This is a genomic window from Salinisphaera sp. LB1 (assembly GCF_003177035.1).
Taxonomy (GTDB): Bacteria; Pseudomonadota; Gammaproteobacteria; order Nevskiales; family Salinisphaeraceae; genus Salinisphaera.
Genome location: NZ_CP029488.1, coordinates 287805 through 403147, shown reverse-complemented (window position 1 = coordinate 403147; position 115343 = coordinate 287805). Strand labels below are relative to the sequence as shown.

The following is a 115343-nucleotide window of genomic DNA, read 5'->3' as shown; positions in this document are numbered from 1 at the left end:
CGCGCCGGGCTCGCACGCGCGATTGCGCTCGATCCGGATTACCTGTTCCTGGACGAGCCGAGCGCCGGGCTCGATCCGATCACCTCGCAGCGCCTGGACGCCCTGATCATGCGGCTGCGCGATGCGTTGGGGCTGTCGGTGATCGCGGTCAGCCATGAGCTGCCGAGCATTTTCACCATCGCCGACGACAGTATCTATCTGGACAACCAATCGAAGACCGCGATCGCCCACGGCAACCCGCGTGATCTGGCCGAACAGGCCAGCGACGCGCGTGTGCGCGCCTTCCTCAAGCGCGAGCCGATCGAGGAGCCGACGCGGGGCCCCGTATAGTCGGGCCGGAAGAGAACCGACCAGTGAGCACAAGCCATGGCGAGTAACCGCAGCTACACCATCATCGGCGCCTTCCTGCTCGGGGCGATCGCCCTGACGGCGGTCGGCATCCTGACGTTTGGCAACACGGGGCTGTTCAAGCAGCAACGCCAGGCGGTGATCTTCTTCAACCAGTCCGTTCTCGGCCTGACCAATGGCTCGCGCGTGCTGTTTCGTGGCGTGCAGGTCGGCACCGTGCGTCATGTGCAGCTGCGCCTGAATCCGAAGGGCGGGGCCCGGATCGCGGTGACGATCGAGATGTCGGGCAATGACGTGGTCACGCAGAACGGTGAGCAGTTACCCAGCCATTTGACCATTCAGCAACTGGTGCAACGCGGTTTGCGGGCGCAACTGGTCGTTTACAGCTACGTGACGTCGCAACTGGCTGTGAACCTGGATTTCCACCCGAACAGCAAACCCCATTTCGTCGTGCCGCAGGGCCAGCTCGAACTGCCGGAAATTCCGGCCGTGCCGTCCGAGATATCCCAGCTCAAGGATACGGTTGCCAAGATTCCGTGGCAGAAGACATTGAACCGAGTGAACCAGACCATGAGCACGATGGTCCAGCTCGCCCAGGATCTGGACAAGACCGTGAACGAGGTCGGGCCGAATCTGAACAAGACCACGCAGAGCACGCAGCAGACGCTGAAGACGGTCCAGAAGGCGGTGGCCGCCAACAACAAGCAGCTGCAGGCCACGCTGGCCAGCGTTAAAAAGCTGAGCGACACCGCCAACAACGCGATTTCCAAGCACGATCAACAGATCGACAAGCTACTCGCGAGCGCCCGGAAAACCAGCGAAAACCTCGGCAAGCTGTCGAAGAACCTCGAGCAATTGACCAACCCGAAATCCGGTACGGGCCAGGATATGCAGAGCACCCTGCGCGATCTCTCCGCGGCCGCCTCGTCGCTGCGACGGTTCTCGGAAAAGATCGAACGCGATCCGCATACACTGCTTTATGGTGGCTCGCGCTAGTCATGTCCCCGAGCTTCGGCGTCGCACGGCCGACCGGCGATGTTGCTATCGTTGGCAAGGGTATCGGCATGTCACGATACGCCGGTGACCGGATCGATCGGCTCGTGCAGAGCGATCCGGCGGCCTGGACGGCGGCCAATCCATTGAAGAGGCACCTGTGAAAGTTGGTTCTGTTTCCCGAACGTTCCTGACGGCCGTGGTTACGGCCACCGTGTTGCTCGCCGGCTGCAGTTCGCTGCCGCCGCTCAAGCATGTGATGCTGAGCCCGCCGCAGACCCAGCGTCTGGCGGCACGACCCAGCGACTGGAAAGTCCAGCGCGTGCAGATGCCGGAATATCTGGACAACTACGATATCCAGCTGCGTACCAACGATTACGTGCTGACGCGCCTGCCCAATGCCAAATGGGCCGAGCGCCTGCCGGTGGCCGTGACCCGGCTGCTACAGCAGACCATCGATGAAAAGCTACAGACCAAGCGCGACAAGCACTACCAGGTGCACGTGAAAATCGACACCTTCGAGCCGCAGCCCTCGGGTCAGGTCGTACTGTCCGCCGACTGGCGCGTGACCAACGCCAACGGCCAGACCGTGGTTCGCCACGACAGCCTGATCAAGGAGCCGTTGCCCAAGACAGGCCGCAACGCCGACACCATCGGGCGTGCCATGTCGACCGCCGTACGGGAGTTGGCCATGCAGATCGTCGCGCGCGCGGGCTGACTCGCGCGCGCGACCATGACCGCCGTTAGAACCGGTAGCCGATGCCGAGCGTATACACGGCCGCTTTCCAGTGGTTAGTGGAACTGATGGTGGTTGCCGGGACTTCGGCGGCGGGGTTGGCCGGAATCGACAGTTTCGATTTCACGTCAGCAAGGCCGATATATCGGAAGTCGAGATTGAGATACAGCCGGCTCGTGAGATTGATATCGGCGCCGACGTCGCCGATAAAGGCCACGGGTTCGCTCAGCGACAGATGGGCGCCCTTGAAGGCGGGGTCGGTTACTTGCGTATCGTAGGTATTCAACCAAGTCGCGCCGACACCGATGTAGGGTTGGATGCGGGTGCTGACCCATGGCCGGTAGACCACCGTGAAGTTGGGCGGAAAGGCGCGGAACGTTCCGATTTTCTGGTAGCCAGTGCCTGGTACTTTAGCTTCGAAGTTGAAGTCGAGCGGCGGCGTCAACTGAAACTGCATGGCCAGATGATGGTTCGTGCGCGGGAGATATAAACCGTAGGTAATTTCGGCGGTGGTAGTGCTGCTCTGGCTCGAACCCGAGCTGGGCAAGGTTTGGCTCAAGCCGAATGCCGGAACGTTTTGGGTCAGCGCGGTACTGTCGCCGAGATACTGCAGATGCAGCCCGCCCACCGAGACGAAGCTGTTGTGCGCAATATAATGCATGGCCGAGCCGATCGGGCCGCTGCTGGCCGTATCGCTATCGGTCGTTGCTGCTGTCGCCTGGCTGGCTACGACCGCTCCGGCAACCAAAGTGCTCAAGAAGAGTGCGTATTTTAAAGTTTTACCGAAATTTACCTTATTATTCATGGTGCCCCTCCCTTGTTGGGGTAATGAGTGGTGGCCAGTCCCAAGACTTTTCGCGCACTCATGTATCATTGATTAATTCAATAAGTTGATAAAAAATATGAGATATCTAAATTTAAGTTTAGCCTCTGTTTTATGAGTATAAGAAAGTCATTGGCACTATGCTGGTAGACTTTCGGGTTAATTGAGCGATAATATAAATTATCCCGTTGTGACCTGGGTTGAGCATAGCGCTATTACTCGCGTTGGGTAGGTTTTCTTGCCAGCCGAACGCCGTCAGCGTCTGAGTGTTGGCGCGACTCCTCCGCCGGGGTCGGGGACTGCCGATTGTTGGATTGCAGCAGCGCCTGCGCTGCGTTGATCAGACCCGTGAAAATTGATCCGGTGCCGGCGTTGCATGGTCGGCGGGTCAGCCGTCGCATCAGCCAGCCTTTCAAGCAGGCTACTTCGCTCGAACTCATGGATTGTCGATCACCGGCATACGTTTGTATGTGTAGCCACCGGCGCCCCGCGAAGGCGCTTCTTATGCACGATGTTCTCCCTTGAAGCAGTCGGTGTTCGCTGGAATGCGACACGTTAAATTTTTAGAATAACGCGTGACCGAGACTAGCGAACCGAACCGGATCGCGCTACGGCTGCAACTATCCGTGCGGGCAGTGGCCGCGTTATGGCATGCAAGGCTGGTGCGGCGTGGCCGATAAAGTGCTTTTGTCGCAGGCGTTTGGCCGTTCGCCCCGATAATTTGCAACGTGCGAAAAGGTTCGCAGGGCGACGATTTATACCTTGGTATTATCCCGGGTTTCGCGGCCTGGAACGCCGTGAAATCGCGCACAGCCCTGATTTTTCGGTAACTTTGATTTCCAATTTTGTCTTTGCCGGCGGCCTGTTAGGAGCGGGTTGGCCTGAACGGCGCCGACGGGCCGACATACGGTGCAATTCAGGCCACGTCGACGCGATCGTGTGGCGTTTTCCTGACCCGTGAGCGCATTTCCTCGGGGTCAAAATCGTCGACACGAATGACGGCCATCTGCAGATCGAAGGCCGCCCGCAGTCGCCGGGCCTCGTCGGTATTCAATACATCCGCCTGCTCGGCCTGATCGATCTGGTCACGCGGATGATCGGCGTCGATGGTGCCGGCCTTGCGGGCCTTGACCACGGCCTTGTGCCATTCGGCGGTATCGAGCGTGGCCTGCATGGCGCGCTCGAACAGGGCGAGCGCCGTGTCGGTCCGGGTTTGCGAGATATAGCAGCCGGGTGTGAGCCGGTCGCGCGCGGCGCCGGGGGTCTGCACAAGACGGGCGATGCGGCGCCCGAGTCCGTCGCTTGGCAGGCGGGCCGTGCGGCCGAGCGGAAAGATGAGGACACCGGCAAGCCAGGCTGCGGGGCGGTTCGGCAGGTGTCGGAGCACGCCGGCCAGGGCGGCTTCGATATCGGCGAAGGCCTGCTCGCAAACCCAGGCCACGAGCGGCCGATCCTCGGCATGTTCGCCGTCCTCGACAAAACGCTTGAGCGTGGCGCTGGCGATGTACAGGTTCGACAACACATCGCCGAGCCGCCCCGAGAGCGACTCGCGGAATTTAAGTGTGCCGCCGAGCGTGCCCATGGCCACATCGGACAGGAGCGCCAGATTCGCGCAATAACGGTTCATGGCGCGGTAATAGGGTGCCAGTTCGGTGGCACGTCCGGCCGCCGAGCCGATACCGCCGGTGAACCCCATCACCAGCGAACGCGCGGCCGCGGCCAGGTCGTGGCCGATATGGCGATAGAGCAGATCGTCGAACGCATCGAGCGCGGCCTCCTGATCGCGGTTGTTGGCGGCCGCGATTTCGTCGAGCACGTAGGGATGACAACGAATCGCGCCCTGGCCGTAGATCATCATCGACCGGGTGAGGATGTTGGCGCCCTCGACCGTGATGTTTACTGGCGCGGCCTGGAAACTGCGCGCGACCGGATTCGACGGACCCAGCATGACGGCCTTGCCGGCATGCACGTCCATCGCATCCTTGGCGACTTCCTGCGCCAGGGTGGTGACGTGATATTTCGCGATCGCGGAAGCCACCGACGGCTTCTCGCCGAGATCGACCGCGTTGGCGGTGAAGCGGCGCACCGATTCACAGGCATAGGTCTTGCCGCCGATGCGCGCCAGCGCTTCCTGCACGCCTTCGAATTCGCCGATGGAGATATTGAACTGGCGGCGGGTGACGGCATAGGCGCTGGTTAGCCGCGTGTTGGCGATCGCATCGCCGGCCGAGCCCGACGGCAACGAAATCGCACGGCCCGCCGACAGGCATTCCATCAGCATGCGCCAGCCTTGGCCGATCATTTCGCGCCCGCCGATGATGGTGTCGAGCGGCACGAAGACGTCAGTGCCCCAGGTCGGTCCATTCTGGAACGGCGCGCTGGCCGGGAAGTGCCGGCGCCCGGTATGGCAGCCCGGCGTATCGGTCGGGATCAGCGCACAGGTCACGCCCAGTTCGGTGTCGTCGCCCAACAGGCCGTCCGGGTCGTACACCTTGAAGGCCAGCCCGAGCACGGTGGCCACCGGGGCGAGCGTGATATAGCGCTTGTCCCATGTGAGCTTCATGCCGAGCACCTCTTCGCCGTTCCACTGACCCCGGCAGATGACACCGCGATCGGGGATCGCGCCGGCATCGGAGCCGGCGAACGGGCTGGTCAGGCCGAAGCAGGGGATTTCCTCGCCGACCGCCAAGCGCGGCAGATAGTAGTCGCGCTGTGCATCGGTGCCGTAGTGCATGAGTAGTTCGGCCGGGCCGAGCGAGTTGGGCACGGCCACGACAGGCCCCACCGTGCCGCCGGCGGGGCCGGAACCGACCTTGGCCAGAACGCAGGAGTGCGCGTAGGCGGAAAATTCCAGGCCGCCATAGCGCCTGGGGATGATCATGCCCCAGAATTTGTTGTCCTTGATGTATTGCCAGGCCTCGGGCGGCAGGTCGGCATCCTCGTGGGTGATCTTCCACTCATCACACATATCCAGCAGGGTCTGCACCGGACCGTCCAGAAACGCCTGCTCTTCTGCCGACAAGCGCGCCGGCGGCAACTCCTCAAGCCGGCGCCAGTTCGGCATGCCGGAAAACAGCTCGCCTTCCCACCAGACCGTGCCGGCGTCGAGTGCCGTGCGTTCGGTTGCGGACAAGGTCGGCAACACGCGTCGGAAAAGCTGCAGCGCGGGCCGGGTCAGATATGGCTTGCGGATGGCACTGATGTGCAATGCCCCGAACACGACGATGAACAATGCCCACAATACGATCGCCGCCAGCGCACCGGTGCTGGTGAGCGTGCAGGCGGCCAGCAGTATGCCGAGGGCGGCGGTCGCGGTGGCCCGCCCCGTGCCGGTGTAGGCGAGGGCGAGGAGGCCGGCGAGAAAGATGATGAGCCAGAGCAACGCGATCATGCCCGAGTCCCTGCGCCGGCGGCCGGCGCCCGAAAAGCGTTATTTTCGAGCATAGGCACGGCCCCGACGGTGGTGCAACTCAGGTTCGGGCATCGATCCGCCGCAGGAAGGCATGCAGCCGTTCGGCAACGGCCGGGGCATCCTGCACGTGCAGCATATGCCCGCAGTGGGCGAGCGTGCGGTGTTCGATATCGGCAAAACAGGCCCGTCGGGCGGCGCGTGTTTCGGCGTCGATGAACAGCGTGGCCTGAGAGCGCCCGCCGTCGAGACAGAGCACCGGGCATTGCACATCGCGCCACAGCGCGCAGGCTTCAGCGGCGCGAAAACCATAGGGCATGCGGCGGTGATGCGCGGGATCGATACCCAGGCACTGACGTCCGTCGCCGGTCGGGCGCAGCCAGGCGCGGGCAAGATAGAACAGCGCCGCGTTGTCGAGCTCGGGGTAGCGGCGCGCGAGCCGGGCCGCGAAGTCCGCCACGCTGGCGTAGACGCGCGGGTCCTGTGATGCCCGACCGGTGACCGTGTCCAGCCAGTCGCGATAGCGCGCCGGGCTGTCGTTCGGATCGCTGTCGGGGACGTTGAGACTGTCCAGCGCGACCAGACCGGCCACACGTTCGGGCCGGGCGCCGGCATACAGGCTGGCGACCTGGCCGCCCATGCTGTGACCGATCAGCACCACGGGCTCGGCCACGCCAAGGGTATCCAGCAGCGTCTCGAGATCGGCCAGGTAATGCGGGAACCAGTAGGCCCCGGGCGTGGCCTCGCTCTCGCCGTGGCCACGCCAGTCGGGCGCGATGATGTCGCGATCGAGCGCATGCTCTGCTTCGAGTGCGGCCAGCAACGGTGCGAAGCCGGCCGAGTTGTCCATCAGCCCGTGCAGCAGCACCAGCGCCGGACCGCGTTGTGGCCCGATGCGCCGATAGGCCTGGCGCCTGCCAGCCAGGGTTTGTTGTGCCAGTGCGGCTAGAAATTCGCCGTGGGCAGCCAGTGCGGGCGGCTCGGAATCGGGCATGTCGGTGGGGCGCATCGGCCGTCAGCGGCGCGTGATCGGTGGCTGGCGCCGCCTTGCGTCCTGGTCGGCAGGATTTCGAGCGCCGCCAGGCAGACGGCGCGGTTCGCTATTCAACAATCGGTTGTGGGGCATGGGCAAAAGGGCAGGTCCGGGATTTGGCCCCATCCTCCCACGAATGCGAAGCGCCGTAGCGAAAGGCAGCAGTGCCTCGTGATCGGGACCGTTAGGGCCCGGACGTGTCAATCGTTCCGTACGTAGCCGAACCGATGGTGCCGCGGCAAACTGCCGGTGCCGGAACCCGGCATCGACAGCCGGGCCGGGCGCTATCGGACAGGGCGGTTCATGCGCGGGAAAGACGCGCTATGTCTACGTGATCGCGGCATAAAATGCAGGATGTAAGGGTCGAACAGCGTGCTAGACTCGTTGTTTTACCCAATACCAATCGGGCATGTCGCAAACCAAGACCACCGCGGGTTCCAGGGTTGTCTTCAAGGGACGGATGATGACGCTCTCCGTCCTCGAGATCCGGGAGGCCGACTGCGATCGCATCGCCGCTCTGGTGGACGAGCAGCTGGCCCGCGCGCCGGGTTTTTTTACGCGCCTGCCGGTGCTGTTGTCGTTGCCCGAGGCGGTGCCGGATCTCAAGCGCGTGGCCGAGATCATGACCGCGGCGGATCTGGTACTGGTCGGTGTTCTCGATCCGTCGCAGGCCGCGGCCGAAGCGGCCCGCGCGGCCGGTTTGGGCGTGATCACGTCGCCGGCACGCTCGGCCAGCGTGCCCGAGCGTCAGAACCAGGCGTCCGAGGTGCCGGCCGAGCCGCGTCAATCCGGATCCAACGCGGCCGCGACGCCCGAATCCGAGGCGCCGCCGCGCACCCCGACGCGCCTGATCACCAAGCCGATCCGCTCGGGGCAGCAGATCTATGCCCGCGGCGGCGACCTGGTGATTGCCACGTCAGTCTCCGAGGGCGCGGAAGTGCTGGCCGACGGCCATATTCATGTCTACGGTGCGCTGCGTGGCCGGGCGCTGGCCGGCGCATCGGGCGACACCGAGGCGCGCATCTACTGCAAGCGCTTCGAACCGGATCTGGTCGCGATCGCCGGCTGCTACAAGGTCGCCGACGCGATCGACGAGGGGGTGCGCTCCAAACCGGTCCAGGTCCGGTTGGACAACGACAATTTGCTGATCGAACTTCAGGAGTAATCAGTGGCCAAGATCATCGTAGTCACGTCGGGCAAGGGCGGGGTCGGCAAGACCACGACCTCGGCCTCGTTTGCCGCCGGCCTTGCCATGCGGGGGCACAAGACGGTCGTGATCGATTTCGACGTCGGCCTGCGCAACCTCGACCTCATCATGGGATGCGAGCGGCGCGTGGTGTTCGACTTCGTCAACGTCATCAATGGCGAAGCCAACCTCAAGCAGGCGCTGATCCGTGACAAGCGGATCGACAACCTTTGCATCCTGGCGGCGTCCCAGACCCGCGACAAGGACGCGCTCAACGAGGAAGGCGTCGAGCGCACGCTGAACAAGCTGTCCGAGGAATTCGAGTACATCGTCTGCGATTCGCCGGCCGGCATCGAGAAGGGCGCTCTGATGGCGATGCACTTCGCCGATGAAGCGCTGGTGGTGACCAATCCGGAAGTGTCGTCGGTGCGCGATTCCGATCGGGTGCTCGGCATGCTGTCGTCCAAGACCAAGCGCTCGATAGACGGCCGCGAGCCAGTGCGCGAACATCTGGTGGTGACGCGTTATGCGCCGGGCCGCGTCGGCAAGGGCGAAATGCTCTCGCTGGACGATATCGGCGATATCCTGGCCATACCGTTGCTGGGCGTGGTGCCGGAATCCGAGACCGTGCTCAATGCCTCCAACTCGGGTATGCCGGTGGTGCTGGAGGAAAACGCCGACGCCGGCGGTGCGTACATGGACATGGTGGCGCGTTTCCTCGGTGAGGATCGGCCGCTGCGTTTCACCCAGGCCAAGAAAGGCTTCTTCGACCGCCTGATGGGGAGATAAACCATGGGTTGGCTAGACGTTTTCCGTTCTAACGAGAAGAAGGGCTCGGCCAAGATGGCCAAGGAGCGCCTGCAAGTCGTGGTCGCGCATCGGCGGACCGGGCGCGGGGATCAGCCGGCCTATTTCCCGCAGCTGCAGCAGGATCTGCTGGCCGTGCTGCGCAAGTACGTCGAGGTAGGCGAGGACGCGGTCCAGATGGAGATCGAGCGCGAGGGCGACCTCGAAGTGCTCGAACTCAACATCACGCTGCCCGAAGCTAAACATTGATCGATGGCACAATTGCAGATACATATGGCAAGTCAACAATGATCTGAACCCAAGGAGCCGCCATGACCGATCGAGAGCAAGTCTTCGACTATGTGATCGTCGGTGGCGGCTCCGCGGGCTGCGTGCTCGCCAATCGGCTCTCGGCCGACGAGGGCATATCGGTTGTCATGCTGGAAGCCGGCCCGCGCGACTGGAACCCGCTCATCCATATCCCGATCGGCATTATCGGCCTGATGTGGTCGAAGATGTTCAACTGGGCCTACTACACCGCGCCGCAGACGCGCCTGGCCAATCGGCGCCTGTTCTGGCCGCGCGGCAAGACGCTTGGCGGTTCGAGCGCGGTCAATGCCATGTGCTATACGCGCGGCAACGCCGCTGACTACGATCACTGGGCCGCGGACGGCAACGAGGGCTGGGGTTATCGCGACATGCTGGCCTACTTCCGCAAGTCGGAGGGATTCGAGGGCGGCGCGAACGAATACCACGGCGATGCCGGCGGTTACCGCGTCAGCCGCGGGCGGCACAACAATCCCCTCAACGAAAAATTCATCGCCGCAGCCCAGGCCTGCGGTTATCCGCGCAATGACGACTTCGGCGGCGCCACGGATGTCGGCGTGGGGCGGTACAACGTGGCCCAGGACAACGGTCGCCGCTGTTCCAATGCCGATGCCTTCCTGCATCCGGTCGCGCATCGCAAGAATCTGACCGTGATCACCCGGGCACGGGCGACGCGCGTGATCTTCGAAGGCCGGCGTGCCACCGGCGTGGTCTATCGCAGGGGGTGGTTCGGCGGGCCGCGCACGATCCGTGCGCGGCGGGAGGTGCTGCTGTGCGGCGGCGCGATCAACTCGCCGCAATTGCTACTGCTGTCGGGCGTTGGCCCGCGCGACCAGATCGAACCGCACGGCATCAAATTGCACCATGAACTGCCGGGTGTCGGGCGCAATCTGCAGGATCATCTGGACATCAGCGTGATAGACCGCGAGAAGACCAAGCTCAGCCTGCGGCTTGACGCAAAGTTCGTCTTCGTCGAGGCGCCGGTGGCACTGTGGGATTATCTGCGTCATGGGCGTGGCTGGCTGGCCAGCAACGTGGCCGAGTCCGGCGGTTTCATCAGCAGCAGCGACGACCCGACGCTGGGCGATCTGCAACTGCATTTCATCCCGACCATCGAGCAGGATCACGGTCATCGGATGCGGAATACGATCCGCTATCATGGCTACACGCTGCGCATCTGCGACCTGCGGCCCGGGTCACGCGGGCATGTCGGGCTGGCCAGCGCCGACCCCGGCGCCGATCCCTACATCGATCCGAATTATCTCGACGATCCGCACGACCTGGCGCAGCTGGTCAAAGCGGTGAAGATCGGGCGGCGCATCATGCGCAGCCCGCCGTTGGCCGAGCACCGGGATACCGAGCTCGAACCCGGCGAGCAGATCCAGGACGATGCGGCCATCGAAGACTATATCCGGCGTCGTGCCGAGACCATCTACCACCCGGTCGGCACCTGCAAGATGGGCACCGGCGAGGACGCCGTGGTCGATGCCCGCCTGCGCGTGCACGGGCTGGACGCCCTGCGCGTAGTCGATGCCTCGATCATGCCGACCATCGTCGGCGGTAATACCAATGCCCCGACCACGGCGATCGCGGAAAAAGCGGCCGACATGATCATCGCCGATCGCGATGCGTCGCCCGGGTGATCAGGCCGGCCGGGCGGCCAGCGCCACCGCGCTTTCGATGAATGCCGCCAGGCCCGGGTTGTCGTCATCGCGCCGCCAGTACAACCCCTGCTCGATCGACGGCGAGTGCTCGATCGCGGCGAACACCACATCGTCCAGACGCAGCCGTGCGAGCGATGCGGGCACCAGCGCGACGCCGAGCCCCTCCGCGACCAGGCTGACGATGGTCTGCTGCAGGTGCGTCTCCAGGCGGATGCTCGGGGCGAAACCATGCGCCGAACAGCACGCCAGCACGGCTTCGTGCAGGCTGGGCGCGGTCGTGCGGGGCAGGGTCACGAAGGGTTCGCCGGCCAGCCGACGCACGTCGACCGTGGCCCCGCCGGCCAGCGCATGGTCGGCCGGGAGCACGGCGCATAAGGGTTCGTGGAGCAGCGGCCGGTAATCGAGGGGGCCGGGGCGGCCCATCGGCATGCCGAGCCCCACATCGATGCGCTGTTCCAGCAGGGCCTGCTCGGTGTCACGGGGAAGCATCTCTTCCAGACTGAGCGTGATGCGCGGATGGGCATCGCTGAAACGCCGAACCAGGCGCGGCAACAGACTGAAGGCAGCATACATGGCAAAGCCCAGTCTCAGGGTGCCCATGGCTCCGGCCGCCGTGGCGCGTGCGGACTCGCCCGCGCGTTCGGCATCGGCGAGCAGGCGCACGGCATGCCGGTAGTAATCGGCCCCGGCCGGGGTGAGTTCGACATGGCGCGAATGGCGTGTGAAAAGCGGTACCGACAGCTTCGCTTCCAGGGCCGCGATCTGCCGGGACAGCGGCGGCTGCGTAATATGCAGGCGTTCGGCGGCCCGGCCAAAATGCAACGTCTCGGCGAGCACGACGAAGTAACGCAGTTGACGGAAGTCCATGATCGATACCCATTTGGCATGGATTCAAAGGGTAAATGATATTAGACGGTATCGATTGGTCGCCGTAGTCTTGCCGCCCTGATTCCCGTAGACGAGATGCGCTCGTGTCGTCGGTCACTCACGTGCTTCTGCCGATCTTTGGCTTGATTCTGGCGGGCTATGTCTGTCGGCGCACATCGCGTTTGGGTGCCACGGCCGCCGCCGAGCTCAACAAGTTTGTGGTTTGGCTGTGTCTGCCTGCGCTGCTGTTCCAGGCCACCGCCACCACCGACTGGGCCGAGATCTGGCATCCGCGTTTTGTCGCGGTCTGTACGCTCGCCACGCTGGGCGTGTTCGTGGCGACGCTGGCCTGGCGCTGGCGTTCGCCGCGGCATCTCGTGGATGCCAGTATCGATGGTCTGAGCGCCGCCTATGCCAACACCGGCTATATCGGCATTCCCCTGTGCGTGCTGGTACTCGGCAAGCACGGACTGGTGCCGGCGCTCATCGCCACACTTATTGTGGTCTGTGTGTTGTTCGCAATCGCGGTGGTATGCGTCGAGGTCGGCCTGCAGGCGGAGAAGACGCTGCATCATGCGGTCGCCAAGGTTGTTCTCGCCCTGGCCAGGAACCCGCTGGTGGTCTCGCCCGTGATCGGCGGCCTCTGGGCCGTCAGCGGCCTGGCACTGCCGCAGCCGGCCGACAAGTTCCTGCATCTGCTGGGGGCGGCCACCACGCCGTGCGCGCTGGTCTCACTCGGAGCCTTCCTGGCGGCCCGGCCGTCAGGCAGCGGCCAGGGTGCGTTCACCCTCAGCGCGCTCAAGCTGATCGTACATCCAGTGATTACCTGGGTTCTGGCGGTGTGGGTCTTTCATCTGCCGCCGCTTTGGGCGGATGCGGCGCTGTTGCTGGCGGCGTTGCCGACCGGGACCGGCCCGTACATGCTGGCCGAGTTCTATCAGCGGGAGGCGTCGGTGGTTTCCGGCACCATTCTCTATTCGACGCTGGGCTCGCTGGCCACGCTCTCGATCTGCCTGTATCTCATTCGGTCGTAAGCGCGATGGCGCCGGCTGATCCAGTGGCTTCGTTCTTTAAGACGTTCATCCACAGATTTCTCAAGATCACACAGATGGCGGTTGTGCTGTTGTGCCTGATGAATACCGTGCGGCGAAGAAACGCGCGCGCTTCGTTCGTGGTCGCTGAACACGGATGACGCCAAAAAAATCCGGGTGCGCCTCACCCGGCCATGGGCGCCTCGATTCCGCTAGATCGGGAAAGCCCAACCGCATCTGCGTCGATCTGCGTGTATCTGCGGATGGTTTCAAAGAACGCGGCGACTCGAAAAGCCATTGGCGCCACGTTCTCGCTACGTCATGAAAGGCCGGCCGCAAATCTGTGTCATCTGTGGATCGATTCAACGGCTGACGACGCCAGGTCCTAAAGGTCGAGTTGCCCGAAAAGCCGGAATCGAGGCGCGTGTCGGGTCAGGGTTATGAGCCCCGCAGTTCCTTGCGCAGGATCTTGCCGACATTGGATTTCGGTAGTTCGTCGAGGAACACGACCTGCTTGGGCACCTTGTAGCCGGTCAACTCCTGGCGGCAGAATTCGATGAGTTCGTCCTCGGTGAGGCTGTCGTCACGCTTGACCACGAACACCTTGACCACTTCGCCGGATTTTTCGTCCTCGACGCCCACGCAGGCGGCCTCCATCACTTTCGGGTGCGAGGCGACGACATCCTCGATCTCGTTGGGATAGACGTTGAAGCCGGACACGAGAATCATGTCCTTCTTGCGATCGACGATATAGAGGAATCCCTTGTCGTCGAACTGGGCGATGTCACCCGTACGCAGGTAGCCGTCGGCAAAGAAGGTCTTGTCGTTCTCCTCGGGCTTGTTCCAGTAGCCCGCCATCACCTGGGGCCCGTAGACGCAGAGTTCGCCGGGCTGGCCGGGCTCGACTTCGTCGCCGTTTTCATTGCGGATGGAGATGTCGGTCGAGGAGATCGGCAGGCCGATCGAGCCATTGTAGCTTTCCAGGTTCAGCGGGTTGATCGACACCGCGGGCGAGGCTTCGGTCAGACCGTAAGCTTCGATCAGCGGTACGCCCGTGATTTTCTGCCATTTCTCGGCCACTGCCTTCTGCACCGCCGCGCCGCCGCCGAGCGTGATCTTCAGAGCCGAAAAATCGAGCTTGGCGAAGTCGGCGTTGTTCACCAGCGCGTTGAACAGGGTGTTCACGCCGGTGAATGCGGTCGGCCTGTGCTTGTCGAACTCCTTGACCAGCGCCGGAATGTCGCGCGGGTTGGTGATCAACACATTCTTGCCGCCCTGCTGAAGAAAGACCAGGCAGTTCGCCGTCAACGCAAATACATGGTAGAGCGGCAGCGGCGTGATGATGAGCTCGCGGCCCTTTTCGGTCCAGGGGTCGAGCCAGGCCTGGGCCTGCTCGATATTGGCCACCATGTTGCGATGCGTCAGGATCGCACCCTTGGCCAGCCCGGTAGTCCCGCCGGTGTATTGCAGAAAAGCGATGTCGTTGGGCTCGACCGCGACCGGCTTCATCGATTGCTTGGCGCCGCCCGACAACGCCGTGTTGAGCGTGATCGCGCCCGGCAGCTTGAACGCCGGCACCATGCGCTTGACGTGTTTGACGACGAAATTGACCAGCGTGCGCTTGATCGTCGGCAGGCAGTCGCCGACCTGGGTGGTGATGACCGTTTCCAGTGGCACCTTGTCGACCACCTTTTCGAGTGTGGCCGCGAAATTCTCCACGATCACGATGGCCCGGACGCCGGCGTCGGACAGCTGGTGCTCGAGCTCGCGCGCCGTGTACAGCGGGTTGACGTTGACCGCGACCATGCCGGCCCGAAGAATACCGAACAGCACGATCGGGTACTGCAGCAGGTTCGGCATCATGATGGCGACGCGGTCGCCCTTCGAGAACCCGAGATCGTGCTGGAGATAGGCCGCGAAATGGCGGGATTGAGCCTCGATCTCGCGATAGCTCATCTCGACGTCCATGTTCGAGAACGCAGGCGCGTCGCCGAATTCGCGACAACTGTCCTCAATGACATTGACGAGCGTGCGTTTAACGTCGAGCTGAATTTCGGCGGGCACTCCGTCCGGGTATTGCTCTAGCCAGGTCTTGTTCACGGTCTCTCCTCTAGGGCCTGTTGCCATTTCATCCGCGTCCGTGCCAAGTGCTGTTTTGCGGCAAGACGAGGCGTAGCGAACGTGGCGTAGTTCATTCTACGTGAGAGCGCACCAACGCTGGATTGCCGTCGTGTCGTCAATCGTCGGGCGCTTGTCCCTTCGGGTTGGGCCGCCTATAAAATCAATCATGGCGCCGCAACGGCGTTGCGTGTCTCGATCGTGGCACGCAACGACCGGCCACGCGCGCCTTGTCTCGACGGATTTGCGGTCTCCAAAGCGGCACGTGTACGAAACGGCAACAGGCCCTGAACAACCGTTGTCGTGGACGCGTACCGGCAACGATTGATCTTGTCATATCTGGCATCGCGCCGTCGCATGGTGGCGCGGCTCAGGCTGAGTCCGCCAGTTTGCCATCTACGCTTTCGCTTTCGGCGTGGAGCTGCAATGCCATGTCGCGTAGCGAACGGTCGCGGTAGACGGATTGCCCGGCCTGTTCGATCTTTCCGATGAGCGTGTCGATGGCGCGGGCTGCGTTGGTGTCGCGCGGCTGGGCGCGCGCCGAGGGATCGCCGGCCCGCACGATCTCCACCACCCGAGCCAACCGGACCTCGGCGATATCACGGCGCGGCAGCAGTGTCGTGCCGAGCTCGCCCGCTTCGATGAAAATTCCGCCGGTGACGAGCTGGTCGGCGATGTCCTGGATATGATCGGGCGCGGCGCGCAGCGTCCGGGCCAGCGCCGATGTCGTCCACGGCATGCCGCCCCGCATGAAGCGATCGGCCACGAGGGTCGTGATCAGCAAGGCCAGGCGCTCGCGCTCGGCTGCCCCCAGCCGGGGCGGATAGTCGCCCCGGGTGAGCCGTTCGGTGTGCTGGAGCAGGAACGCCACCCGGCAGCCGAGCAGCAGGATCATCCAGGAAACATAGAGCCAGATCAGCAACAGGATCAGGATCGCGAAGCTCGAATAGATCGCATTGACATTGCCGGCGTTGTGAGCGAACCAGGCGAAGCCGAGGCTGGCGGTCTGCCAGAGCACGCCGGCGAAGGCGCCGCCGCCGAGCGCCGGCAGCAGCCAGACCCGGGTGTTCGGTATGAACTTGAACAATACCGTGAAGCCGATGCCATAGAGCACATAGGGCAGAATGCGCCCGGCCAGATACAACGCCGCGCCGAATGGCTCGATCGATGTCAGCCAACCGACCGTACTGTTCGAACTCACGGTGGCGGTCATGCTGGCTGCGGCGAGGATTACCAGCGGCCCCGCGACCAGTACACTGATGTATTCGGTCACCCGGCGGCCGATCGAGCGGGGCTTGCGCACGTGCCAGATATAGTTGCAGCCGGCCTCGACCTTCTGGATCAGCGAAACGACGGAATAGATCAGCGTGACCATGCCGATCGCGCCCAGTACGCCGACCTGAACGTTCTGCACGAAGTCCACGATCTTGTCGATGATCTGGCCGCTGCCGGCGCCGAGTGGCGACAGGAAGCGCTGCAGCACCGGCCGCAGGGCGTTATCGACACCAAAGGCCTTGAGCAAGGAGAACGCCAGCGCCAGTAGCGGGACCAGCGAGACCAGCGTGGTATAGACGAGTCCCATGGCGCGCATGGTGATCTCGCCGTTACGGAAATCCTCGATCAGCGTCAGCAGGATACGTACGGCGACGAGCGCCCAGCGGCGCGGCCCATGCAGGCGCTCAAGCTCGGGCTGCCAGACGATGGCGTTGAACCGGCGGCCCAAGGCTCCCACCCATCCCATGTACGACTCGCTTGAAAAACGCGTGGGCCCATTGTAACCATCAATCGACGTCGACAGACGTCGATACAACAGGAGGCGCCGTGAACCACCCAGCCGAGGTATCGGATCCGGTCGAGCGCGTGGACGGCCGGCCCAGCGTCGGCGAAGGGCCGGGCGCTTTGGCAACGGTGGACGCCCAGTGGCCGGATATCGGCGCTGCGGCGGCCGAACTGCTGCGCGTGCTGGCCCGCCACCCGGCCGCGGCCCTGCGTATCGAAGCGCGGTTTGGCATGCGATTGACCCTTGCTCTGCTGGGGCGCGGCGGCCCGCGCCCCACGGCGGATGACCCGCGCTTTGCTCATCCGGCCTGGCGGGCCAGTCCCGTATTCGGCCGCGTGGCCCGTCTTTATCTGGTGCTTGCACAGGCTTTGCGCGAGGTGGTGGGCGTGGCCGGGTTGCCGGACATCCGCCGCCGGCAGCTGTCGTTCGCGGTCGAGCACCTGATCGCCGCCCTGTCGCCGGCCAATCTGTTTCTGACCCATCCGGGGTTTTACGACAACCTGCTTGCCACGCGAGGCCGCTCGGCGGTGACCGGGATGTATCAGTTGCTGCGCGATCTGCGCGACAACCGCGGGCTGCCGCGCCAGGTCGATCCGGAGGCCTTCACCCTGGGCGTCGACATCGCAGCCACGCCGGGCGCCGTGATCTATCGTGACGCGATCTGCGAGTTGATCCAGTACACGCCCCATACGGAACAGGTCGACGCATCGGCGATCCTGCTGGTCGGGCCACAGATCAACAAATACTACGTGCTGGATCTGAGCCCGGAGAACAGCCTGGCACGCCACGCGCTGGTCAGCGGGCAGCAGGTTTTCGCGGTCTCGTGGCGCAACCCGACGGCGGCACAGCGCCGCTGGGGGCTGGCCGATTACGTCGAGGCCACGGAGCAGGCCGTTGAAATCGTCTGGCGGGTAACCGGCCGGCATCCGGTCAAGCTGGCCGGGGCCTGTGCCGGCGGGCTGACGGCCGCGGCCGCGGCGGCACGCTTGGCGGCCGCGGGAGACGGCGAGCGGATCGCCTGCCTGTCGCTGTTCGTGACCCTGCTCGAATCGCCGCACAGTCTGGCCGATGTGCCCGCGGGCCAAGACGAGACCCTGGCGCGCGCGTTGTCGCGTGCGAGCGGCGACGGCGTCGTCGAGGGCGCGGCCCTGGCGCGCGCCTTTGCCTGGCAACGGCCGGATGCATTGGTATGGCGCTTCGTCACCCATAACTACGTGCTCGGCGAGACACCGCCGGCGTCCGACATCCTGTACTGGAACAGCGACACCACGCGTCTGCCCGCGCGTCTGCACGCCGATCTGCTCGGCATCTATCGCGACGATCAGCTGCGCACCACCGGCGGGCTGCGGCTCGGCGATCAGCGGATCGATTTCTCGGCCATCGAGCAGGATGTGTTCGTGCTGGGCGGCGCCGCCGACCATATCGCCCCCTGGCAGGCCTGCTACCGCTCGATGCAGATGTTCCGCGGCCGCCGCCGGTTCGTGCTCGGCGCCGGTGGCCATGCCCAGGCCATCGTATCGCCGCCGGGCCCGAAAAGAGCGCATGCGGCTCGGGGCTTCTGGGTCAACGACAATCACGAACTCGGGCCGGCCGAGTGGCGCCGCGGCGCGCGCGCCGCCGGGACGTCCTGGTGGCCCGACTGGATCGACTGGTGTCGTGCGCACGGCGGGCCGACCGTGCCCGCTCCGGAGGTTTTCGGCAATGACGACTTCGAGCCCATCGAGAGTGCGCCCGGCCGTTATGTGCGCCAACGCTGACACATGTCGCATCGATACTTTTCATATCGGCGGCGACGCGATGGTCGTCGCCCGTACCGCCGGGCGCGGGCCGCCGCTTCTGATCTGCAACGATTTTCTTGCCGATCATCGCGTTGTCCAGTCATTCTGCGATGCGCTGTCGCGCTCCACCATCTGCTTCGACGCGCCGGGTATCGGCGGCACGCCGGGCACGCCGCGAATGGCGCGCATGGCCGGTCTGGCCGCTCGGGCGGCGCGCTTGTGCGATGTGCTGGAACACGATGTCGTCGACGTGCTCGGCATAGGCTGGGGTGGCCTGCTGGCGCAGCGTCTGGCGCGGGATCATGGCGCGCGGGTCCGGCGCCTGGTGCTGGTGGCGACTTCGATTGGTCCGCTCATGCTGCCCGGCCGAGCGGCCAGCCTGTGGCGTCTGGCCTGGCCCGGCGGCCCGGGGCGGGCCGTGGCCGATGGGCGCGATGTGCGTACACTGTTCGGCGGCCGGCGTGCCGACGAATGCGCGGCGGTGGCCGCGGCCGTGCGCCGGGCCTGCCCGCCCACGCGACGGGCATTCGCGGCCCAGCTCTATGCCATGGCGGGCTTCTCGAGCCTGCCCTGGTTGCATCGGTTGCGCATGCCGACGTTCATCCTTGCGGGCGACGATGATCAGGTCGTGCCGCTGCCCAATGTCCGCCTGCTCGGCCTGCTGATCCCGGATTCGCGGCTTTCGATCATGCGAGGCGCTGGGCACTGGCTGGTGCTGGAACGCCCGGACGAAGCTGCCCGGCGGATCGAGGAATTCCTGGATACGCCGCATCCGGCGCAGCCGGGCGGTGAAGCGATCTGAGCGACGGATGTCTTGGCTTGCGCCAGCCGGGGGCCGACGGTGCCTTGTCACAACGTCCGGCAGGCTCTACTGTCGAGCACATGGGCGGCGATACGAGTCGCATGAGGCTGATGTCCGATCCGTCAGGAAAAAAAATTCACTCGCTGCGTGCTATCCGGCGGCTGCCGCCCGAACACAGTGTATTGCGACGCCGCACCCGGATCCAGGTTGACTGGATTGATGTGGACGGCGTGCGCCTGCGCTACGGCATTCGTCGCGGCCGTGGCCGGCCCATGCTGGTCCTGAACGCCATGGGCGCGAATCTCGATATGCTGTTGCCGCTGGTCAACGCGCTGGATGACGCCGAGATCATCGTGCCCGAGATGCCGGGGGCGGGGCGTTCGCCGGCCCTGGCCGTGCCGCGACGGATGGGCTGGTACGCCGATCTGATCTCGACCTTTCTACTGCGTCTCGGCTACGACGAGCCGCTGGATGTCGTTGGCCTGTCCTGGGGCGGCTCGCTCGCCCAGCAGTTCGCGCTGGATCATCCCGCCGAGGTCAATCGGCTCGTGCTAGCGTCCAGCGCCATCGGCTGGCCGAGTCTCGCCACGCGCTCGAGTACGCTCAAGCGTCTGGCGGCGGCGCGACGCTACGAGCGCGCGGAAACGCCGCCGGTCGCGGTGGCGGGCCTCTACGGCGGACTGGTGCGCCGGCGGCCGGAACTGATCAGCCGTCGCGGTCGCTATGCCAGCGGGCCGAGTACACGCGGCTACATCAACCAGTTGATTGCCTCGCTGGGCTGGACCAGTGCGCATCGCCTGCATCGCCTGCACTGTCCGACGCTCATCATGGGCGGCGACGACGATCCGATCGTGCCGCTGGTCAACAGCCGCATCCTGTATTGGCTGATACCCAAATCGTATCTGCACGTCGTCCGTGGCGGCGGGCATCTGTTTCTGCTGATGCGAGCCAACGAATCGGCCGGGGTGATTCGTCGCTTTCTCAACGAACGCCGCTACGACGGAACCGACGGCGCAGACTATTACGCCGCTCGCGGGCTCGCAGCCGACGGCGCACTCAAGCCGCGCCTGCCGGCCTCGGCCTGACGGGCCGGGCATGCCTGCCGCGGCCCGCGCGAGGCCGTATTATTTACCGTCCCGGCGGCTGCGGGCCGCAGCGACGGCTTGGCGATGCGCCACCGCCATCCGGGCCGCCTCGGCGAGACTGCGACGGTCGTAACCGCGGGGATCAAGCGGCGCGCAGACCCGTACTTCGGCCCGGATCGCGCGCAGCCGGAATAGATGCTGGAAATGCGGCCACAGCGGGGCCCCGTCCACCCAGGGCGCCAGCGCATGATGCATGCCCGGGGGCGTGGTGTCGTCGCAGTAGCGCAGGCTCACCGGCAGCACGTTGTAGCCGCCTTCGATCGCGGCCGCGAACAGACGGGCATGAAACCGCCGCGGGTTGGGGTCCGGGGTGGTCGTGCCTTCCGGGAAGAACAGCACCGAGCGACCGGAGGCCAGCATCGCGCGAATCGATGCGCTCGTTTCACCCGTCTTGCCCTGGCCGCGGTCGAGGAACAGCGTGCCGCCGGCACGGGCGAACGCGCCGACCACCGGCCACCGGCCCACTTCGGCCTTGGATACGAATGCCGTGTTGAAGATGCGGCCGAGCACCAGGATGTCGATCCACGAACAATGATTGGCCACCACCAGCATCGGTCCGGCCGGCACGTTGCCATCCACATCCAGGCGCACATGCAGTGCGCCGAGCATTCGGCCCAACCACCAGTTGATCAGATACTTGCTGCGCCGGCCCAGCAACGGGACCGCCGGCAACAGCACCAGGCCGAGCAGCAGCGTGGCGCCGAAGCGCACGGCCTTGAAGCCCAGACCGATGCGGCCGAGCAGGGGGTGATCCGTGGCGAAGGAGGAAGTCGTGGACATAGGCGCGTATCGTGGCCGGTTCGAAATCGTACGACGTCGCGCGGCAAACGGCTATAGATAGCCGGTTGCCCGCGCGGTATTGCGAACGCAGTTTAGCCAGCGCCGCCGCAGGCCGACAACGCCGGCGTTGTCGGCGGGGTCAACGCTGCGGTTCGGGCGGCACAGCTTCGTAGATCGGCTGGAATCGATTCACGATCGTGCAAAACAGGCGCGCGGTCTGTTCCGTATCGTAGCGCGCGGAGTGTGCCGCGTCGTTGTCCCAGCTCATGCCGGCCGCCGTAGCGGCGCGGCGCAGCACTGTCTGGCCGAAGGCGACCCCGGCCAGCGTGGCGGTATCGAAGCAGGAAAACGGATGAAACGGGCTGCGTTTGATGCCGCTGCGCGCGATCGCGGCGTTGAGAAAACCGAGATCGAAATGCGCATTGTGGCCGACCAGCACGGCGCGCTTGCAGCCGTCGGTCTTCATGGTTTCGCGCACCATGCGAAAGATGCGGCCCAGCGCGTCGCGCTCGGGGATGGCCGGGCGCAGCGGATGGTGCGGGTCGATGCCGTTGACCTCCAGCGAGGCCGGCTCGATGTTGGCACCCTCGAACGGGGTTACGTGATAGGACGCCGATTCGCGCACGGCGAGCTGGCCATCCTCCTCGAATCCCACCGTGACGGCAGCGATTTCGAGCAGGGCATCGGTCGCGGCATTGAAGCCGCCGGTCTCCACGTCGATTACCACCGGCAGAAAGCCGCGAAAACGAGTGGCCATCCGCGGCGTGGTCGCGGCTTCATCATGGGAATCGATCATGGCCGCATGGTAGCAGCTGCGCTGCTTCGGCGGGACCGGTGGCGACGCGATTCTGTATACTGAGCGGCCTTCAAACACTCCTACGGCAGCGGATTGCAGCAATGAGCAGTGACGTGCGCAAGGTCGTGCTGGCTTACTCCGGCGGCCTCGATACCTCGGTCATCCTGAAGTGGTTACAGGATGAGTACGATTGCGAGGTGGTGACGTTCACCGCCGACATCGGCCAGGGCGAGGAACTCGACGAAGTCCGGCCCAAGGCCGAGAAACTCGGCGTGAAGGAAGTCTTCATCGACGATCTTCGCGAAGAGTTCGTGCGCGATTTCGTTTATCCCATGTTCCGCGCCAACGCGATCTACGAAGGCGAGTACCTGCTTGGCACGTCGATCGCGCGCCCGCTGATCTCCAAGCGACTGGTCGAAATCGCGCAGGCGACCGGTGCCGACGCCATTGCGCACGGCGCGACCGGCAAGGGCAATGACCAAGTGAGGTTCGAGCTGTCCGCCTATGCGCTGATGCCCGGCATCCAGGTCATTGCGCCGTGGCGCGAGTGGAACCTGAATTCGCGCGAGCGGCTGCTGGCCTATGCCGAGGCCCACGGCATCGACATCCGCAAGAAGGTCGATGGCGGCTCGCCTTATTCCACCGACGCCAACGCGTTGCACATCTCCTATGAAGGCGGCGTGCTGGAAGACCCGTGGACGCCGGCCGAGGATTCGATGTGGGAATGGAGCGTGGCGCCGGAAGCCGCGCCGGATGCCCCGCAGGAGATCGACCTGACCTTCGAGCGGGGCGATATCGTCGCCATCGACGGCGAGCCGCTCACGCCGTATCAGGTGCTGGCGAAGTTGAATGAACGGGCCGGCGCGCACGGCATCGGCCGGATCGACATCGTCGAGAACCGTTATGTCGGCATGAAGTCGCGTGGTTGCTATGAAACGCCGGGCGGCACGGTCATGCTCAAGGCGCATCGCGCGATCGAGTCGATCACGCTGGATCGCGAGGCGGCGCATCTCAAGGACGAGTTGATGCCGCGCTATGCCAAGCTGATCTACAACGGCTACTGGTTCTCGCCCGAGCGTGAGATGCTGCAGGCCGCGATCGACCAGTCGCAGACGCACGTCAACGGCGTGGTGCGCGTGAAGCTGTACAAGGGTGCGGTGAGCGTAGTCGGCCGGGCGTCGGAATCGGACAGCCTGTTCGACCAGGCCATCGCCACCTTCGAGGACGACCGCGGCGCCTATGACCAGAAGGACGCGGCCGGCTTTATCCGCCTGAATGCGCTGCGGTTGCGCCTTGGTCACCGCCAGCGCTGACATGCTTTAGCTGACCAAGCCTTTCACGTAGGCTTGCCTTGCCACAATGGATAGGAAAGAGGCCATGAAACGAACGATTGCACTGTTTGCCTGCGCTTTCGCGCTGACGGCGTGCGGCAACCAGTCGGGCTCGGACAATACTCAGTCCGGCGGCGATAACAGCCAGTCCGGATCGAGCACGAGCCAGGCCGACAATGCCAAGGCCAAGGCCGGCGCGTCCGAGCAGTTCGCCAACAAGAAGGAAAAACGCAGTTATGCGCTGGGTATGGACATCGGCAATTCGCTCAAGGATCTGCCGATGGATGTGGATCTCGACCAACTGACCCAGGGCGTGCGTGATGTGGTCAGTGGCGGTAAGACCAAGCTGAGCCAGAAGCAACTGCATACCGTGATGCAGGGCGTGGTATCCGACATGGAAGCCGCCCAGAAGAAGCAGCAGCAACAGAAGGCCGTAGCCAATCTCAAGGCCGGCCAGAAGTTTCTGGCCCAGAACAAGACCAAGCCCGGCGTGAAGACGCTCAAGGACGGTCTGCAGTACAAGGTGATCAAGAAGGGTGACGGTCCGCAGCCGGACGCCAACGATAGCGTGACCGTGGACTATACCGGCAAGCTGATCGACGGCACCGTCTTCGACAGTTCGAAAAAGCGTGGCAAGCCGGTGACCTTCCCGGTCAATGCCGTGATCCCGGGCTGGACCGAGGCCCTTCAGCTGATGCACGCCGGCGGTGAATACAAGCTGTTCATCCCGCCGGATCTGGCCTACGGCGAGCGTGGTGCCGGTTCGAAGATTGGCCCGAATGAAACCCTGATCTTCGACGTGAAACTGATCAGCGTGCAGAAGAACAAGGGCGCGGGCTCGAGTGGCAACGGCAATTCGGGTGACAGTTCCGGTTCGAGCGACAGCTCGAATGGCGACTCGGGCAGCAGCGCGGGTAGCGGAAACTAGTCGAGCATCGTGCCTCGCACCCTGCGCAGACCGCCGGCCCTTGAGCCGGCGGTTTGCGTTTCGGGGGACGGCCGGCCGCGGCCGGGCGACGACGAGGCCGCGGGTCGATTTCCGACGAAAGGGCTGCGGCCCGGGGCGTCGCGCCCGGCACCGTCAATGCAAAGCGTGCGGCCCATCAGGCAACCTTGGGGACGGCTCGGCCGGCCACCGCGCGCCTGCCCGGCGGCCGTGGAATCTGTCGAGATGCATGCATTATGCATCATCTAAATCGTGCGCAATCGAGGCCGCGTCAGGGGCAGTCGCCTTGCCATGCGACTAATGGGCGAGCCCGCAGGGCGCTGATGCGATGTGAGGCGTGTGCCCATGCGTTGACGGCTTCGGGGCGCCGAAACGCGAGCTGCAAGAGCGCCGGACGCGTGCCCGTGAAGCGGTGAGCGTGCCGATAGTGATCACGTTTCTTGACAGTTTTTCAAGGCCTTGGTAACTCATCGTTCTAGGAAGAAAGATGAGGTTCGGCTGCGGTCCGCCCTGGCATGGCGACGCGGCGAAAAGGGGGGAGTGTGGAACAGATGGCGAATGTACGGGCGCCGCACGGCGTCGTGCTCGGCGGGCGCGCGGTCGCGTTGCCGGATTCAGGCGCGGGAGCTCGTGATGTATTGCTTTATCGTCCGCATGTTCAAAACAGCCATCCGATGACCGGCCCATGTGCCATCGTTTCGATCCGTATTCCCAAGTGCCCAAACCCTGATCGCCGCGGCGGTCGGGGTTTTTTTAGCACCGTCACCAGCGAGGAGAGCCAGAAAAAATGAGCGTATTCGACTTCGACGATTACAAGATCAACCGCAGAACCCTGCTCAAGGCGGGGGCCGCGGTCGGCGCGTCCACCCTGTTCTATCCAGCGGTGAGCGCTTTTGCCAAGAGTGACAATCCGATCAAGATTGGCCAGATCGACCCGCAGACCGGCACCTATGCCGCACTCGGCGGCAACCAGATCGCCGGCGCGCGACTGGCCGTCGACCAGATCAATGCCAAGGGGGGTGTGATGGGCCGGCCGCTACAGCTGTTGGTCGAGGACAGTGCGGCCAATGTCGGCCAGTCGGTGCAGAAGGCCCGCAAGCTGGTCAACCGCGATAAGGTTCACTTCCTGATGGGCGCGGTATCGTCCTCGGTGGCACTGGCGGTGTCGCAGGCGGCGCGCGACATGAACACCATCTACATGGATATCGGCGGGCACGCCGACTCGGTCACCGGCGACAAGTGCAGCTGGAACACGTTCCGTACCTGTTCCACGACCTGGCTGCTCACCGCGGGCGACTTTCAGTCCATCTTCGATAAATACGGCAAGCGCTGGTACTTCATCACGCCGGACTATTCCTTCGGCCACGCCCTGCACGCCGATTATCTGACCCAGCTGAAGCAGGCGGGCGGCAGTGAAGCCGGCAACGCGCTGGCGCCGCTGGGCACGACGGACTTTTCGTCGTATCTGATCAAGGCGAAGTCGGCCAACCCGGACGTGCTCATCGTACTGGGCGCGGGCGACGACATGATCAACACCCTCAAGCAGGCGACGCAGTTCGGTCTGAACAAGAGCATGGGCGTAGGCGGGCCGATGATGGAGCTTGAGGTGCTGCAGTCGCTGCCCGATGCTGCGCGCTACGGCATGTGGAACATGGAGTGGTACTGGGATCAACCCAACGTGCCCCATGTTGCGGATTTCGTGGATTCGTATCGCAAGGCCAACAACGGCAGCACGCCCAGCGCGCGCAGCTGGTTCGGCTTCGCCAGCGCGCACGCCCTGGCATTGGCCGCCGAAAAAGCCAAGTCGCTGGATGCACGCAAGGTCGCCCGAGCGCTCGAGGGGCTGGAGCTGCCGCCGGAGGTGGCGCTGCAGCCGAACAAGGCCGTCTATCGTGCGGGTGACCACCAGCTCATCGGTAGCGAATATCCGGGCACGATCAAGTCGAACGGCAAGTATCCGGATCTGTTCAACGTCGCCGACGTGGTGGATTCCAGCAAGATCGCCCGCTCGGTCGCGGAGAAGGGCTGCAAGATGACTTATCCGTCGTAGTGGAATGGCGCGGGCCGGAGCGAGCGCGCCGGCCCGCGCTTCATGCCAGGGGCGCTTTTCCGCTAGGCGAGGTGGGTGAATGGAACTTCTGCTGTTCAATATCTTCAACGGCCTGATCATCGGCATTTTCTATGCGCTGATGGCCTTGGGCCTGTCCCTGATCCTGGGACTGAACGGGATCATCAATTTTTCTCATGGCGGGTTCCTGGCGCTGGGTGGCTATATCGCCTACAGCCTGTCGCCCGTCATCGGCTTCTGGGGTGCGTTGATCGTCTCGCCGTTCATCGTGGGGTTGCTGGGCCTGGTCGTCGAACGCGTGCTGATCCGGCCGCTGTATTCGCGCGATCCGTTGTTCAGCCTGCTGCTGACCTTCGGTCTGGCGATGATCATGGAGGACTTGATCCGCACCTTCTGGGGCGCGAACGGCCTGCCGTTCAATGTGCCGGCTGCGCTGAGCCACCCACTGAGCCAGACTTATTTCTTCGTCACCGGCTATCGCGTGTTTCTGGTGGTGCTGGCGCTGCTGGCGATCGGTTCGCTGTTCGCGCTGCTGCGCTATACCCGGATCGGGGTGCGCATTCGGGCTGGCAATGCCGATCTGGAAACCGTTTCCGCACTGGGCATCAACATCTATCAGCTGCGCGCGATCAACTTCGGCGTCGGCATCCTGTTCGCGGGACTGGCCGGCGTACTCGCGGCCGGGCGTCTCGGCCTGACCCCGACCATGGGGGCCTCGCTGATCATGCCGAGTTTCGTGGCCATCATCGTCGGCGGTGTGGGCAGCCTGCTCGGCAGCCTGCTTGGCGGCATCATCATTGGTGTGGCGGCCGGCATCGTCACCACCTATTATCCGGCCGCCAGTGACGTGGTGATTTACGTAATCATGGGTGTGGTGCTCGTCGTGCGCCCGCGCGGATTGCTCGGCCAGGAGGGCCTGCTCGAATGAATGCTACGACGATCCCAGGGAAATCGCCGGCGGCGACCGGAGCGCGCGCTACCACGCCAGCGATCGACCTGCCGCGGCTCGTATCCGCGCTGGTCATCTGGGCGCTGCTGCTCACCGTGCCGTTCTGGTTGCCGCTGGTCGGCGGCTACACGGTGCTCGGCACGCGCGTGCTGATCTTCGCGCTGGTCACCCTCGGCCTCAATCTGCTGCTCGGTTTCACCGGCGGATTGTCCTTCGGGCATGCGGCCTATTTCGGGCTCGGCGCCTATGGCACCGGGCTGATGCTGAAGTTCGTCTCGCCCAGCACGCCGCTGGCGATTCTGGTCGGAGTGCTCGTCGGGGGGCTGGCGGCCACGCTGTTCGGCCCGCTCACGGTGCGCCGAAAGGGCATCTATTTCGCGATGATTACGATCGCCATCGGCCAGATGTTCTATTTCATCGCGGTGCGCTGGAACAGTCTGACCGGCGGCGAGGACGGCCTGACCGGTTTCTCCCGTACCAACATCCATTTCGGGAACTGGGTGCTCAATATCCACGACCCGACGAACTTCTATTACTTCACCCTGTTCTTCTTCGCCATCGGTTGTCTGGTGGTGTGGATGGTGTTGCGTTCGCCGCTGGGGCATACGTTCGTGGCGATTCGGGAGAATCCCAGGCGCCTGCGCTTTCTCGGGCTGCCGATCGGGGTATACATCTGGATCGCGTTCGCGATCTCGGGCTTCGTCGCGGCGCTGGCGGGCGCGCTGTATGCGCTGCTGAACAACTTCACCTCGCCCGAGGACATGAACTGGATCCTGTCGGGCGACTTCGTGATCATCTGCGTACTCGGCGGCATGCGGACCTTCTGGGGACCGCTGGTCGGCTCGGTGATCTACGTGGTGGTGCAGGATTATCTGAGCAGCATCACGGTGAACTGGATGTCGTTCATCGGTGCGATCTTCGTGCTTTCCGTGCTGTTCTTCCCTTGGGGACTGCTCGGTTTCTTCCAGGGGCGTTTCAACAAATGAGTCTGCTGTCGTTACAGAACGTCACCCGTCGCTTCGGCTCGCTCACCGCCCTGTCGAATATCTCGATCGAGGTGCCGCAGGGCGAGCTGCGGGCCGTGATCGGCCCCAACGGGGCCGGCAAGACCACATTGTTCAACCTGATCAGCGGTTTCTTTCCGCCCAGCGAAGGCGAGGTGGTGTTCGACGGGCAGTCGGTCAAGGGGGTGTCGCCGGAAAAACTGGTGCATCGCGGCATGACCCGCACCTTTCAGATCACCGAGATCTTTCTGGATCTGAGCGTGTACGAGAATCTGGAAATTGCCGTGGAAACCGCGCATGGGCTGAATCTGCGCCCATGGCTGTCACCGGCCCGGCGGCGGCAGGTCCGTGCCCATATCGACGAATTGATGCAAACGCTGCATCTGGAAGATCTTGCTTACCGCATGGCCGGCGAGCTGGCGCACGGCGATCAGCGCGTGGTGGAAATCGCCATCGCGCTGGCGCGTGAGCCGCGGCTGTTGCTGCTCGACGAGCCGACCGCTGGTATGGGCGACGAGGAAACCGACCGTATGACCGATCTCATTCGTCATCTTCATCGTGAACGCGGCATCACCATGCTGTTCATCGAGCACGATATGAGCATCATCTTCAACGTGGCCGATCGCATCACGGTGCTGGACAACGGACATCTGCTGGCCGAAGGCACGCCGGCCGAAATCTCGGCCAATGCCGACGTGCAGGCAGCTTATCTGGGGGCGGCGCAATGAGCGATATCCTGCATGCCGATCAATTGCATACCTACTACGGCAAGAGCCACATCCTGCATGGTGTCTCGCTGCGGGTGGCGGCGGGCGAGATCGTCACGCTGCTGGGGCGCAACGGCGCCGGCAAGACCACGACCCTGCGCTCGCTCATGGGCCTGACGCCGCCGCGCAAGGGCCGCATCCAGTTGTTCGGCAAGGATGTAACCGGCTGGCCGCCGCACCGGATTGCCAAGCTCGGTGTGGGCTATGTGCCGGAAGGCCGCAAGATATTCGGCCATCTCACGGTGCATGACAATCTCCGGGTCCCGGCGGCTACGAGCGGCCGCTGGACACTGGATACGGTGTACGAACTGTTTCCGCGCCTGGCCGAGCGCCGTACCAGCAAGGGCGGGCAGTTGTCCGGCGGCGAACAGGAAATGCTCGCGATCGCCCGCGCGCTGCTGCTCAATCCGCGCTTCCTGATCCTCGACGAGCCCTCGCAGGGCCTCGCGCCAGTGATCGTGGAGGAGGTGATGAAGACCGTGGTGGCCATGCGTGACGAGGGCATCGCCGTATTGCTGGTTGAGCAGAACGCCTGGTTGGCGCTGCGCGATGCCGATCGCGCCTACGTGCTGGGCGATGGTGCAATCGTGCACGAGGGCTCAGCCGCGGAACTCGCGGCCGATGAGGACCGCGTCAAGGCGCTGGCGGGCGCCAGCCTCGATACTTCAGCCTCGGCTGCGATCGGCTGATTCATCCGCGCCGCGCGGTCGCCCCCGGCGCCGGCATGCACCGGTGCTCGACTCGGGCCGGCACGGCATGCGCCGGCTTTGGCCATGGACGACGTCTGCGGCCCGCGCGGCTCGGGCGGCCGGCCATGGGCCGTATTGGGGCGCGGTATCGCGTTTCCGGTCGCCGGGGCAAGTGCGAACGTACGGGCGATGAGGCCGCGGCGGCTGTGCGTCAGGCCAGCGTCCATGCCGCGCCGGCCAGCCCTGGCCCCGACAGCTTGAGATGCTGGCCGGGTTCGATTGCCCCGACGCCCTCCGGCGTGCCGGTGAAGATGAGATCGCCCGGCATTAACGCCCAGGTCCGGCTGACCACCGCAATCAGGTCGGCAACGCCCACCAGCATGTGTGCGGTATGCCCGGACTGGCGCACTTCGCCGTCCACCGCCAGCTCGAAATGCAGATCGCCGAGATCCATGTTTTCGCCAAGCGGTACCATCGGGCCCAGCGGGGCGCTCGCGTCGAAGGCCTTGGCGCGTTCCCAGGGCTCGCCGCTGTGCTTGAGTTCGGTCTGCACGGCGCGCAGCGTCAGATCCAGCCCGAGACCGACGCCGCGGATATGCTCGCGCGCGGCCTCGGGGCGGATATCGCGGCCGCCCAGGCCGATCTCCACCACCAGTTCGGCTTCGTGGTGGATCTCGCCGAGCCCGACCGGCAGACGGACTGCCTCATCGGGCGCGACCAGAGCGGAAGCCGGCTTCATGAAGATCACGCATTCGGCGCCGGGCAGCGTGTTGTTCAGTTCCTCGATGTGCTTGGCATAGTTGCGCCCGATACAGAAGATGCGCGGCGTGCCGCGGTGCGAGAAGGCTTCGGCCTGGTGTGACGAACTCATTCGGTGGCTCCTTGCAGGTTCTTGTGCTTGTATTCGCACAGGTCGACGATAACGCAGGCGTCGCAGGCCGGTTTGCGGGCCTTGCATACATACCGCCCGTGCAGGATCAGCCAGTGGTGCGCATCCTGTAGATAGGCCCGGGGCACCCACCGCAGCAGCCGGTCCTCGACCTCGCGCACCGTCTTGCCCGGCGCGATGCCGGTCCGGTTGGATACGCGAAAGATGTGCGTATCCACGGCCATCGCCGGCTGGCCGAAGGCCGTATTGAGCACGACATTCGCGGTCTTGCGGCCGACGCCGGGCAGGGCGGTCAGCTCGGCGCGGGTGGCCGGCACTTCGCCGTCGTGTTTGTCGAGCAGGGCGCGACAGGTCTTGATCACGTTGGCGGCCTTGCTGTTGTAAAGGCCGATGGTGTTGATGTAACGCTTGAGACCGTCCTCGCCCAGATCGAGGATCGCCTGCGGCGTATTGGCGACCGGGAACAGTTTCCGCGTTGCCTTGTTCACGCCGACATCGGTGGCCTGGGCCGACAACATTACGGCGATCAGCAGCTCGAACGTCGAGCTGTATTCCAGTTCCGTTTTCGGCGCCGGGTTGGCGGCCTTCAATCGTTCGAATATTTCGGTGCGTTTCTGCTTGTTCATGTCCGGGGCAATGAATGGCGCGTGCCTCGGTCGGCACGAGTCGGCGCGGGTGATTGACGCTGGCGCGGGCAAGAATAACGCGCGACGCATCTCGGGCCATATGCGGCCGTGCGTCGATGCATACCTGGCCGGCATTCACCAACCCAGCGCGATGCCTTCCCCGCGTGGATCGGCGGCACCGTGCAACACGCCGGTGGCTGCATCGATCCGGATGGCGGCCGCATGGCCCATGACCCCGTCCCAGTCGCCCACGCGGCATACTTCGTGGCCGTGGGCGGCGAGGCGGGTGTCGATCGCGGCATCGAAGCGCGATTCCACGCGCAGGGCATCGGTCGCCGTCCCCCAGCTGCGGCCGTAGAGCCAGCGCGGCGCGTCGATCGCCCGCTGCGGATCCAGGCCGAAATCCAGCATCCGCGTCAGCAATGCGGTACTGGTCTGCGGCTGGCCCTCGCCGCCCATGGTGCCGTAGACGAGCCAGGGGCGGCCGTCCCGATAGGCCATGCCGGGCATGAGGGTATGAAACGAGCGCTTGCCGGGTTCGAGGCGGTTGACGTGCGCGTCATCGAGTGAGAAGAAGGCGCCGCGGTTCTGTAGCAATACCCCGGTGTCGCCGGCCATGGTGGCGGCGCCCCATTCGTGGTAGATGCTCTGGATGAGCGACACCGCATTGCCCTGGCCGTCGACCACCATCGTGGCGGTGGTGTCGCCACCGGCCGGCCGTGCTTGATAGGCGTTCGGCAGGCCTTGCTTGATGCGTTCGGCGCACTCGCCGGCGAAGGCCTTCGACAGCAGGCGCGGCAGCGGAATGTCGTGAAACACGGGATCGGTCAGGTAGCGGTCGCGCACCGCGAACGCCTCGCGCGTCGCCGCCACGAGCAAATGCACGTACTCGGCGGGTTTGTCGCGCAGCCCCGCGACGTCGAAATGCGCCAGGATATTGAGCATGATCAGATGCGCGAAACCCTGCGAATTGGGCGGCGTCTGATAGCAATCCACACCGCGATATCGGGTGGAGAGTGGTTCGGCCCAGTCCCCGCGGTGATTGGCCAGGTCGGACGCCGTCCATTGCTGACCCAGGGTGCCGAGATGCCGCACTATTTCGGCGGCCACCTCGCCTTCATAGAAGCCGGCGCGGCCGAACCGGGCGATGGCCTCCAGCGTGTCGGCCAGGGTCGGGTGGCGCATCAATTCGCCGGCCTCGGGCGCCCGCCCGCCGGGCATGAACTGGTCCGAGGCCAGGGCACAGCCGCGCAGTACGTCGACGCACTCGGCCGTGAAACGGGCCTGCGATTCGCCGACCGGATAGCCGTCGCGCGCATGTTCGATGGCCGGTGCCAGAAGCGCCGACAGGGGCAGCCGGCCGTACCGCGCGTGCGCCATGCACCAGCTGTCCACTGCGCCCGGCACGGTCACGGCCGCAAGCGCGCCGCGGTGGGGAATGGTGTCGAGATTGCGCGCGCGATACGAGTCCCGACTGGCCGAGCCCACGGCGCGGCCCGAACCATTGAGCGCGATCGGGCGGTCGGCACCGTGCGAATGGATCAACCAGAACGCATCGCCACCGATACCGGTCATATGCGGGAACACCACGCCCAGCGTGGCATTGACCGCAATCGCCGCATCCACCGCTGAGCCTCCCTGGCGCAGGATGTCCTGCCCGGCCGCGCTGGCAAGGTAATGGGGAGAGCTGACCATGCCGCGACGGGACAGGGCAGTGGGTCTTGTCGGATGATGCATGAAGTTCGGCCTATGGCTGTCGTCGGGATCGAGTCGGGGCATAAGCGCCCGCCCGGTCCGCGCAATATGTGGTCTGGTCGTGCGGCAAGGCAATCCCCGGCCCCCGACGGGGCTGTTTTTCGAACGCGCCGATGGCGCCGTCGCCCCGGCCCGGCCGACCGGTTCAATCACCGCGCCGGGGACGGGCGCCGGCGCGTGACGAACGTGCGCCCGCCAGCCGACCGCCCGGCGCGGATTCAGTCCTGGCGTTTCTGGCGTCTGGCCTTGGCCCGCGCGATGGCATCGGCGATGGTGGATTTCTTGGCCTCGGCTGTGGCCGCGGCATCCTCGCGGGCGTCGTGGGTCGCCTCATGACGGTTCGCCCGGCGCTTGCGCGTGGTGCGGCGATTGAGCCGTTTCTGGCGCGCTTCGAACAGGTGCCGGGCGCGGGCTGCGCGTTGGGCGTCGATCGGGCGCTGCGGCGGCCATAGCGGCTGGCCGGTTTCGGGCGTGGATTCCGGCATGTCGATACAGTCGACCGGGCAGGCCGGCACGCACAGTTCGCAGCCGGTGCAGTCGGCCTCGATCACGGTATGCATCTGTTTGGCCGCGCCGATGATGGCATCGGTGGGGCAGACCTGAATGCAGCGCGTACAGCCGATGCATTCGTCCTCGCGGATGAAGGCCACCTTGGCCACGCTGGCATCGCCGCATTCCGGATTGAGCGGTTTGGGCGCGATGCCGGTCAGCGCGGCCAGATTGTCGATGGTGGCTGCCCCGCCCGGCGGGCAGCGATTGATATCCGTCTCGCCCGCCGCGATCGCCTCGGCATACGGCCGACAGCCGTCGTAACCGCAGCGCCGACACTGGGTTTGCGGCAGCAGGGCATCAATGGCGTCGACGGAAGCGTCGGTCATGGCGCGGTGGCGTGACTCAGGTATGCAAACTGACAAGAAGACATTTGTCCGCAGATCGACGCAGACATACGCAGATCAAAGACGCATCGCTTCGATGCTCGGCTCCCACTTTGATGGCGTCAAGTCTCGCGAGTGTTCGTTCTGCGACAACATTGGGAGACATGCCGTACCGATCTGCGTAGATCTGTGTCGATCTGCGGACAGGCCTTAACGAACGAAGCCGCGTTACTTGATCTTGTCACCCGGCTTGGCGCCCTCGTCCGGCGAGAGCACGTGCGGCGAGTCGCCGGCGGCCAGCACCATGCCTTCGGAGACGCCGAAGCGCATCTTGCGCGGCGCGAGATTGGCAACCAGGGCGACCAGCCGGCCTTCCAGCGCGCTCGGGTCGTAGGCGGACTTGATGCCGGCGAAGACCTGGCGCTTGCCGAGTTCTCCGACGTCGAGCTGCAGGCACAGCAGCTTGTCCGCGCCCTCGACATGATCGGCCGACTCGACCCGGGCGACGCGCAGGTCGACCCTGGCGAAATCGTCGATGCCGATCATGCCGTCGTCTTCAGCAGGCTTCGGCGCATCCGTGGTTTGTTTCTTTTCTTCCTTCGCTTGTTCCGGCTCGGCCTGGGCCGGCGCCGCGGCGGCTTCCAGATCTTCCTTGCTCGCCTCGATCATCTTGTCGATCGCCGGCTGCTCGACGCGGCGCAGCAGCGGCTTGAACTTGGCGATTTCGTGGTCGAGCAGCGGAGTGTTCAGGTCGGCCCAGACCAGCGGCTCGATCTGCAGGAAGGCCTCGGCGCGCTCGGCGGTGACCGGCAGCACGGGCTTCAAGTAGATCGTGAGCTGGCGAAACAGATTCAGCGCGGTGGTGCAGATGGCCTGCAGTTCGGCGTCGCGGCCGTCTTCCTTGGCGACCTGCCAGGGCGCGCGCTCGGCGACGTAGGCATTGGCTTCGTCAGCCAGCGCCATGATCTGGCGGATGCCCTGGGCATAGCGGCGCGCTTCGAAGTGATCGGCGATTTCCTCGCCGACCGCGGCGAAGTGCTCGACCAGTGCCGGCCGGTCGAGTTCGGCGGCGAGTTTGCCGTCGAAGCGCTTGTTGATGAAGTTCGCACAGCGGCTGGCGATATTGACGTACTTGCCGACCAGATCGGAATTGATCCGGGCCAGAAAGTCCTCGAAGTTCAGGTCCAGATCCTCGACCCGGTGCGTCAGCTTGGCCGCGAAGTAGTAGCGCAGGAATTCCGGATTGATATGGTCCAGCCAGGTGCGCGCCTTGATGAAGGTGCCGCGCGATTTCGACATCTTCTCGCCGTTGACGGTGACGAAGCCGTGCGCATGAATCGCATCCGGGGTGCGAAAGCCGGCGCCTTCCAGCATCGCCGGCCAGAACAGGGCATGGAAATAGACGATGTCCTTGCCGATGAAGTGGTACAGCTCGGCGTCGGAATCGCGGCCCCAGAACCGATCGAACGTCAGCTCCGGATCGTCTCGTTTGTCCACCAGATTCTGGAATGCCGCCATGTAGCCGATCGGCGCATCCAGCCAGACATAGAAATACTTGTCTTCGGTGCCCGGAATCTTGAAGCCGAAATAGGGCGCATCGCGCGAGATGTCCCAGTCGCGCAGGCCGGTGGCAAACCATTCGTCGAGTTTGCGGCTCATCGATTCCTGCAAGCGGTCGCCGCGCATCCAGTCGCGCAGGAAGCCCTCGAAATCCGCGAGCTTGAAGAAATAATGTTCCGAATCGCGTTCGATCGGTGTGGCGCCCGACAACACCGACACCGGGTTGCCCAGTTCGGTCGGCTGGTAGGTCGCGCCGCAGACTTCGCAGGCATCGCCGTACTGATCGGGACTGCCGCAGTTCGGGCAATCGCCGCGGATGAAGCGATCCGGCAGGAACATCTGCGCTTCGGGGTCGAACGCCTGCGAGATCGTGCGCCGGGCGATATGGCCCTCGGCGGCGAGTTTCTCGTAGATCGCCGCCGACAGTTCGCGGTTCTCGTCGGAATGCGTCGTGTAGTAGTTGTCGTAGACGACCAGGAAATCGGCGAAATCGCGCTGGCGCTCGGCCGAGACGCCGGCGATCAATGCCTCGGGCGAAATCCCCTGATCGCGCGCCTTGAGCATGATCGGCGTGCCGTGCGCGTCATCGCCGCAGACCGCGAGGCAGTTGTGCCCGCGCAGTTTCTGGAAGCGGACCCAGATATCGGTCTGGATATGTTCCAGCATGTGCCCCAGATGCGTCGCGCCGTTGGCATAGGGCAGGGCTGAGGTGACCAGAATATCGCGCGCCATGACGTGCTCGAAATCGTGAGTTTTCAAAGCGCGCCAGTATGCCACACCGCGCCCGTGGGCCGGCCCCGAGTTGCTATCATTCGCGTCAGCCCATTTACACGCACAACCACGCGGTGCGCCCCATGAGCGATTCCCTTCGCGAAAGCATCGAGGCCGAACTGGCCCGATATCACGAATCCTATCTCGATACCGACCTAATGACTGCGCGCGCCGTGCGCTCGCTGGAGGTCGATGCCGGTCGGGTGACCCTTGAACTGGACCTCGGCTTCCCCTGCGGACGCTACGGTCAGGAACTCGCCGAGCGCGTGCGCGAGAAGCTCGAAGCGCTGGCCGACGTGCAACAGGCCGACGTGACCGTCGGCTTCTCGATCAGCCCCAAGGCCGTGCAGTCGCAGCTCAAGCGCATCGACGGCGTGGCCAACATCATCGCCGTGGCCTCGGCCAAGGGCGGCGTCGGCAAGTCCACGGTGGCCGCCAACTTCGCGCTGGCGCTGGCCGCCGACGGCGCCAACGTCGGCCTGCTGGATGCGGATATCTACGGCCCCAGCCAGCCCCGCCTGATGGGCATCGACACCCGCGCCAAGGCCGCCGGCGAGAACGTGATCGAGCCGGTCGACGCCCACGGCCTCAAGACCATGTCGATCGGCTATCTCATCGACAAGGAAAGCCCGGCCATCCTGCGCGGGCCGATGGTGACCTCCGCGCTGCAGCAGATGCTGTTCCAGAGCGCCTGGGGCGATCTGGATTACCTGATCATCGACCTGCCGCCGGGTACCGGCGACATCCAGCTCACGCTCGCGCAGAAGATTCCGGTCTCCGGCGCGGTGGTGGTCACCACACCGCAGGATCTGTCGTTGATCGACGCGCGCAAGGGGGTGGAGATGTTCAAGAAGGTGAGCGTGCCCGTGCTCGGCATCGTCGAGAACATGAGCACGCATATCTGCTCGAAGTGTGGTCACGAGGAGCATATCTTCGGCGAACACGGCGGCCAGCGGCTCGCCGATGAATACGACGTCGATTTGCTGGGCGAGCTGCCGCTCGATATCTCGATTCGCGAATACGCAGATTCGGGCAAGCCGACCGTGGTCGCGGCCCCGGACTCCCAGATCGCCGCGGCTTATTTCGATATCGCCCGCAACGCGACCGCGCGGCTGTCGCGGCAGAAAAAGGATTACGCCAGCAAGTTCCCGAACATCAAGGTCGAGAGCACATAGCCGGCGCGAGCCCGGCGTAAAATCGCCGGGCCGCCCGACGACCGTGGATTCGCGCGGGGCGTTGCCTCGTCTGGTGCGGGGCGTGGCCGGTGAGGTCGAGGCCTGGATACCATGTCCATTACTACGGACACGACGTAGAGTATCCAGAGGGGCGGCCGACGCCCGGTTCGGGGATGTGCCACCGGGCCAACGGGGGTTATTGTGATTGTCGGTAATTGTTACGGTTTTTTTGGCCGAATGATCCATTGGCCTCGTTGGTTTCAAGCCTCGGGCCGCAGTATCTCTGTCTGCATGCCCGCCCCCTATACAGAAAAGATCGCTGCGGCAGCTCGAAGTATTCTGATAAGTGTCGGAATATAAATAATAAGATCCAGGGCGTTCGCTGTGGCGCGCACGATCTCGGTATGCGCCGGTATTGGCCTCGACGGTCAACGTACGCAGGAAGTGATCGCGATGCGGCTGTCGAAAAATCATCCAATTCAGGATGTAAGTCTTCATCATCGCTCGGAAAACGATGTGTTTGCCATGGGTTGCAAGTTGGCTCGGGCCTTGCTTTACGCATTTGTGACAGTGCAGCTGCACTGCCTGGCGTATTGGGAGCCTCGCCCGTCCCGCTTCAATGCCCCGAGTAGGTGGCCTCATGAATAAAATATTGGCGGCGTTCACATTAGTCCTGGCCGGCTGTTTCTGCCTGCCGGTTTATGCCAGTACGATCGATATTAGTCTCGACTCGGTTTACACCGGCGCCAGGCCAAATGGGTCGGCTCCGTGGTTGCAAGCCGAGTTTTCGTACAACCTGGGCGATTCTTTCGGAATCCTCACCTTGACATCAAAGCTCAGCGGCGATGATTTCGTGCAAGGCGGGAAAAAAGTTAAAGCCACGACGGGCTGGGCCTTCTATCTGAATCCGCTTCTGCAGTCAGCCGACTGTACCGGCGGCAGTAACTGCGCCGACGAGACGTTTATTCATGATTACCTCAACTCGGGCCCGACCGGCTTGGGTGATTACAATCTGGGCTTCACCTGGTCTACCAAGGGCGTCGGCGGGCGGTTCGGAGCCGGCGACGACGCCATCTACAAGCTGATCTTTGCCAATCCGTTGTCGTCATCGCCCTTGGTTGCCAATGATGCAGGTTTCCTGTCGGCCGCGCACATTCAGGGTATCGTCGGTGATCCCAACGGCAATAGTTCCTGGGTTACGGATGGGCCCGCTGACGTTCCGGAGCCGTCGCAGATCAGTGTGTTGTTGATCGGTTTGTTGTGCCTTGGGCTTATGCTCTACGCACGTCGTGCCGCCTTGGAGGACCCGCGCGTCTAGCGTCCGGCGAGAGACGGCTGCAAGCGACCAAGCCGCGGGCATTCTGCCTGCGGCTTTTATGACGACTGTTTACCCGTAGATTTCCCGGATTGCACAGACTCTTGAAAGCGCAGGCCCGCTGCGCCCCGGCGCGTCTATTGCCAGTCGCGCGCATCGGTGGATACAAAAGCGCTCCGGGCAACACTGTCGGCGAAGGCTTTTATCCGCTGTCCGCGCGTTTGCCGTTATGGCCGGAACGCAACTGGCGTGCCTCATAGATTTGCCAGGACAGCAGAATCGGTATGCCGATCACGAGTTCGCGGCCGCGTTTGATCAACGACAGGGCCAGGGCGGTCTCGTTCGAAAGGCCGAGCATTTGCCCGAAAACCATGAGTCCGGCTTCCTGCACGCCGAGCCCGCCGGGAACCAGGAAAGCCAGGTGGCGAATGGTGAGGGTGACGGATTCCAGAATCACGGCCGTTTCCACGCCCACCGGATGCCCGAGCAGGTGCAATGCCAGCCAGACTTCGAAGCTGCCGCTCACCATGCCCAAAAGCTGCCAGACGGTCGCCTTGGCCAGACGCCATCGGTGCGCGATGACGTTTTCGATTTCCTGGTCTAGCGTGGCGCCGCCGCTGAGCAGTTGCGTCAGCCGGCTGCGGCCGCCAAGCGTGCGCTCGGCGAAGCGTTCGAGGCGCTGGAATATACCCGCGTTATCGAGCAGCAGCAGCACGATGATCGGCGCCGGACAGGTGAGTGCGATGCCGATGAGCACCTGCGTGGTGGTTTCGTTCGACTGGGTCAGAATGATCAGAAGTGCGACGCCGATGGCCGTGAACAGGTACTGGCTGAGCAGCGATATGAGGACTTCCACGACCACGCTCGCAGTGGCGGTGGCGCCGTCCACGCCGCGCAGGATGAGCAGTCGGATACCGGCGATTTCGCCGCCGACGCTCGCGACTGGCAATAATCGACCGACTCCTTCGCGGACCAGTGCGATCCAGGTAAGTACGCCCCAGCGCGCGCGCCGGTAGGGATCGGGGCGCACGATAAGCAGACGCCAGCCCCACGCATCCAATGCGATCGGGCAGAGGTGGTAGGGCAAAAGCCAGAGCAGGTTCCAGCCGCCGATCGCCAGGGCGTTGAGTACCGCGCGATAGCCGGTATGGGCGATGAGACCGATGACAAGCAAACCGCCGATCAGGGCGACGACATAAGCGAGTCTTTTCACATGGGCCTCGCATCGGTCGCAGTTACGGACGGGTCAGCATTCAAAAGCATCGGCGCGTCTCATCAGGGCCGGGCGGTATACAAATCCGGCGTGTGCAAAGCCGAAAGCGTAGCGGTCCAGATCACGGCGTCAACGGTGGATCGAGTGGCAAGGCCCCTCAGGTCGGGTTCTTCATCGGGCCGCTCAACCGATCGGTGTCGGCGATCTCGGCAAACCGGGTCGGCTGCAGACCGGCGCGTTGCATGGCCTGCAACACGCGGGGGCTGATCAGGGCGGCATACTCGCCGCGGTGGTCGTAGTCGGCCATGGCCGGCGTGAGCCGGTCGCGACTGGCCGGATGACAATAGATTTCGGCTACCGCGCCGCCACGCGCGGCGGCTATTGCCGTCAGAACCCGCGCCTCGGTCATGTGGCCGGTTGCGCGCAGGCCCAGCAGACGGGCGTTGGAGACCACGCCGGACGCGGTCATGCGACGCCGCATGTGCTGCAACCAGGGTGCCATCAGCGTGGTCTCGACCGCCGTGCGCCAGCTGCCGCTGCCCGGCTGGCCGGCATCCTGGCGTGGCTCATGGGGCCAGCGCATGGCCCGAAGGCCATACTCGCCGCCGATGCGCAGCGCCAGCGAGAGGATGGTGGGGTGCACATGGAAATGCTTGTGTGCATTGACATGATCGAGGACCAGGCCGGTGGCGGCGAATGCTTCGTACTGCGCCCGGATTTCCGCGGCGAGCTGCCGCCGCACGCGCGGCTGAAAGAAAAAGCGCGCGCCCGCCCTGGCCATGCCGTCGTGGAAACGGCCGTTGGCATCGACCAGGTCGGGAACGACCGACCGGGGCAGGACGGCGCGGCCGTCGGTCAGCACCAGGTGCAGCCCGACGCCGAGCGCGGGCCGCGCACGGGCGAGCGCCACCGCCTCCGGCGCGGCTTCTGCGCCCACCATGAGACTGGTGGCGCTCAGGATGCCCGCATCGTGGGCGTGCGCGACGGCCTCGTTCACCGCCGGATGCAGGCCGAAGTCGTCGGCCGTGACGATCACGCGCCCCGATGGCGCGCTCATCGCGGCCGACTTTCGGCCTGCATGGCGTGGTCGCCCGGCGTCGGCTTCAACGATGGCTCAAAAACTGGGCGAATTCGCGGCCCTCGCGCAACCGGCGTCCGATCATGCTGGGATGGCGCACCATTTCAGCCGTCAGCTCGGCGATCTTGCCGGGCCGGAAGTAGAAACGCTTGTAGAAGGTTTCCACCGACTCGAAGATCTCCTCCTTGCCCAGATGCGGATAGCTGATCGGGGCGATCTGCACGCCATCGTCGTTGACCAGCGCCTCGGGGCCGCTGGCATCGAGCCAGCCGTTTTCCATGGCTTCGTCGTACAGGCGCGTGCCCGGATAGGGCGCGGCCAGTGAAACCTGGATCGTGTGCGGATTGATCTCGCGCGCGAAATCGATGGTCTCGCGAATCGTCTCGCGCGTTTCGCCCGGCAGCCCCAGGATGAAGGTGCCGTGGATGGTGATGCCGAGCTTGCGGCAGTTCTTGGTGAACTCGCGGGCGATATCGGTACGCAGACCCTTCTTGATGTTATGCAGGATCTGGTTGTTGCCGGACTCGTAGCCCACCAGCAGCAGCCGCAGGCCGTTTTCCTTCATGATCTTGAGCGTCTTGTACGGCACATTGGCCTTGGCATTGCACGACCAGGTGACGCCGAGCTTGCCCAGTCCCCGGGCGATCTCCTCCACCCGTGGCTTGAAGTCGGTGAAGGTATCGTCGTCGAAGAAGATTTCCTTGACGTGCGGCATCTCGCGCTGGATATAGGCCACTTCCGCGACCACGTTCTCGGGGCTGCGCACCCGGTAACGATGCCCGCCGACCGTCTGTGGCCAGAGGCAGAAGGTGCATTTCGAACGGCAACCGCGCCCGGTGTAGAACGACACGTACGGGTGTTCGAGATAGCCGATGAAGTAGTTCTCGATGGTCAGATCGCGCTTGTAGACCTCGGAGACGAACGGCAGCTCGTCCATGTTCTCGATCATCGGCCGGTCGGGATTGCGCACATGCTCGCCGTTGGCATCGCGCCAGGTCAGCCCGAGAACGCCGGACAGGTCACGGCCTTCGGCGACTTCCTTGCAGGTGTAGTCGAACTCCTCGCGGCCCACGAAGTCGATGGCGGTCGAGGCGCCCAGCGAGCCGTCCGGATCCACCGCGACCTTGGCGCCGACCATGCCGATCAGCAGTTTCGGGTTCTCGCGTTTGAACGCCTCGGCGACCTTCACGTCGGTGGCGAACGAAGGCGAACTGGTATGCATGATCACCAGTTCGTATTCGTGTGCAAGCGGCAGCACGTCGTCCAGGCTCAGGCCATCCGCGGGCGCGTCGATCAGACGACTGCCGGGGACCAGGGCCGCCGGCTGGGCCAGCCAGGTGGGATACCAGAACGACTTGATTTCGCGCTTGGCCTGGTAGCGTGCGCCGGCACCGCCGTCGAAGCCGTCGAAGGAGGGCGGATGCAGGAAGAGCGTTTTCATCAGTGCTTATCCATTGACTGTGGTTTCATGGAGCCGTCGGAGCCGATCCGGTAGGTATAGCCTCGCCAGCGGATCGAACGGTTTGATAGTCCGTTGAGCCAGTCGTATAGCGTCAGGAACTCTCGCAACGGCCAAAGCCATAGGCCGTCGGTCGCGGCGCGCCCGGCACGACGGTTCTGAACTCCGTGCAAAGCTACGTCCGCAGTGATTGTCACACCCAGCAGTACGATAGAGATAGGCTGCGCGCAACTTATTATAACGCCGCACAAGGCCATGGGCAGGGTACAACTGACGAACAGAAAGCCGTAACTGACCGGGGCGAGCAGACGGATCGTGCGCATCCATCGCGTTTCGTGGCGGCGCAGGCCGCGCAGGCTGGGCTCGTCGACCGTGGTTTCGACCACGACGTCCGACAGCACGACCGAGCGCCCGAGCGCCCGGATCTGTTGCCCGAGCTGGTGATCGTCGGCCAGGTGGTCTGCCAGCGCCGCAAAGCCGCCGATCCGGGCAAGATCCTCGCGGCGCAGCGCCAGGGTCGCGCCCGCCGCGTAGTCCTGTACGCCGAACAGACGGGCCACGAGTACCGACGGCATGAACCAGTCGTCGATGAAAAGCGTCGCAAGACGGGACCAGCGTGCCGCGGTCGCCCGGCCGCGATAAAGACAGGTCACCAGGCCCACGTCCGAATCGGCGAGTGGCGCGGTCACGCGGTGGAGGTAGTCGGGGCGGACATGGATGTCGCTGTCGGCCAGTACGATGTGCTCGTGGCGAGCCACGGCCATCATGTTGACCAGGTTGCTGACCTTACGATTGCTGCCCCATTCACGCGTATCGAGCACGATGTCGATGTCGTGCTCCGGATAGGCCGCGCGGATGCGCCGGGCCACGGCAAGCGCCGGATCCGTGTCGTCCTGCACACCGAACACGATCTGGAATTTCGGGTAATCCTGTTCCACACATGAGCGCAGTGCTGACTCGAGCTCGGTTTCCGCGCCGCACAGCGGCTTGAGCAGCGTGACCGGCGGCGCCGCACCACGGGCTGCGGCGCGGCGGCGTTGCTTCGGACCCAGACAGGCCGCCAGCAGTGCCATCAGGCTGTAGCCGCCGGCAAGACCGGCCAGAACAAAACCCAGGGTGTGGAAGACCTCGGAAGCGTTTATCACATCGGCGCAGGGTTGGGGCTGAATTCGATCGGCACGTGACGGCGGGGCCGTGCCGAATTCGTCGGGGCGGCAGAAGATAGCGCAAAAGCGCGGTTCGCGCAGTGACAGTGTGTCCGGACGCAGCGTCCTGGCACGCGAATCCATCCGCTTGTTTCGGTGCACTTTTCCCGCCATTGCGGCGTTGCGGCCACGGACTGCATTTCCGGAGACGGCCCGTGGCCGCGCCTTGTGCGGCACGAAAATCATGCGAAATGCAGGTCTAGACTGCCGGACCAGCGGCGCGCGCCTCGTCGGCAATATCGATCACGACCTTGCCGATCGCAGCACCGGCTTCCAGATGCGCGTGCGCCGCCCCCACATCGCCCAGGTTGAAACGGCGCTCGTCGAGCAGCGGCACAAGCTGGCCGGCGGCCACCAGCGCGCCCGCCCGGGTGAGAATTTCGCCGTGGTGCGCCGGATTCACGCCGTTGAGCATGGCCGTGAGCATGAAGATGGTATGCAGGGTCAGGCTCTTGGTGTGCATCGGCGTCAGATCGGCCGAGTACTGTGACACGATGGTCGCAACCTGGCCGTTGACGCGGACCGCGGCGAACGATTTGCCGATGTCCGAGCCGCCGGTGGCGTCGAAGACCACGTCGAAGCCGCGGCCGCCGGTCAGCCGCTCGACGTATTCAGCGACCGATTCCTCGCGGTAGTGAATGGTCTCGTCGGCCCCGCAGCGGCGGGCGATCGCCGCCTTGTCGGCGCTCGAGACCGTGGTCGCCACGCGCGCCCCCTGGGCCTTGGCGATCTGGATCGCGATATGGCCCACACCGCCGGCGCCGCCGTGGATGAGCACATGATCGCCGGGCGCGACGCGCGTTCGATCGATCAGTGCTTCCCAGGCCGTGATCGTGACCAGCGGCAGGGCCGCGGTTTCGCGCCAGCCGAGCCCAGCCGGCTTGAACGCCATCAATTCGGCATCGACCACCACATACTCGCCGTAGGCGCCGCCGCGGCCGACCAGGCCGGCCGCGCAGCCATAGACGGCATCGCCGACGGCAAACCGCCGCACGTTGTCGCCCACGGCGTCGACTTCGCCGGCCACGTCGCAGCCGAGTACGGCCGGTAGCGCGGGCGCGATCGCCGGGCCGGCGGCGCGGAGTTTGGTGTCGACCGGGTTCACGCTCGAGGCGATCTGGCGCACGCGAATCTGGCCCGGGCCCGGTTCGGGCAGCGCCACGTCGGCGGTCTCGAAGACGTCGGGCGTGCCGAACTGTCGAATCTGTTGAATTTGCATGAAAAGCCGAAGGCTTGGATTTCGGGGCTCAACATACGCCAAACAAGGCATTTTGGCATAGCCGCATGGCAGACCAAGGTCCAGTGTCGCGCGATTCGCGGGCCCCGCATTGTGCATTTCAGGGCGCCGGTCGCAGCCCGGTTACAAGACGCGGCGGCGATCAACAACGCTTTGCATCCTGGGGGAATCATGAAGCGGAACTGGACAGTGGGCGTCGCCATCGCCATCGCGGCATCGCTGGCTGCCTGCGGCGGCAACAACAATAGCAACGACAACAGCCAGGCCAGCGCGGCCGGCCCCGAGGCGAGCAGCCTGTACGCGCCGGTTTCCCAGAATGCGGTGATTCCGTTTCCGAACAATCTGCTGTTCGTCGATGCCAACAACACCACCGGCCTGCTGGCCGGCGTGAGCGCCGATGGCACGCTCAATATCCCGGATGCGACCGGTGCCAATCCGGTGATTGCCGACGCGAACAAGCTGGACGGGTTCTCCACCACCGATAATCTGTATGCCGATTTCTCCGGCGCGGATATCGACGTCGCCACGGCCAATAATGGCAGCGTACGCGTTATTGATGCGGCGACCGGGTCGGAACTCGCGGCCGGCACCGACTTCGACGTGGTGAAATCGCCCGACGTGGTCGACCACACGCGGTTGCTGATTCGGCCGCTCAAGCCGCTGGACCCGGCCACCACGTACTACGTGGTCATCACCGACCAGCTCAAGACCACCGATGGCGGCCGTGTGGCGCCCAGCGATCAATTCGCGATCGCGGATTCGGCCAGCGCGGTCGGCTCCGATGCCAATCCGGCGGCCCACTTCAGCGCGGCGCAGCAGGCCAGCCTGGAATCCATCCGTAGTCAACAGATTCGCCCGATCCTAGACAGCGTGTCCGACGCCAGCGCCAGCAATGTCGTCGTCGCCTGGCAGTTCACGACCCAGAGCATCGGCGCCTCGCTGCGTTACGTTGCAGCGCATCCGACGCCCAACCCGAACGGCAGCAGCGACGGCGGCATCCGGGTTCAGCCGCTGCCCAACGGCCAGGGCGGTCAGCTCTCGACCGGCGATATCAACGCCAACCTGCCGGATACCGCGAATATCTACCAGGGCACGGTGGATCTGTCGTACTACCTCGCCGCTGCCGCGCACAACGGCACCGCGACGCCGGCGCCGTTGACCACTTATTGGGTGCCGGACGATCAGATGAGCCCAGAGTACGCCCCAGGCCATGCGCCGTTGCCGACGCCTAATGGCGGCTCGATTCCCTGCAGTGTGCTGACGGCGAGCGATTCCACCACGGGCTGCTTCCCGTATCCGAAGGTGCGCTCGGTGCAATCGGTACCCGTGCTGGTGGCCGTGCCGAACGCCAACAGTCCGAGTGGCGGCCAGCCGCCCGCGGGCGGCTGGCCGGTGGTGATTTTCCAGCATGGCATCACCGGCGATCGCACCAACATGTTCGCGGTGGCCCCCGCGCTGGCCGCGGCCGGTTTCGTGACCGTGGCCATCGATCTGCCGCTGCATGGGCTTGCGCCGGGCAAGGCGCTGGCGATCGCCGGCCACGAGCGGACCTTCGACCTGGATGCCAACGGCGACGGTGTGGTCGATCCGTCCGGGGCGAATTTCATCAACCTGACGAGTCCCATTACCTCGCGTGACAATCTGCGCGAGGCGGTGGCCGATCTGATCGACCTCAACGCTACCGTCATGCAGGGCTCGATTACCGTCGTGGGCGGCAACGCGATCAAGCTCAACGGGCAGCCGAGCCAGTTCCTCGGCCATTCGCTGGGCGCGATCGTGGGGTCGACGCTAATGGGCGTGACCTCTAACCAGGCCTTCGACGCGGCGACGCTCGCCAACCCGGGCGGTGGCGTCATTCGCCTGCTGGGCGGTTCGGCGGCCTTCGGCCCGAAGATCGCGGCGGGGCTGAAGGCGGCCGGTGTCGGCGAGGGCAGCGCGGCCTACCAAAACTTCCTGCGACTGGCCCAGACCATCGTCGACGGCGGCGATCCGATCAACTACGCAAAAACCGCGGCGGTGCGCCATCCGCTGCACATGATCGAGGTCGTGGGGGGCGGCAACGGCGGCGTGAATCCGCCCGATCTGGTGGTGCCGAACGCCGTACCGGCCAACGTCGGTCCGGACTTCATGCCGGCGACCAGCGGCGCTTGTCCGGCCACCGCCGGCTATACCCCGGCACTGGATACCGTCTGTGTCGGCGGCCCGTTGTCGGGGACCAATCCGTTGGTGGCGGCGATGGGTCTGGCTTCGGTCGCCGAAAGCGTGCCCTTCCAGGCCGGCAGCCAGCCAGCCGATAGCGTGGTGCGCTTTGCCAGCGGTGCGCACAGCACGATCCTGGATCCGACCGCGGGCACGGCCAACGGCAGTGTCGACCCGCAGGAAGGCGCGGCGACCAGCGCTGAAATGCAGTGCGAGAGCGCCGGCTTCCTGGCGGCGGCAGCCGCCGGTGCCGCCAGTCCGACGATTCCACTGGGCTGTCGTCAGTAGGCGCGTGACCGGCGGCGTGCCGCCGCCGGTTCGGGGACGCCGCGCCCGCCATCCGGTCCACCCGTGGGTGGGCCGCGGCGTTGTCGCATCCGGGTGCGGCTGGCTACACTACCCGGCCGACCGGGTTCAGGCTGGCAGAGCGGTCCCGCGCCGTTGCCCGGGCCCGGCATGGTTTTCATCCATGCGCCGCATCGCGCCGTCCGAGCATCGTCAATGAGCATCAAATCCGACAAGTGGATCCGCCGCATGGCCGAGAGCGAAGGCATGATCGAGCCGTTCGAGCCCGGCCAGGTGCGGGAGCGCGACGGCGAGAAGATCGTCTCCTACGGCGTGTCCAGCTATGGCTACGACGTGCGCTGTTCGCCGCACTTCAAGATCTTCACCAACATCAACACGGCGGTGGTCGATCCCAAGGCGTTCGATTCGAGGGGCTTCGTGGATTTCGAAGGCGAGACCTGCATCATCCCGCCGAATTCGTTCGCGCTGGCCTCGACGGTCGAGTACTTTCGCATCCCGCGCAGCGTGCTCACGATCTGCCTCGGCAAGTCGACCTATGCCCGCTGCGGCATCATCGTCAATGTCACACCGCTGGAGCCCGAGTGGGAAGGCCACGTGACGCTCGAGTTCTCCAACACCACGACGCTGCCGGCGAAGATCTACGCCAATGAGGGCGTGGCACAGATGCTGTTCCTGGAGTCGGACGAAGTCTGCGAAACGTCCTACGCCGACCGCGGCGGCAAGTACCAGGGCCAGCGCGGTGTGACCCTGCCGCGCGCCTGAACCCGTTGGCCAAAGCGTTTACTGCGCCCAGTCGGCTGAGTAAGAAAGGATATTTGTCCGCAAATGCACGCGAATGAGCGCAAAATTTAAAAACAATGCCTTGACGGTAGGTCGGATTAGCGCGCAGCGCGTAATCCGACGCTCAATCGGCGAGTTCCGAGGCTCGGCTGTCGGATTACGGTGCAAGCACCTAATCCGACCTACGTAACTGTCTGATATTGCGTTTATCATCGGCAGTTAATTTGTCTACACCCTCGTTGTGCATAATCAAGAACGCCAATGACGCGAATGCAAGATATGTCTGCTTGTCATTCTGCGTTTATTTCGCGTTCATTTGCGGACTGACCTTCATCGGCGGGGCCTCGCAACGAAGTAAGCGAGGGCATTTGTCCGCCGATACACGCGAATGAGTGCAAATAAGAAGTAAAGATTAAGGCAGTGCGGCTTCGGCTGTGCGAGCAAATTGCGTCGTCAAGCCGTTGCGTGAGCTTTATCCCTGCTCGGCAGGGTTTTGATGAAGGCCGACAGATGCCTTGAGCGGTTATGGTCAGCCGAAAACGTGATTCGGGCGCTGGGATGAATAGTCCGCCACTATTAATCCGGCATCAAAACAGCTGACTTCATCAGCTGTTTTCAAAGCCTTCAAAAATAAAAGCCGGCGCCTGTCCGTCTTTTATTTTCAAAGGCTTCGCGGCCGATGGCCGCGGCGAGCATGCGGTCGCGTACTCGCGCTATGAACCCGAAAAATCATCTATTTTTGTGCCGGGTTAATAACGCTAATGCAAGAGTTCGTGTGCTCTTCATTCTGCGTTTATTTGCGTCATCGGTTGGGTCTCACTCACAGTCGACAACAGCCCAAACCACTGGTTAGTGGCCGGTGGCCTCGCTGCGCGACAGCGATTGCATCGTCAGGACATACTGCGTGTTGCCGTCCTCGAGACGCCGCACCTGAACGGGAATCCAATCCGCATTGCGCGCCAGCCAGAAGGTCAGCGCGTGATGATGCTGGCCGTCGCGGGCCAGTTTGACGGTATCGAAGATGCCCCCGGGTGTTTTCAGGTTGCCCGCGTCGCTCACATGCACCTTGTAGGTTTGCAAGCCGTCGTCGTCGACCAGGAGGAAGCGGTGTCCCGTGGGCAGCGTGTTGCCGGGGCGGGTCGAGGCCAGCCAGCGGCGGGCCGCGATCTGCAATGACATCGGGTCCTGCGTGCCGGGTTTGATCGCGTAGGTCTGGCTGTCGCCCTTCCCGTTCTTATACTGAACGGTCATGGCCGACCAGTCGAACTTCAGGGTGTAGCTATGGCCCGGCTTGCCGTCGACGTGATGACGGAAATATCGGGGCTGGACCTGGTCGTCGACGATACAGAAGCGGGTCTCGTCGTCGATGTTGCCCAGGAACATGTGGACCAGCGCGTTGGGTTTGGCATGGCCGGCATAGATGTAACAGCCGTCCTGCTGGCCCGGCTTCAGGCTGAAATGGGCATCGCCCAGCGGCAGCCCGGATTTGCGCACGCTATAGACCGCGCTGAAGGCATCGGTGGGCGAGGCCAGTGTGGCGGGGCTGATGAGGGCGAGGCCCAGCCCCGCGAGCAGAACGGTTGCCAGATATGCCGTAATCTTCATGGGCCGGGCGTGTCCTCGTCGTAGTCGATGATCAGCGGCTCGGATTGCAGGCGGCCGTCGCGATGAATGCCGTCGTCCCGCCAGACCACCCGCCCCGAGATGAGGTCGTCGAGTGCGGCGGCGTACAGGCGCTGTTCGATGCGATCCATGATGCGGTCGGCAAGCATGTCGGCGGTGTCGCCCGGACGAATGGTAATGCGGCCCTGGCGGATCACTGGACCGTCGTCCAGCGTGGGAGTGACGAAATGCACGCTGGCGCCATGGTCGCGATCGCCGGCGGCCAGGGCGCGCTCGTGCGTGTGCAGGCCCTTGTATCGGGGCAGCAGCGACGGGTGGATGTTGACGATGCGCCCGGCAAAGCGTTCGACGAAGGTATCGCTTAGCACCCGCATGAAGCCGGCCAGCACGATCCAGTCGGGCTTCTCCGCGGCGATCCGGTGCGCCAGCGCCGCGTCATAGCTTTCCCGATCCGGGAAATGGCGCGGCGAGATGCTGACCGCGGGCACGCCGGCCAAGCGCGCCGTCTGCAGGCCCGGGGCGCGCGTCTTGTTGCTCACGACCAGGGCGATCTCGGCGTTGAGTTCGCCGGCGCCGATCGCCCGCATGATGGCTTCTAGGTTGCGCCCGCGCCCTGAAATGAGCACGACCAGCCGGGCCGGGCGTTTGTGTTCGCTCGCGCTCATCAAACGATGCGCACGGCGGGCTCGTTATCTTCGCGGGTATGCACGTGGCCGATCTCGAACACGGTCTCGCCCGCGTCTTCGAGCACCGTGCGCGCCGTTGCGCCCTGATCGGCCGGCAGCACGATGCAGTAACCGATCCCGTTGTTGAAGGTCCGCGCCATTTCCTCGGCGGCCACGTTGCCGGCCTCGGCGAGCCAGTCGAACACTGCCGGTCGTTGCCAGGCCGAGCCCTCGATGGTCACGGCCTTGTCCCCGGGCACGACGCGGGCCAGGTTTTCGGCCAGCCCGCCGCCGGTGACGTGGGCCATGCCGTGGACGGTGGTCCGGGTCAGCAGCTCGCGCACGGCCGCCACATAAATGCGCGTCGGTGCCAGCAATGCATCCAGTAGGCTGTGCTCGTTGCCGATCGGCGCCATCAGATCGGCGCTGCTGGCCTCGATGATGCGGCGGATCAGGGAATAACCGTTGGAGTGCGGCCCACTGGAGGCCAGGCCCAGCACCACGTCGTTTTCTTCGATGGCCGAACCATCGATGCGCTCATCGTATTCGACCACGCCCACGGTAAAGCCGGCCAGATCGAAATCGCCCGCGCCGTACATGCCGGGCATCTCGGCGGTTTCACCGCCGATGAGCGCCGCGCCCGCGCGGCGACAGCCTTCGGCGATGCTGGCGATGACCGGGCCGGCCACGTCGGCGTCGAGATGGGCGGTGGCGTAGTAATCGAGAAAGAACAGCGGTTCCGCGCCGGCAACCAGCACGTCGTTGACGCACATCGCGACCAGGTCGATGCCGATACCCTCGAAGCGCGCATGGTCGATGGCCAGGCGCAGCTTGGTGCCGACGCCGTCGGTTCCCGAGACCAGCACCGGTCGGCGATAGCGATCGACCGGCAGTTCGAACAGGCCGCCGAAGCCGCCCAGGCCGCCGATCACCTCGGGGCGGCGGGTGGCTTCCACGGGGCCGCGGATGGCGTCGACCAGGCGGTTGCCGGCATCGATATCCACGCCGGCATCGGCGTAGGTCAGGGAGGGACGATCGCTCAAGATCAGGCCTTCTCGGTTGCGTGAACCAAACGCCGGAACTCCGGCAGCAGCGTGCTATTGTACCGTTTCGAAGAGCACGACTGGGATTGCGCTCCGACACCCATGACCGAAGGCGATAGCTGACAGAAATGCGTGGACGCACACTCGCCCTGATCGGCGTGGCGGGGCTCGTTCTGGTTATCGTGCTGCTGCACGGCATGCTGTTGCCGTTCGTGCTCGGCGCCGGACTGGCTTATGTCTGCGACCCGATCGTCGATCGTCTGGAACGCCTGCGGCTCAATCGTACGCTCGGCGTGATCGTGGTGTTCGCCGCCATGATTCTGTTATTCGCGCTCCTGGTCTTCCTGCTGTTGCCGATCCTGCAGGCGCAGTTCGATACGCTCGTGCGCAGCCTGCCACGCTATCTGGACTGGGCACAGCATGCCTTCAACCCCTGGATCCGGCGTCTGGCCCCGGGGGTCGGCGGGATCGACGCGGATTCCATCCGTCAACTCATCGCCAACAACTGGGGCAGCGCTGGCGGTTTTGCCTCAGCGATCGCCAAGAAAGCGTTTTCGTCCGGAACGACGCTTTTGTCGTGGGCGATCAACCTGTTGCTCGTGCCCGTGATCATGTTCTACCTGCTGCGCGACTGGGATCGCATGACCGGGTTCATTCGTGCCCAGCTGCCGCGGCGCTACGAAGCCACCATCACCGAGCTCGCGCGCGAGACCGACGACGTGCTCGGCCATTTCCTGCGGGGCCAGGCGCTGGTGATGCTGGTGCTGGGCACGATTTATATCGTCGGCCTGTGGTTGGCCGGGCTGGATCTGGCCCTGGTGATCGGGCTGGGCGCCGGATTGATCAGTTTCGTACCCTATGTCGGCGTCATCTCCGGCGTGTGCATGGCGAGTGTGGCGATGCTGGTGCAGACCGGCGACCCCTATCAGCTGATCTGGGTGGCGCTGGTGTTCAGTATCGGCCAGCTCATGGAGCAGATGGTGCTGACGCCGCTCATGCTGGGCGAAGCGATCGGCCTGCATCCGGTCTGGGTCATCTTTGCCGTGCTGGCCGGCGGGCAGCTGTTCGGCTTCATCGGCGTGTTGCTGGCGCTGCCCACGGCCGCGACCATCGCGGTGATCGTGCGCTACGCCGGCCGACGCTGGCGGGCAAGCCGCCTGTACCTTCAGGAATAGGCGCCTGTTGGCCTGGGCTGTCGCGCCGCGCGGTTGCCCGCGGCTGGTCATACCGGCATGCTAGCGCATCGTCGCGCAGGGGGCGCGGCGTCGATCCATCCATGTCAGGTTCGTATGCCCGTACAGCTCGTTCTCGGTGTTCAGCTGCCGGCTTCGGCGACATTGTCGGCCTTCGTCGGCCACACCAACGCCGATGCCAAGGCCGCGGTGGCCGAGGTCGTGGACGGACGCAGCGAGCGATTGTTCGTGGCCGGGCCGGCGAACTGCGGCAAGACCCATCTGCTGCAGGCGGCGTGCCGGGCGATCGGCGACGCCGGACGGCGCAGCGTCTATCTGCCGCTGGCCCAGGTCCGTGAGCCGATCGGCTCGCTGCTTGAAGGGCTGGCCGACATGGACTGTGTCTGCGTCGACGACGTGGATGCCATCGCCGGCGACCGCGACGCCGAGATCGCACTGCTGGGCCTGTCCGACCAGCTGCGATCGCGGGGTAGTCGTCTGCTCGCCGCCGGTTCGGCCGTGCCGCGCGAGCTCGGGCTGGCCCTGCCCGATCTGGCCAGCCGGCTGGGCTGGGGCGGGGTGGTGGTCTGCCGCGCGCTGGACGACGACGACAAGCGCGAACTTTTGATTCGACGGGCCGAACAGCGCGGCATGGATATGCCGGAGGCGACCGCCCGCTGGTTGATACGGCACGGCGAGGCCGGGGTGCCGGAACTGATGGCCATGCTCGACACTCTGGATCGCGCCTCGCTGGCCGCTCACCGTCGGCTGACGATTCCCTTCGTCAAGCAGGCGCTGGGCTACGGCTGAGCCCTCACGCCTGGCGGGACAAGCGCCGGGCCACGTCGGCCACCCGGGCGCCGAGATTGCGTGCGAGTTTCTTCTCGATCTCCGTGAGTGGTTTGTCGCCCAGCATGCCGGCGACGTGGCTGGCGCCATACGGCGTGCCGCCGGAATCGGTCTCGGCGAGCAGATCGTCGGCGGTGTAGGTCAGCCCGGTAATCAGCATGCCGTGGTGGATGAGCGGCAGCATCATCGACATCAGTGTGGTTTCCTGTCCGCCGTGCAGGCTCCCGGTGGAGGTAAACACCGCGCCCGGTTTGCCGGCCAGCGTGCCCGACAGCCACTGGCCGGATAATGTGTCGATGAAGTACTTGAGCGGGGCCGCCATGTTGCCGAAACGCGTCGGCGAGCCGAGGATCAGGCCGGCGCAATCCTCCAGATCGTCGGGGTCGACATAGGGCGCGCCGGACGTCGGTACTTCGGGATCCGTCGCCGCGGTGGTGGGCGAGACACGCGGGACGGTGCGTACCCGCGCGCCCATGCCGTCGATGCGCGCGACGCCGCGGGCGACTTCGTTGGCCAGTTGTTCGGTCGCGCCGTTGCGACTGTAGTAGATGATGAGGATGTCCCGGGTCATGACTTGGCCGTTGCGAGTTCGATGGAGGGTCATGCTGTTGCCCGGCGCAGCCGGTGTCCAGTCGCGCTCACGGAATCCGCCAGTTCCGGCTTAGCGCATTCTCGACCCGCAGTGGATACCAGAGCTGGCCCAGGCTGCCGTTGTAGCGCGCCAGGGCACGCGTGAGATTGCCGTGCTCGAGCTTCAGGTCATAGGAGAGGATCGCGCAGCCATAGCGGAGATTGGTCGCGCGATCGAACAGGTTATCGTCCGGCGCGCCGATCTCGTGGCGCCAGAACGGCATGATCTGCATCAAGCCTTCGGCGCCAGCGGACGACAGCGCGAAGCGCTTGAAGCCGGATTCGACCTGAATCAGCGCGAGCACCCATTGCGGCGACAGCCCGGCGGCGGTGGCCGCCGCATGCACATCGCGCAGCAAATTCAGCCGACGCTGGACATCCGGCACGCGCGGGGCCAGCCGGTGCGACATGTCCACCAGCCAGACTTCTGCATCGAAGCGATTCTTGAAGCCCCTGGAATCGGCCACCGCCTTCTTCAGCGCGGAGCGCATACCCGGCTGCATGTGCGCCGGCACCGCGGCCGCGCCCAAAGCGGCTGGCGCGCTGAAAATCGCGAGGCCAGCCAGGACGGCGGCCGGCAAACACGAAATCAGTCCGCGAATGAACACAAAACGACGCAAACAAGATAATTCGGCCGGGTATGGCGCACCGGTCAGACGCCCCGTGGCCTGTCCAGCGATCAAGTATCCGAGGCCCTTTCTCCCCATCGTGGCGATGCAAATAACGTGGGCGCGATGCCCGTTAAAAAACTTCGACCGCTTTGAAAGAGCAAAGCAGTCCGCCAATAAACGTCGATGCATGCGAGTACAAGACACGTCGACGGATCATTTTGCGTCGATTACGCGTTCATTTGCGGATCGCTTTACATTCATGGCCGTTCGCCGACGCCGGCTTCGATGAAACGCCCGGCTACCCCTGACTAAACACTTTGCACCCGCGCCTTGATGGCCGCGACATCGTGTGCGATCTCGCCGGATTCGGCGTCGCGCCGGCCCTTGTATTCCAGTTTGCCGGATTCCAGGCCGCGCTCCGACACCACGATGCGATGCGGGATGCCGATCAGCTCGGCGTCGGCGAACATGGGGCCGGGGCGCAGGCCGCGGTCGTCGTAGGCCACGTCCACGCCGGCCGCCTTGAGCTCGGTATAGAGCGTTTCGCAGGCCTCGCGCACGGCGGCCGACTTGTCGGCCTTGATCGGAATGATCACCAGATCGAACGGGGCGATGGCCTGCGGCCAGCAGATGCCGGCCTCGTCGTGGCACTGCTCGATCGCCGCGGCGACAATGCGCGAGACGCCAAAGCCGTAGCAGCCCATTTCCGGTACCACCGCGTTGCCGGATTCATCCAGCACGGTCAGATCCAGTGTCCGGCTGTACTTGTCGCCGAGCTGGAAGACATGGCCGACCTCGATGCCGCGCAGGATTTCCAGCGTGCCGCTGCCGGTCGGGCTGGCGTCACCCGCCATGACGTTGCGCAGGTCGGCGAAGCGCGGTTCGGGATGATCGCGGCCCCAGTTGAAGTGGATGAAGTGGGCGCCGTCGTAGTTCGCGCCTACGACCAGGTCGGCGGCATGCGCCAGGGCGAAGTCGGCAATGACCTCGACATGGGTGTTCACCGGGCCGATCGAGCCGGGGCCGGCCCCGAAATGCGCGCGGATGGTCGCCTCATCCGCCATGGTCAGCGGCGCGGCGATACCTGGCACGTTTTCGGCCTTGATTTCGTTCAGGCGATGATCGCCGCGCAGCATGAGCAGCACCGGGTCGCCCGATTCACCCATCACCACGATCGATTTGGCGGTTGCCGATTCCGGCACCCCCATGAACTCGGCCAGGCCGGCGATGGTGGTCACATCCGGCGTCTCGATCTTTTTCAGTTCGCCAGTGGGTGCGGCCCGCTCGCCCTCGGCCATGACCGTGGCGGCGGCCTCGATATTGGCGGCGTAGACGCCATCGGTGGAGACCGCCAGCTCATCTTCGCCGGACAATGCCAGCACATGGAACTCCTCCGACTTGGCGCCACCGATGTCGCCGGAGTCCGCGGCCACCACGCGGTAATCGAGTCCCATGCGGTCCAGGATCGCGCGGTAGGCGCCGCGCATGGCGCGGTATTCGCGGGCCAGATCGGCGGCGTCCATATGGAAGGAATAAGCATCCTTCATGATGAATTCGCGTGCCCGCATCAGGCCGAAGCGCGGACGGATCTCGTCGCGGAACTTGGTCTGGATCTGGTAGTAGGTCACCGGCAGTTGCTTGTAGCTGCGCACGTCGCGCTTGACGTAGTCGGTGATGACTTCTTCATGCGTGGGGCCGAAGCAGTATTCGCGCTCGGCGCGGTCGGTCATGCGCAGCATCAGCCCGCCCATGGCGTCCCAGCGGCCGGATTCACGCCAGAGTTCGGCGGGCTGGATCGCAGGCATGAGCATTTCCAGCGCGCCGATGGCCTCCATTTCGGCCCGGATGATGGCCTCGACCCGGCGCAGTACGCGCATACCCAGCGGCGACCAGCTGTAGAGGCCGGCGCCGAGGCGCCGGATCATGCCGGCGCGCAGCATCAGCTGATGAGAGACGATCTCGGCGTCGGCCGGCGTCTCCTTGGTGGTGGCCAGGGCGAAAGCGGAAAGGCGCATGAACAATGCCGTCGGTTGATCCAGTCTGCGATTCTACAAAAATCCGCCCGCCGCGGGCGGTTGTCGTGCCATTCCGGCCGGCGTTCAAGCGCCCACGATGGCGCCGTCTCACGACCCCGGCGCCGGTTTGTGTCCCCGCGTGGCCGAATGCCAACGGCCGCCGGTCCACTCGATCGGCCGTTCGAGCGGCACCTCGTTTGCCAGATCCCAGGCCCGGATCATGTCGCCCGAGCGCGCCGCCGGGGCCACGATCACGGCCACGGCCTCGGGATAGCTGTGGCCGCGCTGGTCGTGAATCGACGGTTCGGCCTCGCCGACCGGGTGCGAGTGATAGATGGCGATCAGCGTTTCGCGGCGTTCGCGCATGCGCTTGAACGCGGCGATCTGGTCGGCCGGGTCCATGTCGAACCGATCGGCGGCGCGCGCGGCGCGGTTGGCGATTGCATAGCGAACCACGGTGGCGTCGCCCCCGCTGGCAATCAGGCCGCAAAGCTCGATGCCCGGTGCGCGGCGTGCTTCCTCGAGCAATGTGTCACCGAGCCGCTCCGGCAGGGTCAGGGGCCCGGCCCGTGTCTTGTCGCGGCGATTGTTTCGCATTCAGCGAGGCTGGGCCCGTTCGGGGCCAGATCGCCCCCGGGCATCTCCCTGGGCATCGATGCTATAGCGCTCAAAGGTCGCACCGCAGACTGGCACGAGCTGAAAATCGAGCAGGCGCCAGTCCATCGCCTCGATCGCCTCGCGCGCGGCCTCGAAATGCGCCAGCGAGGCGTTGTCCTCCTGCGGGCAGATCAGCGCGACACCGGTCAGCAGGCGGCCTTCCTCGCGCAGCCGCACCCGCGCGTCGCGGACCCAGTCGCGTGCGCGCAGGTCGTCGCGGATTCGCGCGCCGAGCGGGTCGAGTTCGCTGCTGCCGATCCGTCGCGGGATTTCGTCGATGAGATCGCACACCGCGGTGTAGGCATGGCGCACGCCGTGCCAGGTGATATCGAGCCCGATGACGAGTGCGGCCGCGAAGTCCAGCCACCAGATCCCGAACCCGATACCGAGCACACCGATGATGGCAGCGCTGCCGGCCAGCCAGTTCACCCGGCCCATCGAGGCATCGGCATACAGGCCCTTGTCGTGCAGTTCGATTGCCAGCTGCCGACGGCGCTGGCCGATGATCCAGGGCACGGCCACGCTGTAGGCCAGCGCGGCGATAATCCACCAGCCGGTCCAGTGGGTCGGCCCGCCGACGGCATCGATCGTGTGCAGGCTGGGCTGGTGATGCGCGATCAGCGATCGCGCGCCAGCGACGACGAGATAGCCGCCCATGCAGGTCAGCGCCAGGCCCGAGGTTAAAAAAGCAATGCTGCCGGCGCGGTAGAAGCCATAGGGAAAGCGTCGCGTAGGCGGCCAGGACTCGACCCTGACGGCGAGCAGGAACGCGATCGGCGGCAGCAGCGACCACAGGCTCTTGAGCCAGACGGCATGCAGGGCCTGGCTCCAGCCGAGGGCGGCATACAGCACCCCGACCACGGTCATGCGCAGCACCAGGGTGCCCCATTCCTGGTAACGCGCGGTCTTGAGTTGCTCTTTTTTTTCGGCCGGCAACTGGCCGGGCCGGCGTGGTTGTGACCGGGAGTGTTCGGTCACGGATAAATGTGGATCGGGGTGCCGACCGGCACATGGGCCCAGATCTGATTGATCGCGCGGTTGGACACCGCGATGCAGCCATGCGTCCAGTCGCCGGTGCGCGGGCGGTCATCGTAGTCGGGCTGGCCGTGGATCATGATGTTGTTGCCGGGCGCGACGCCGAGCGCGGCTGCATGGGCGCGATCGGAAGGGTCCGGATAGGAGATGTGAATCGAGCGATGGAACTCGCTGTTCGGGTTGCGCCAGTCCAGCGTGTAGGCGCCGATCGGCGTCTTGTCGTCGCCGCGCCTGCGTTTGGTGCCGATCGGGTCGAGGCCGAGCGCGATCGGATACTGGGCGATGATCAGGCCGTGCCGGTAGAGATAGAGTTCGCGCTCGGATTTCATCACCACCACGAGATCGGCCTCGCCGTTCGGCGGGTTGTTGACGGTACTGGAGATGGTGGCACGGGCTGCTCCGGGCAGGCTGGCCGCGAGCAGAAAACCGACGACCATGAGTAGTGCCGCCGCCCCTCGTAAAAACACCGACATCATCCTCGACAAACCTCCCGTCGATCGTAGCGCGACCATTCCCATCAAGCCCTATCCGCCGGTTCGTACACTTCGCGCGGGCAAGCGTTTGTCACAGCGGCCCAGATAACGGTTAGCGGTCGCCTATCGCGTATTCGTACTCGCGGCGCATGCCGGCATCCAACCGCGGAGGGCGGGCTCGTATGAAATCGCTACAGCGCCTAGAATGCCACAAGCATCGACCACCGGGGCGACCAACGCGCCGCCCGAGGCTACCAATCCAGGGGACGAATCATGGCGAGCACTCCGCTTACGGTCATCAAGGGCGATGGTATCGGGCCCGATATCGTCGACGCCGCGCTGAAGGTGCTCGATGCACTGGATGTCGATTTCGAGCGCGAATACGTCGAGGTCGGCCAGGCGGCCCTGGACGCCGGGCAAAGCGATCCGCTACCGAAAGGCGCGGTGGAATCGATCGAGCGCACCGGCCTGGTGCTCAAGGGGCCGGTCACCACGCCGGTGGGCGAGGGCTATAGCTCGGTGAACGTCGCCATGCGCAAGCAGTTCGATCTGTATGCCAATGTCCGGCCTACGCTCAGCCTGCCCGGCACCCAGTCCCGCTATCACGATCTCGATATCATCACCGTGCGCGAGAACAAGGGCGGCATGTACTCGGGCGAAGGCCAGACGGTGTCCGCGGACGGCAACCGCGCCGAGGCGTTGTCGGTGGTCACGCGCGAGCAGTCGGAACAGATCGTGCGTTTTGCCTTCGACATGGCCCGGGCACGCGGCCGTAGGAAGGTCACGCTGGCGCACAAGGCCAACATCATGAAATCCACCTCGGGGCTGTTCCTGAAGGTCGGCCGCGAGATAGCTGGCGAATACGACGATCTCGAATACGAGGAAGTCATCGTCGATGCCTGCGCAATGAAGCTTGTCATGGCGCCGGAGAAATTCGATGTCATCGTCACCACCAACCTGTTCGGCGACATCATCTCGGATCTGTGTGCCGGCCTGGTGGGCGGCCTTGGTTTGGCGCCGGGGGCTAATATCGGCGACGACTGCGCGATGTTCGAGGCCGTGCACGGCAGCGCGCCGGATATCGCCGGCCAGGGCATCGCCAACCCGACCTCGGTGATCCTGGCCGCGGCACTCATGCTCGATCATCTCGATCGGGGCGACCAGGCCGAGCGAATCCGCAAGGCGGTGCGCGGGGCCATGGCCGACCACGACCGCACCACACCGGATATTGGGGGCGAAGGCTCCACTCAGTGCTTTGCCGACGCCATTATCGAACGCCTGTAGCGGCGGCTATGCTGACCGTATAAAAATAAAAATCCCCGCCGGGCCTTACAGCCGGGCGGGGATGTCTTGGTCGAGACGGTCGGCTAGGACGAGCGACCCGAGAAGCGGCGACGGAAGCCGACCAGCAGGGCGAGCGCCCCAAGGCCGAACAGTACCAGATTGCCCGGCTCCGGCACGTCGGAGTAGGCCAGGTTGTCGCTTTCGAACGCGTAACGTGTACTGGCCAGTGTCACGGCGTTGAAGGCCGGCAGCTGGAAGAAGTTCACGTAGCTATTGGTCGAGGCGGCCGTCTGATTGCCGTTGGCCGGCTCCGGGGTGATGATGTCGGTGCCGGTGTAGGACAGGTTTGTGCCGTCGTCCAACAGGAACGTCAGCGTATTGTAGGTATCGATCGAACCCCAGAGCAGCCCGAAGTAGTGGTTGCCACTGCCAACGCTGATGGTGGTGGATTGCGGTTTGGTCGACAGATTTTCCGGTACCGTCAGATACTTGGTGGTATCTTGAGTTCCGGCCCCGGCCGTCGGCGTGCCCGGCGCTGCGTTATGGCCGTTCGTGCTGCCATCGACGATGGCGTAGTTGCTGCCGGAACAACTGGCCGGTGCGCACGAGCCGCTTTCGAAGGTAAGAACGGTGGCGCTGGCGACGTTGGTGGTCGGCACGCTGTTGCTGTCGAGTTGCGAGCCATAATTGATGACGGTCGCCCCCGCGGTACCGCTGATCGCCAGGGCGGCGATTGCCGATGCGAAGATCAATTTTTTCTGCTTATTCACGGTGGCCTCCGGTGGATGTTGCCGAGATATAACAAGCCAGAACCGTGCCAAAAAAAATAGCCACTTAATTCATGGGGATGGAAACGGGCCGCGATCGGCGGCGTAAGGAAAGTCGACATATATCCCGCCCCGGGCGGTAGAGGTGTCAGGGTTTCCGGCAGTCGCGCACGGCCGAGCGTCACCCGTGGGCAGCCGGCCAGATCGGGCAGGGTTTCGCTATCCACGAGTGCGGCGTCGGCGAATAGCCGGCGCACAGCGGCGCTCTCCGAATGGCCATGTTCGACGAACAGGGCGCCGCCGGGGCGCAGATGCGTGCGGGCGCCGGCGGTCATTTGCGCGATATGGGCGAGACCATGACCCCGCGCCACCAGCGCATGGCGGGGCTCATGGCGCAGGGCTGGGTCGATGGAGGGCGGGTTGGACACGATCGCGTCAAAACGCGCGCCAGCCAGTGCGCCAGGATTCTGCCGACGCCGCCATTATCTAACGCCTGTAGCGGCGGATAGTCGGGCCGTATGAAAATAAAAATCCCCGCCGGGCATAAAGCCGGGCGGGGATGTCTCGGTCGAGACGGTCGGCTAGGACGAGCGACCCGAGAAGCGGCCACGGAAGCCGACCAACAGGGCGAGCGCCCCAAGGCCGAACAGCACCAGATTGCCCGGCTCCGGCACGTCGGAGTAGGCCAGGTTATCGCTCTCGAAAGCGTAGTACGAGCTGGACAGTGTCACGGCGTGGAAGGCCGGAAGCTGGAAGAAGTTCACATACCTCGTGGGCTTCCCCCGATTAACAGTTGCCGGATGCGACGCGAGGAGATACTTGCCGCTGTAGGTCTCGGACTTGTTCGTGGCGTCTAACTGGAACGTTAGCTTGTTGTAGCTATCGATCGAACCCCACAGCAGCCCGAAGTAGTGGTTGCCACTGCCCAGATTGATCGTCGCCGAACCACTGTGGTTGGCGGACGGAACGGCCAGAAAATACGATAAATCGCGCCCGCTCCCGTTATCATCGGTGGCCGGCCTGGCGTAGTGTGCCGGTGTACTTGAAGACGGTTGATTGGTGATTTCGTAGTCACCAGAGCACGTCGCCGGCGCGCAACTTTGATTCTCGAAGTCAATGACCGTGGCGCCGGCGACCTGGGTGGTCGGCGGCACGCCGTGAGTGGTGGTCGTGGGGTTGGAATCATAGCTGATGACGGTGGCGCCCGCGGTACCACTGATCGCCAGGGCGGCGATTGCTGATGCGAAGATTGTTATTTTCTGCTTATGCACGCTGATCCTTTGAGGGATATTGTCGTGGCCATACAAGCCAGAACCGTGCCAGAAAAAATAGTGTTTTAATTCATAGCCTTGCGCGATGGATTGATGTAATGTGTAAGGAAACTCGACATATGGGCCGCCGCGAGCAATATATGGGTCAGAGTCTCCGACAATCACGCATGGCCGAGCGTGACCCGCGCATGGCCGGCCATATCCGGCAGGGTTTCCACATCGATAAGTGCGGCGGCAGCGAATAGCCGGCGCACATCGGCGCCCTGCGTATGGCCATGCTCGACGAACAGGGCGCCGCCGGGGCGCAGATGCGTGCGGGCGCCGGTGGTTATTTGCACGATATCGGCCAGGCCATGAGCCTGCGCCACGAGCGCGTGGCGGGGTTCGTGGCGCAGTGCCGGGTCGTCCAGATGCGGGTCGGCCGGGTCGATGTAGGGCGGATTGGACACGATCGCGTCAAAACGCGCGCCGGCCAGCGCGTCGTACCAGTCGCCCTCGGCGAAGGCCACATTGGGCACGCCCAGGCGTTCGGCATTGCGGCGGGCCACGGTCAGGGCGTTGGCGTGGGCGTCGGTGGCTAGCAGTTGCCAGCGCGGCCGGGCATGGGCGAGCGCCAGCGCGATCGCGCCGCTGCCGGTGCCGAGGTCGGCGATGTGCAATGCGGCCTGCCCGGGTAGGCGGCTAAGAACCGCCTCGACCAGCGTTTCGGTATCCGGGCGTGGCACCAGCACGTCGGGCGTGACCCGGAGATCGAGTTCGTGAAAGCCGATCTGGCCGACGATGTAGGCCAGCGGTTCGCCGGCCAGCCGGCGTGCGACGGCGGTGTCTAGGCGTGCGGCGACCCCCGGTTCGACCGGCCTGTTGCCCTCGATGATCAGCCGCGCGCCGTTAAGGCCCGTGATCGCCTCGATCAAGCGGCGTGCATCGAGATCGGGGCTGTCGCTGATCGCGCGCAGGCGTCCGGCGACGGCCCGGCGTAACCCGTCCAGCGTGGGCGCGTCGGTCATCTGCGTGCCGGCGCGCTCAGGCCGCGCCCATTTCGGCCAGCAGATCGGCCTGATACTCGCTGGTCAGCGCGTCGATGATTTCGTCCAGATCGCCCGCGATCACATCCTCGAGCTTGTAGAGCGTCAGGTTGATGCGGTGGTCGGTGACCCGCCCCTGCGGGAAATTATAGGTGCGGATGCGCTCGGAACGGTCGCCGCTGCCCACGAGTCGCTTACGGGTGGCGGCCTGCTCGCTGGCCTGCTTGTCCTGTTCGGCGGTGAGCAGCTTGGTCTGCAGCAGACTCATGGCCCGGGCCCGGTTCTTGTGCTGCGAGCGCTCTTGCTGACACTCGACCACCACGCCGGTGGGGATATGCGTGATGCGGATCGCGGAGTCGGTCTTGTTGATGTGCTGCCCGCCGGCACCCTGGGCACGGAAGGTATCCACGCGCAGGTCGCTGGGGTCGATCTTGATGTCGGCGATCTCGTCCTGTTCCGGCAGCACGGCCACGGTGCAGGCCGAGGTGTGAATGCGGCCCTGGGACTCGGTGGCCGGCACGCGCTGCACGCGATGGGCGCCGGATTCGAACTTGAGCCGCGAGAATGCGCCGGTGCCGATCAGGCGCGAGATCACTTCCTTGTAGCCGCCGTGCTCGCCGTGCGATTCCGACAGGATCTCGACCTGCCAGCCCTGTTTCTCGGCGTAGGTCGAATACATGCGCATCAGGTCGCCGGCGAACAGTGCGGCCTCGTCGCCGCCCGTGCCGGCGCGGATTTCCAGATAGAGGTTCGCGTTGTCGTTGGGGTCCTTCGGGATCAGGTGGCGGCGCAGATCGGCCTCCAGACCATTCAGCCGCTCTCGGGCGTCAGCCAGTTCGGCCTCGGCCATCTCGCGCAGTTCGGCCTCGTCGGCCCCTTCCATTTCCTCGAGATCGGCGATTTCGTCGTTCAGCTCGCGCCAGGCGCGATAATCCGCCGCCAGCGATTCGAGCTGGGCGTACTCCTGCGACATGCGACGGAACTTGTTCTGGTCGTTGATGATGTCGGGGTCCGACATCGAATGCGCCAGATCTTCATGGCGTTCGACCAGCTCCTCGAGTTTCGCGCGCAGGGAATCCTTCATAGACAGGCCTTCATGCTGAGTCGTCGTTTCGGTTCGTGGGGTCGGCGTCGTGGTCGGTCAGCCCGAACAGTTCACGCGCCGGGCCGAGCAGACGCTGCTGGCGGGCGCCGGCCGCCTTGCGCAGCACCGCGCTCGGTTCGTGCATCAGTTTATTGGTCAGCCGGCGCGAGACGAACTCCAGCACCGCTTCGGCATCCTCGCCGCGCGCCAGTCGCCGCCGGGCCTGGGCCATGACTTCGGCCCGGCGGCCCTCCGCCGCGTCGCGCATGGCGCGGATTGTAGCGGTTGCGCGGCGCGAGTCGACCCATTCGAGATATTCGTTGATACGGGATTCGATGATCTCGTCCGCCTGCTCGGCCGCCGCCGCCCGCGAGCGCTTGTTATCGTCGATCACGCTCTGCAAGTCGTCGACCGAGTAGAGATAGATGTCCTCGAACTTGGCCGAGGCCGGCTCGATGTCGCGCGGCACCGCCAGATCCAGTACGAACATCGGCTTGCGCCGGCGCTGCTTGAGCGCGCCTTTGAGCTCCTTGGCGCGCACGAGATAGCCTGGTGCTGCGGTCGAGGAGATCAGCAGGTCCGCTTCGGCCAGATGCCGGGGGATGTCGGCCAGCCCGATGGCATAGCCGTGGTAGCGGCTGGCCAGCTCCTGCGCCCGATTCAGGCTGCGATTGGCGAAAATCATGCGCGACACGCCGATCTCGGACAGATAACGCGCGGTGAGTTCGATCATCTCGCCGGCGCCGATCATCATCGCGGACGACGCGCTGACGTCGGTAAAGATCTGGCGTGCCAGCGATACCCCGGCATAAGCTACCGACACCGGGTTGGCGCCGATCTCGGTCCCGCTGCGCACGGCCTTGGCCACGGTGAAGCTGTGCTCGAACAGCCGTGTGAGAAGTGGGCCGGCGCCACGTGCCGCCTGGGCGGAACGATAGGCGTCCTTCATCTGTCCAAGGATCTGTGGCTCGCCGAGAATCATCGAGTCCAGACCGGAGGCAACGCGCAGACTGTGGCGCACGACCTCGCGCCCGTGATGCACGTAGAAACAGCCGGACAGGGCCTCCGGCTCAAGCCCGCGCTGGCGACAGAGCCATTCGCGCAAGCCGCCATCGTCGGCAGGGTTCGCCTCTTCGTCGACGATGGCGTACAACTCGGTACGATTACAGGTCGACAGGATCGCACCTTCGCGAATCTGCGGCAGGTGCAGAAAATCATCCAACGCGCTGGCAAACTGATCCGCCGGGAACGCGACCGCTTCGCGTATCGACAGCGGCGCGGTATGGTGATTGAGGCCCACGGTCAGCAGCGACATGGGTCTATTCTACCGTGCGCTCGATAGTTCTGGGATATTCATATGGCAAAGTCTGGGTGCGCAAACTATCGAGATCGGGTGCGGGCGTGGGCCGTCGTCGGGCTGGCGAGCGTACTCGGATTCGGCGCCTTTGACACGTCGGCCGTCGCCGCCACGGACGATACGCGCACAGCGCCGGTCAGCGATATCGATCAACTGGCCCGTGCCCCCGAGGCCGCCCTGGATTATCAGGTGATGGTTGGCGAGCTCTCGCTGCTCGACGGCGACACGCAGGGCGCGGCCAAGGCCTATGTGAAGGCGCTTTCCTATTCGCAGGACTCGGCGCTGGCCCAGCGTGCGACGCAGATCGCACTGGCCGCGAATCGCCAGGATCTGGCCTACCGGGCCGCCAGAGTCTGGGCGCGGGCGGCGCCGAAGGACCGCCGGGCGCAGCAGGCGGCGGTTCGGCTGGCATTCGTCAACAAGGACCCGCAGGGCGTTGAGGCTTTTGCGCCGCAACTGGTCGCGAGTGCCGATTCGCCGCGCGACGGTTATCAGGCCCTGGCCCGGATCCTGAGTGACCAGCCGGACCAGGCCAATATGGCCCTCGATACCATGTCCAGGCTCGCCGCCGCTCATCCCAAACAGGCAGCCGCGCAGTATGCACTGGGCCGCCTGGCGCTGAACTACAACCATATCGACACCGCCGCGTCGGCCGCGGACAAGGCCGTCGCGGACGCGCCCGATTGGTCCGAGGCCAGCCTGTTGCGCGCCGCGATCGCGGTCCGGCAGGGCAAGCTCGAGGCCGCGGTTCGGCGCGTGGCCGCGCTCAAGGGCAGTGATCGACAGCGCGCCGAGTACCACGTCGCGCTCGGGCGCATGCTCCTCCAGGCCGGTAACGACAGTAAAGGGCTGACGGCGTTCAAGCAGGCGGTGGCAATCGACGGCGATTTCGCCGAGGCGCGCTACGGGCTGGGTCTGGTGGCGCTGTCGCAGGGCGATCTCGATACCGCGGCCACACAGTTCGAGCAGCTCTACAAATCCGGCGCACACAGTGACGACGCGGCCTTCTATCGGGGTGTGGTCGCCGAGAGGCGCCAGCACGACGCCAAGGCGATCGACTGGTACCGGAAGGTCAGCGATGGCGATCACCAGTTCGCCGCCGGTGTGCGCATCGCGCAGCTCACCTACGAGCAGGGCAATCTCGACGGCGCGCGGGATCAGTTGCATCAAATGGCCGATGCATATCCGGACCGGAGTACGAAGCTGCACGCGGTGGAAGGCGGTCTGCTGGTCGACGCCGGGCAGCCGAAGAAAGCGCTGGCGGTCTACGATGCCGCGCTCAAGAATGCGCCCGACGACACCGATCTGCTCTACGCCCGTTCGCTGGCCTACGCCAAACTCGGCCGGGTCGACGCTGCCGAGGCCGATCTCAAGCATATCCTGTCGCAAGACGCCGACAACCCCGAAGCACTCAATGCGTTGGGCTACATGCTGACCAACCACAGCACTGATTACGCCCGGGCCGAGCGCTATATCCGCAAGTCGTTGCAAGCCGATCCCGGGGATCCGGCCGTGCTGGATAGCCTGGGCTGGGTGGAATACAAGCGGGGGCATCTGGCTTCGGCGCGCAAGCATCTGGAGCAAGCCTACAAGGGCAGTTCCGACCCGGAGATCGCGGCCCATCTCGGCGCAGTGCGCTGGCAGCAGGGCGACCACGACGCCGCGCGCCGGATATGGCATAAAGCGCAGGCCAAGCACCCCGACAACAAGGTGCTCAAGCAGACGATCGAACGGCTGACTTCATGAAGAAACTCGTATTCGCGATGCTGGGAATCGCGCTGCTGGGCGGTTGCGCGATCATCCACAAACCGGCGCCGAGCGAGGCCGGCGTGGCCAATGCCAAGGCCTGGCAGGCGCGCCAGAACACGCTCGACCATTTCTCCGACTGGTCGCTGCAGGGACGGGTTGCCACCGGGCAGTTGCTGGGCTGGACCGGCAACCTGAGCTGGCGCGAACGCGCGCCGAAGTTCAATGTGCGTCTGGCCGGCCCGCTCGGCGCCGGTGGTATGCGGGCCAAGGGCACGCTCAATCATGTGGTCATCGACACCGACGATGGCAAGCATTTCGAGACCAGCGACCCGGACGCCCTGGTGAAGAAGGCGCTGGGCTGGTCGTTCCCGCTCAAGCCGCTGAGCTATTGGGCCAAGGGCATGCCGGCGCCCGGCGATTACCAGCGTATTTCGGTCGACGCCCAGGGTCGACTGCGTTCCCTGACCCAGGATGGCTGGACCGTGTCGTATCTCGACTACACCACGCCGGCCGGCGCGCCCGTGCCGCTGCCCAAACGTGTGGTGTTGGATAACGGTGATACGCGTATTCGTCTGATCGTCGATCGCTGGTTCGACCTGAACGCCTCAAGTAACAACGCGGGCTGACCCGCGCGCCGCATCCATCGATGTCCTCCGATACCACCGCCCCCATGGCCGCGCGCCCGGCTGCGAGCCCACCGCTTCGCCTGGCGGGCATGAGTTGGTCGCACTTCGTCAACGACGGCGCGGCGAACTTCCTCCCGGGCGTACTGCCCGCGATCCTGATCGGGCTTCACCTGCCGGTGGCGCTGGCCGGAACACTGATGGCCGCGCTGCTGGTCGGGCAGGGTCTGCAACCGTTTGTGGGCCTGGTTGGCGACCGGATCGGCGGGCGCGCATTGAGCCTCGTTGGGCTGGTGGGCTCGTCGCTCGGTGCCGGCCTGGTGGGATGGGTGGCCAGCCCGGCCGCGCTGATCGCCGTGCTCGTGCTGATCGGTGTCTCGAACGCGATGTTTCATCCCCAGGCCCTGGCGGGCGTGCGTCGACTGGCGCAGACGCGCCAGGGCCTGGCCATGTCTGTGTTTCTTGTCGGCGGCGAGATCGGGCGCGGTGTCTGGCCAGTGCTGGCGGGGCTGTGCGTGGTGTGGGGCGGGTTGCACTGGCTGGCCTTGCTGGCCTTGCCCGGTTTCGCCAGTGTTTTCCTGCTGGCGCGTTGCGCACCCGCGTTGCCACGGTGTTCCCTGGATGCCGCGCCGATCGCCTGGCGCCGGCACATCGGCGCCCTGTCGCGTCTCGTCGTGTTCTGCGCGCTGCGCGCGTTCGTGATCTTTGCTGCGGTCACGCTGTTGCCGCTGATGTGGTCGGCCAACGGTGGATCGCTCACCGCGGGCGCCAGCCTGATCACGGTGCTCCTGGTGGTCGGCGTGATCGGCAATCTCAGCGGCGGCTGGCTTGCCGACCGGCTCGGCTCACGGGTGTTGCTGATCGGCACCATGCTGGTCAGTGCGTTATGCACGGCGGCGCTGGCCTTCGCGGGCGGGCTGTGGCTGTGGGGGCTCACCGCGATGCTCGGCATCGCCCTGTTCGCCACGCTGCCGCTCACTATCCTGATCGCGCAGGATGTGCTGCCCGAGAATCGTTCGTTCGGCTCCGGCTTGGCACTGGGGCTGGCTAACGCGCTGGGCGCGGTGGCCGTGATCGGCCTGGGGCCGTTGATCGAGGCGGCGGGCGCTTCGGCCGGTTTCCTGCTGGCCGCGGGTGCCGCACTCGCCGCGGCCGTGCTGGCGGTCTGGGTGCCGCGACGCGCTCGCGCGCGTTGATCGAGACGCGGCGGCACGCGCAATGGCCAGTGCTCGGGTCGGCCAGGGAATACGCAGCCGCTGAATGAGCAGGCATTGACGTTCGCGTCACCGGCCGCGGTTTGAGCGGGCGCGGCCAGGCGGTAAGGCATCGGCCTGTTGGTGACAAGCGATCCCGCCTGCCGCAGGTTCGACGCCCTCGCATGCGCGGGCGAACCGCGGCGCTTCAGCGCGACGGGCCCGCAGGGTGAGGATGCGTGAGCATCCGAATAATCCTGCCGCCCGGAAGTTTTCTCGTGGCTGTCGTTTGTTTGTGCTGTGCCTGAAATTGACAGGCTCAGGTCAAGCCAAGAGAATACGCCGCTCTCGTCTGCGCAATGCGCGCGATGGGCGATTGGGACACTGATTTGAATGGGGCGTAGCCCTGCGGTAAGGAATCGGCCTGTTGGTGACAAGCGATCCCGTGTACGGCAGGTTCGACGCCCTCGTATGCGAGGGCGAACCGGGGCGCTTCAGCGCCACGGGCCCGTAGGGTGAGGATGCGTGAGAATCCGAATAATCCTGCCGCCCGGAAGCATTCTTTCTAAATTGACACGGGTAGGGTTGCAAAACAGAATACTCGGCGTTCTGATTGAACGGTGACCCCCTGTCCGGGTTGCCGTTGTGATTTTACTGGGGCGTAGCCAAGCGGTAAGGCATCGGGTTTTGATCCCGTGTACCGCAGGTTCGAATCCTGCCGCCCCAGCCAATTAGACGTTCGCGTGAGCGGACACAACAGACAGTTGGGGCGGCAGGATGAGCATCCTGCAAGGTTCGACGGTCGCGCGACAGCGCGATCGAATCGTGTCGCGAAGCGACACGGGCCCGAAGGGTGAGGATGCGCAAGCATCCGAATAACCCTGCCGCCCCAGCCAATTTCGACAAAAACGGCGGCAATCCATGGCGGACTCCCGATTGATGGTCTTCACCGGCAACGCCAACCCGGCGTTGGCGCGCGATGTGGCGGGCTATCTCAGGTTGCCGATGGGCAAGGCCAGCGTTGGACGATTCTCGGACGGCGAATGCCAGGTCGAGATCGAAGAGAACGTACGCGGCCGCGATGTGTTCGTGGTGCAGTCGACCTGTCAGCCGACCAACGACACGCTCATGGAACTGCTGATGATGATCGATGCGCTGCATCGCGCATCCGCCGGGCGTATCACCGCGGTCATGCCGTATTTTGGTTATGCGCGCCAGGATCGCCGCCCACGCAGCGCGCGCGTGCCGATCTCGGCCAAGGTGGCGGCCAGCCTGCTGGGCGCGGTGGGCACCGACCGCGTGCTCACGGTCGATCTGCACGCCGATCAGATCCAGGGCTTCTTCGACATGCCGGTGGACAACATCTATGCCTCGCCGGTGCTGCTGGGCGACATCTGGCGCCAGAAGGAACGCAGCGACAACCTGATCGTGGTGTCGCCCGACGTGGGCGGCGTGGTCCGCGCCCGGGCGCTGGCCAAACGCCTTGACGAGGCGGACCTGGCGATCATCGACAAGCGCCGGCCCAAGGCCAACGAAGCCAAGATCATGAACATCATCGGCGACGTGGCGGGCAAGAGCTGTATCATGGTCGACGATCTGGTGGATACCGCCGGCACGCTTTGCCAGGCGGCCAACGCGCTCAAGGATCAAGGCGCGACCAAGGTGCGAGCCTACGTGACGCATCCGGTGCTATCCGGCAAGGCGGTGGAGAATATTCGCGATTCCCGTCTCGACGAGCTGGTGGTCACCGACACGATCCCGTTGTCGGAAGAGGCCTCGGCCTGTCCCAAGATCCGGCAACTGCATATCGCGCCGCTGCTGGCCGAGACGATCCGGCGCGTGTCGGCCGAGGAATCGGTGTCGACGCTGTACGTCGACTAGCGTCGATTTCGGCGGCCAGTGCCGCCGCCGATACAATTTTTACCGTGCGCCTCGTGCAATCGGCGACGAAGCGCGTATACTACGCGGTCTTTTAATCCCGGCGGAACAATCGTTGCGCCGTTCGACCATCGACTGTAACCGGCCGCAACCCAACGCCAGCGGCCAGACAAGCTAGCTGGAGCGAATCGATATGGAAGCTTTCGAGCTCAACGCGGAAAAACGCAATGCCACCGGCCGGGCCGAGAACAAGCGCCTGCGCAAGACCGGTCGCGTGCCGGCCATCATCTATGGCGGTAACGGCGACCCGGTGATGCTGTCGTTCAACCACAACGACCTGGTCCATCATCTGGACAACGAGGCGTTTTTCTCGCACATCATCAAGATCAACATCGACGGCGCTCAGGCGGAAGAGGTCGTGCTGCGCGACCTGCAGCGCCACCCGGCCAAGCCGTTCGTCGAGCATGCCGATTTCCTGCGCATCGTCGCGGGCGAGGCGCTGCGCATGAGTGTGCCGCTGCACTTCGTGGGCGAAGAGGAATGCCCGGGTGTGGTCGACGAAGCCGGCGTCATCCAGCACAACATGAATGACATCGAGATCGAGTGCCTGCCGCGCGACCTGCCGGAGTATCTCGAGGTCGATTGCCGCAACCTGCATCTGCACGATGCGGTGCATCTGTCGCAGCTGGTGCTGCCGAACGGCGTCCAGATCGTCGATCTGATGGGCGACGAGGAAGAGCAGAACGATCTGACCGTGGTCTCCGTCCAGGTGCCGCGCGCCGCAGTAGAGCTGGAAGCCGAGGACGAGGCCGAGGCAGAAGCCGAAGCGGCGGCCGACGCGGCCGAGGCCGAGGACCAAGACGCCGACGAGGAAGGCAAGGAAGAGGGCGACGCGGACAACAGCTGATCGTTGTCCCGCGGCTGTTGGAGCGCATCGAATGACCGATGAGTGAACGCATCCGCGCGCTCGTGGCCCTGGGCAATCCCGGCGCCGATCATGCCCGCGACCGGCACAATGCCGGTTTCTGGCTGGCGGATCGGCTGGCCGAGCGCTGGGGCCTTGTCTTTTCGCCGGAGAAGAAGTTCAAGGGCGATCTCGCGCGCGCCAAACGCGCGGGCGAGACGCTCTGGCTGCTCAAGCCGATGACCTTCATGAACGTCAGCGGCGAGGCCATCCAGCCGCTGATGGCATTTCACAAGATCGAGCCTGCCGAATTGCTGGTCGTACACGACGAACTCGACCTGCCACCGGGCGTGGCCCGGCTCAAGGATGGCGGTGGCCACGGCGGCCACAATGGCCTGCGCGATACCCATCGCGTGATCGGCCCCGGCTATCGGCGTCTGCGCATCGGCATCGGTCACCCGGGCCATGCCTCTGGCGTGTTGTCGCACGTTCTGGGTACGCCGTCGGCCGATGATCAGGCTGCAATCGAGGCCGCCATCGAGGCGGGCGTCGACGCGGTGGAAACAATCATCGAGTCCGGCTGGAATCGCGGCGCCCAGCAGCTCAACTCCCGCAAGCCCTGATTCGATTCCGTCCGCGACTTCGCGGGCGCTCACGAGGTATTTTCCATGGCGCTTCAGATCGGCATCGTCGGCCTGCCCAATGTCGGCAAATCGACCCTGTTCAACGCCCTGACCGCGGCCGAGATTCCGGCCGAGAACTACCCGTTCTGCACCATCGATCCCAATGTGGGCGTGGTCACCGTGCCGGATCCACGGCTCGACAAGCTGGCCGCGATCGCCGCGCCGGAAAAGGTGCTGCCGACGACCATCGAGTTCGTCGATATCGCCGGGCTCGTGGCGGGGGCCTCGACCGGCGAAGGGCTCGGCAACCAGTTTCTGGCCAATATCCGCGAGACCGATGCCATCCTGCATGTCGTGCGCTGTTTCGAGAATGACGATGTCATGCATGTCTCCGGGCGTGTGGATCCGATCGCCGATATCGAGACCATCGACACGGAGTTGGCGCTGGCGGATCTGGCCACGGTCACCCGGGCGCTGGACCGGGTGTCCAAGGCCGCGAAATCCGGCGACAAGAACGCCAAGCGCCAGGCCGACGTCTACGCCCGTGTGCGCGATCATCTCGACACCGGCGCCCCGGTACGGGCGCTGGAACTGTCCGAAGACGAGCACGCGGCGCTGCGCGAGCTGCATCTGATCACCGCCAAGCCGGCGTTGTTCGTGGCCAACGTCGACGAGGAGGGATTCGAGAACAACCCGCTGCTCGATCGTGTGCGCGCGCACGCCGAAGCACAGAACGCGCGGGTGGTGCCGGTATGCGCGGCGCTGGAAGGCGAGATCGCGCAACTCGACGGCGGCGACAAGCTCGAATTCCTGGCCGAACTGGGCCAGGACGAGCCTGGGCTGAATCGCGTGATCCGTGCCGGCTACGCGCTGCTCGGGCTGCAGACGTTCTTCACGGTCGGGCCCAAGGAGGTCCGGGCCTGGACGGTGCGCGCCGGCTCCACCGCGCCGCAGGCGGCGGGTGTGATCCATACCGACTTCGAGCGCGGCTTCATCCGGGCCGAGGTGATCGGCTACGACGACTACGTCGAGCTTGGCGGTGAGAAAGGCGCCAAGGAAGCCGGCCGCCAGCGGCTCGAAGGCAAGGAGTACCGCATGGCCGAGGGCGATGTGGTGCATTTCCGCTTCAACGTCTGAGCGGATTCCGTATTTTTTGGCCGTTGTCGTCTTGACGGAAACGGCCGGGCCGAACATAATCTCGCGCCTTCGCGGCCATGTAGCTCAGGGGTTAGAGCACAGCATTCATAATGCTGGTGTCGCTGGTTCAAATCCAGCCATGGCCACCAAATCGAGACGGTACGCACGGGCATATGTCGCGCCGCTGACCATCGGCATCGGCGATTCCCATACCCGGGCCGGTATCGAGCGTAAAAAGGCCCGGCAGCCCGCCCGGGCCTTTTTCGTATCCGCTCCGAAACGCACGCCCCCGGAATAGGGTGGATGGGTCGTGTGCGGCCAAGCTGCTAGACTCTGGCGCTACACGGCCAAGCGAGTGTCAACGGGCCCCGATCCCTATGGCGAAGAAATCCGACGGTGGCAAGCGTAAGCCGCTCAAGCTCAAGACCGGGTCGTTCGACCGCAACGCGGCGATGGCGCGCATGGGCATGATGGCTGGCGCGTCGTTCGCTACCCACACGGTGGGCAATCTGTTCCGCAACAAGGCCGATCGCGAGGCCCGAAACCGCGAGTTCTATGTCCGGCAGGCCCAGTTCCTGGCCGACGAGCTCGGGCAGCTCAAGGGCAGCGTGATGAAGGTCGGCCAGATGCTGTCGGTTTATGGCCAGTACTTCATGCCGCCGGAGGCGATCGAGGTGCTGCGCAGCCTGCAGGACGACAGCCCGCCGGTGGCCTGGGCGGATCTGGAACCGGTGGTGATCGAACGGCTCGGGCGCAAACGCCTGGACGAACTCGATATCGACCCGGAGCCGCTCGCAGCGGCCTCGCTGGGCCAGGTGCACCGCGCCTGGCGTAAATCCGACGGCCGCGAACTGTGCGTGAAGGTACAGTACCCGCGCCTGGCCGATGCCATCGATAGCGATATCCGTACGCTGACCAATATCGTGCGTCTGGCGCGGCTCGTGCCCAAGGGCATGGAGTTGCACTCGGTGATGGAGGAAGTGCGCGAGATGATCTACCGCGAGGTGGATTACGATCGCGAACTGCGCATGACCCGCGAGTTCGGTCAGCGTCTGGCCCACGACGACCGCTACGTGGTGCCGGAGGTCTTTCCCGAATATTCGACCGAGACCGTGCTGGTGACCTCGTTCGAGGCCGCCGACCACGTCCAGAGCGAGCGCGTGAAGAGTCTCTCGCAGGAGCGGCGCAATCATCTGAGCGAGTCCGCGCTGGAGTTGTTTTTCCTCGAGTTCTTCAACTGGGGCATCGTCCAGACCGACCCGCATTTCGGCAACTACAAGGTCCGGATCAACGACGACGGCGCCGACCAGTTCGTGCTGCTCGATTTCGGCGCAACCCGCGAATTCGCACCGCGCTTTCTCGGCTCGTACTACGACACGGTGGCGGGCGCTTTCGAGGGCGATCGGCAGAAACTCATCGACGGCGCGATCGGCATCAATCTGTTGCGCCGCGATTCGCCGCAGCGCGTGTTCGACGATTTCGCCAACGTCGGCCTGCTCATCATCGAGCCGTTTCGCGCCGAACCGCCGGCCGAACTGTCGACCCCGGACGGTCGTTACAAGTGGGGCGAGTCGGATCTGTTCTGGCGTGTCTCCAAGGCGGTACAGGATGCGGCCATCTCGCGCTGGTTCCGTATTCCGCCGCGCGAGATCGTGTTCCTGCATCGCCGGCTCGGCGGCGTGTTCGTGCTGCTGTCGGTGCTCGGCGCCCAGATCAACGCGCACGATCTGCTGGGCGCCTATCTGTATCAGGAAAACGGCCGGATCCGGCCCGACGCCTAGCCGAACACCTGGCCGAACGCCTTAGTGCGACGCCTACGTGCGGCGTGACCGTCGGGGTGCTGCCGCTCGATCAAAACGAAAAGGACGATTCATGAAATTTCAGGAAACCTTCGACTTCGACTATCCGCGCAACGTCATCCTGCGCATGTTCGGAGACGAGGCGTACTACCGCGCCAAGTACGAGAAGATGGGCGGCGAGCCCGAAGTGATCGATACCCAGAGCAGCGAGAATCGCTTCTCGATTACCGTGCGTCACGCGCTTGAGGCGACCCGCCTCAAGTTCCCCGATTTCATCAAGAGCCGGATCGGCGACCATCTGTATCTGCGCCAGACCGATGCCTGGCAGCTGGATCAGGGGCGCGGCCGCCTGGACATCGAGATCGAAAAAGCGCCGGTACAGATCGGGGCCGCCCTGCACCTGACCGACCAGGGCTCGGGCTCGCGTCTCACCCTGGATTTCGATATCAAGGCCTCGGTGCCTCTGCTGGGCGGCAAGATCGAGAAAACCGTAGCCGGGCCGATCAGCCGGCACATGCAGAAGGATCTGAAGCTGACCAACCAGATGGCGGCCGATTACGCCTGAGCGGTTTTCGGGTATCTCGCGGGCCGTTCGTTGAAAATACGGGTCCGCGAATGAACGCCAATGAACGCGAATAAAAGACCGTTCGAGCGATAAGACTCGCTTCGGTCCGAGCACAGTGATCGGCATACAACGTCGATCCGGTTTTCCGGAACGAAGAGGCCAGTGGCGCCGTGCTGGTGGGTCGAGCGCTGTGGCCACGCGGGCCTCGACCCGTTGATCCGTTCATTTGCGTTTATTGCGCGTTGATTCGCTGACTCACTCTTCGAAGAGCTCTATGAACGCTCTCGCAGGTTCTTCAGCTCATAAAGCCTGGCCAGAGCTTCACGCGGGGTGAGATCGTCGCAGTCGATCTCGTCGAGCAGGTCGTGCACGGGGTCCGGCGCGGTCTCGGCGACCGGGGCCGGCTTCGGCGCCTCGAACAGGCCGAGCTGTGGGCTGCTCGATTCGCGCGACGCGTTTTCCAGTTCGGCCAGGTGCTTCTCGGCCTGACGGATCACTTTCTTCGGCACCCCGGCGAGGGCGGCGACCTGCAGGCCGAAACTGCGCGAGGCCGGGCCGGGACGGATCGCGTGCAGGAACGCCAGTTTCTGTTCGCCGCCGGCATCGGCGTAGTCCGCCACCTCGAAATGGGCGTTTTTCGCGGCCGGCCAGTCGGCCGCGATCTGCGTCAGCTCGAAGTAGTGCGTGGCGAACAGCGTATACGCCCGATTGTGCGTGGCCAGTCGTTCGGCCACCGCCCGGGCCAGGGCCAGGCCGTCGTAGGTGGAGGTACCGCGGCCGATCTCGTCCAGCAGCACCAGCGACTGTTCGGTGGCGTGGTGCAGAATCTGCGCGGTCTCGCTCATCTCCACCATGAACGTGGACTGGCCGGCGGACAGGTCGTCGCCGGCGCCGATGCGCGTGAAGATGCGGTCGAGCGGGCCGATGGTGGCGGAATCAGCGGGCACGAACGAACCGATGTGCGCCATCAGCACGATCAACGCCGTCTGGCGCATGTAGGTCGACTTGCCGCCCATGTTGGGGCCGGTAATGAGCAGCACGCGCGTGTCGTCGTCCAGTTCGGTGTCGTTGGCCACGAACGGCGCGTCGGAAAAGCGCTCGACCACCGGATGGCGGCCGCCGCTGATATGAATGCCGGGTGTGTCGGTCAGCCGGGGCGCGACCCAGCGATAATCCACCGCACAGCGGGCCAGCCCGGACAGCACGTCCAGCCGTGCCAGGCCGTCGGCGATCGACTGCAGGCGCGACATGTGCGTGGCCAGCCGTTCGACCAGCTCCGTATACAGTTGTTTCTCGCGCGCCAGGGCGCGTTCGCGCGCCGACAGCACCTTGTCCTCGAAGGATTTGAGTTCCGGCGTGATATAGCGCTCGACCGCCTTGAGGGTCTGCCGGCGCTGGTAGTCGATGGGCGCCTTGTCGGCATGGGTGCGCCCCATTTCGATGTAGTAGCCGTGTACCCGGTTGTAGCCGACCTTGAGCGTGTCCACGCCGGTACGTTCGCGCTCGCGTGTTTCCAGTTCGGCCAGATAGCCGTCGGCGTTGGCCGACAGCGCGCGCAATTCGTCGAGCGTATCGTCGTAGCCGTCGGCGATCACGCCGCCATCGCGTACCACCACCGGCGGCGAGGCCACGATGGCCCGCGCCAGCAGGCCGGCGAGATCGTCGGCGGGGTCGAGCGCGGTATCGATGCCGGCCAGCAACGGCGCATCCAGACCGGCGAGTTCTTTTTTCAGCCCCGGCAGCCCGGCCAGCGCACCGGCCAGCCCGGACAGATCGCGCGGCCGGGCGGTACCCAGCGCGATGCGGGTGGCGATGCGCTCGACATCGGCCATCGCGCGCAGCTTGTCGGCGATCGGCACATAGGCGCCGCGCATGAGGGTTTCGATCGCCTGGTGGCGATGGGCCAGCGTGTTGAAGTGGCGTGTCGGCTCGGCTGCCCAGCGGCGCAGTGCACGCGCGCCCATGGCCGTGGCGCAGCGATCCAGCAGGCCGATCAGGCTGTGTCGAGTGTCGCCGCTCGCGCTGGCCTCGATTTCCAGGTTACGCCGCGTGGGCCCGTCCAGGATCAGCGTGTCGGTGACGGCATAGGTCCGCATGGACGCGATATGCGCCAGGGCGGTGTGCTGGGTCGCCTCGACATAATCGATCAGCGCGCCGGCTGCGGCGATCGCGCGGGGCATGTCGCCGCAACCGAAACCGTCCAGCTGGGCCACGCCGAAGAATGCCTCCAGCTTGCGCCGGGCGGACACCGCGTCGAACAGCCAGGCCGGGCGTTCGGTGCGGGCCGTGTCGTTCAGCTTGAGATCGAGCGTGGATTGATCCGACACCACGACCTCGCTGGGCGAAAGACGCGCCAGCTCGGCGGCCAGCGCGGCCTCATCGGCGACCTCGGTGACTGCCAGGTCGCCGCGCGCGAGTTCGAGCGCGGCCACGCCGATGGCGCGCTTGGCCGGTGCGATGGCCACGATCAGGTTGGCGGTGCGCGCATCGAGCAGAGCATCGTCGGTGACCGTGCCCGGCGTGACCACGCGCACCACTTCGCGCCGCACCGGCCCCTTGGTGCTGCCGGGGGCTTCCATTTGCTCACAGATGGCCACCGATTCGCCGCGCGCGATCAGCCGCGCTAGATACGACTCGGCCGCGTGATAGGGCACGCCGGCCATGGGAATCGATACCCCGCCCGACTCGCCGCGCGCGGTGAGCGTGATGTCGAGCAGCTCGGCCGCGCGCTTGGCGTCGTCGAAGAACAGCTCGTAGAAATCGCCCATGCGGTAGAACACCAGCATGTGCGGGTACTCGTCCTTGATCGCCAGATATTGGCGGATCATCGGCGTGTGCTGGGCGTGGCGGGTCGCCGGATCGCTCATGGGGTCTCGTCGTGGCTGGTGCATGGCGCGGACAGGCGCGAATTGTAGTCCGACAATTCCGGTTTCGCAGGGTCGCGCTGGCATAATGCCCACATGACGACGCTCTACGATCCTGACGGCGCGATCGACGAGTTGGTGGGGCAGTTGGCCGCGCTGCTGCCGGCGTGCGACCGGCGCCTGGCCATGGCCGAATCCTGCACCGGCGGCATGATCGCGGCCGCCTGCACCGACGTCCCCGGCAGTTCGGCCTGGTTCGAGCGCGGCTATGTCACCTATTCCAACGAGGCCAAGCAGTCCGATCTCGGGGTGGCGCCGGCGCTGCTGGCCGATCACGGCGCGGTGAGCGCGCCGGTGGTCGCGGCCATGACCCGGGGCGTACTGGCCGCGGCGCCGGGCGCCGATTGGGCGATCGCGGTATCCGGCGTCGCCGGGCCCGGTGGTGGCAGTGCCGACAAGCCGGTGGGCACGGTATTCATCGGCTGGCAGGCGCGCGGCGGCGAGCCCGACGTGGTTCGTTATCGATTCGACGGCGACCGCCGTGCGGTACGGCATGCTTCGGTTCTGGCCGCGCTGGTCGGCCTGCGCGAACGCGTGGACGCCGGCTGAGGGCGGGGCGCGCATGACGGCCGGCGATACATCGAGATCACAGCGTCTGTTCTTCGCGCTCTGGCCGCCGCCCGATGCGGCCCGGCGCATCGCCGAGCTCGGCGCGGCACTCGATGCCCAGGGCGCGCCGGTGGCCCGCGACAAGCTGCATCTCACGCTCGCCTTCCACGGCAACTGCGACGCGGCCGGGCGCGAGGCGCTGATCGCCCGCGCCGAGCGTGTGTCCGCAGCGCCGATCGACCTCGTGTTCGACCGCCTCGACGGCTTTTCCAAACCTCGCCTGATCTGGCTCGGGCTTTCCGACCCGCCACAGGCGTTGTTCGATCTCGCGGCTTTTTTGCGCGGCCCCGGTCTTGATCGGCGGCGTTTCGTGCCGCATATCACATTGCAACGAAAAGCCGCGCCGATCGCGGCTCGTTCGGTCGCCCCCATCGCCTGGCGGGCGCGCGAGTTCGTGCTGGCCGAAAGCGGGGCGCACGGCGTGGCCGGCGCTTATCGCATACTTGCGCGCTGGCCGCTCGCGGGCGAGGCTGGGCCCCTCGCAAATGTGAAATAATGCCGCCCATACCCGACCATCAGCAGTCTGCTTTCCCGCCCGGGAGGCCTGCGTTCGATTCGAACGGACCCGATCACTATGGATGAAGATCGCAAGAAAGCACTCGCCGCCGCGCTGAGCCAGATCGAACGCCAGTTCGGCAAGGGCTCGGTGATGCGCATGGGCGATGTCGACAACTCCAACGTCGCCTCGATTTCCAGTGGCTCGCTGACGCTCGACATCGCGCTCGGCGTCGGTGGCTACCCGCGCGGCCGCGTGGTCGAGATCTACGGCCCGGAATCCTCGGGCAAGACCACGCTCACGCTGCAGGCCATCGCCGAGGCGCAGAAGGCCGGCGGCACCGCGGCCTTCATCGACGCCGAGCACGCGCTGGACCCGACCTATGCCGAAGCCCTCGGTGTGGATATCGAGAACCTGCTGATCTCGCAGCCGGACACCGGCGAGCAGGCGCTCGAGATCGCGGACATGCTGGTGCGTTCGGCGGCGGTCGATATCGTGGTGGTGGACTCGGTCGCCGCGCTCACGCCCAAGGCCGAGATCGAGGGCGAGATGGGCGATTCGCATGTCGGCCTGCAGGCGCGGCTGATGAGCCAGGCACTGCGCAAGCTGACCGCCAACATCAAGCGCACCGGCACCACGGTGATGTTCATCAACCAGATCCGCATGAAGATTGGCGTGATGTTCGGCAGCCCGGAAACCACCACCGGCGGCAACGCGCTGAAGTTCTATTCGTCCGTGCGGCTCGACATCCGCCGCATCGGTTCGATCAAGAAGGGCGACGAAGTCATCGGCAACGAGACCCGCGTCAAGGTGGTCAAGAACAAGATGGCGCCGCCGTTCCGCAAGGCCGAGTTCGAGATCCTCTACGGCGAGGGCTCCTCGCGCGAAGGCGAGATCATCGATCTGGGCGTGGCCAACAACCTGGTGGAAAAAGCCGGCTCCTGGTATTCCTACAACGGCGACCGCATCGGCCAGGGCAAGGACAACGCCCGCAAGTTCCTCAAGGACAACCCCGAAATCGCGCAGACCATCGAAGCAGCCCTGCGCGAGAAGCTGTTGCCGAAGAAAAAGACGAAGGAAGAGAAGGCAGCCGAAGCAGCCGCGGCGAATGGCGCGGATCAGGCCGGCGAAGCGGATCTGTTGTCTTCGGAAAACAGCGCCACTGCGGCCTCGGGCGCGTCCAAACGCGGCGCGAAATAGGCGGTCACGCCAGACATATCGATCCGATGATCGGCCGCGCGAAGCGCGGCCGTTGTCGTGAAGCGACATGGACGACGACACGAACAACGAGCGACCGGAAGACGAAGCGCGCCATGCCGAGCGGCTCGCGATTCGCAAGCGCGCCATGGATCTGCTGGCGCGGCGCGAGCATGCCCGTGCCGAACTCGTCACCAAATTGAAAAAACATGAGCACGCGGCCGACGATATCGAGGCCGTGCTCGACGAGCTGGTCGAAGATGGCCTGCAGTCCGATGCCCGCTACGCCGAAGCCGCGGTGGCCAGCAAGGCCCGCCGTGGCATCGGCCCGATCCGGATTCGCGCCGAACTGCGCGGCGCCGGGGTGAACGATGGCGAGATCGAGGCCGCGCTGGCCGAGGCCGGGGTCGACTGGGACGAATTGGCCGAAGCCGCGCGGCGCAAGCGTTTCGGCGCCGAGTTGCCGGCCGACTTTCCAGCCCGGGCCAAGCAGATGCGTTTCCTGCAACGCCGCGGCTTCGATGCCGATCAGCTGGCGGCTGCGTTCGACGATTGATCTTCGGGCTGTTTGCGGGCTCGGTGGCCTGTTTTTCTATCCACGGATTGCACGGATTTCGCAGGTTGAATACAGGCGGATCTCTGGTTACGGCGCGCCTATCGCTGTCGTAGCAAGGCGGCTCTTGATTATGTGCGACACGCAGCTGGTTGAATAAGCCAGGGCATTTTGTCCGCAAATGCACACGAATGAGCGCAAATAAGAAGTAAAATCAAGGTATTGCTGCTTCAGGTGCGCTAGCACTGGCGTCATCAGTGCCTTGAATGAACCTTGTACAAATTAAGTCGCTTTTTATTGTCCGCAGATCGACGCAGATATACGCAGATCTGTTACGTGCGGTTACTACGTCTGTTCCTCGATACGCAGTGGTGATCAAAGACGCAACACGGCAACAGCGTGGTATCCATCGGCGTGCGTGTGTGTCCATTGGCGGACGGAACAGTTCTTGCAGGACGGCTGGGCCCCACGCGCCGCTATGAACGATCCGGCTCGCGACGTCGTCCGCGTTCAATCTGTGCCACCGGTGAAATCTGTGGATCGCGGCCTTTTACGGCGCATCGAATGAATGGAATCCGGCCTGCATGATCGAACGGCCGATGGCATGATCGGGTACGGATATTCAACGCGAGAAGTGTGATGAAAGTCACCGCCGAAATCTGTGTGATACCGCTGGGCGCGGGGGTGTCGGTGTCGAAGTACATCGCCGCCTGTGGCCCGATTCTCGAGGCCGCCGGATTGAAACCTCAGCTGCATGCCTACGGCACGAATGTGGAAGGTGAATGGGACGACGTGTTTGCCGCATTCAAGGAATGCCATCAGACCATCCACGATCTCGGTGCGCCGCGGGTGCATACCTCGATCAAGGTCGGTACCCGGACCGACCGCGATCAGAGCAACGACGACAAGATCGCCGCCGTTCGCGGCCTGGACAGATAGCCCGCAGTGGGGCTGCGGCCCGTGGTTTGCTAAACTGACGGGCTGTTTGTGAAGGCTTTGCCCGAAACTGTTGGCAGAAAGCCTGGATGTACCGGAGACGCGACCCATGATGACCACCAACGCGCTGCGTTCGCGTTTCATCGAATATTTCAAGGCCAACGCGCATCGGTTCGTGGCCTCGTCGAGCCTCGTACCGGCTTCCGACCCGACATTGTTGTTCGTCAACGCGGGCATGGTGCCGTTCAAGGATGTGTTCCTCGGTCGCGACCAGCGCGACTACAACCGCGCCGTGTCGGCCCAGCGCTGCGTGCGTGCCGGCGGCAAGCACAACGATCTCGAGAACGTCGGCTATACCGCACGCCACCACACGTTCTTCGAAATGCTGGGCAACTTCAGCTTCGGCGATTACTTCAAGCGCGAGGCCATTCGTTTCGCCTGGGAGTTCCTGACCGTCGAACTGGAGATGCCGGCCGAGAAGCTGTGGGTCACGGTGTACGAGGAAGACGCCGAAGCCGAGGCCATCTGGAAGGATGACATCGGCATCCCCCAGGCGCGTCTGGCCCGCATTGGCGCCAAGGACAACTTCTGGCAGATGGGCGACACCGGGCCCTGCGGCCCCTGTTCGGAGATCTTTTACGATCACGGCGAGCATATCTGGGGCGGGCCGCCCGGCACGCCGGAGGAAGACGGCGATCGTTTCGTCGAGATCTGGAACCTCGTGTTCATGCAGTACGACCGCCAGCCCGACGGCGAAATGCGCGATCTGCCCAAGCCGTCGATCGATACCGGCATGGGCCTGGAGCGCATCGCCGCGGTCATGCAGGGCACGCACGACAACTACGGCATCGATGTCTTCCAGACCCTGATGGCGGCCACCGCCGAGGCCGTCGGCATCGAAGGCCAGCCGCGCGAAGATCAATTGCCGTCGCTGAAGGTGGTGGCCGACCATATCCGCGCCACCGCGTTTCTGATCGCCGACGGCGTGATGCCATCCAATGAAGGCCGTGGCTACGTGCTGCGCCGGATCATGCGGCGCGCGATCCGGCACGGCTACAAGCTGGGCGCGACCGGCACGTTCTTCTACCAGCTCGTCGCGCCGCTCGATGCGCTGATGGGCGAGGCCTATCCCGAATTGAGCGATGCCCGGGCCCAGATCGAGCACGTGGTCGAGCAGGAGGAACAGCGCTTTTCGGAAACGCTCGCCCAGGGCATGAAGATTCTCGAGGATGCCATTGCCGGCCTGTCCGGCACCGAGATCCCGGGCGAGACCGTGTTCAAGCTCTACGACACCTACGGCTTTCCGGTCGATCTCACCAATGACGTGGCCCGCGAGCGCGATCTGACGCTCGACAACGAAGGCTTCGAGCGCGCCATGAACGCCCAGCGCGAGCGCGCCCGGGCGGCCAGCCAGTTCGGCGCCGATTACCACGCCAGGCTCGACGATGTCGGCGACGCCACAGAGTTTCTCGGTTATACCGAGGACGAGGCCGAGGCGAGGATCGTGTCGTTGCTGGTCGACGGCGAACCCACCGATGCCATCGCGGCCGGGTCGCAGGGTGTGGTCGTGCTCGACCGCACGCCGTTCTACGGCGAATCCGGCGGCCAGGTCGGCGATACCGGCACCATCGCCGGCGACGGCTTTACCTTCGTCGTCACCGATACGCAGAAGCAGAACGGCGTATTCCTGCACTTCGGCCATGCCGAGGATGGCGCGGTCGTGCCTGGCGCCGCGGTGACCGCCACGGTGGACGTGGCGCGCCGGCGCGACATCGAACTCAATCACACGGCCACCCACCTGCTGCACGCGGCGCTGCGCGACACGCTCGGTACGCATGTACGCCAGAAGGGCTCGCTGGTGGCCCCCGATCGCCTGCGCTTCGATTTCTCGCACTTCGAGGCCGTCACGCCGGAACAGCTGGCGACCATCGAGGCCCAGGTCAACGACAAGATTCGCGAGAACATCGAAGGGCGCATCTACGAGCGATCCTACGACGAGGCCGTGGCCGAGGGCGCGATGGCCTTCTTCGGCGAAAAATACGGCTCGGTCGTGCGCGTAGTGCGCTTCGGCGATTACTCGGTGGAACTGTGTGGCGGGACCCACGCGCCGGCCACCGGTGCGCTCGGTTTCGTCAAGATTACCGAGGAGCGCGGCGTGTCGGCCGGCAACCGGCGCCTGGAGGCCGTCTCGGGCAGCCATGCGCTGGCCTGGATACAGGATGTGATCGATCGCCAGACACGGCTGGCCAGCCGGCTCAAGGCGGCGCCCAGCGAACTCGAGGACAAGCTGGATCGCGTGCTTGAGCGCGTATCCGGCCTCGAAAAGCAGCTCGAAGCGGCGAACCAGAAGCTGGCGGCCAGCCAGGGCGACGATCTGGCCTCCGCGGCGGTCGATATCGGCGGCGCCCAGGTCGTGGTCAAGCGCATGGACGGCGCCGATCGCAAGACACTTCGGGAAACGGTCGACGCGCTCAAGAACAAGCTCGACAACGCCATTGTCGTGCTCGGCGCGGCTGAGGGCGACAAAGTCGCGTTGATCGCGGGCGTCGCCAAGGCACAGGCCGACCGGGTGCCGGCCGGCGATCTGGTCAACTACGTGGCCAGCCAGGTGGGCGGCAAGGGCGGTGGCCGTCCGGACATGGCGCAGGCCGGCGGCAGCGAGCCCGAGAATCTCGACGCGGCGCTCGCCAGCGTAACCGGCTGGATCGACGAACGTCTGTCGGCGCGTACCGGCTGAGCCGAAAACGAATCAATGCACGGGCGGCCGCGGCCGCCGAGCCCAAGGAAAAATGAATCCATGGCACTGATTGTCCAGAAATACGGCGGCTCCTCGGTGGGGACGGTCGACAAGATCAAGCGCATCGCGGAAAAGATCAAAGGCTATCGCGACCGCGGCGATCAGGTGGTCGTGGTGGTCTCGGCCATGGGCGGCGAGACCGATCGCCTGACCGAGCTCGCCAGCGAGCTGTCCGGCCGCCCGGTGCCGCGCGAGATGGACGTGCTCCTGTCCACCGGCGAGCAGGTGACCATCGCGCTGTTGTCGATGGCGCTGTCACACATCGGCGTGAAGGCGCGTTCGTTCACCGGCTGGCAGGTGCCCATCGTCTCCGACGAGTTTCACTCGAAGGCCCGTATCGAGCGGATCGAGGAGGACAACCTGCACGCAGCGATCGATGCGGGCGCGGTGGCTGTGGTGGCCGGTTTCCAGGGCATCACCGGCGACGGCTCGATCTCGACGCTGGGCCGCGGCGGTTCCGACACCACGGCCGTGGCCCTGGCCGCCGCGCTCAAGGCCGATGAGTGCCAGATCTACACCGACGTCGACGGCGTCTACACCACCGACCCACGCGTGGTCTCGGGCGCCCGTCGCCTGGACAAGATCACGTTCGAAGAAATGCTCGAGATGGCCAGTCTCGGCTCGAAGGTCCTGCAGATCCGCGCGGTGGAGTTCGCCGGCAAGTACGGCGTGCCGCTGCGCGTTCTGTCGACCTTCGAGGAAGGCCCCGGCACGCTGATCACCCTGGAGGAATACGTGGAAGAACCGATTATTTCCGGCATCGCCTTTACCAAGGACGAGTCGCAGCTCACCGTGCTCGGCGTGCCCGACCGGCCCGGCATCGCCTATTCGCTGCTCGGCCCGATCGGCGAGAACAACATCGAAGTCGACATGATCCTGCAGAACGTCTCGGGCGATTCGTCGAGCGACTACACGCTCACCGACTTCACCTTCACCGTGCACAAGCGCGACTACGAGACCGCCAAGGAACTGCTCGAAAAAGCCGCCCCGGGCGTCGGCGCGCGCGAGGTCACCGGCACGCCCGACGTGTGCAAGGTCTCGCTGGTGGGGGTGGGCATGCGCTCGCACGCCAACGTCGCCGCGCGCATGTTCAAGGCGCTGGCCGACGAGAACATCAATATCCGTATGATCTCGACCACCGAGATCAAGATATCGATCGTGGTCGAGAACAAGTACCTCGAACTCGCCGTGCGCGCGCTGCACGACGAATTCGAGCTCGAGAACGAGCCGAAGCGGGTCGAGTCGGAACTGACGCCCGCCGCGGATCGGTAGGCGAACGGCATGGCGACGGGCGTCGCTGAACCGGCGCGCGCCGTCGTCCCGGTCATTGCGATCGATCGTGAAAAAAAGGGTTTACCCCGGGCCATCGAATCGCTATTATGCGCAGCCTCGATTGATCGCGGATGCATCGCACGGTCGCTTCATTCGAAAGTCGCTTTGTTCGACGAATCGACGCAAAGGGCTGTGCAGCAACCAAGCCTTCGCGTTGAACGAGAGAAAGGATTTTTGGAGAGGTGGCCGAGTGGTCGAAGGCGCTCCCCTGCTAAGGGAGTAAGGGGTTTATAGCCCCTTCGAGGGTTCGAATCCCTCCCTCTCCGCCAAACAAGAAGTTAAGCGCCCGTAGCTCAGTTGGATAGAGCGTGCGGCTACGAACCGCAAGGTCGGGAGTTCGAATCTCTCCGGGCGCACCATGACAAGAAAGGCTCTCCCAAATGGGAGGGTCTTTTTTTTGTCTCACAACTCAATTCGAACTCCCGACCCATAAACAAGTGTTCGACGACCGCGCATAGCGCGGTCGAACGCCGGAGCGCAGCGACGGCGGCGCCGAAGGGGTGAGCGGCGTAGCCGCGAATAATCTCTCCGGGCGCACCAAGAAAAAAGAAAGGCTCTCCCAAACGGGAGGGCCTTTTTTATGGCTGACGACTCAATTCGAACTCCCGACCCATAAACAAGCGTTCGACGACCGCGCATAGCGCGGTCGAACGCCGGAGCGCAGCGACGGCGGCCCAGAAGAGGTGAGCGGCGCAGCCGCGAATAATCTCTCCGGGCGCACCATGACAAGAAAGGCTCTCCAGCATTCCCGGGGCGGTTCAACAGGCCATTCGTTTTCTCCTTTCGTCGTTTGCGCGAACAAATCCAACGAGAGGATAGCGGGTGGCCTGTCACCTTTACGGCCCAGGCCAAATTACAGAAGAGATGATGCACCAACGCTGCTCTGGACGCCGAAGCCGGTTTCCAGCGCCCCCTGCGGTAGCAACGCATCCCCAACGGCCGCGGCCGGAACGATGCCAATCGTGCTCTGGGAGCGGATCATGGCGCGGCGTCTCCTATCAATCCCGGTTGGTAATTACCCGGATTGGCTCGCCGCTTGAATGCGTTAGCGTGAGAGCAGGCGATGCGGCGACTTCCCGGCGCAGCCCCGGCAACGGTATCGAGGTCTGTGACGACAGACCCGAGCCGGGCCGGTTGAGGCGTCATCAATGCCGTTCCTGCCGCTTGTAACCCGCGGAACGCGCGCGTTCGTCCCGCCGCGGCGACGCCCGCAACACGGAGTGTGCCATGTCGGATGATCTACCGGACAAGAAACCCAGCCGCGTACGCTCGCTCAAGATGATCGATATGCAGGCCGGCGGCGATGTTAGCCGCATCGTGCTCAGTGGCGTCGAGGCCTTGCCGGGCAAGACCGTGCACGAACAGCAGCTGTATCTGGAAGCCAATGGCGATGGCCTGCGCCGCCTGTTGCTCTCCGAGCCTTATGGCGACCCGGCGATGTCGGTGAACCTGATCGTACGGCCGTGCAATCCCGACGCCGAGGCCGGCTACATCATCATGGAAGCCATGGGTTACCCCATGTACTCCGGATCCAACACGATCTGTACCGCGACCGCGTTGCTGCAAAGCGGTCGCATCCCGATCGAAGACAGCCAGCAGACGGTTTTGCTGGAGTCGCCGGCCGGTATCGCCCGCGTGCAGGCGCGATGTGCCAACGGTTTCGTCCAGTCGGTCACGACCCAGGGCGAGGCGGCCTATCTGGCGGTCCCGGATCTGGAAGCCGAGGTGCCACGCTACGGCAGGGTTCGCTACAACGTCGTCTGGAGCGGCGGGTTTTACGCGATGATCGATGCACAAGCGCTGGGTTTTCAGCTGGTTCGCGACGAGGAACCGGCGCTGGCAGCCTTTGCCGACGCTTTCGTCAAGACCGTGCGTCCGGAATTCATCGAGAATCATCCCGAGTTCGATGATGTGACGCCGCTTCCGTTCGTGCATTTCATGCGTACGGCGCATGCGGTCGATGGCGGTTTTCGCGCCCGCGGCGCGACCTATGTTCACCCGGGGGTGATCTGTCGCAGCCCCACCGGTACCGGAACCTCCGCGCGCATCGCGCTGATGGCGGAACGCGGCCAGATCCGGGAGGGGCAGTGGCTGGAAACGCTCTCGCCCCGCGACAGCAGCTTTATCGGCACCCTGCTTGGCCAGACCACGGTGAACGGACAACGCGGCTGGGACACCCACATCACCGGCCGCGCCTGGACCCTGACCCGGTCCCGGGTCGAAGTCGAGCTCGACGACCCTCTTGTCGATACCGCCGATCTGGAAAATGTTCTGGTCGAACCCGGTTAACCGGCCCAACGTGGGTTTCGCGGTTATGGTTTCGCGCATTTTTCATGAGTGCTGCGACAGCCCGGCTGTCGCGCAGAATTCGACGACACGAGTTGAACCATGAGTACCCGGGTTGCGGACACAGGCGAAGACAACGAATCCGACGGCGTTGCGCTGACCACATCGGAGATTCGCCGATCAGTGGCCGCGGCGGCCATGGGTAATGCCATGGAGTGGTTCGATTTCGGCGTGTACGGCTATCTCGCCACGACCGTCGGCGATCTTTTCTTTCACGGCCAGGGCGGTTCGTTACTCAAGTCCTTCGGCGTCTTCGCGATATCGTTTCTGGCACGTCCGTTGGGCGGTCTTTTCTTCGGCCCGTTGGGTGATCGCATCGGGCGCAGCAAGGTGCTGGTGATGACCATTCTCATGATGGCCGCCGGGACCACGGCTGTCGGTGTGCTGCCGACCTACCAGACCATCGGCGTCTGGGCCCCGATTCTGTTGATCGTCACCCGCCTGGTTCAGGGGTTTTCGACCGGCGGCGAGTACGGCGGCGCGGCGACTTTCATCGTGGAATCGTCCCCCGACGACAGCCGTGGTTTTCTGTCCAGCTTTCTCGAATTCGGCACGTTGGGAGGCTACACCCTCGGTGCGGGGCTGGTGACCGTGATGACGGTCTCGCTACCGGATTCGGCGATGCACAGCTGGGGCTGGCGCGTTCCGTTTCTATGTGCAGCGCCCCTGGGCCTGTTCGGGCTGTATCTGCGACTCAAGCTGGAAGACAGCGCGGCATTTTCATCGGCGGCGGAAAAAGGCGAAACCTCCCGCTCGCCGCTACGCGAGATCTTCTCCGAACACTGGCGGCGGATGCTGCAGTGCATTGGTCTGGTGGTGCTGCTGAACGTGGCGTATTACACCGTACTGACGTATCTGCCGAGCTATTTCGAGAAACATCTGAATTTCTCCAGTACGCAATCGCTGGAGCTGTTGATCGCGGTCTATATCGGCATGATGCTCGTCATCGCGCTCGTCGGCTGGCTGTCGGACCGCGTGGGCCGCAAGCCGCTCATCATGGCATCGTGTATCGGCTTCCTGTTGCTCGCTTACCCGGCCTTCTGGATGTTTCAGTTGCACGGCATGGTCTATACGGCCGTGGGGCTTGCGATTCTGGCGATTCTGGTGGTGTTGCTATCCGGTACCATGCCCGCCACTTTGCCCGCTATTTTCCCGACCCGTATCCGTTATGGCGGGTTTGCGATCTCGTACAACCTGTCGACATCCGCGATTGGCGGCACGGCGCCTTTCGTGATCACGGCGCTCATCGGCGCAACCGGCAATCTTTACATGCCCGCGATCTATCTGATGGTGGCCGCTGCGGTTGCCCTGCTGACGTTGTTCACGGTCAAGGAGACGGCTGGCCAGCCACTGGCCGGTTCCGCAAGTCTGCGGAGTTCGCGCGGACCTCGTCGGAGGCGGGGCAAACCTTGAGCCCGTGCTGATCCAGCCGCGTAGCCGGTCGCCCAACCGCCGTTACAAATCCGCTCATGACGGGGTCATTGATTCCGGGCCCGCGGCCCGCCGACGGCCTGGGCGTGGCGCTCGGACTGACACGGGCTCGGGCCGCAAGGCCGCGCCGCGTGAAACGCCAACGGGCCCGGACGTTGGCACATGATGCGCGGCCTGCCGGGCGTCTGGCAGGCCTTTAGAGCTTATTGGAATAGGCTCTTAGTACCCGGCGGTCACGCGCGCGATTTGATCGAGCAGCTGATCGGGGTCGACCGGTTTGTGCAGGAATGCGGCGGCCCCGCCCGCCCAGGCCTGACGCGCGTCATCTGCGCGGCCACTGGCCGTCAGGAAGACAATCGGTGGATCCGATGCCTGCGCGTGCATCATGCGCTGGAGTTCGAGGCCGCTCATGCCCGGCAGCTCGATGTCGAGCAGAATACAACCGGGCCGGCCAGCGGCTGCTCGCCTGAGGTAGGTCTCGGCCGATCCGTAGCTGGCACATACGTAGCCTGCGGCCGCCAGAAGCATTTCCAGGGAGGCACAGAGGCCGGCATCGTCATCGACGACGATGCGGCGCGGCGCGTGGCGCTGCTGTTGTTGTCATTCGTGTTGGCGATTATCGTGTTCACGGCTCCCGCCTCAACGAGCGAGACAGGCAACAATGACCGATAGCTGCTGTGGCTGTAATACTGGCGATCTGAGCCAGGCGTCTGGCGCCCAACGACGCGCCCTGGTTGTGGCGCTGATCATCAATGCGTTCATGTTCGTCGCCGAGATGAGTGTTGGGCTCTGGGGGCATTCGAGCGCGCTACAGGCCGATTCCGTCGATATGCTGATCGACGCCGTGGGCCTGGGAATCGGGCTGTTCGCGCTCAACCGCACGCTTCGCGCCCGCGCCCGCGCCGGGTTCACGAACGCCTTCATCGAACTGGTACTGGCGGCCGGCATCGGTGCCCAGTTGATTCACCAGATCGTGATCGGCGCATTGCCGGTCGCCGCGTTCATGATCGGTATGGGCGCTGTGGCCCTGGTGGCAAATCTGGCCGCCGCCGGTCTGTTGCTGCGCTATCGCCATGAAGATATCAACATGCGGGCGATGTGGCTGTGCACGCGCAACGACGCCATCGGCAATGCCGCGACGATCGGCGCGGGCGTTCTGGTGCTCGCGGTGGGTGTGCCGTGGCCTGATTGGATCGTGGGCGCGCTGGTCGTGCTGTTGTTTGCCTACACGGCCATCGGGATGCTGCGCGAGGCATGGACCGAGCTGCAATCAGCGACGAACGCATAGCCCGCCACACGCCTGCCGGGGTTGCAGGCGCTTCACGCGCGGCGCCGCCGCGCCCAGGCGCGTGTCAACCGAAGGGCAGGGCGACGCCGCGTTCGTCGCGCCCCGGACTCGCGAAAGCGTGGTGCCTGTCGGGCGATGCCGGCCCATCAACGCGACGAACGCCCGGCAAGCAGTTTGTAGAGCACGGGCAGGAATAGCAGCACCAGCGGAATCTGCACCAGCAGACCGGAGATGATGGCGATGGCCAACGGGCGCTGCATGCCCGACCCCTGGCCCAGCCCGAATGCCAGCGGCATCAGCGCCAGTGCGAAGGCCAGCGCGCTCATCACGATCGGCCGCATCCGGTTGCGCCCGGCGCGGATCAGGTTCCAGGCCAGGGGTAGATCATTCCTGATCAGGCGTAGCTCCGAGAAATAGAAGATCGCGATTTCGGTCACGATGCCGATGACCATGGTCATGCCCATCATCGCGGTGATATTGAGTTCGACGCCGGTGGCCCACAGCCCGATGAAGACCGCGCTGGCGGCCAGTAGCGGCTGGATCAGAATCGCCAGCGCCACGCGGAAACGCTCATAGAGGAACAGCAGCAGCAGGAATATCAATGCCACCGCGGCCACAAAGACCGTGATCAGGCCCTTGAAGGCCTGTTGCTGCTGTTTGTACAGCCCACCAAGCTGATAGTAAACGCCGTCGGGAATAAGGCCCGGTTTCTGCAGCGCCTGCTTGACATCGGCCACGGTCGAGCCGAGGGAGCGTCCGCTGATGCGGGCGGTCACCGCCACGTCGCTCTTGAGGTTGTAGCGGGTCAGTTGTGGTTGGCCGGAAACGATCCGCACGTTGGCCACCCGTGCCAAGGGGACGAGGTGGCCGTCCGGTGCCCGCAGCAGCATCTTGCCGATTGTGTCCACTTGGTCGCGCTGGTTTTTCGGTATCCAGACCCGCACGCCGACGAACTTGATGCCCTTGCGCACCTGCGTCGTGACGACGCCGCCCAGATAGGCTTGCAACTGCTGGGTGACGGCCTGGGGTGACAATCCCTCGACGGCGGCCTTGATCCGGTCGACGTGAATCGTCAACGCCGCACCGGCGATCACGACCCCGTCCTTGACACCCACGACGCCGTTGACCTTACCTATGGCCTGCGCCACTCGGCCGGCGACCTGGCGCAGCTGGCTCTCATCGTTGCCGAATAGCCGGATATCGATGGGTTCGGGCACCGAGGTGAGATCACCGATTTCGTCCTCGATGAGCTGATACAAATCGATGTCCAGGCCCGGCACCTGTTGCTGGATCGCCTGGCGGACCTGGGCCATCACCGCTTCCGTCGAGGGGCGTGGCAACGGCGTGAGCCGTGCGAACAGGTCGCCGGAATTGGTCGTGGTCATGGCGCCGCCCAACTGCGCCCCCTGGCGCCGCGACCAGGTTTGCACATACGGGTTTTTCTTCAATATCTCGGCCACCTGCATCATCAGACGGTTGGTTTCGGCCAGCGATGTACCGGGCGCCGAGCGGTAATCGAGCGTGAACCCGCCTTCGTCCATGGTGGGCATGAAGCCCGACCCCACATTGGAAAACGCGACATAGGCGAGTACCAGCAGCGGTACCAGGCCGGCCAGTACCCAGGCGGGGCGTCGTAACAGCCGTACCATGAGCCTGGTATAGCCGCGGTTGACCCGGCGCGTGATCCAGCCGAGCTTCTCGTGCTCGGTATCCCTGGGGCCCAGCATGAAGTCGGCGAGCAGCGGCACCACCAGCCACGCCACCAGAAACGAGATGAACAGGGCGACCGCCATCGTCAGCGACAGCGCCTTGAAGAATGCGCCGGTCACACCACTTAGAAACGCCAGTGGCAGGAAGATTATGATGGTGGAGGCCGAGGAGCCGATCTGCGGATGGGTGAACTCGCGGGCGGCGGCAAGCACGCGCTCGATGCCGTGTTCGCCTGTTTCCTGCACCCGACGCACCACCTGCTCGATCATCACGATCACGTCGTCAATGATCAGGCCAACCGCAGCCGCCATGCCGCCCAGCGTCATGATATTGAGCGTCATGCCGAGCGTGTACAGCGCCAGCATGGTCGCCGCCAGCACGGCCGGCACTGCAATGATCGCGACCAGCGTGATCTTCCAGCTGCGCAGGAACACCAGCAGCACGACGGCGGCCAGGATGATGCCAATGACAATCGCCTCGACGACGCTGCTTCGGGAAACGCTGACCAGCTGGCTCTGGTCGTACCACTGGTGCAGTTTCACCCCAGGGGGTATCTGCGGCTGAAACTGTTTCAATCGCGCCGCGAGGTCGCGTGAGAGTTTGATCACGCTCGCGCCGGGCTGCTGGTAGACATTCACCAGCACGGCCTGTTTGCCGTCGGCGGTAAAACGGGTGTATCTGGGCGCGGTCGCCCGATGCACCCGCGCGACGTCCTCGAGCTGTACCAGGCCGTCACTGCCGCTCCTGAGCACCGTGTGGCGGATCTGTTCCAGGCTCTGGAACCGGGTGTCGGAGACCTCGAGATACAGTTTGTAGTGATCCTGTACGCGGCCGACCGCCGTGAGCACGTTGGATGCCGATAGCGCCCGGGCCACATCGCCGATGGAAAGGCCGAGCGCATTGAGCCGCGCCGGCTCCACGTTCACCCGGTATTCCGCCACATCGCCGCCCTGTACGGTGACCTTGGCGACCCCGGGCACGCTGGATAGAAAAGGCGCCATCTGATACTTCGCCAGATCGCGCAGTTTGATCTGGCTGACATCGGCCGAAGTCAGGCTATAAGCGATCACGCCGGTATAGTTGGACGGGTACATGCGTTTCGCGGTGAAGTGCGTGCCCGCCGGCAGGCCGGACTTGATCTGGTTGATCGCCGATTCCACCTGCAACAGCGCATTCACCATGTCGTGGCCCCAATCGAAATCGATCGAGATATCGGTGCTGCCGCGGCTGGTCGTCGAGCGCACGGCGCGTACTCCGGGCACGGTGCGAACCGCGCGTTCGACCGGGCGCGTGACCCGCAGCATCATCTCCTGCGCCGGACGCGCACCGGCATCCAGCGATACGCGGACCCGCGGGAACGCCACCTGTGGAAACAGCGCCGCCGGCAACTGGAAAAGGCTGGCGGCCCCGCCCAGCGCCAACAACGCCAGCAGAAAAAGAACCGAGCGGCGGTGGCTCTGGACCCACGTGGCAAAATTCATGAAGAGTTCCCCATCTTCATACCATCCGAGAGCTCGTGGTTGCCTTGGATAACCACCGCGGCTCCCCCAGTCAGATGGCGTTCGACGCGCGCCAGGCGCTTGTTCCCGATCCCGGTCCGAACATGAATCCGCCCGACCCACCCCCTTGGCCGGACACGAACGCATGATCGCCGATGTTACTAATCCGGCATGAAAATACCTTCATACCGGGTTAATATCGCGGCGGACGACCGGGCACAGCATGAGCGGCGTCCGACGGCTCACCGCGATCCGGGTATGGTAGCCGCATCGCCGTGTGGCGCGTGTGCGTGCCGGCATCGAATGCGGCGCATGGCCGCAATGCCGCACGGCGCGAAAACGCAGGTATCCTGCGGGGGATGGGGTAACGGCCTGTCCGGACGGCCATCCTGCCCAGTGACAGGCCTGGTTCCGCGTCGCGGGTGATATGGATGATCGATGGCAGTCAATGACGCATGCGCATACTTATCGCTGAAGACGATGCCAAGACGGGGCACCTCCTGCGGACGGGGCTGTCCGAAGCCGGGCATGTGGTGGATCTCGCCGCGGACGGCGAGCAAGCCCTGGAATGGCTGTTCAGTGAGGAATACGACGCGGCCATTCTGGATTTGATGCTGCCGCGTCGCGATGGCTGGTCCGTGCTCTCGGCGTTGCGCGATGCGAATGACCATCTGCCGGTGTTGTTGCTGACCGCGCGCGACGAGGTATCGGATCGGGTCCGCGGCCTGGATCTGGGCGCCGACGACTATCTGGTCAAACCCTTTGCCTTTAGCGAACTCGTGGCACGGCTGCGTGCCATTGCGCGGCGCGGCGACCAGATCAAGCCGGAGCGTTTCGTCATCGGCGATCTGGTGGTTGACCCGATACGCCGGCACGCGGCCCGTGCCGACCAGACGTTGCGTTTGACGCCGAAGGAGTTTTCCCTGCTCACTCTGCTCGCAGGGCGGTCCGGTCAGGTAGTCAGCCGGACCGTGATCGCCGAAAAGATCTGGGAAATGAATTTCGGCAGTGATCTCGACATGAATGTGATCGACGTGGCGGTGGCGCGTCTTCGTTCCAAAGTGGATGTCCCGTTCACGGACCGTTTGATCCATACCGTGCGCGGCGTGGGGTATCTGCTCGAGTTGCGGCACTAAAATGGTGTTGCTGCCGCGATCCATAACACTACGACTGAGCGTGCTGTATGCGGCCTCGACCCTGGCCGTATTGTCGGTCTGCGGCGTGGCACTGTATTACTATCTTGTTCACAGCTTCAATTACGAAGATAGTCAGTTCCTGATCGCCAAGGTGCATGAGCTGCACGCCGACCTGGCCGACGATGGCCACCGGACCCGGAGGCTGGTCAAGGAGATCCATACCGAGACCGAGTCCACGCGTTTTCGAGATTACGAAGCTCGTCTGTCACTCGCGCAAAACAAGGTGCTTGGGGAAACGCCCGGCATGGCGGATCGTCTGCCCGGGAAAGACTTCCCCGCGGCACAGCCGTATCGCCAGTTCACCAACGGGCCGCGAATGGCCCGGGTCAACCGGCGGGGGCATTACTTGCTGGCCGCCATCGATCTCGGGGCGGACGCGACAACCGGCCAGCCGGTGATACTCCAGCTCGCCCTGAACGTCGCCCATGATCGGGCGGTCTTGGCGGATTATCGGAATATGCTGATCGTCGTATTGGCGATCGGCACGTTATTGGCGGTTTCATTGAGCATTGCCGCGGCGCGAAAGGGGCTGGCCCCCATGCGGGCGCTGAGCCGTGTCGTGTCGAATCTTTCCCTGGAGCGGCCCGACCGGGACGCGCTCAGACAGCAATCGTGGCCACGCGAAATCAGCGGGTTGGCCGACACGCTGGATCGTGTGCTCGATCGCCTGGCCCGTTCGTTCGAGCGGCTGCGCCAGTTTTCGGCCGATGTGGCCCATGAGCTGCGCACCCCGCTTGGCAATTTGCGCAACGAGGCCGAAATCGCCTTATCGCGTACCCGAGATGAGCAGGATTACCGTCGCACCGTCGAATCCATGCTCGAGGAAACGCTGCGCCTCGAACGTATCGTGGATAGTCTGCTGTTTCTGGCCCGCGCGGAGCAGGATCGGACGTCGCACCCGCATAAGGCGATCGCGCTCGATGAAATCGCGGCATCGGTGGTTGAGTATTATGCGCCACTGGCCGAACAACAGGGTGTAGCCTTGCATTCACGAGGTGCGGCGCGGGCGCATGGCGATGACGACTTGCTGCGCCGCGCCGTGGCTAATCTGGTGGCCAATGCGATCCGGCATACGCCGGCCGGCGGCCAGATCGTCGTGGAGGTCGTGCCGGGTGAGACCGCCACCATTCGGGTGACCGACAACGGCAGCGGTATCGCGCCGGAGCACCTGCATCGTGTGTTCGATCGGTTCTATCGCGCGGATGAGTCGCGCACGGATTCGGTTCAGGGCAGCGGTCTCGGTCTGGCCATCGTCGATTCGATCATGAAACTGCACAACGGCCGCGTATCGATCGAGAGCCATCGGGCCGAGGGCACGACCGTGTCGCTGACCTGGCCGGCGGCTTGATGATAGGGGGCGCCGCAGGGGCTACAGGCCGTCCCCGGGTGATGGCGTGGCTCCCGGTCCCGCTTCGTATCTGGTGGTCTCGACGGCAACGACCGAAAACTGACAACTCTGTCATTTTGATGTCAGGTTCCTGACAGGTCGGTTTGCTAGCGTGTGGATCATGAAGGGGGTTAATCCATATCCGTTGCTTTCGCGGCGACAAAGGCTCGGCTGGCGCATGAGGCACAGCACGCATGCGAGACGTCTGGCGAGCGCGTCGATCGTCGTGGTCTTGATGGTGCTGACGGGCTGCGCGACCTATCACCCGCGCCCGCTGTCGGCGCCGGCAAACGCCACCCAATTTTCACACCGATCGCTGGATAACGCGGATCTGCGCGCCTTCATGCAAGCCCAGCTTGGCCATGCCATGAGCCCGTGGCCACCGAAAGCCTGGACGCTGGACCAACTGACTGTGGCCGCGTTGCATTATCACCCCAAGCTGGCGCTGGCCCGTGCCCAGTGGGCGAGTGCGCGGGCCAAGGCCATTACTGCGGGCGCCTACCCCAACCCCACGCTCAACCTTAACCCCGTGCAGTATGCGACCAATGCAGCCGCTGGCCTGTCGCCTTGGACGGTCGGCTTAGCGGTTGATATGCCAATACTGACCGCCGGCAAGCGCTCGCATCGGGTCGCCGAGGCGCTCGATCAGGCCGAGGCCGCCCGGCTCAATGTCGTCCAAACCGCGTGGCAGATCAGAGCCAATGTCCGTCAGCCCTGGATCAAACTGTATGCCGCGCGGCGGCGGGTTCAGCTTTTGGATACCCAGGTTCAAGATGCCGCGGCATTGCTCGCCGCGCTCGAACAGCGGTTCAAAGCGGGACAAACGTCGCAATATCAAGTGGTCCAGGCGCGCCTCCAGCGGTCGAATGCCCAACTCAGCCGAGCCGACGCGCGAGCGGCCGAAAACCAAGCCCGCGCCTCGCTGGCGGGTGCGCTGGGTGTGCCATTGGACGCATTGCGCGGACTGCATTATGACTTCAACGCGTTGCGGAAGCTGCCGGCATTTCAAAAGATACCGAGGGCACGATTCAAGACCTATGCGTTGACCCGGCGCCCCGATATTCGCGCCGCGCTGATGCGCTATACGGCCAGCGAGCAGGCCGTCAGGCTCGAAATTGCACGCCAGTATCCCAACCTGAACATCGGTCCGGGCTATACCTGGGACCAAGGGGCGCATAAATGGTCGATCGGCTTGTCGCTCGACCTGCCGGTGTTCAACCAGAACCAGGGGCCGATCGCCGAGGCTCGCGCCCAACGCCAACAGCGCGCTGCTCGGTTTCGCGTGCTGCAAGCGCGTATTACGACCGATTTCAACCGCGCTCTGGCAGCCTATCAGGCCAGCGCACACAAGTTGCAGCTCGCGCAGCATTTACTTAAATCAAGCCAGAGCCGGCTCGGCTCGGCACGCGCCTCGTATCGGGCCGGGGAAACGAATCGCCTGGATCTGCTGCGCATCCAACTGGAAACGCAAACTGATCGCCTCGCACTGTTGAAGGCGCGGGTGCAGGCTGAAAAAGCGCTGGGTGCGCTGGCCGATACCGTGGAGTACCCGTTGGCGCGGGGCACGCCAACGGCCCGTGCGATCCAGAATGTGGCGCCGCCACAGAACTCCTCCCATGCGCGCTCTTCAAAGGCATCGGCCTCATGAAACGATGGATTCATCTCGCGGTACTCGTGCTGGTTAGCGGCGTGGTTGTGACCGCCGGGCCCGCCTGGGCCGATGAAGACGAAGGTCCTCCCATCGCGGCGCCACAACGAGTGTTCACGCGCGACGGCGTGACCTATGTGCAGCTCGACGCCAACACACGCAAAGCCATCGGCCTGCAAACCCAGACGCTAAAATCAAGCACGTACCGGGCACATAGACGAGCTTACGGCAGCGTGGTCGAGCCTGGGACCTTGACCGACGCCTACCAACGGCTGGCCAGCGCACAAGCCGACGCGGCCCGCGCCAAAGCCCAACTTGCCGCGTCGCAGCCCGAGTATCGACGGCTCAAGGGGTTGTATCGACACCAGCACAACGTCTCGAAAAAAGAAGTCCAGAACGCCCGGGCGGCCTGGCTATCCGATCAGGCAGCCGCCCACGCGGCCCAAGCCAAACGATCGTCTACGCTGACTGCGATCCAGGCCCAGTGGGGCGTGAAGATCGCGCAGTGGATGCGCAAGGACAGCCCCGCGTTTGAACAGCTGATACACCCCCAGCATCAACATCGGCTACTCAAACTGACCTTGCCTCTGGGCGAAGCCCCGGCCAATCCGCCCGCAAGCGCGCAAGTGCTCGCCGGCGGCAAGGCAGTGGCGGCGTCGCTGATCTCGCCCGCGCCCGCTACCGACCCCGACCTGCAAGGCCGAAGCTATTATTTTCGGGCATCCTCACAGAGTGAGCTGTTGAGCTATGGGCTGCACGTCACGGCACTGATGCCCTATGGGCCGCAACACAACGGCGTCGTGGTACCGGACGCGGCCGTGGTCTGGTCGCAGGGCAGCGCCTGGGCCTATGTCGCCAAGGGCGGCGGGCGGTTCGTACGCCAACCGGTGCGTACCGACACGCCGGTGCCGGGCGGCTGGTTCCAGGCCAGCGGTCTGGATCCCGGCAGCCGTCTGGTCACGCGGGGCGCGAGCATTTTATTTTCCGTACAGGCGCTCGCCAACGCGCCCAAAGGCAGCGCCGGCGGTGACGAAGGCGATACGGACTGACTATGTTAAAGCGTCTTGTCACCGCGTCGTTGCGGCATCGCTGGGTTGTGCTCGCGCTTGCCGTCCTGTTGGTTGTCTACGGCGGCTACCGTTTCGTGGGCGCGCACTACGGCGTATTCCCGCAGTTCGCCCCGCCCCAGGTCGTGATCCAGACCGAAGCGCCGGGGCTGGCGCCCCGTCAGGTCGAACAACTCGTGACGACGCCGGTCGAGAGCGCGGTCAACGGCGTACCGGGGTTGCAGTCGCTGCGCTCAGGCTCGATTCTGGGCTTGTCGGTCATTACCGCCACCTTTGATCCAAACACCGACATCTATCGTGACCGTCAGGTGGTCGCCGAACGGCTAGCCTCGATCGCCGGACAGTTACCGGCGGCCGCGCAAGCGCCGGTGATGACGCCGCTAACCTCGGCGACAGGGACGGTGCTGGTCGTCGGGCTCAGTTCCAAGAGCCGCTCGCTCATGGCGTTGCATACCGTGGCGCAATGGACCGTACGGCGCCGGCTGTTGGCCGTGCATGGGGTGTCCAAGGTCACCGTTTTCGGTGGCCGCGTACGACAGCTGCAAATCCAGCCGAACCCGCAAAAGCTGATTCAGTACGGTTTGTCCGTGGCCGATTTGGCCTCTGCTGCCCGGCGCGCGACCGGCGTACGCGGCACGGGCTTTATCGAGACGCACAATCAACGCATCGAACTCCAGACCCGGGGCCAGTCGATCACCCCGAAAGCGCTGGCCGATGTCACGCTCACCACAAAGCATAGCGTGCCCATCACGCTGGGTGATGTCGCCACCGTCAAGGCGGCCCCGGCACCGCCGGTCGGCGCGGCGCTCATCAACGGCCAGCCCGGCGTCGAGCTCATCGTCTCGACGCAATACGGTGCCAACACGCTGCAAGTGACCCAGCGTCTGGATGCCGCCTTGAAAGGCCTGCGGCCCACCCTCAAGGCGGCCCATATCCAGATGGCACCCGATCTGTTCCGGCCGGCGGCCTTCGTGCATCGGGCGGTCGGCAATCTACAGACAGCGCTCGCTATCGGCGGTGTGCTCGTGGCCGTGGTGTTGTTCCTGTTTTTGTTCAACTGGCGTACGGCGCTTATCTCGCTGGTCGCCATCCCATTGTCGTTGTTGACCGCGACCCTGGTTCTGGAACTCCTGGGCTATACGCTCAACACCATGACGCTCGGGGGGCTGGCGATCGCCATCGGGCTGCTTGTCGATGATGCGGTGATTACCGTCGAGAATATCTATCGGCGATTGCGCGAGAACCAGGCCGAGGCGCAACCGCGAACGACGTTGCGCGTGGTCCGCGACGCCACCCTGGAAGTACGCAGCGCGGTGGTCTACGCCACGCTGGCGATCGCCATGGTGTTTATTCCGATCGTCACGCTGCCCGGCGTGTCAGGGCGTCTGTTTGGACCCTTGGCCTATGCCTATATTATAGCGACGTTGGCATCGCTCGCGGTGGCGCTAACGGTCACCCCCGCGTTGAGCTTCTGGCTGCTGGCCCATCGCCGCCTCAAATCACAGGAACCGCCGGTGACCGGCTGGCTCAAGCCCCGCTATGGCCGACTACTGGAACGGGTCGAGCGCCATTATCGCTGGGTGATCGCGACCGTCCTGCTGGCCACTGTGGCGGGTCTGGTCGCAGTCCCTTTCCTCGGCGCCCGGTTTATCCCGGAGCTCAAGGAAGGCCACTACATCGTGCATATGGTTGAGGCCGCGGGGACATCGCTGCCGCAAACGGTGGCGCTTGGGAAAACAGTGACGCGCAAACTATTGCAACTGCCTTCCGTGCGCTCGGTCGCGCAAAAAGCCGGGCGGGCACCCCAAGCCGAGGATATCCTGGGCACCAACTCGAGCGAATTCGATGTCGATCTCAAGCCACTGACCGGCGCCCAATCCGAAGCCGCGCGCCGCGCGATACAAAAAGTGCTCGCCAGCATTCCGGGCGCTAATTTTGCGGTCAAGACATTTCTGTCCGAACGGATCGAGGAGACGATTTCCGGCCAGACCGCGCCCGTGGTCATCCACGTGTTCGGCAAAGACCTCGATACGATCAACCAGAAGGCCGAAGCCATCGCCGGGATTGTGCGTCAAATACCCGGCGCCAGTGGCGTTCGTCTACAGGCCCAGCCCAATAGCCCGAAGCTCCTGGTGACCCTGATACCCGCCGCACTGAAACGCTGGGGTTTTCATCCACTCGACGTGCTGGATACGCTGCACACGGTCTACGGCGGCGATGTCGTGGGTCAAGTCTACGATGGCGACCGCATCTTCGATGTTTCGGTCATTCTCCCGCCCAAAGATCGGTCCAGCGTTGCCGATGTCGGTAGCCTGCTGATCAAGAGCGCCAGCGGCGTCGATGTGCCGCTCAAGACCGTGGCACGCGTCGCGGTGACCACTGGACGCGCCACCATCTTGCATGAGGGCGGCCGGCGCGTTGCGACCGTCACCGCGAACGTGGTCGGGGGCAATGTCGCGTCATTCGTGGCCCAGGCCAAGCAGCGGATTGCCCAGAGCATTCACTTGCCGGCCGGGAGTTACGTCGAATATGCCGGCACCGCGCAAACCCAGAGTCAATCCACGCAACAGTTGCTCGTCAGTGCCGCGATCGCCGGGGTATTTATCGTTCTGCTGCTGTCTGTGGTGCTGGCCTGGCCGCGCAATCTGCTGCTGATCCTGGTCAACCTGCCGTTCGCGCTGGTCGGTGGTGTCCTGGCCGTGTTGGCATTGATGGGGGCAACGCTGTCCATGGGCGGCATGGTGGGATTTGTGACCGTATTCGGTATCACGCTACGCAATTCCATCATGCTCATCGCCCATTATGAACACTTGGTCCGCGTCGAAGGCGTTTCTTGGTCGGCCGAAGCAGCGATGCGCGGCGCCCAAGAGCGGCTGGCCCCAATCCTGATGACTGCACTGGTGACCGCCTTGGGCCTGCTGCCGCTGGCTTTGACCAGCGAAGCGCCGGGCAATGCGATCGAAGGTCCCATGGCCATCGTCATCTTGGGCGGTTTGATAACCTCGACGTTGCTTAATCTGCTGGTGATGCCAGCGTTGGCCTTGCGATACGGGCGGTTTAGTGATCCGCAGTCCGTCAAGGCGTGAGTGTCAACGGGTCGAGCGCGATCTGAATGATATGCCAATCTGTCGCCGACACATTGGCGGAGAACACGTTGCGCTGCGTGGCCCTCGGTCGAAAAAACTATCTGTTCGCCGGTGGCGAACGGGCTGCCAGCGTTTACACGCTGATCGGCACCGCGTTACTCAATGGGGTGAATCCCGAAGCCTGGCTGAAGCTTGTGCTGGAGCGTATCGCTGATCTGCCGATCAGCCGCATTGGTGAGTTCCTGCCCTGGAGCGTCAAGGACACGCTCTCAGGCATCACCCATTGACGCCCGAACGCGCGTCAACGGGTGAGGGCAGGATGCTTACGGTGGGCCGACGTTGCGAGCCTGACAGAAATGTCATTGGAATGTCAGGTGAATGACAGGTCGGCTTGTCAGACTGGCCGCCATGTCTACGCTCGCTCGCCCCATTGTTTGGTCCCGCGCGGCTTGTCTTCTGGGCCTCGTGGCATTGCTGTGTTGTGCGCCGGCCTGGAGCGCGCCGGGGACGGTCACCGCACAGTCGCGTACGGTAACGCGTGATCTGACGGCCTATGCCGAGGTCGTGCCGATTGCACAGGCCCGGCTGCAGTCCGCGCAGACCGGGCGGATCGCCGGTTTGAACATCGATCCCGGCCAGCACGTCACCGCCGGCGCGTCGCTCGGTACACTGCAGGGCCCCGAAATCCGGGCGCTGCGGGAACAGCGTCGCACGGCCGTCGCGGCGGCCAGGGCAAAACTGGGGGCGGCCCGGCACACCCTGGCAATCACGCAGAAAAAACGCGCGGCCCACCTGAGCACCCGCCAAGACCTGTATAACGCACAGGCTGCCGTCGCGCAGGCCAAGGCACAGCTGTCCGCCGCCAAGTCGGCGTTGCAGGCCGTTAAGAAAAATGCGGTGCTGCGGGCGCCAGCAACCGGAACGGTGACGGCGGTCGCGGTCGCCAACGGCCAACGTGTCGCCACCGGGCAGACGGTGTTGACGGTCCAGCCGACCCATGGCCTGTGGCTGAAGGCCACGTATTACGGCGCGCGCGCCGCGGCCGTTCACGTCGGTATGCATGGGCAGTTCATGCCGGCCGACGGCGGCAAGCCGATCCCCGTTCGGGTGGCGCGTGTCCTCGCGGTGGCCGGTTCGGGCGGCGGCCGTCCGGTCGGTTTGCGTTCGCGCGCGAAAAACAACCGCTGGATCAGCGGCGAAGCCGGCACGGTCGTGTTGCAAGGTGCGCGGCAAACTGGGGTGATGGTGCCGACCCGGGCCCTGATCCTGTATCAGGGCCATTGGTGGGTTTTGGTCAAGACCGCGAAAGGCACGAAGCGACAACGCGTGACCCGCGGGTCCAGCCGCGGCAACGATACCTTGATATCCCACGGCTTATCCGCCGGGACGTCGGTGGTCGTGGATCACGCCTATCTGACGTTCCATCGTCATTTCTCACAGCACTATCAGAAGCCCGGCTGAATGAGTCCGCTGATGTCGTCACTCCGGCGCGTGCTCGCGCGCCCCTTGCCGTGGGTATTGTTGTTCGGCGCGCTGATCGTCTACGGCGTCTATGCCTGGCTGCATATCCCGGTCGAGGTGTTGCCCCATTTCGACTATCCGCAGATCAACATCATCACCCGCGATCCCGGCGCCACCGCGCAACAGTTGGAGGCCGAGATCACGCGGCCGATCGAAGGCCGGATCCAGGCCCTGCAGCATGTAGCGAGCGTGCGCTCGACCATGGGCCACGGGCAAGTTCAGACCACCGTGCGCTTTACCAGCAACACCAATCCCCAACAGGATCTGCAAGCCGTGAACAGCGCGATTGACCGCGCCCGCGGCAACCTGCCCGCCGCTGCGCATCCGTACGCGGAACTCATGGGCAACGCTATCAACGAAGTTGCCGACTATACGGCACAGATCCCGAACGGCGTGGCGCCGGTGGCCGTACAACGCGCCGTACGGGCGACCATCAAGCCGGCCCTGCAGGCACTATCCGGCGTCCAGCGCGTGGAAGTCTACGGGACTGGCCACGACGCGCTGTGGGTCCAGCCCGATCTCCAGGCATTGCATCATTACGGGGTCTCGGTTACAGCCCTGACCAAAGCCTTGAAACAGCACGTCCTGCTGCGCTCGGGCGGGTATATCCACGCCGGCCATCAGCACGTGCTGATCCAGGCCCGCAACCTGACGCACCACGCGTCGGCGCTGGCGAAGATACCGGTCCAGACCCGGCACGGGCCGGTGGCCCTGCACAATCTGGCACACGTCGAGCGTGCTCCAGAGCCGACCCGGAGCGCGATCAAGCTGGATGGCCGGGCGAGTATCGCACTCACTGTGTTCAAACAACCCGGGGCCTCCACCCAGCCCGTCGACCAGGCTGTAAAAGCCAAGTTGAAACAGACGCTCGGGCAACTCCCGCACGGCGTACACTGGGTGCAGATCTACAACCAGGGCTATCTGGTGGGTCTGATCGGTTCGGACCTGGGCCGCAACCTGGTGATTGGCGCCGCGCTGGCAATCGCGGTGCTGTTCTGGATCCTGGGTGCCGGGCGCGGCATCTGGGCGCTGGCGCTGAGTATCCCGCTGTCGCTGCTGCTGGGCATCGCGGGGCTCTATGCGTTCGGCGAAAGCCTGAACCTGTTGACACTGGGCGCGCTGTCAGTGGCTGTGGGTCTGTTGGCCGATGACGGGATTATCGTCCTGGAGGCGATCTATCATCGCTGGGAAGCCGGTGATGCCCACTGGGCGGGCATACGCCAGGGGCTGGCCGATATCGCCAGTCCCGATGTCAGCGGCAGCCTGACCACGGTCTCCGTGTTCGTGCCGCTGTTGTTCGTCGGCGGTCTGGCGGGCTTGTTCTTCATTCCGTTTGCGCTGGCTATGGCGCTGGCGATTGGCGCCTCGATGTTCATTTCTCTGACCGTGATTCCGCTCGGGTTGGGCTTCATAGGGGCCCGCCCACGGACGCGGCCGACCGCGGCGGCCCGTGCACTCGACCGCCTGCAAGGCCTCAACGAACGGCTGTTCGATCGGGTCACCCGCTTCCCGCGCGCGAGCCTGGCGGGCTGTGTTGCCCTGTTGCTCATCAGCGCTGCCGGCCTGGTACTGGTGTCGGTCAATTTCCTGCCGTTGCCCAACGAAGGGGACATGCTCATCGGTTTTTCCTTACCGCCGGGCACCAGCCTGCACCAGACCGAGGCCGCGGTGGACACCATTACCCAGCGTCTGCGCGCCGATCCGGCAGTGGCACATACCTATGCGCGAATCGGATCGGCGTCGACCACGGCCTATACCGAACCGGGATACGCCGGGGAAATCCAAACGGTACTCAAGCCGGGCATCGGCGTGAACAGCCTCAACCAACTCGGTCAGCGTCTGCTCAAGGAGGGCCAGATCCCCGGCGTCGAGATGGCGATCGACACGCCCACCATCGAGCGCCTCGGCGAAAGCCTGTCGGGTTTGCCGCAACCGTTTGTTCTGCGCGTGTTCGGCCACGACATCAGCAAGCTGCGCTCGCTGTCGAATAAAATCGGGGCACGACTGCGCCACGTACCGAGCCTGACTTCCATTTTCAATAACGACAGCTACCCCATCCCGCAGCTCCACCTCAAGCCCAAACCCGGCGCGATGACCGCCTATGGCCTGACTCCTAGCACCCTTTATGCCCAGATCGATCCGCTGCTGACCGGCGACACGGTCGCTCAGATTCCCGACGGCAATGTGCCGTTGGACCTCTACGTTCGTCTGGCCCAGGCCCCCGATCTGTCGTTGGCAGGGATGCGGCAGTTGCCGATCCATACCCACAAGGGCTGGACACAGCTCGGCCAGCTCGCCCAACTCAAGCTAGTCAATGCGCCCAACCAACTGCGCCATGTCGACGGCGCCCGGGCGCTGGATATTCTCGCCACGCCGACCGGGTCGCTCGGCAGCGCGGTCTCGGGCGCCAAAAAAGCGATCCAAGGCCTGCATCTACCGCCGGGTTATCGCATCGGCTTCGGCGGACTGTATCCCAAACTTATGCACGCGGCGATCGGTATCGGCATCGCAGCGATCGCCGCATTCGTGCTCATGGTAGGTATTCTGATCATCCAGTTCGACGGGCTGCTGGCGCCCGGATTGCTGTTACTGCAAATCCCACTGGCATTCACAGGCGGCGTACTGGCGCTGGTGCTCAGCGGCGTCGGCCTGAACGCGACCGGGCTGGTGGCGTTTCTGGCCCTGCTCGGTTTGAGCCTGAATCACGGCATCGTCTTGCTGTTTCGAGTGCGACGGAACGAAGCGGCCGGGCAGCCGGTGGCGGAGGCCGTGCGTGAAGCGGTGCGGGTGCGTTTTCGGCCGATCGTGCTGACGACGCTGACCGCCGTGCTCGGCATGTTGCCAACCGCACTCGGCTGGGGGCAGGGCGCCGCACCCGAGCAAGGCCTGGCCATCGTGATTCTCGGCGGCATGATCTGGAGCGCGCTGCTGACGACCAATCTCATTCCGGCGCTGTATCTGTCTCGACGGCAAAAGCAGGCGGACTGAAGCAGGGATGTCCGGGGCACGGCAAAATGACTTTCGTTCGCCGGGGGTGAGGCCGTTCACCCCGACCTGCCGGGTCCAATCTATTGAAACGACCATGAGGCCGGTGTTTTTGTTGACCGGTGTAGCCGTCAGATAGCGCCGTAGACAGACGCGTCGAGGCGTTGCCGTGCCGATAGGCTTCGGGGTGGCGTAAACCGCCGAAATCACAGGGACCGCATGTCGCATATCACGTCGATGATCAGCCAGTACGGACCGTGGGCTGTGTTCGTGATCGTGCTGGTCGAGGATTTCGGCATTCTGCTCGCGCCCGGCGAAACCGCGCTGGTCTCGGCGGCGTTGCTGGCCTCGCAGGGCAAACTGTCGATCGTCGGGTTGCTGGTCGCGGCCTGGGCCGGCGCGGTTCTGGGCGACAATATCGGATATGCGGTCGGTCGCTTCGGTGGCCGACGGCTCGTGCTACGGCATGGCGCGCGGGTCGGGATCACCGAGCAACGGTTGGCGCGTGTCGAGCGTTTCTTTGCGCGTTACGGGCGGGTGATCGTGGTATTCGCGCGATTCGTGTTCGGCCTGCGGCAGCTCAATGGCGTTGTCGCGGGCGTGGGCTCGATGGCGGCGCCGATGTTCACCCTCTATAACGCCATCGGCGCCGCGTTATGGGTTGGCGTCTGGGGCTTCGGCGTGTACTGGTTCGGCAAGCAGTTTCGGCATTTCATCGATGCCGCGGGGCCGATCGACCTCTATGTCGTGGCCGGGGTTGGGGTCCTCGGGGCTGCGGGCTATCTGTATTGGCGCTTTAAGCGTCCCGCGAGTCGAAGTTAGGGGCGTTCACACCCAACGACATGCCGAATCGGGTCGTGTGGGCTGTCGATGCAGGCCGCTTGTGCAGGCGTTGCCCGGGGCCGAGGGTACTCGTGCTCTTTAAAACGGCCGGCCATCGGCTGCAACCAACCGGGTTCTCGTTTGTTGTCACAATCCTATCCAGGGGGATAGGATATTGGCATGAGCAAGCACGAATCCCATCCGCAGATCATCAATCGCCTGAAGCGCGCCCAGGGCCATCTGGGCCGTGTGGTCAAAATGCTCGAGGAAGAGCAGGGCTGTCTGGAGATCGCCCAGCAATTGAGCGCCGTGGAGAACGCGATCACGAATGCCAAGCGCACGCTGGTACACGATCATGTCGATCATTGCTTCGACATCGATCTGTTCGAAAAGGACCGCGAGCAGGCACGTGTGCTCATGGACGAATTCAAGTCGATCACGAAATATCTATGAGCAAGCCCTCGATCAAGGCCGTACGGGATTGGCTCGGCTTCGGCGCGAGCGATGACGGGGCCCATCACCATCACGAACACGGGCATCATGCGCATGACGGCGCCGGCCATGGTCACATGCACGGCGTGGTCGATCCGAGCCTGGCCGCGACCGAGCGCGGGATCTGGGCGATCAAGTGGTCGTTCGTCATTCTGGCCGTGACAGCGCTGGGTCAGTTGGTGATCGCACTGTGGTCCGGCAGTGTGGCGCTATTGGCCGACACCATTCACAACGTCGGCGATGCGGCCACCGCGATTCCGTTGTGGGTCGCCTTCCGCCTGGCGCGCTGGCCGACCACGCGGCGCTTCAGCTACGGCTATGGCCGGGTCGAGGACCTGGCCGGTGTCGTGGTAGTGCTGATTATTCTGTTCAGCGCGCTGGTCGCCGGGTACGAGGCCGTCAACCGTTTTGTGCACCCGCAGCCGATCGCGCAGCTCGGCTGGGTGGCGCTGGCCGGCCTGCTTGGCTTTGCCGGCAACGAGATCGTGGCGGTGTTCCGTATTCGCGTGGGGCGGCAGATGAACAGCGCGGCCCTGATTGCCGACGGCTATCACGCGCGTACCGACGGGCTGACCAGCCTGGCGGTCGTGGTCGGGGCCTTGGGTGTATGGCTGGGTTTCCCGCTGGCCGATCCCGTCATCGGCCTGCTGATCACGATCGCCATCTTCGGCATCGTCTGGCAATCCGCGCGTGCCGTGTTCACACGTTTGCTGGACGGCGTCGAGCCGCAGCTGATCGACGAAATCCACCATGCGGCCGAGCATGTCGAAGAGGTACAGGGCGTGACGGATGTACGCGCGCGCTGGCTGGGCCACGAACTGGCAGTCGAGCTGACGATCCGGCTCGATGGCGCGCTGCCGGTGGCCGAGACGGATCGCATTGTGGAGGCGGTGCGGCGCGCGCTGGCCGATCATCTGCCGACCCTGCATTCGACGCGCATCGAAATCGGCTCGTGAGTATTGGCGCTGCGGATCTGGCACGCCGCGTTTGTTGACTTGGGAATAGACCGTGATGAATACAGCGAGCACGCATCGTAACCGCTTGAGTGCACGCCAGTTCGTGATCGCCTTCGGCCTGGTCAGCATGCTCGCGGACATGGTCTACGAAGGTGCGCGCAGCGTGACCGGGCCGTATCTGGCCACGTTCGGTGCCTCGGCGATGACGGTGGGCCTGATCACCGGGCTGGGCGAGGCGGTCGCGCTGGTGTTGCGGCTGGCCAGCGGCCCGCTATCGGATCGTACGCAGCGCTACTGGACGCTCTCGATCGCCGGTTATGCCATCACGCTCGTCGCGGTGCCGGTGCTCGCGATCGCGTCCACGCTCGCCCAGGCCGGCGCACTGGTCGTCGGCGAGCGGTTCGGCAAGGCCGTGCGTACGCCGGCGCGCGATACCATGCTGGCGGCCGCGAGCCATGCCTCGTTCGGCCGCGGCCTGGCGTTTGCCGTGCATGAAGCCATGGACCAGTCGGGCGCGTTCATCGGGCCGCTGCTGGTGGCCGGGATGATCGTATTGTCGGGGTATCGCGCGGGCTTTGCCGTTCTCGCCGTGCCGGGGGTGCTCGCACTGCTCACGCTGATCTGGCTGCGCCGCCGTGTGCCGACCCCCGTGGATTACGATGCCGGCCAAAACGCCAGCGCGTCGCCCGCCCCGGCGGCGAATGCGAGCGGTCTGTCGCGTGCGTTCTGGCTGTATACCGCCTTCACGGCGGTGGCGATGCTGGGTTTTTCGACCTTCGCCGTGCTTGCCTATCACGACCAGGTCGATGGGGTGATCGCACCGGCGCTGATTCCGGTGACCTATGCCATTGCCATGGCCGCCGCGGCGCTGGCTGCCCTGGGCTCCGGCTGGCTTTACGATCGCGTGGGTCTGCGTGCACTGATGGTTGCGCTGCCCCTGGCCGGCCTGGTGCCGATCTTCGCATTCACCGACTCCGCCCCGGCCATATGGATCGGGGCGGCGCTCTGGGGCGCGGCCATGGGCATCCACGAATCGACCTTGCGCGCCGCGGTGGCCGATCTGGCGCCGAGCGCGCGGCGGGGCACGGCCTATGGCCTGTTCACGGCGGCCTACGGTATTGCGTGGCTCGGCGGCTCGACCATCATCGGCGCGCTCTACGGCCTGTCGTGGGTGGCGGTAATCGCGTTCGTCGTCGCCACCCAGCTGGCCGCATTCGGACTGTTGCTGATGTTATTGCGCGATCGGTAAGGGTGATCTGGTGCTTTTTTCGGTCGACCTCGGATTGACTGGCGTTAGCCATCGAGGCGCGCGCTGAGGTTATGCCAGTCGTGCATCTCGCTGGTCAGCAGAGTGCTCACATACCGTGCTTGATGCCGCGCTTGATAAGCCACCAGTTCGCCGGATATGCCGTGGCGAAGCCGATGATCATCGCGATCTGCATCATGAACCAGAAAACGGGTGAGGTGACTTCCGGCTCGTGCGGTAAGAGCACCAGAAACGATAGCGCGATAAAGCCGAACATGCCGATCTCGAACGATACCAGCGACAGCGTATCAGCCTTGATGGCATTGATGAACGCCTTGAACGGGTTGGACTCGCCCATGCTCATCATCGGCAGCATCTGGAACGCGATGCCGAATAGATAAGCGGCCACGAACTCGCCCGCAAAATGACCGAGCAACAGCGAGCCGGCCACGGTTAAACCAACGATCGACACGATGGGTGCCGCGATTGAATCGCCGAGCACGCAACCGCCCGCACAGTGGGTGACGCCGACGAGCACACTCTGCGGAAACGGTTTATGCGTATGGCCACCCGCGTCGGCGTCGGGCCGCCCGAGTTTCTTGTAGACCCACCAGCCGAACACCGGCGTGAACAAGCCGTTGACCGGCCATGTCACGTTCATGATCTGCATGGGCTGCGGATGACGAATGACGTCGCGCAGTATTGCCAGCCCCGTCGCCACGCCTAATAGGACGACGATCCAAGCGACGATTTCAAGGACTCCCATAGCTTTCTCCTTGGTTGAGAATCGGCCGGCGCCGCTGCCGATCATTGACAGCGCCTCGACCGAAGCGTAGATTTTCGAACACATCCTAACCCACCCCTAGTGGGGTGGCGCAATCAGTGGAGACCCTGATGACTAAGCTGAAGATCGACGGCATGAGCTGCCAGCATTGTGTGAAAAGTGTCGATGCGGCGCTTTCCGAAGTGCCCGGGGTCGACCGGGTGGTCGCCGTGCGTCTAGACGAAGGCGAAGCCGAGGTCGAAGGTTCGGCCGACGTGAACGCGTTGATTGCGGCGGTCGAGGAAGAAGGCTACGACGCCCGCGCTGCATAATGGCTGAGCTCAATCCAGAGAATACGCAACTGGCTCTGGACCCGGCTGTGCGTGAAGATGCGCGCAGCCGGCTTCGGTCCATCCGGGGACACGTTGAGGGCATCCTGCGCATGCTCGAACGCGACGATGTGTATTGCGTCGATGCGCTCAAGCAGATCAAGGCCGTGAACGGCGCGTTGGCCAAGACGGGCGACATGATTCTGCGTTGCCACCTGAAACATCACGTGGTGACCGCCCATGAACGCGGCGATGACGACGCGATCGTGGCCGAGCTCATGGATATTCTGAAATACCGCTGATGCGGAGGAGGCCGATATGAGCCAGGATAGTATCCGGGTCATCGATTTCGGCATCGACGGCATGATGTGCGGCGCCTGCGTGGCCCGTGTCGAAAAGAAACTGAACAAGGTCGAGGGCGTCGAGGACGCGTCCGTCAATCTTGCAACCGAGCGGGCTAAAGTTTCGCTCGATACCCGCGTCAACGATGTGTCGGCGCTGTTCGATTCGGTCGCCTCGGCCGGCTACGAGGCCCATACCGAAACGCTCGAATTCAAGGTCGATGGCATGACCTGCGGCGCCTGCGTGTCGCGCGTCGAGAAAAAACTGAGCAAGCTCGAAGGCGTGCTCGAGGCCACCGTCAACCTGACGACCGAACGGGCCCATGTGGCGTATGTGCCAGGGCTCGTGGACCCGGCGCGATTGTTTGAGACCGTCGAAAAAGCCGGCTACACCGCGGTCGCGCTCGACGATGAGGCCGCAGCGGATGACGACTCGCCCAGCGAAGCCGATCGGCTCAAGAAAGCACTGTCCCTGGCCGCCGCGTTCACCATCCCGCTGTTCGTGATCGCCATGCTGCATAGCGTACCGGCGGTCGCCGGCGCCATGGACCGGTTGTTGCCGCCGCGCATCTGGACCGTCATCGAACTGGTACTGGTGCTGCCGGTTCAGTTCTACGCCGGCTGGCGTTTCTATACACTCGGCTGGCGCGAAATGAAGCATCTCGCCCCGGGTATGAACAGCCTGGTGATGCTTGGCTCGAATGCGGCGTTCTTTTATTCGTTGGTGGCCTTGGTCATACCCCAGGTTTTCCCCAGCGGAACCGCGCATACCTATTTCGATGCCGCCGGCATGATCGTCACGCTTATCCTGCTGGGTCGCTATCTCGAAGCGGTGGCCAAGGGTCGGACCTCGCAGGCGGTCCAGGGCCTGATGCAGCTGCAGTCCAAGACCGCGCGCGTCAAACGCGACGGCGAATGGACCGAGATCGATCTCGACCAGGTCGCCAAGGGCGATATTGTGTCCGTGCGGCCCGGCGAACGCATCCCGGTCGATGGCACGGTACGCTCAGGCGAGAGCTACATCGACGAGTCCATGATCTCCGGCGAGCCGGTGCCGGTCGCCAAGCAGGCGGACGCCGAGGTCGTGGGCGGCACCGTGAACCAGAACGGGACGCTCGAACTCGAGGCGACCAGCGTCGGCGGCGATACCGTGCTGGCGCAGATCATCCGCATGGTCGAGGAAGCCCAGGCCGAGAAGCCGGCGATCCAGGCGATGGCGGACAAGATCGCCGGCGTGTTCGTGCCCATCGTGATGGCAGTCTCGGCCGCGACGTTCGTGGGCTGGCTTATTCTCGGCCCGTCGCCCGCCCTGGCCCTGGCGTTCGTCGCCGCGGTGTCGGTGTTGTTGATTGCTTGCCCCTGCGCCATGGGCCTGGCCACGCCGACCGCGATCATGGTGGGCACCGGCAAGGGCGCTTCAATGGGCGTGCTGTTCCGTCGTGGTACCGCGCTGGAGCAGTTGGCGAGTATCGATACCGTCGTGCTGGACAAGACCGGCACCTTGACGGAAGGCGCCCCGGCGCTCACCGAGCTGGAAACCACGAACGGGTTCGAACGCGCCGACGTGCTCGCCAAAGTCGCCGCCGTCGAAGCGACCAGCGAACACCCGGTCGCGACGGCGATCGTCAAGGCGGCCCGCGATGGGGGCATCTCGTTGCCCGAGGCTCGTCAGTTCCAGGCGCATACCGGCTATGGTGTGGAGGCCTCGGTCGATGGCCACCTCGTTCAGATCGGTGCGGCGCGCTATATGGACAG

At 64.5% G+C, this 115343-nt stretch carries 95 protein-coding genes, 4 tRNA genes and 2 pseudogenes (2 of these 101 cut by a window edge); 64 read left to right on the top strand and 37 right to left on the bottom strand.

Annotation, left to right across the window (positions count from 1 at the left end):
* From SALB1_RS01750 to SALB1_RS01740, 3 genes are all read left to right on the top strand, one after another.
* Positions 1-330, top strand: partial view of an ABC transporter ATP-binding protein gene (locus tag SALB1_RS01750; protein WP_109992291.1) — the 3' portion only. It extends 471 nt beyond the left edge of the window; the window shows 330 of its 801 coding nt (coding positions 472-801); the start codon falls outside the window, past its left edge; it ends in the stop codon at positions 328-330.
* Between the two features lie 36 nt (positions 331-366).
* Positions 367-1344 carry an MlaD family protein gene (locus tag SALB1_RS01745; protein WP_109992290.1) on the top strand — a complete coding sequence of 326 codons (978 nt, stop codon included), beginning with the start codon at positions 367-369 and terminating at the stop codon, positions 1342-1344.
* A 157-nt stretch (positions 1345-1501) separates the two neighbouring features.
* The gene (locus SALB1_RS01740; protein WP_145961216.1) at positions 1502-2059 is read left to right on the top strand and encodes a membrane integrity-associated transporter subunit PqiC; all 558 of its coding nucleotides are present in this window, start codon (positions 1502-1504) and stop codon (positions 2057-2059) included.
* Between the two features lie 25 nt (positions 2060-2084).
* Here the strand turns inward: SALB1_RS01740 and SALB1_RS01735 are convergent, their stop codons facing one another.
* The 3 genes from SALB1_RS01735 to SALB1_RS01725 form a co-directional block, all read right to left on the bottom strand.
* Positions 2085-2882, bottom strand: a complete 798-nt coding sequence (locus SALB1_RS01735) for an OmpW family protein (protein ID WP_158590582.1) — start codon at positions 2880-2882, stop codon at positions 2085-2087.
* A 934-nt stretch (positions 2883-3816) separates the two neighbouring features.
* On the bottom strand, positions 3817-6291 hold the full coding sequence (locus SALB1_RS01730) for an acyl-CoA dehydrogenase (RefSeq protein ID WP_109992287.1): 2475 nt from the start codon (positions 6289-6291) through the stop codon (positions 3817-3819).
* A gap of 79 nt (positions 6292-6370) precedes the next feature.
* Positions 6371-7303: an alpha/beta fold hydrolase gene (locus SALB1_RS01725; protein WP_158590581.1), complete on the bottom strand. Its 933-nt coding sequence runs from the start codon at positions 7301-7303 to the stop codon at positions 6371-6373.
* A 448-nt stretch (positions 7304-7751) separates the two neighbouring features.
* Here SALB1_RS01725 and minC point away from each other — a divergent pair, with 448 nt between their 5' ends.
* The 4 genes from minC to SALB1_RS01705 all read left to right on the top strand — a co-directional run bounded on the left by minC (position 7752) and on the right by SALB1_RS01705 (position 11284).
* Entirely contained in the window at positions 7752-8507 is a 756-nt protein-coding gene (gene minC, locus SALB1_RS01720) for a septum site-determining protein MinC (protein ID WP_109992285.1), read from the top strand.
* Between the two features lie 3 nt (positions 8508-8510).
* Positions 8511-9317 (top strand): septum site-determining protein MinD, encoded by an 807-nt coding sequence (gene minD / locus SALB1_RS01715; RefSeq protein WP_109992284.1) that lies wholly within the window; start codon positions 8511-8513, stop codon positions 9315-9317.
* Positions 9318-9320: 3 nt separating this feature from the next.
* The gene (minE, locus tag SALB1_RS01710) at positions 9321-9584 is read left to right on the top strand and encodes a cell division topological specificity factor MinE (protein ID WP_109992283.1); all 264 of its coding nucleotides are present in this window, start codon (positions 9321-9323) and stop codon (positions 9582-9584) included.
* A 62-nt stretch (positions 9585-9646) separates the two neighbouring features.
* Entirely contained in the window at positions 9647-11284 is a 1638-nt protein-coding gene (locus SALB1_RS01705) for a GMC family oxidoreductase (protein WP_109992282.1), read from the top strand.
* Here the strand turns inward: SALB1_RS01705 and SALB1_RS01700 are convergent, their stop codons facing one another.
* Complete coding sequence (locus tag SALB1_RS01700; RefSeq protein ID WP_199678654.1) at positions 11285-12172, bottom strand: LysR family transcriptional regulator; 888 nt, start codon at positions 12170-12172, stop codon at positions 11285-11287.
* A gap of 104 nt (positions 12173-12276) precedes the next feature.
* On the opposite strand from SALB1_RS01700, the gene SALB1_RS01695 reads away from it, so the two are divergent.
* Positions 12277-13206, top strand: coding sequence for an AEC family transporter (locus SALB1_RS01695; protein ID WP_109992280.1), 930 nt, complete (start codon positions 12277-12279; stop codon positions 13204-13206).
* Between the two features lie 435 nt (positions 13207-13641).
* On the opposite strand, the gene fadD is transcribed toward SALB1_RS01695, so the two are convergent.
* The gene (gene fadD, locus SALB1_RS01690) at positions 13642-15303 is read right to left on the bottom strand and encodes a long-chain-fatty-acid--CoA ligase FadD (RefSeq protein WP_109992279.1); all 1662 of its coding nucleotides are present in this window, start codon (positions 15301-15303) and stop codon (positions 13642-13644) included.
* 388 nt (positions 15304-15691) lie between these two features.
* Complete coding sequence (locus SALB1_RS01685) at positions 15692-17062, bottom strand: YihY/virulence factor BrkB family protein (RefSeq protein ID WP_109992278.1); 1371 nt, start codon at positions 17060-17062, stop codon at positions 15692-15694.
* 80 nt (positions 17063-17142) lie between these two features.
* On the opposite strand from SALB1_RS01685, the gene SALB1_RS01680 reads away from it, so the two are divergent.
* The 3 genes from SALB1_RS01680 to SALB1_RS01670 all read left to right on the top strand — a co-directional run bounded on the left by SALB1_RS01680 (position 17143) and on the right by SALB1_RS01670 (position 20766).
* Positions 17143-18858, top strand: coding sequence for an alpha/beta hydrolase (locus SALB1_RS01680; RefSeq protein ID WP_109992277.1), 1716 nt, complete (start codon positions 17143-17145; stop codon positions 18856-18858).
* 40 nt (positions 18859-18898) lie between these two features.
* The gene (locus tag SALB1_RS01675; RefSeq protein ID WP_158590580.1) at positions 18899-19681 is read left to right on the top strand and encodes an alpha/beta fold hydrolase; all 783 of its coding nucleotides are present in this window, start codon (positions 18899-18901) and stop codon (positions 19679-19681) included.
* Positions 19682-19782: 101 nt separating this feature from the next.
* Positions 19783-20766, top strand: a complete 984-nt coding sequence (locus SALB1_RS01670; protein WP_158590579.1) for an alpha/beta fold hydrolase — start codon at positions 19783-19785, stop codon at positions 20764-20766.
* Between the two features lie 39 nt (positions 20767-20805).
* Here SALB1_RS01670 and SALB1_RS01665 read toward each other — a convergent pair whose 3' ends face one another.
* Positions 20806-21606 (bottom strand): 1-acyl-sn-glycerol-3-phosphate acyltransferase, encoded by an 801-nt coding sequence (locus tag SALB1_RS01665; protein ID WP_109992274.1) that lies wholly within the window; start codon positions 21604-21606, stop codon positions 20806-20808.
* A 139-nt stretch (positions 21607-21745) separates the two neighbouring features.
* A complete protein-coding gene (rnt, locus tag SALB1_RS01660; protein WP_222843051.1) occupies positions 21746-22402 on the bottom strand; it encodes a ribonuclease T in 657 nt (218 codons plus the stop codon).
* A gap of 101 nt (positions 22403-22503) precedes the next feature.
* Between rnt and SALB1_RS01655 the strand changes: the two genes are divergently transcribed.
* From SALB1_RS01655 to SALB1_RS01625, 8 genes are all read left to right on the top strand, one after another.
* Positions 22504-23715, top strand: a complete 1212-nt coding sequence (locus tag SALB1_RS01655) for an argininosuccinate synthase (RefSeq protein ID WP_109992273.1) — start codon at positions 22504-22506, stop codon at positions 23713-23715.
* 64 nt (positions 23716-23779) lie between these two features.
* Positions 23780-24661, top strand: coding sequence for an FKBP-type peptidyl-prolyl cis-trans isomerase (locus SALB1_RS01650; RefSeq protein ID WP_255414473.1), 882 nt, complete (start codon positions 23780-23782; stop codon positions 24659-24661).
* A gap of 560 nt (positions 24662-25221) precedes the next feature.
* Positions 25222-25470 (top strand): hypothetical protein, encoded by a 249-nt coding sequence (locus SALB1_RS18640; RefSeq protein ID WP_145961215.1) that lies wholly within the window; start codon positions 25222-25224, stop codon positions 25468-25470.
* On the top strand, positions 25467-26729 hold the full coding sequence (locus tag SALB1_RS01645) for an ABC transporter substrate-binding protein (RefSeq protein WP_109992272.1): 1263 nt from the start codon (positions 25467-25469) through the stop codon (positions 26727-26729). Before SALB1_RS18640 ends, SALB1_RS01645 begins: the two co-directional genes overlap by 4 nt.
* Before the next feature lie 79 nt (positions 26730-26808).
* Entirely contained in the window at positions 26809-27675 is an 867-nt protein-coding gene (locus SALB1_RS01640) for a branched-chain amino acid ABC transporter permease (protein ID WP_109992271.1), read from the top strand.
* Positions 27672-28682 carry a branched-chain amino acid ABC transporter permease gene (locus tag SALB1_RS01635; RefSeq protein ID WP_109992270.1) on the top strand — a complete coding sequence of 337 codons (1011 nt, stop codon included), beginning with the start codon at positions 27672-27674 and terminating at the stop codon, positions 28680-28682. The genes SALB1_RS01640 and SALB1_RS01635 overlap by 4 nt, the downstream gene beginning before the upstream one ends.
* Positions 28679-29428 (top strand): ABC transporter ATP-binding protein, encoded by a 750-nt coding sequence (locus SALB1_RS01630; protein WP_109992269.1) that lies wholly within the window; start codon positions 28679-28681, stop codon positions 29426-29428. The genes SALB1_RS01635 and SALB1_RS01630 overlap by 4 nt, the downstream gene beginning before the upstream one ends.
* Positions 29425-30156, top strand: a complete 732-nt coding sequence (locus SALB1_RS01625; RefSeq protein ID WP_109992268.1) for an ABC transporter ATP-binding protein — start codon at positions 29425-29427, stop codon at positions 30154-30156. The genes SALB1_RS01630 and SALB1_RS01625 overlap by 4 nt, the downstream gene beginning before the upstream one ends.
* A 211-nt stretch (positions 30157-30367) precedes the next feature.
* On the opposite strand, the gene SALB1_RS01620 is transcribed toward SALB1_RS01625, so the two are convergent.
* The 5 genes from SALB1_RS01620 to metG form a co-directional block, all read right to left on the bottom strand.
* On the bottom strand, positions 30368-31027 hold the full coding sequence (locus SALB1_RS01620) for a fumarylacetoacetate hydrolase family protein (RefSeq protein ID WP_109992267.1): 660 nt from the start codon (positions 31025-31027) through the stop codon (positions 30368-30370).
* Positions 31024-31671: an endonuclease III gene (gene nth, locus SALB1_RS01615; protein ID WP_109992266.1), complete on the bottom strand. Its 648-nt coding sequence runs from the start codon at positions 31669-31671 to the stop codon at positions 31024-31026. The genes SALB1_RS01620 and nth overlap by 4 nt, the downstream gene beginning before the upstream one ends.
* 135 nt (positions 31672-31806) lie before the next feature.
* Positions 31807-33408, bottom strand: coding sequence for a gamma-glutamyltransferase (ggt, locus tag SALB1_RS01610; RefSeq protein WP_109995219.1), 1602 nt, complete (start codon positions 33406-33408; stop codon positions 31807-31809).
* 236 nt (positions 33409-33644) lie between these two features.
* Complete coding sequence (locus SALB1_RS01605; protein ID WP_370453214.1) at positions 33645-34340, bottom strand: RnfABCDGE type electron transport complex subunit B; 696 nt, start codon at positions 34338-34340, stop codon at positions 33645-33647.
* A gap of 189 nt (positions 34341-34529) precedes the next feature.
* Positions 34530-36593 (bottom strand): methionine--tRNA ligase, encoded by a 2064-nt coding sequence (metG, locus tag SALB1_RS01600; protein ID WP_109992264.1) that lies wholly within the window; start codon positions 36591-36593, stop codon positions 34530-34532.
* A gap of 122 nt (positions 36594-36715) precedes the next feature.
* Here metG and apbC point away from each other — a divergent pair, with 122 nt between their 5' ends.
* Positions 36716-37807: an iron-sulfur cluster carrier protein ApbC gene (gene apbC / locus SALB1_RS01595; protein WP_109992263.1), complete on the top strand. Its 1092-nt coding sequence runs from the start codon at positions 36716-36718 to the stop codon at positions 37805-37807.
* 640 nt (positions 37808-38447) lie between these two features.
* Positions 38448-39125: a hypothetical protein gene (locus tag SALB1_RS01590; protein WP_109992262.1), complete on the top strand. Its 678-nt coding sequence runs from the start codon at positions 38448-38450 to the stop codon at positions 39123-39125.
* Positions 39126-39324: 199 nt separating this feature from the next.
* Here SALB1_RS01590 and SALB1_RS01585 read toward each other — a convergent pair whose 3' ends face one another.
* From SALB1_RS01585 to SALB1_RS01565, 5 genes are all read right to left on the bottom strand, one after another.
* Positions 39325-40335, bottom strand: coding sequence for a lysylphosphatidylglycerol synthase domain-containing protein (locus tag SALB1_RS01585; protein ID WP_109992261.1), 1011 nt, complete (start codon positions 40333-40335; stop codon positions 39325-39327).
* A 157-nt stretch (positions 40336-40492) separates the two neighbouring features.
* Positions 40493-41392, bottom strand: a complete 900-nt coding sequence (gene hpnK / locus SALB1_RS01580; protein ID WP_109992260.1) for a hopanoid biosynthesis-associated protein HpnK — start codon at positions 41390-41392, stop codon at positions 40493-40495.
* Positions 41393-41438: 46 nt separating this feature from the next.
* Entirely contained in the window at positions 41439-42854 is a 1416-nt protein-coding gene (hpnJ, locus tag SALB1_RS01575) for a hopanoid biosynthesis associated radical SAM protein HpnJ (RefSeq protein WP_109992259.1), read from the bottom strand.
* Positions 42854-44254, bottom strand: coding sequence for a bacteriohopanetetrol glucosamine biosynthesis glycosyltransferase HpnI (gene hpnI / locus SALB1_RS01570; protein WP_222843050.1), 1401 nt, complete (start codon positions 44252-44254; stop codon positions 42854-42856). The genes hpnJ and hpnI overlap by 1 nt, the downstream gene beginning before the upstream one ends.
* A 22-nt stretch (positions 44255-44276) precedes the next feature.
* A complete protein-coding gene (locus tag SALB1_RS01565) occupies positions 44277-45296 on the bottom strand; it encodes a zinc-dependent alcohol dehydrogenase family protein (RefSeq protein WP_109992257.1) in 1020 nt (339 codons plus the stop codon).
* A gap of 189 nt (positions 45297-45485) precedes the next feature.
* On the opposite strand from SALB1_RS01565, the gene SALB1_RS01560 reads away from it, so the two are divergent.
* The gene (locus SALB1_RS01560; RefSeq protein WP_109992256.1) at positions 45486-47801 is read left to right on the top strand and encodes a hypothetical protein; all 2316 of its coding nucleotides are present in this window, start codon (positions 45486-45488) and stop codon (positions 47799-47801) included.
* 213 nt (positions 47802-48014) lie between these two features.
* Positions 48015-48581 carry a dCTP deaminase gene (gene dcd / locus SALB1_RS01555; RefSeq protein ID WP_109992255.1) on the top strand — a complete coding sequence of 189 codons (567 nt, stop codon included), beginning with the start codon at positions 48015-48017 and terminating at the stop codon, positions 48579-48581.
* Positions 48582-49448: 867 nt separating this feature from the next.
* Here dcd and SALB1_RS01550 read toward each other — a convergent pair.
* Genes SALB1_RS01550 through purM form a run of 3 tightly spaced genes read right to left on the bottom strand, consistent with a single transcriptional unit; the run spans position 49449 to position 51930 of the window.
* Positions 49449-50204 carry a DUF3108 domain-containing protein gene (locus SALB1_RS01550; protein WP_109992254.1) on the bottom strand — a complete coding sequence of 252 codons (756 nt, stop codon included), beginning with the start codon at positions 50202-50204 and terminating at the stop codon, positions 49449-49451.
* On the bottom strand, positions 50201-50887 hold the full coding sequence (gene purN, locus SALB1_RS01545; RefSeq protein WP_109992253.1) for a phosphoribosylglycinamide formyltransferase: 687 nt from the start codon (positions 50885-50887) through the stop codon (positions 50201-50203). Before purN ends, SALB1_RS01550 begins: the two co-directional genes overlap by 4 nt.
* A complete protein-coding gene (gene purM, locus SALB1_RS01540) occupies positions 50887-51930 on the bottom strand; it encodes a phosphoribosylformylglycinamidine cyclo-ligase (RefSeq protein ID WP_109992252.1) in 1044 nt (347 codons plus the stop codon). Before purM ends, purN begins: the two co-directional genes overlap by 1 nt.
* 128 nt (positions 51931-52058) lie before the next feature.
* On the opposite strand from purM, the gene SALB1_RS01535 reads away from it, so the two are divergent.
* Both SALB1_RS01535 and hda read left to right on the top strand, forming a co-directional pair.
* A complete protein-coding gene (locus tag SALB1_RS01535) occupies positions 52059-53105 on the top strand; it encodes an AI-2E family transporter (RefSeq protein ID WP_109992251.1) in 1047 nt (348 codons plus the stop codon).
* Positions 53106-53219: 114 nt separating this feature from the next.
* Positions 53220-53912, top strand: coding sequence for a DnaA regulatory inactivator Hda (gene hda, locus SALB1_RS01530; protein ID WP_158590577.1), 693 nt, complete (start codon positions 53220-53222; stop codon positions 53910-53912).
* Positions 53913-53916: 4 nt separating this feature from the next.
* Here hda and wrbA read toward each other — a convergent pair whose 3' ends face one another.
* The 6 genes from wrbA to SALB1_RS01500 all read right to left on the bottom strand — a co-directional run bounded on the left by wrbA (position 53917) and on the right by SALB1_RS01500 (position 59366).
* Positions 53917-54522 carry an NAD(P)H:quinone oxidoreductase gene (wrbA, locus tag SALB1_RS01525; RefSeq protein ID WP_109992249.1) on the bottom strand — a complete coding sequence of 202 codons (606 nt, stop codon included), beginning with the start codon at positions 54520-54522 and terminating at the stop codon, positions 53917-53919.
* A gap of 67 nt (positions 54523-54589) precedes the next feature.
* On the bottom strand, positions 54590-55072 hold the full coding sequence (locus SALB1_RS01520; RefSeq protein ID WP_255414471.1) for a transglycosylase SLT domain-containing protein: 483 nt from the start codon (positions 55070-55072) through the stop codon (positions 54590-54592).
* A gap of 428 nt (positions 55073-55500) precedes the next feature.
* Positions 55501-57207: a proline--tRNA ligase gene (locus tag SALB1_RS01515; protein ID WP_109992247.1), complete on the bottom strand. Its 1707-nt coding sequence runs from the start codon at positions 57205-57207 to the stop codon at positions 55501-55503.
* A gap of 108 nt (positions 57208-57315) precedes the next feature.
* Positions 57316-57804, bottom strand: coding sequence for a Mov34/MPN/PAD-1 family protein (locus SALB1_RS01510; RefSeq protein WP_109992246.1), 489 nt, complete (start codon positions 57802-57804; stop codon positions 57316-57318).
* Positions 57805-58842: a cation transporter gene (locus SALB1_RS01505; protein WP_145961214.1), complete on the bottom strand. Its 1038-nt coding sequence runs from the start codon at positions 58840-58842 to the stop codon at positions 57805-57807. It abuts the gene before it with no gap.
* Complete coding sequence (locus tag SALB1_RS01500) at positions 58839-59366, bottom strand: murein L,D-transpeptidase family protein (RefSeq protein WP_199678647.1); 528 nt, start codon at positions 59364-59366, stop codon at positions 58839-58841. The genes SALB1_RS01505 and SALB1_RS01500 overlap by 4 nt, the downstream gene beginning before the upstream one ends.
* Positions 59367-59645: 279 nt before the next feature.
* On the opposite strand from SALB1_RS01500, the gene SALB1_RS01495 reads away from it, so the two are divergent.
* The gene (locus SALB1_RS01495) at positions 59646-60656 is read left to right on the top strand and encodes an isocitrate dehydrogenase (RefSeq protein ID WP_109992243.1); all 1011 of its coding nucleotides are present in this window, start codon (positions 59646-59648) and stop codon (positions 60654-60656) included.
* 83 nt (positions 60657-60739) lie between these two features.
* Here SALB1_RS01495 and SALB1_RS01490 read toward each other — a convergent pair whose 3' ends face one another.
* From SALB1_RS01490 to hemA, 6 genes are all read right to left on the bottom strand, one after another.
* On the bottom strand, positions 60740-61426 hold the full coding sequence (locus SALB1_RS01490) for a PEP-CTERM sorting domain-containing protein (protein ID WP_158590576.1): 687 nt from the start codon (positions 61424-61426) through the stop codon (positions 60740-60742).
* The gene (locus SALB1_RS18635) at positions 61423-61851 is read right to left on the bottom strand and encodes a hypothetical protein (protein WP_145961213.1); all 429 of its coding nucleotides are present in this window, start codon (positions 61849-61851) and stop codon (positions 61423-61425) included. The genes SALB1_RS01490 and SALB1_RS18635 overlap by 4 nt, the downstream gene beginning before the upstream one ends.
* A 153-nt stretch (positions 61852-62004) precedes the next feature.
* Positions 62005-62859: a PEP-CTERM sorting domain-containing protein gene (locus SALB1_RS01480; RefSeq protein ID WP_158590575.1), complete on the bottom strand. Its 855-nt coding sequence runs from the start codon at positions 62857-62859 to the stop codon at positions 62005-62007.
* Positions 62856-63701, bottom strand: a complete 846-nt coding sequence (gene prmC / locus SALB1_RS01475) for a peptide chain release factor N(5)-glutamine methyltransferase (RefSeq protein WP_109992239.1) — start codon at positions 63699-63701, stop codon at positions 62856-62858. Before prmC ends, SALB1_RS01480 begins: the two co-directional genes overlap by 4 nt.
* A 16-nt stretch (positions 63702-63717) precedes the next feature.
* On the bottom strand, positions 63718-64803 hold the full coding sequence (gene prfA / locus SALB1_RS01470; protein WP_109992238.1) for a peptide chain release factor 1: 1086 nt from the start codon (positions 64801-64803) through the stop codon (positions 63718-63720).
* Between the two features lie 10 nt (positions 64804-64813).
* A complete protein-coding gene (gene hemA / locus SALB1_RS01465; RefSeq protein ID WP_109992237.1) occupies positions 64814-66118 on the bottom strand; it encodes a glutamyl-tRNA reductase in 1305 nt (434 codons plus the stop codon).
* A 78-nt stretch (positions 66119-66196) separates the two neighbouring features.
* Here hemA and SALB1_RS01460 point away from each other — a divergent pair, with 78 nt between their 5' ends.
* From SALB1_RS01460 to SALB1_RS01410, 11 genes are all read left to right on the top strand, one after another.
* Positions 66197-67906: a tetratricopeptide repeat protein gene (locus SALB1_RS01460; protein ID WP_109992236.1), complete on the top strand. Its 1710-nt coding sequence runs from the start codon at positions 66197-66199 to the stop codon at positions 67904-67906.
* Positions 67903-68535, top strand: a complete 633-nt coding sequence (gene lolB / locus SALB1_RS01455) for a lipoprotein insertase outer membrane protein LolB (protein ID WP_109992235.1) — start codon at positions 67903-67905, stop codon at positions 68533-68535. Before SALB1_RS01460 ends, lolB begins: the two co-directional genes overlap by 4 nt.
* A 20-nt stretch (positions 68536-68555) precedes the next feature.
* Positions 68556-69728, top strand: coding sequence for an MFS transporter (locus tag SALB1_RS01450; protein WP_255414470.1), 1173 nt, complete (start codon positions 68556-68558; stop codon positions 69726-69728).
* 652 nt (positions 69729-70380) lie between these two features.
* Positions 70381-70455: transfer RNA gene (locus SALB1_RS01445), tRNA-Gln, on the top strand.
* A gap of 191 nt (positions 70456-70646) precedes the next feature.
* Positions 70647-71606: a ribose-phosphate diphosphokinase gene (locus SALB1_RS01440; protein WP_179950700.1), complete on the top strand. Its 960-nt coding sequence runs from the start codon at positions 70647-70649 to the stop codon at positions 71604-71606.
* 190 nt (positions 71607-71796) lie between these two features.
* The gene (locus SALB1_RS01435) at positions 71797-72510 is read left to right on the top strand and encodes a 50S ribosomal protein L25/general stress protein Ctc (RefSeq protein ID WP_109992233.1); all 714 of its coding nucleotides are present in this window, start codon (positions 71797-71799) and stop codon (positions 72508-72510) included.
* A 38-nt stretch (positions 72511-72548) separates the two neighbouring features.
* Positions 72549-73130: an aminoacyl-tRNA hydrolase gene (pth, locus tag SALB1_RS01430; RefSeq protein ID WP_109992232.1), complete on the top strand. Its 582-nt coding sequence runs from the start codon at positions 72549-72551 to the stop codon at positions 73128-73130.
* Positions 73131-73175: 45 nt separating this feature from the next.
* Positions 73176-74267, top strand: coding sequence for a redox-regulated ATPase YchF (gene ychF, locus SALB1_RS01425; protein WP_109992231.1), 1092 nt, complete (start codon positions 73176-73178; stop codon positions 74265-74267).
* A gap of 73 nt (positions 74268-74340) precedes the next feature.
* Positions 74341-74416: transfer RNA gene (locus SALB1_RS01420), tRNA-Met, on the top strand.
* Between the two features lie 228 nt (positions 74417-74644).
* Complete coding sequence (locus SALB1_RS01415; RefSeq protein ID WP_109992230.1) at positions 74645-76048, top strand: AarF/ABC1/UbiB kinase family protein; 1404 nt, start codon at positions 74645-74647, stop codon at positions 76046-76048.
* A gap of 91 nt (positions 76049-76139) precedes the next feature.
* Positions 76140-76631, top strand: coding sequence for a DUF2505 domain-containing protein (locus SALB1_RS01410; RefSeq protein WP_109992229.1), 492 nt, complete (start codon positions 76140-76142; stop codon positions 76629-76631).
* A 272-nt stretch (positions 76632-76903) separates the two neighbouring features.
* Here the strand turns inward: SALB1_RS01410 and mutS are convergent, their stop codons facing one another.
* The gene (mutS, locus tag SALB1_RS01405; RefSeq protein ID WP_109992228.1) at positions 76904-79498 is read right to left on the bottom strand and encodes a DNA mismatch repair protein MutS; all 2595 of its coding nucleotides are present in this window, start codon (positions 79496-79498) and stop codon (positions 76904-76906) included.
* 93 nt (positions 79499-79591) lie between these two features.
* Between mutS and SALB1_RS01400 the strand changes: the two genes are divergently transcribed.
* The 11 genes from SALB1_RS01400 (at position 79592) to SALB1_RS01350 (ending at position 91234) form a co-directional block, all read left to right on the top strand.
* Positions 79592-80104, top strand: coding sequence for a CinA family protein (locus tag SALB1_RS01400; protein ID WP_109992227.1), 513 nt, complete (start codon positions 79592-79594; stop codon positions 80102-80104).
* Positions 80105-80117: 13 nt separating this feature from the next.
* On the top strand, positions 80118-80660 hold the full coding sequence (gene thpR / locus SALB1_RS01395) for an RNA 2',3'-cyclic phosphodiesterase (RefSeq protein ID WP_158590574.1): 543 nt from the start codon (positions 80118-80120) through the stop codon (positions 80658-80660).
* A gap of 78 nt (positions 80661-80738) precedes the next feature.
* A complete protein-coding gene (recA, locus tag SALB1_RS01390) occupies positions 80739-81860 on the top strand; it encodes a recombinase RecA (protein WP_109992225.1) in 1122 nt (373 codons plus the stop codon).
* A gap of 67 nt (positions 81861-81927) precedes the next feature.
* Entirely contained in the window at positions 81928-82413 is a 486-nt protein-coding gene (locus tag SALB1_RS01385) for a regulatory protein RecX (RefSeq protein WP_109992224.1), read from the top strand.
* A gap of 636 nt (positions 82414-83049) precedes the next feature.
* The gene (locus tag SALB1_RS01380) at positions 83050-83349 is read left to right on the top strand and encodes an MTH1187 family thiamine-binding protein (RefSeq protein ID WP_109992223.1); all 300 of its coding nucleotides are present in this window, start codon (positions 83050-83052) and stop codon (positions 83347-83349) included.
* Between the two features lie 106 nt (positions 83350-83455).
* Positions 83456-86083, top strand: coding sequence for an alanine--tRNA ligase (gene alaS / locus SALB1_RS01375; RefSeq protein ID WP_109992222.1), 2628 nt, complete (start codon positions 83456-83458; stop codon positions 86081-86083).
* A gap of 60 nt (positions 86084-86143) precedes the next feature.
* Positions 86144-87415: an aspartate kinase gene (locus SALB1_RS01370; RefSeq protein WP_109992221.1), complete on the top strand. Its 1272-nt coding sequence runs from the start codon at positions 86144-86146 to the stop codon at positions 87413-87415.
* A 236-nt stretch (positions 87416-87651) separates the two neighbouring features.
* Positions 87652-87744, top strand: a tRNA-Ser gene (locus SALB1_RS01365).
* Positions 87745-87757: 13 nt separating this feature from the next.
* Positions 87758-87834: transfer RNA gene (locus SALB1_RS01360), tRNA-Arg, on the top strand.
* Positions 87835-88702: 868 nt separating this feature from the next.
* The gene (locus tag SALB1_RS01355; protein ID WP_109992220.1) at positions 88703-89764 is read left to right on the top strand and encodes a proline racemase family protein; all 1062 of its coding nucleotides are present in this window, start codon (positions 88703-88705) and stop codon (positions 89762-89764) included.
* 99 nt (positions 89765-89863) lie between these two features.
* On the top strand, positions 89864-91234 hold the full coding sequence (locus tag SALB1_RS01350) for an MFS transporter (RefSeq protein ID WP_109992219.1): 1371 nt from the start codon (positions 89864-89866) through the stop codon (positions 91232-91234).
* Positions 91235-91471: 237 nt separating this feature from the next.
* On the opposite strand, the gene SALB1_RS19790 is transcribed toward SALB1_RS01350, so the two are convergent.
* Positions 91472-91780, bottom strand: a complete 309-nt coding sequence (locus tag SALB1_RS19790) for a response regulator (RefSeq protein ID WP_109992218.1) — start codon at positions 91778-91780, stop codon at positions 91472-91474.
* Between the two features lie 40 nt (positions 91781-91820).
* Between SALB1_RS19790 and SALB1_RS01340 the strand changes: the two genes are divergently transcribed.
* The gene (locus SALB1_RS01340; protein ID WP_109992217.1) at positions 91821-92540 is read left to right on the top strand and encodes a cation diffusion facilitator family transporter; all 720 of its coding nucleotides are present in this window, start codon (positions 91821-91823) and stop codon (positions 92538-92540) included.
* A gap of 146 nt (positions 92541-92686) precedes the next feature.
* Here the strand turns inward: SALB1_RS01340 and SALB1_RS01335 are convergent, their stop codons facing one another.
* Positions 92687-95731, bottom strand: a complete 3045-nt coding sequence (locus tag SALB1_RS01335) for an efflux RND transporter permease subunit (protein WP_109992216.1) — start codon at positions 95729-95731, stop codon at positions 92687-92689.
* Between the two features lie 473 nt (positions 95732-96204).
* Between SALB1_RS01335 and SALB1_RS01330 the strand changes: the two genes are divergently transcribed.
* From SALB1_RS01330 to SALB1_RS01275, 12 genes and pseudogenes are all read left to right on the top strand, one after another.
* A complete protein-coding gene (locus SALB1_RS01330; RefSeq protein ID WP_109992215.1) occupies positions 96205-96885 on the top strand; it encodes a response regulator in 681 nt (226 codons plus the stop codon).
* 1 nt (position 96886) lies between these two features.
* Positions 96887-98293 carry a heavy metal sensor histidine kinase gene (locus SALB1_RS01325; protein WP_109992214.1) on the top strand — a complete coding sequence of 469 codons (1407 nt, stop codon included), beginning with the start codon at positions 96887-96889 and terminating at the stop codon, positions 98291-98293.
* Positions 98294-98510: 217 nt separating this feature from the next.
* Positions 98511-99980 (top strand): TolC family protein, encoded by a 1470-nt coding sequence (locus SALB1_RS01320; protein WP_158590571.1) that lies wholly within the window; start codon positions 98511-98513, stop codon positions 99978-99980.
* Positions 99977-101029 (top strand): efflux RND transporter periplasmic adaptor subunit, encoded by a 1053-nt coding sequence (locus SALB1_RS01315; RefSeq protein WP_109992212.1) that lies wholly within the window; start codon positions 99977-99979, stop codon positions 101027-101029. The genes SALB1_RS01320 and SALB1_RS01315 overlap by 4 nt, the downstream gene beginning before the upstream one ends.
* Positions 101030-101031: 2 nt before the next feature.
* On the top strand, positions 101032-104133 hold the full coding sequence (locus SALB1_RS01310) for an efflux RND transporter permease subunit (protein WP_109992211.1): 3102 nt from the start codon (positions 101032-101034) through the stop codon (positions 104131-104133).
* Between the two features lie 47 nt (positions 104134-104180).
* Positions 104181-104420, top strand: a pseudogene (locus SALB1_RS01305) (transposase domain-containing protein); the annotation flags it as partial.
* Positions 104421-104541: 121 nt separating this feature from the next.
* The gene (locus tag SALB1_RS01300; protein WP_158590569.1) at positions 104542-105594 is read left to right on the top strand and encodes an efflux RND transporter periplasmic adaptor subunit; all 1053 of its coding nucleotides are present in this window, start codon (positions 104542-104544) and stop codon (positions 105592-105594) included.
* Positions 105595-108642, top strand: coding sequence for an efflux RND transporter permease subunit (locus SALB1_RS01295; protein WP_199678644.1), 3048 nt, complete (start codon positions 105595-105597; stop codon positions 108640-108642). It abuts the gene before it with no gap.
* A gap of 216 nt (positions 108643-108858) precedes the next feature.
* On the top strand, positions 108859-109461 hold the full coding sequence (locus tag SALB1_RS01290) for a DedA family protein (RefSeq protein ID WP_199678642.1): 603 nt from the start codon (positions 108859-108861) through the stop codon (positions 109459-109461).
* 180 nt (positions 109462-109641) lie between these two features.
* A complete protein-coding gene (locus tag SALB1_RS01285) occupies positions 109642-109914 on the top strand; it encodes a metal-sensing transcriptional repressor (protein ID WP_109992208.1) in 273 nt (90 codons plus the stop codon).
* Positions 109911-110897: pseudogene (locus SALB1_RS01280) on the top strand (cation diffusion facilitator family transporter); the annotation flags it as partial. The gene SALB1_RS01285 and the pseudogene SALB1_RS01280, both read left to right, overlap by 4 nt.
* 67 nt (positions 110898-110964) lie before the next feature.
* Positions 110965-112158: an MFS transporter gene (locus SALB1_RS01275; RefSeq protein WP_109992206.1), complete on the top strand. Its 1194-nt coding sequence runs from the start codon at positions 110965-110967 to the stop codon at positions 112156-112158.
* Positions 112159-112264: 106 nt separating this feature from the next.
* Here SALB1_RS01275 and SALB1_RS01270 read toward each other — a convergent pair whose 3' ends face one another.
* Positions 112265-112921, bottom strand: coding sequence for a DUF4396 domain-containing protein (locus tag SALB1_RS01270; protein ID WP_109995215.1), 657 nt, complete (start codon positions 112919-112921; stop codon positions 112265-112267).
* 128 nt (positions 112922-113049) lie between these two features.
* Between SALB1_RS01270 and SALB1_RS01265 the strand changes: the two genes are divergently transcribed.
* The 3 genes in view from SALB1_RS01265 to SALB1_RS01255 are tightly spaced (at most 16 nt apart) and all read left to right on the top strand, a layout consistent with a single transcriptional unit that may run on beyond the window.
* Positions 113050-113250, top strand: a complete 201-nt coding sequence (locus SALB1_RS01265) for a heavy-metal-associated domain-containing protein (RefSeq protein WP_109995214.1) — start codon at positions 113050-113052, stop codon at positions 113248-113250.
* A complete protein-coding gene (locus tag SALB1_RS01260; protein ID WP_109992205.1) occupies positions 113250-113549 on the top strand; it encodes a metal-sensitive transcriptional regulator in 300 nt (99 codons plus the stop codon). Before SALB1_RS01265 ends, SALB1_RS01260 begins: the two co-directional genes overlap by 1 nt.
* 16 nt (positions 113550-113565) lie before the next feature.
* Positions 113566-115343, top strand: partial view of a heavy metal translocating P-type ATPase gene (locus SALB1_RS01255; RefSeq protein ID WP_109992204.1) — the 5' portion only. The gene runs 754 nt beyond the window's last position; 1778 of the gene's 2532 nt are visible here — the first part of the coding sequence; its start codon is at positions 113566-113568; the stop codon falls past the right edge of the window.

What these genes read in the sequence shown, in the direction of transcription:
- minE (WP_109992283.1), top strand. Translation starts at nt 9,321, where the DNA reads ATGGGTTGGCTAGACGTTTTCCGTTCTAACGAGAAGAAGGGCTCGGCC.
- SALB1_RS01560 (WP_109992256.1), top strand. Translation starts at nt 45,486, where the DNA reads ATGAAGCGGAACTGGACAGTGGGCGTCGCCATCGCCATCGCGGCATCG.
- nth (WP_109992266.1), bottom strand. Translation starts at nt 31,671, where the DNA reads ATGAACAAGCAGAAACGCACCGAAATATTCGAACGATTGAAGGCCGCC.
- SALB1_RS01400 (WP_109992227.1), top strand. Translation starts at nt 79,592, where the DNA reads ATGACGACGCTCTACGATCCTGACGGCGCGATCGACGAGTTGGTGGGG.
- SALB1_RS01565 (WP_109992257.1), bottom strand. Translation starts at nt 45,296, where the DNA reads ATGCAAATTCAACAGATTCGACAGTTCGGCACGCCCGACGTCTTCGAG.
- SALB1_RS01385 (WP_109992224.1), top strand. Translation starts at nt 81,928, where the DNA reads ATGGACGACGACACGAACAACGAGCGACCGGAAGACGAAGCGCGCCAT.
- SALB1_RS01725 (WP_158590581.1), bottom strand. Translation starts at nt 7,303, where the DNA reads ATGCCCGATTCCGAGCCGCCCGCACTGGCTGCCCACGGCGAATTTCTA.
- SALB1_RS01380 (WP_109992223.1), top strand. Translation starts at nt 83,050, where the DNA reads ATGAAAGTCACCGCCGAAATCTGTGTGATACCGCTGGGCGCGGGGGTG.
- prmC (WP_109992239.1), bottom strand. Translation starts at nt 63,701, where the DNA reads ATGACCGACGCGCCCACGCTGGACGGGTTACGCCGGGCCGTCGCCGGA.
- SALB1_RS01410 (WP_109992229.1), top strand. Translation starts at nt 76,140, where the DNA reads ATGAAATTTCAGGAAACCTTCGACTTCGACTATCCGCGCAACGTCATC.
- SALB1_RS01625 (WP_109992268.1), top strand. Translation starts at nt 29,425, where the DNA reads ATGAGCGATATCCTGCATGCCGATCAATTGCATACCTACTACGGCAAG.
- pth (WP_109992232.1), top strand. Translation starts at nt 72,549, where the DNA reads ATGAGTGAACGCATCCGCGCGCTCGTGGCCCTGGGCAATCCCGGCGCC.
- SALB1_RS19790 (WP_109992218.1), bottom strand. Translation starts at nt 91,780, where the DNA reads ATGCTTCTGGCGGCCGCAGGCTACGTATGTGCCAGCTACGGATCGGCC.
- SALB1_RS01450 (WP_255414470.1), top strand. Translation starts at nt 68,556, where the DNA reads ATGTCCTCCGATACCACCGCCCCCATGGCCGCGCGCCCGGCTGCGAGC.
- hpnK (WP_109992260.1), bottom strand. Translation starts at nt 41,392, where the DNA reads ATGAGCGCGCCATCGGGGCGCGTGATCGTCACGGCCGACGACTTCGGC.
- SALB1_RS01630 (WP_109992269.1), top strand. Translation starts at nt 28,679, where the DNA reads ATGAGTCTGCTGTCGTTACAGAACGTCACCCGTCGCTTCGGCTCGCTC.
- SALB1_RS01325 (WP_109992214.1), top strand. Translation starts at nt 96,887, where the DNA reads ATGGTGTTGCTGCCGCGATCCATAACACTACGACTGAGCGTGCTGTAT.
- SALB1_RS01310 (WP_109992211.1), top strand. Translation starts at nt 101,032, where the DNA reads ATGTTAAAGCGTCTTGTCACCGCGTCGTTGCGGCATCGCTGGGTTGTG.
- SALB1_RS01745 (WP_109992290.1), top strand. Translation starts at nt 367, where the DNA reads ATGGCGAGTAACCGCAGCTACACCATCATCGGCGCCTTCCTGCTCGGG.
- SALB1_RS01260 (WP_109992205.1), top strand. Translation starts at nt 113,250, where the DNA reads ATGGCTGAGCTCAATCCAGAGAATACGCAACTGGCTCTGGACCCGGCT.
- SALB1_RS01520 (WP_255414471.1), bottom strand. Translation starts at nt 55,072, where the DNA reads ATGCGCTCCGCGCTGAAGAAGGCGGTGGCCGATTCCAGGGGCTTCAAG.
- purN (WP_109992253.1), bottom strand. Translation starts at nt 50,887, where the DNA reads ATGAGCGCGAGCGAACACAAACGCCCGGCCCGGCTGGTCGTGCTCATT.
- recA (WP_109992225.1), top strand. Translation starts at nt 80,739, where the DNA reads ATGGATGAAGATCGCAAGAAAGCACTCGCCGCCGCGCTGAGCCAGATC.
- prfA (WP_109992238.1), bottom strand. Translation starts at nt 64,803, where the DNA reads ATGAAGGATTCCCTGCGCGCGAAACTCGAGGAGCTGGTCGAACGCCAT.
- apbC (WP_109992263.1), top strand. Translation starts at nt 36,716, where the DNA reads ATGAGCGATTCCCTTCGCGAAAGCATCGAGGCCGAACTGGCCCGATAT.
- SALB1_RS01285 (WP_109992208.1), top strand. Translation starts at nt 109,642, where the DNA reads ATGAGCAAGCACGAATCCCATCCGCAGATCATCAATCGCCTGAAGCGC.
- SALB1_RS01335 (WP_109992216.1), bottom strand. Translation starts at nt 95,731, where the DNA reads ATGAATTTTGCCACGTGGGTCCAGAGCCACCGCCGCTCGGTTCTTTTT.
- dcd (WP_109992255.1), top strand. Translation starts at nt 48,015, where the DNA reads ATGAGCATCAAATCCGACAAGTGGATCCGCCGCATGGCCGAGAGCGAA.
- SALB1_RS01635 (WP_109992270.1), top strand. Translation starts at nt 27,672, where the DNA reads ATGAATGCTACGACGATCCCAGGGAAATCGCCGGCGGCGACCGGAGCG.
- minC (WP_109992285.1), top strand. Translation starts at nt 7,752, where the DNA reads ATGTCGCAAACCAAGACCACCGCGGGTTCCAGGGTTGTCTTCAAGGGA.
- SALB1_RS01550 (WP_109992254.1), bottom strand. Translation starts at nt 50,204, where the DNA reads ATGAAGATTACGGCATATCTGGCAACCGTTCTGCTCGCGGGGCTGGGC.
- SALB1_RS01415 (WP_109992230.1), top strand. Translation starts at nt 74,645, where the DNA reads ATGGCGAAGAAATCCGACGGTGGCAAGCGTAAGCCGCTCAAGCTCAAG.
- SALB1_RS01320 (WP_158590571.1), top strand. Translation starts at nt 98,511, where the DNA reads ATGAGGCACAGCACGCATGCGAGACGTCTGGCGAGCGCGTCGATCGTC.
- SALB1_RS01440 (WP_179950700.1), top strand. Translation starts at nt 70,647, where the DNA reads ATGGCGGACTCCCGATTGATGGTCTTCACCGGCAACGCCAACCCGGCG.
- SALB1_RS01300 (WP_158590569.1), top strand. Translation starts at nt 104,542, where the DNA reads ATGTCTACGCTCGCTCGCCCCATTGTTTGGTCCCGCGCGGCTTGTCTT.
- ggt (WP_109995219.1), bottom strand. Translation starts at nt 33,408, where the DNA reads ATGCATCATCCGACAAGACCCACTGCCCTGTCCCGTCGCGGCATGGTC.
- SALB1_RS01535 (WP_109992251.1), top strand. Translation starts at nt 52,059, where the DNA reads ATGCGTGGACGCACACTCGCCCTGATCGGCGTGGCGGGGCTCGTTCTG.
- SALB1_RS01670 (WP_158590579.1), top strand. Translation starts at nt 19,783, where the DNA reads ATGAGGCTGATGTCCGATCCGTCAGGAAAAAAAATTCACTCGCTGCGT.
- thpR (WP_158590574.1), top strand. Translation starts at nt 80,118, where the DNA reads ATGACGGCCGGCGATACATCGAGATCACAGCGTCTGTTCTTCGCGCTC.
- SALB1_RS01620 (WP_109992267.1), bottom strand. Translation starts at nt 31,027, where the DNA reads ATGAGTTCGTCACACCAGGCCGAAGCCTTCTCGCACCGCGGCACGCCG.
- SALB1_RS01265 (WP_109995214.1), top strand. Translation starts at nt 113,050, where the DNA reads ATGACTAAGCTGAAGATCGACGGCATGAGCTGCCAGCATTGTGTGAAA.
- SALB1_RS01290 (WP_199678642.1), top strand. Translation starts at nt 108,859, where the DNA reads ATGTCGCATATCACGTCGATGATCAGCCAGTACGGACCGTGGGCTGTG.
- SALB1_RS01495 (WP_109992243.1), top strand. Translation starts at nt 59,646, where the DNA reads ATGGCGAGCACTCCGCTTACGGTCATCAAGGGCGATGGTATCGGGCCC.
- SALB1_RS01340 (WP_109992217.1), top strand. Translation starts at nt 91,821, where the DNA reads ATGCGGCGCGGCGCGTGGCGCTGCTGTTGTTGTCATTCGTGTTGGCGA.
- wrbA (WP_109992249.1), bottom strand. Translation starts at nt 54,522, where the DNA reads ATGACCCGGGACATCCTCATCATCTACTACAGTCGCAACGGCGCGACC.
- metG (WP_109992264.1), bottom strand. Translation starts at nt 36,593, where the DNA reads ATGGCGCGCGATATTCTGGTCACCTCAGCCCTGCCCTATGCCAACGGC.
- SALB1_RS01675 (WP_158590580.1), top strand. Translation starts at nt 18,899, where the DNA reads ATGGTCGTCGCCCGTACCGCCGGGCGCGGGCCGCCGCTTCTGATCTGC.
- ychF (WP_109992231.1), top strand. Translation starts at nt 73,176, where the DNA reads ATGGCGCTTCAGATCGGCATCGTCGGCCTGCCCAATGTCGGCAAATCG.
- SALB1_RS01330 (WP_109992215.1), top strand. Translation starts at nt 96,205, where the DNA reads ATGCGCATACTTATCGCTGAAGACGATGCCAAGACGGGGCACCTCCTG.
- alaS (WP_109992222.1), top strand. Translation starts at nt 83,456, where the DNA reads ATGATGACCACCAACGCGCTGCGTTCGCGTTTCATCGAATATTTCAAG.
- SALB1_RS01275 (WP_109992206.1), top strand. Translation starts at nt 110,965, where the DNA reads ATGAATACAGCGAGCACGCATCGTAACCGCTTGAGTGCACGCCAGTTC.
- rnt (WP_222843051.1), bottom strand. Translation starts at nt 22,402, where the DNA reads ATGATCGATTCCCATGATGAAGCCGCGACCACGCCGCGGATGGCCACT.
- SALB1_RS01655 (WP_109992273.1), top strand. Translation starts at nt 22,504, where the DNA reads ATGAGCAGTGACGTGCGCAAGGTCGTGCTGGCTTACTCCGGCGGCCTC.
- SALB1_RS01665 (WP_109992274.1), bottom strand. Translation starts at nt 21,606, where the DNA reads ATGTCCACGACTTCCTCCTTCGCCACGGATCACCCCCTGCTCGGCCGC.
- hda (WP_158590577.1), top strand. Translation starts at nt 53,220, where the DNA reads ATGCCCGTACAGCTCGTTCTCGGTGTTCAGCTGCCGGCTTCGGCGACA.
- SALB1_RS01650 (WP_255414473.1), top strand. Translation starts at nt 23,780, where the DNA reads ATGAAACGAACGATTGCACTGTTTGCCTGCGCTTTCGCGCTGACGGCG.
- SALB1_RS01645 (WP_109992272.1), top strand. Translation starts at nt 25,467, where the DNA reads ATGAGCGTATTCGACTTCGACGATTACAAGATCAACCGCAGAACCCTG.
- SALB1_RS01350 (WP_109992219.1), top strand. Translation starts at nt 89,864, where the DNA reads ATGAGTACCCGGGTTGCGGACACAGGCGAAGACAACGAATCCGACGGC.
- lolB (WP_109992235.1), top strand. Translation starts at nt 67,903, where the DNA reads ATGAAGAAACTCGTATTCGCGATGCTGGGAATCGCGCTGCTGGGCGGT.
- mutS (WP_109992228.1), bottom strand. Translation starts at nt 79,498, where the DNA reads ATGAGCGATCCGGCGACCCGCCACGCCCAGCACACGCCGATGATCCGC.
- SALB1_RS01640 (WP_109992271.1), top strand. Translation starts at nt 26,809, where the DNA reads ATGGAACTTCTGCTGTTCAATATCTTCAACGGCCTGATCATCGGCATT.
- SALB1_RS01685 (WP_109992278.1), bottom strand. Translation starts at nt 17,062, where the DNA reads ATGGGATGGGTGGGAGCCTTGGGCCGCCGGTTCAACGCCATCGTCTGG.
- SALB1_RS01705 (WP_109992282.1), top strand. Translation starts at nt 9,647, where the DNA reads ATGACCGATCGAGAGCAAGTCTTCGACTATGTGATCGTCGGTGGCGGC.
- SALB1_RS01590 (WP_109992262.1), top strand. Translation starts at nt 38,448, where the DNA reads ATGAATAAAATATTGGCGGCGTTCACATTAGTCCTGGCCGGCTGTTTC.
- SALB1_RS01295 (WP_199678644.1), top strand. Translation starts at nt 105,595, where the DNA reads ATGAGTCCGCTGATGTCGTCACTCCGGCGCGTGCTCGCGCGCCCCTTG.
- SALB1_RS01355 (WP_109992220.1), top strand. Translation starts at nt 88,703, where the DNA reads ATGTCGGATGATCTACCGGACAAGAAACCCAGCCGCGTACGCTCGCTC.
- SALB1_RS01270 (WP_109995215.1), bottom strand. Translation starts at nt 112,921, where the DNA reads ATGGGAGTCCTTGAAATCGTCGCTTGGATCGTCGTCCTATTAGGCGTG.
- SALB1_RS01370 (WP_109992221.1), top strand. Translation starts at nt 86,144, where the DNA reads ATGGCACTGATTGTCCAGAAATACGGCGGCTCCTCGGTGGGGACGGTC.
- SALB1_RS01510 (WP_109992246.1), bottom strand. Translation starts at nt 57,804, where the DNA reads ATGCGAAACAATCGCCGCGACAAGACACGGGCCGGGCCCCTGACCCTG.
- SALB1_RS01730 (WP_109992287.1), bottom strand. Translation starts at nt 6,291, where the DNA reads ATGATCGCGTTGCTCTGGCTCATCATCTTTCTCGCCGGCCTCCTCGCC.
- SALB1_RS01515 (WP_109992247.1), bottom strand. Translation starts at nt 57,207, where the DNA reads ATGCGCCTTTCCGCTTTCGCCCTGGCCACCACCAAGGAGACGCCGGCC.
- SALB1_RS01435 (WP_109992233.1), top strand. Translation starts at nt 71,797, where the DNA reads ATGGAAGCTTTCGAGCTCAACGCGGAAAAACGCAATGCCACCGGCCGG.
- SALB1_RS01700 (WP_199678654.1), bottom strand. Translation starts at nt 12,172, where the DNA reads ATGGACTTCCGTCAACTGCGTTACTTCGTCGTGCTCGCCGAGACGTTG.
- hemA (WP_109992237.1), bottom strand. Translation starts at nt 66,118, where the DNA reads ATGTCGCTGCTGACCGTGGGCCTCAATCACCATACCGCGCCGCTGTCG.
- SALB1_RS01315 (WP_109992212.1), top strand. Translation starts at nt 99,977, where the DNA reads ATGAAACGATGGATTCATCTCGCGGTACTCGTGCTGGTTAGCGGCGTG.
- SALB1_RS01735 (WP_158590582.1), bottom strand. Translation starts at nt 2,882, where the DNA reads ATGAATAATAAGGTAAATTTCGGTAAAACTTTAAAATACGCACTCTTC.
- hpnJ (WP_109992259.1), bottom strand. Translation starts at nt 42,854, where the DNA reads ATGAAAACGCTCTTCCTGCATCCGCCCTCCTTCGACGGCTTCGACGGC.